The following is a 115,343-nucleotide window of genomic DNA, read 5'->3' as shown; positions in this document are numbered from 1 at the left end:
CCCGCCGCAGTTTCTACGCCGGCTTGTCGACAAGCTTCTAAGAGTTACGCGCGAAGACAGCGGCAGGGAGCAACGCCTGCCGCTGTCGGTTGCCGTACGGTTCCAGGAATTATGCCCAGGCGATGGCCGCCTGGCCATGCGCTTGCAGGTAAGCATTCGCCAGGCTGAATGGCTTGCTGCCAAAGAAACCTTTGCTTGCCGACAAGGGAGACGGATGCGGCGCCGCCAGCACCAGGTGCTTGCCGGGGTCGATCAGGCTGCGCTTGGCTTGCGCGTAGCCGCCCCACAGGATGAAAACCAGGTGCTCGCGCTCGGCGGACAGGTGGCGGATCGCGCTGTCCGTCAATTTCTCCCACCCCTTGGCCGCGTGCGAACCGGCCGTGCCCGCGCGCACCGTCAGCACACTGTTGAGCAAAAATACCCCTTGCTCGGCCCAGTCGGACAAATCCGTACGCGTGCGCACCACGCCTGCGTCGCTATGTAATTCCTTGAAGATATTCTGCAGGCTCGGCTGCGCCGGCTTGCCTTCGGGAATGGAAAAACACAGGCCCATGGCCGCACCGGGCGTGTGATACGGGTCTTGTCCCAGGATCACCACCTTGACTTGCTCGAACGGCGTCAGGTCGAACGCCCGGAAGATGGTTTTCCCCGGCGGACAGCACGGCCCTGCCGCATACTCTTCCTTCACGAAGGCGGCCAGGCGTTCCCAGTAAGGCTGCGTAAACTCGCCTTCCAGCCGCGCCTTCCACGATGCGTCGATGCGTACGTCCATGCCTCACCTCATCACTTATCCGTCAATCATGCTTTTTCAGCATGCCAGTATAGGACGCTCAGCCGCAGGAGGTGGACACGATACGCACAGGCAAAAAAAAGCCGCCCAGCTCTGCAGCGGGCGGCTTTGATGTGGCGCAAAGAGCTTAGAAATTCAGCGCCGATTCCACGCCGGCGCTGTGCGCCTGTTCATCCGCGTGGTACGAGCTGCGCACCATGGCGCCCACGGCGGCGTGGGTGAAGCCCATCTTGTACGCTTCTTCCTCGAACATTTTAAAGACGTCCGGATGCACGTAGCGGCGCACGGGCAAGTGGCTGTTCGATGGCGCCAGGTATTGGCCGATGGTCAGCATGTCGATGTCGTGCTCGCGCATGTCGCGCATGACTTGCAGGATTTCCTCGTCCGTCTCACCCAGGCCCACCATGATGCCGGACTTGGTTTTCACGTCCGGGTACATGGCCTTGAAATCTTTCAGCAGCTTCAGCGAGTGCATGTAGTCGGAGCCGGGACGGGCTTCCTTGTACAGGCGCGGCGCCGTTTCCAGGTTGTGATTCATGACGTCAGGCAAGCCATCCTTGAACAGGTTCAGGGCTTTTTCCAGGCGGCCGCGGAAGTCGGGCACCAGCACTTCGATGCGGGTGTTCGGCGACAGGGCGCGCGTTTGCTGGATGCACTCGACGAAATGGCCGGCGCCGCCGTCGCGCAAGTCATCGCGGTCGACGGAGGTGATGACGACGTAGTTCAGACGCAGCTTGGCGATGGTTTTCGACAGGTTGGCCGGCTCTTCCTTGTCCAGCGGGTCCGGGCGGCCATGGCCAACGTCGCAGAACGGGCAGCGGCGCGTGCACTTGTCGCCCATGATCATGAAGGTGGCCGTGCCCTTGCCGAAACATTCGCCGATGTTCGGGCAGCTGGCTTCCTCGCACACCGTCACGAGTTTGTTTTCGCGCAGGATGTCCTTGATTTCATAGAAGCGCGTCGATGCCGAGGCGGCCTTGACGCGGATCCAGTCCGGCTTTTTCAGGCGCTCGACTTGCTCGATCGGAATGATCTTGATCGGGATGCGCGACGTCTTGCTGGCGCCTTTTTGCTTTTCGCTCGGGTTGTACGCGGGAGCGGCAGTAGCGGCGGGGGCGGTGCTGGAAATGGTCTCAGAAGTCATGGCTGCAAGCCCTTGAGGGGCAAAGTTTGGTTTGTTTGCTCAGGCATCCGCTGCCTGAGGCGCGCCTGCGGCGCTGTTTGCTTCGCTTACATCGAGTAATACGGTCAATTCATGGGCCAGGGCCCGCTGCACCTCGGCCAGCGGCACCACGACGCCCATGCTGCGCATGTCCACCGTCTTCAGGCCGGAATAGCCGCACGGGTTAATCCAGGAAAACGGCGCCAGGTCCATCGCCACGTTGAGCGATACGCCATGGTAGGTGCAGCCGTTGCCGCGCACTTTCAAGCCCAGCGCGGCGATCTTCGCACCCTTGTCTGGTCCGCCGGCAAGATAGATGCCAGGCGCGCCATCGATGCGCTCGCCAGCGAGATTATACGCCGCCAGCACGTTGATGATGGCTTGCTCGATTTTATGCACGAACTGGCGCGCATACAGCTTGCCGCCCGGCTTGTTGCGGCGCAAGTCCATCAACAGGTAAATCACCACCTGGCCGGGACCGTGGAACGTGACTTCGCCGCCACGGTCCGTCTGCACCACGGGGATCGCGTCAGCTCCCGCCAGCAAATGGCCGCGGTCGGCAGCCAGGCCCAGGGTGAACACGGGCGGATGCTCGACGATCCACAATTCGTCGCGCGTCTCCGTCGTGCGCGCGTCGGTGAAGGCGCGCATGGCGGCAAAGGTGGGCTCGTAATCGACGCGGCCCAGCTCGCGGATCAGCGCCGTTTCGGTTCGGGTGGTGGTCATGACAGACTCTGTAATCAGCTGCCGGCGCCCTGCGGACGCTGCGGCGAAGCCGTGATTATAAGCCAGGCAGCCGTTTCATTCCGGGACGGACTCTGGCAACAGCAGCAATCTGCCCATTTTTTGTGCAGCATGGCGTATCTGGGCCGCATTCAGGGCCGTGTAGCCGAGCAGCACGGCCGGCGCCAGCTTGGCGCTATGGCAAAAATCGCCGAGCGGTTGCAGCGCCAGCCCCTCTTGCGCCGCGCGCGCGCAAAATGCCCGCTCGTCGCTGCCTGGCGGCAGCCACAGCACGCAATGAAAGCCCGCCTGCTGGCCGGTGACCGTGTAGCGGCCGGGGGCCGTCTGCTCGAGGCAGGCCAGCAGCAGGTCGCGCCGTTCCTTGTAGGCCAGCCGCGCCTGGCGTAAATGGCGCACGAAAGCGCCGTCTTCCATCCAGGCGGACAGCGCCAGCTGCTCCGTCACGCCCACGGACCTGCCCGTCAACTGCAGGGTGCGCAGCAACTGCGGGCGCAAGGCGGGCGGCAGCACCATGAAGCCCACGCGCAGGCCGGCAAACAGGGTTTTGTTGAAACTGCCACAGTAAATCACGCGCTGGTACTGGTCCAGCGCCTTCAGGGCTGCCAGCGGGGCGCTCTGGTAATTGAATTCACTGTCGTAATCGTCTTCCACCACCCAGGCGCCGCTGTCGTTCGCCCATTCCAGCAAGGCCAGGCGGCGCGTGACGGACATGGTCACGCCCAGCGGCGACTGGTGCGCCGGCGTCACATACGCGAGGCTGGCGTCCGCATGCGCGGCCAGGGCGGCGCAATCGATGCCTTCGGCGTCGACGGCAATGTCCACCGGCACGGCGCCAGCCAGGGCGAACAGGGCGCGCGCGGCCGGGTAGCCCGGTTCTTCCAGGCACACCTTGTCGCCATCGCGCACGATGCTGCGCGCCAGCAAGTCGATCGCGTGGCGGATGCCGGTGGTGACAACGATGTCTTGCGGGTCGCAGCGGATGCCGCGGTACTTGGCAAGAAAATCGGCGATCTGCTGGCGCAGCTGGGGCAGGCCGGCAGGATCGGCGCTGCACAGCTGTTCCGGCGTGGCGGCGGCCAGGGCCCGCGTGGCGCACTTGGACCAGGCGGCCATGGGAAACAGGCTGGCGTCGGCGCGCCGCGCCACGAAGGGCAAGCCGTCGCGCACACCCGTATCGGACACAGGTATTGGCGCGGAAAATGTCCCGACCGGGGTGGCATCCGCAAATCCTGCCATCAAGAAGCGTTCCGGCACGACGGCGCACACGCGCGTGCCGGAACCGGGCACGCGCGTCACGTACGCTTCTGCATGCAGGCGGTCGAACACGGTTTCGATGGTGCCGCGCGACAACTCCCACCGTTCCGCCAGGGTGCGGCTGGACGGCAAACGGCTGCCCGCCGGCAGCATCTTCGTCAGGATGGCCGAACGCAGCGCTTCATACGCGCCATCCTGCTTGTTGACGCCCGCCTTGTCGAGCCAGCTGGTGGGACGAGGCAAGTCCAGGGCGTGCGGTGATTTTCCTCGCGGCATGATAATCGTCCAAGTGGTCCAATGAGTTTTCTGATGACTGGCACTTCGCATTACACCACAAACATTCTACTCTCACCGTTCCGGTGCGCCAGCGGGGCGCACGCTTGCATGGATCGTGTAAAACAATGCAGAAACAAATCGCTTTATGGGCCTGGGGCGGCATCGTGCTGCTGCTGGTCTGCCTGTCGCGCATCAGCATCGACATCTATCTGCCTTCGCTGCCGGCCATGGCCGATGCCCTGCACGCCAGCGATGCACAGTTGCAACTGACCCTGAGCCTGTTCATGGCCGGCTCGGCCGTCTCGATGCTCGCTTGCGGGCCGCTGGCCGACCGTTACGGGCGCCGCCCCGTGCTGCTGGCCGGCACGGGCATTTATGTGCTCGCCAGCATCGTCTGCACCGTGACCACCGACGTCCACGTGCTGATCGCCGCGCGCGTGCTGCAGGCGTTCGGCGGCTGCAGCGGCACCATCATCGGCCGGGTGATGGTGCGCGACCGTTTTGATCCCGCCACGCAGGCGCGCATGCTGGGGAGAATATCGATGGTGATGGGCTTGTCGCCGATCCTGGCGCCGCTGGCCGGCAGCCTGCTCGATGCGGCGTTCGGCTGGCGCGCCGTGTTTGGCGTGCTGTGCCTGCTGGGAGCGCTGTCGCTGGGACTGATCGCCGCGTATGTGCCGGAAACCAGGCCGGCCAGCGTCGTCCCCCAGGGGAATACCCTGGCCCTGTACCGGCGCCTGCTGGGCGACGCGTATTTCCTGCGCTATGCGCTGGCCATCGGCTGCGTGTATTGCACGTATTTCCCGTTCATCGCGGAATCGTCCGTGCTGTTGCAAAGGGGCATGCATCTGTCGCCGCGCGCGTATGCGCTGGTGTTCGCGCTGACGGTCAGCGGCTATGTGGCGGGATCGAGCCTGTTCCGCGCACTGGGACCGCGCCTGGGCGCCGACCATATGCTGGGCGTGGCGGTGCTGATCAATGTGGCGGGCGCGGCCAGCCTGTTGCTGGCGGGTAGTCTGGCGCCGCAGCACGTGGCGTCGCTGGTGGCGCCGATGCTGCTGGTGATGGTGTCGGTGGGCATGGCCATCCCGGCCTGCCAGCTGGCCGTGCTGCAGCCGTATGGCGATCAGGCGGGCAGCGCCTCGGGCCTGTTCTTCTTCGTGCAGATGCTCATCACGGCCGCCTGCGGCGCCGTCATCGCCGCCATCACGGACGGCAGCGAAAAGCCGCTGCTGTGGGTAACGGCGGCGGCCAGCGCGGCCTTTGCCCTCGTGTGGCGGCTGACGAAACGCCAGCCCGCCAGGGCAACAGCATGTCTTACATGACGATCTTGACCATCGGGTGGCCCGACAGCGCCATGTACAGGGCGTCGAGCTGCTCGCGGCTGACGGCGCGCACGGTGACGGTCAGGCCCGTGTAATTGCCCTTGCCCGATGGGCGCTCTTCCATACGGCCCGCGTGGAAGGTCGGATCGTGGCTGATGACCAGTTCCAGCATGGTCGGCGCGAAGTCGACATGCGTCGGGCCCATGATCTTGATGGGAAAGTCGCTCGGGTATTCGATCAGCGATTCGCTGGGAGGAATCGTCACTTCGGTGGGTGGGGTGGTTTGCATGGGAAATCCAATCAGTGCCGGTCAGAACAGACGGCGCAGCGCATAGCGCGCGGCGGCTGCATAAAAACGTATTGTAGCCAACTTTGAGGGCGGCTGCGCCCGTTGCGATGACACACACGGCACGGCAAAAAAAAAGCCAGCTGGGTAAGCTGGCGAAAAACTATTTCGTTTAGACAAAATAGCCGGAAAATCGGTGCTGTCACTTGGAGGATAAGCAGTGGTCGTACTGTAGACAAACCACGGCGGCTTTACCTCCGGTATGTGACGAACTGCGTATTTTGCGGCTTGAACGTCGATACGGCGCGACAGACGGCACGGCCGTCAGCGCTCCACTTCCTGCATCCGGCCATTGCGGCCGGGGTTGCCGCGCTCATGGTTGCGCTCACGCGGCGGCATCGGGCGCTCGGCACTGCGCGCCTCCTGTGGCGCACGCGCGGCAGGCGCAGGCATGGCCGGCGGCGGCGCCGTTTGCAGCACTTCGCGGCGGGGGCCACGTTCCGCGCGGTCCGGGCGCGGCGCATCAAATTGGCGTTCCATGACGGGGCGCGGCAGTGGCCGTTCGGCACGGGGCCGCTGCTCGCCACGCCAGCCGGGGTGTGCCACCGGGTCTTGCACGGGTGGCAAGGCCGGCATCGCCGGCATCACGGGCTGGGGCGGCACCGACGGCTGTTGCGGCTGTGCCGGCACGGGCGGGCGGTTCGGCTGCATGGGACGGGGCGCCATGTGCGTCTGGCCATCGTCCGTCTGCAAGCGGCCAGGGCGGTTGACCCAGTCGCGCCGGAACTCCCTGTCGCCGCGCGGCGCATCGGAAGGACGCTGCCAGTTGCCCGCCGGCGCAGGCGCCGTGCTCAACGGTAAGCTTTGCATGACGGGCGGCGGCATGGTGGTGCGGTTACGGCGCGGCACGTCGACCGTGCGCGCGCCGCCAAAACGTTCGCCCGGCAACATCGTCATGCCTGCACGGCGTTCGCGTTCGCCCGCCACGGAACGGCGCCCCTCGGCGACGCGGTTGATGCGGCGTTCATACTCGGCGCTGGCGCGGTAGCCGGGCACGTAGCGCTCGTGCGGCGACAGGGGAAACCAGCCGACGCCAGGGCGCTGGCCATGCTGCGAACCGCGATCAGGCCTGCCGCCGACCCAGCCCACCAGGGCCGGCGCCCAGGGCACGCGGCCGCGATCGCGCCCCGGTGCCCAGCCCCAGCGGTGGCCCAGCAGCACCCAGCGGCCGTAGTGCGAGGGCGCATAGCCCCACGGCGCATTGTCCACCCAGGTCCAGCCCCACGGCGCGATCCACGTCCAGCGCCCGTCGCTGTACGGCGCCCAGCCGGCCGGCACCGTGCTCGGCAGCCACAAGGGGCCGTATTCCGCGTCGTCCTGCCAGGCGCCGTAGCGGTCCAGCTCTTCATAGCCGGTGGTATCGTCCGTGACATAGCGCAAGGCCGGCGCGGCGGCGGGCAAGGCTTCGGGCCAGTTGTCGAAAGCGATCCTCTGCAAGGCGCCCGTGCGCAATTCCTCGTCCGTCAGCTCGGCGCGCTTGCCGGCGCGCAAGGTCACGCTGCTCGTCGCCCCATCCACGTCGGCCGCACCGTCGAGCACGCTGACGACGCTGGTGCCGGGCTGGCGCCCCGCCTCGATGCGCACCCAGCCGGGCTGGGTCAGGATCACGCGGGCCTGGCCGGTGGTCAGCTCGAAGCCGCGCAGCGCGTCGGGATTGCGCACGCGCACGCTGACCGTGCCATAGCTGAGATGCAATTTGAAACTGTCGTCATCGAGCTCGCTCACTTCCAGCTCGGAATCGCCATCGAGGCGCACGGCGGCCGCGCCCACGCGCAACTCCGCCAGCGCGCCGCGCTGGGTGGTCAAACGGTTATCCGTGGTGACGGGCCAGTTCAGCAGGGCGTTTTGCGCCTCGCCATCGCCAGCGCGCACCAGCACCTGCCCTTCGACGGTGGAAATGCGCCCCACGCGGGCGGGCGGGTCCTGCGCCAGGGCCAGGGAGCACGCCGACGACAGCAGCACGGCGCACACGGTGTTCAAGAAGGGGGAAGACAGGATCGGACGCATGGCGCGCTCCAGGCAGGACGGACAGAGATGAAAGGTAGACAACACCCCGATTACAGTCCTATCGGGCGGGCATCGCAAGCGGGCTTACAAATGTTTGCAACTTGATCTGGCTCAGGATGCCGCCTGGCCACCGCGCTTGACGAAGAACAAGGCCGTGCCGACGGCCATCAGCAAGCCGCCAAAGAAGCGGTTCTGCTTTTTTACGGCGCGCGCGTCGCGGAAAAAGCGTTGCATCGACGAAGCCAGGAAGGCGTAGCTGTGCATGACGACCTGATCGATCGTGCACATGGTGACGGCCAGGATCAGCAGTTGCGGCAGCAGGGGCGCAGCAGGGCTGATGAATTGCGGCAATACCGCCACCATGAAAATGATGCCTTTCGGATTCGTCACATTGGTCAAAAAACCCGTCAGCACGCGCCGCCCCATGGAGGGCGCCACGGCGTCGGCATGCAGGTCGCCCGTCACCGCCACCTTGGCGCGCCACTGCGACAGGCCCAGGTAGATCAGGTACAAGGCGCCCACCGTCTTGACGATATTGAAGGCCACTTCGGAGGCCAGCAGCAAGGAACCGACGCCGGCGCCGGCGATGCCCAGCACCACCAGCAGCCCCAGCTGCAGGCCGAGAATGGTGGCGCTGGCCTTTTTCACCCCGTACGACAGGCCGTGCGACATCGACAGCACGGCGCCCGAGCCGGGCGAGACGGCGATGATGGAGGCGGCGATGACAAAGGTGATCCAGGTGGCGAAGTGCATGCGGTTTCCAAAAAATGGTGACGATGAACAATTTTAACCCGCTCAGTGCGGCCTTGCCGGCCCGCCCTGAGGTAAGATCGCACTCACACACCTCCTTGCCGTACAACCAAGAATAACATCATGAAAAACAACACTTTCCTCGCTCCGCCATGCCCTGCCACCACCGTGGGAGCGCGCTAAGATGGCCGGCTCCAGCCTGCTGGCCCTGCTCGACGACATCGCCAGCATCCTCGACGATGTTTCCCTGATGACCAAGGTAGCCGCCAAGAAGACGGCCGGCGTGCTCGGTGACGACCTGGCCCTGAACGCGCAGCAGGTGGCCGGCGTGCGCGCCGAGCGCGAACTGCCCGTCGTGTGGGCCGTCGCCGTCGGCTCGCTGAAGAACAAGGCCATCCTCGTGCCCGCCGCGCTGGCCATCAGCGCGTTCGCGCCGTGGGCCATCACGCCGCTGCTGATGGTGGGCGGCGCCTACCTGTGCTTCGAAGGCTTCGAAAAGATCGCGCACAAGTATCTGCACCCGGACGACAGCCACAAGGCCGAGCTGGCGCAGGCGCTGCGCGACCCGCAGGTCGACCTCGTCGCGCTGGAAAAGGACAAGATCAAGGGCGCCATCCGCACCGATTTCATTTTGTCGGCGGAAATCATCGTCATCGCCCTGGGCACGGTGGCCGCGGCCACCTTCGCCGAGCAAGTGGCCGTCGTCGTCGGCATCGCCCTCATCATGACGGTGGGCGTGTACGGCCTGGTGGCGGGCATCGTCAAGCTCGATGACGCGGGCTTTTACCTGGCGGCGCGCAAGGGCGCGGGCGCGCTGATGGACGGCGTGCGCGGCTTTGGCCGCATGCTCGTGTCGGCGGCGCCGAAACTGATGAAATTTCTCTCCGTCGTGGGCACCCTGGCCATGTTCATGGTCGGCGGCGGCATCCTGACGCACGGCTGGCCGTGGGCCAGCGGCATGCTGCACCATGCGGAAGCAGCCGTCGGCGGCGTGGCCGGCATCGGCCCCGTGCTGGCCGCCGTCACGCCCAGCCTGATCAACGCGGTGGCCGGCCTCATCGCCGGTGGCCTGGTGCTGGCCGGCGTTACGGCCGTGTCGGCTTTATTGCGCATGGTCAAGCCAAGCAAATAAACTTTCTGGTCTGATGGGACGGCAGGCGCATCCGTGCCTGCCGCCCCGGCCATGCCGGCGGCGCTTGCCTGCCCATGGAGACCCTATGCAGACTTCCCCCATCCAACGTCCCAGCAGCGCCTTTATCGGCGCTTCCTGGGCGGCATTGCTGATCGGCGCCATCACCTACCTGTCCGGCCTGTGGAACGCCAGCATGGCGCTCAACGAAAAGGGCTATTACTTCACCATCCTCATGTATGGCCTGTTCGCCGCCATCTCGCTGCAAAAATCCGTGCGCGACCGCGCCGAAGGCATCGCCGTGACGGGCATCTATTTCGGCCTGTGCTGGATTTCCGTGCTGCTGGCCTTGCTACTGCTCACGGTCGGCTTGTGGAACGCCACCCTGCAGAACAGCGAGAAGGGTTTCTATGCCATGGCATTCCTGCTCAGCCTGTTTGCCGCCGTCGCCGTGCAAAAGAATGTGCGCGACGTGGCGCGTGCCTCGGCCGCCTCGCCCGCCGAGGCACCGGGAACTTAAATATCAGCAGCGCGTCTATTCCTGTATCCATGTCGGGAGAGGATGATGGGCGACCAGCAGAAACGTTTACAGATGGCACTAGAGGCGGCGCACATGGCGATCTGGGATTCGCGCATCGTCGATGGCCAGGTCATCGACGGCACGGTCAGCTGGTCGGCCAAGGGCGCCACCTTGCTGGGCCTGGAAGAGCGCGCGCTGACGCAACCATTTCGCAGCTTTCTCGACTGCGTGCATACCGGCGACCGCGACAAAGTAATCGCCGTGCTGCAGGACGGCGTGCGCCGGCGCGGCGGCTACGCCCTGCAATACCGCGTCGTCTGGCCCGACGGCAGCGAACACTGGCTGGCAGCCAAGGCGCACATCTTCATGGATGCCGGCGGGCAGCCCGAACGCACCTTGGGCATCATCTGGGATATCACCGAGCACATGGCGCGCGAGCTCATGATCGCCGAGCGCAAGGAACTGGCCGAAGTGACGCTCAGTTCCATCGGCGACGGCGTCATCACCACCGATCCGCACGGCAAGACGCGCTACCTGAACCGGGTGGCCGAGCAATTGACGGGCTGGAGCAACGAGCTGGCGCAGGGCCGGGACATCGGCCAGACCATGCCGCTGGCCGATGAACGCACGGGCGAAGCACGCGAGCACGTGGCCATGCGCTGCCTGCAACAGCGCCAGGCCATCGGCATTTCCCCCCGCTCGCAACTGATCACGCGCGAAGGGCGGCGTATCGCCATCGAAGAATCGGCCGCGCCCATCTGGTCGCGCGACGGCGATATCCTCGGCGCCGTCGTCGTGTTCCGCGACGTCAGCCACGAGCGCAAGCTGAGTCAGCAACTGTCGTGGCAAGCCACGCACGACGCCCTGACGGGGCTGATCAACCGGCGCGAATTCGAACACCTGGTGGCCGGCGCCCTGCACACGGCTAAGCAGGATGGCCACATGCATGCGCTGCTGTACCTGGACCTGGACCAGTTCAAGGTCATCAACGACACCAGCGGCCATGGCGCCGGCGACGTGCTGCTGCAGCTGCTGGCCAAGATGCTGCAGGCGCGCATGCGCGACAGCGACATCCTGGCGCGCCTCGGCGGCGATGAACTGGGCGTGCTGCTGCCGCACTGTCCGCTCGAGCATGCGCGCCAGATCGGCGAACAGCTGCGCCAATCCATCCGCGATTTCCGTTTCGCCTGGGATAACCGCAGCTTCGAGCTGGGCGTGAGCATCGGCATCGTGGAAATCAACGAGGACAGCAAGTCCATGAGCGAGCTGCTGAGCGCCGCCGACCAGGCTTGCTACCTGGCCAAGGAGCAGGGCCGCAACCGCATCCATGTCTACCAGGAGTCGGACGTCATGCTGGCGCAGCGGCATGGCGAAATGCTGTGGATCTCGCGCCTGAACGAAGCGTTCGCGCACGATTATTTCCGCCTGTACGCCATGCCCATCGTGCACCTGCACGACAGCCCGGAACACCACGACGAAGTGCTGATCCGCATCCACAACAGCCAGGGCGACCTGATCTTGCCAGGCGCCTTCATTCCGGCCGCCGAACGCTACGACATGATGCTGTCCATCGACCGCTGGGTCATCCGTGCCGTCTGCCACCATATCCAGAGCGTGCGCGACAGCCTGCCGCCTTTGGCCGCGCTGGCGGAAAGCCGGCGCCGCGCACCGGCCCTGTATTCCGTCAACCTGTCGGGCATGTCGCTGGCCGATGCCGGCTTGCACGACTACATCACCGAGCAGTTCGTGGAATTCGCGATTGCTCCCGAGCAAATCTGCTTTGAAATCACGGAAACGGCCGTCATCGCCAACCTGCCCAAGGCGCAGGTGTTCATGCGCCAGCTCAAGGCCCTGGGCTGCCGCTTTTCGCTCGACGACTTCGGCAGCGGTTTTTCCTCGTTCGGCTACCTGAAGGCCCTGCCCGTCGACTATTTGAAGATCGACGGCGTCTTCGTGCGCGACATCGCCACCAATGCCATCAACCGCGCCATGGTCAAGGCCATCAATGAGGTGGGCCACGTGATGGGCTTGAAAACGGTGGCCGAATACGTGGAAGACGATGCCACCCTGGCCGTCATCCGCGAACTGGGCATCGACTACGCGCAAGGCTACGCCGTGGGCAGCCTGCGCCCCCTGACGGCGGGTATCGATTAGCCGCTGCCGACAACCAGTGTCTTTAAAACAATGCCGCATTGCTATCGCTAAATGCGTGCAAGCACGACCAATCTGGAGGATTTTGATCTACATCAATAAATTTGCGCAGGCGACTCCTTACACTGATCTCCATTCTTGCAATCGTGCAAGTCTTACTCACCAATTGCTTGTTTAACTGATCAGGAAGCCGCGACCATGCGACAAAATTTGCCAGTGACTAACCGTGAAGTCCTCGTCCTGGACGATCAGGCCATCGTGTCGAAAACGGATATGAACGGCAATATCGTGTATGTGAACCCCTACTTCAGCCAGGTCAGCGGCTTCAGCGAGGCAGAGCTGCTCGGTTCGCCCCAGAACATCGTGCGCCACCCGGACATGCCGGCCGAAGCGTTTGCCGACCTGTGGGCCTCGATCCAGGCCGGCACGCCGTGGACGGGCCTGGTCAAGAACCGCTGCAAGAACGGCGACTTTTACTGGGTGCGCGCCAACGTCACGCCCATCCGCGAAGCGGGCAAGACCATCGGCTACATGTCCGTGCGCGTGAAAGCGGACAAGGACCAGGTCAAGGCGGCCGAAGAAGCCTATGCGGCCATCCGCAACAAGGAAGGCGGCAACATCGTCATCAAGAACGGACAGATCGTGCGCCCGGGCCTGGCGCACCTGCTGCACAACCTGACGCACATGTCGCTCAACCTGCGCATCTGGGCCGCCACCTCCATCGTCAACTGTCTGCAGCTGCTGGTGTGCGTCATCAGCCTGTTCGCCAGCGGCGGCAAGATCACCAATTACGCCATCTTCGGCGCCACCCTGTTCGGCTTCCTGATCAACGTCTTCCTCTGGTACACCTTGCGCATGTCCGTACTAAAGCCGCTGGGCAAAGCCCTGAACGGCGCGCGGGCCATTGCCGCCGGCGACCTGTCGGGCAGTTTTGAAACGGAAAGCACGGATGAAGTGGGGCAACTGCTGCGCGCGCTGCAACAGATGAACAGCAACCTGATCGCCACCATCCGCGACGTGCGCATCAACGTGGAAACCATGGCCGTGGCCACCAAGCAAATCGCCGTCGGCAATATGGACCTCTCGGGCCGCACGGAATCGCAGGCCGCCAGCCTGGAAGAGACGGCCTCGAGCATCGAGGAATTCTCGTCGACGGTGAAACAGAATGCGGACAACTCGGTGCAGGCGAATGAACTGGCCGTGGCCGCCTCGAAAGTGGCCGTACAGGGCGGCGAGATCGTTTCCGAAGTGATCACCACCATGGACGAGATCAACACCTCGTCGAAGAAAATCGTCGACATCATCGGCCTGATCGAAGGCATCGCCTTCCAGACCAACATCCTGGCCTTGAACGCGGCCGTGGAAGCGGCGCGCGCCGGCGAGCAGGGCAGGGGCTTCGCCGTCGTGGCGGGCGAAGTGCGCAACCTGGCGCAGCGCTCGTCCGTGGCAGCCAAGGATATCAAGCAACTCATTGAAATTTCCGTCGGCAAGGTGGGCGCCGGCATGCTGCAGGTGAACCGCGCCGGCGCCACCATGGAACAAGTGGTCAGCTCCGTCAAGCAGGTGACGGCCATCATGCAGGAAATTTCCATCGCTTCGCGCGAACAGAGCATCGGCGTCGACCAGGTCAACCAGGCCATCGCCCACATGGACCAGGTCACGCAGCAGAACGCGGCCCTGGTGGAAGAAGCCGCCGCGGCCGCCACGCGCCTGGCGGAGGAAGCAGCCAGCCTGTCGCAAGCCGTGAGCCTGTTCAATTTCGGCAAGATGCCGCCACCGCGCCGCGTCGCCATGCCTGGCGGCAAATCGGGTGCTGCGGGCGCCGCGAACGCCGGCAAACCCGCCATGAAACGCCTGGCCGCCTAAACCTTTCAAGACTTCATACACACCATGCCTACACTACTCAGCAGTGCTTCCGCCGACCTGGACGCCGTCGTCGAATTCGACCCGGTCATCATCGGCAAGATGAGCCAGTCCGGCCCGCGCTACACGTCCTATCCGACCGCCGACCGTTTCAATGCGGAATTTGGCTACGGCAACTTCCTCGAAGCGCTGGCCGCCTTGCGCATGCGCGGCGGCCGCCGTCCCCTGTCGCTGTACGTGCACGTGCCGTTCTGCGACACCCTGTGCTACTACTGCGCCTGCAACAAGATCATCACGAAAGACCGCAGCAAGGCCGCTACCTACCTCAGCTATCTGAAACAGGAAATCGCCATGCAGGGCAAGCTGTTTGCCGGCATGAACCAGATCGAGCAGCTGCATTTCGGCGGCGGCACGCCCACTTACCTGAGCGAAAAGCAGATGGACGAACTGATGGCGCACTTGCGCCAGCATTTCGAGTTCGCGTCCGATGAAGACGGCGAATATTCGATCGAGATCGATCCGCGCACCGTGTCGCGCGAGCGCGTGTTTTCCCTGCGCGCGCAAGGTTTCAACCGCATCAGCCTGGGCGTGCAGGATTTCGACGCCGACGTGCAAAAGGCCGTCAACCGCATCCAGCCGGAAGCGGAGACGGTGGCCATCATGCAGGCGGCGCGCGATGCCGGTTTCCGCTCGATCAGCATTGACCTGATCTACGGCTTGCCCAAGCAAAGCCTGGACACCATGACGGAAACCTTGCGCAAGGTCATTTCCGCCAGCCCCGACCGCATCGCCCTGTACCACTACGCGCACATGCCGCACCTGTTCAAACCGCAGCGCCGCATCCTCGACGCCGACATGCCCGACAGCGCCACCAAGCTGGCCATGCTGGGCCTGTGCATCGCGCGCCTGACGGCCGCCGGCTATGTCTACATCGGCATGGACCATTTCGCCAAGCCGACGGACGATCTGGCCGTGGCGCAGCGCCAGGGCCGTTTGCACCGCAACTTCCAGGGCTATTCCACGCGCGCGGAAGCGGACCTGATCGCCTGCGGCGTGTCGGCCATCAGTTCCGTCGGCGCCGTCTACAGCCAGAATGAGAAAACGCTCGACGCGTACTATGAAAAGCTCGACGAAGGCGTGCTGCCGATCGCGCGCGGCATCAAGCTCGATACGGACGATTTGTTGCGCCGTATCATCATCCAGATGCTGATGTGCAATTTCGAATTGTCGATCGCCAGCATCGAGCAAGCGCACCCCGTCAAATTCCGCAGCTATTTCGCCGCCGAACTGGACAAGCTGCGCGAACTGGCGCGCGACGGCTTGCTCGTCATCGAGGAAGACTGGCTGACGGTGACGCCGAAAGGGCGCTTGCTGATCCGCAATATCTGCATGGTCTTCGACCGCTACCTGACCCTGGCGCGCGCCAACACGGCGCCCGACGCCGTGCAGCCGCTGCGCTACTCGAAAACGGTGTAGCGCAGCGCGATGACTGCCCTCAGCCTCGTGCCCATGTTCCTGGTCGGCCTGGCCGGCAGCGTGCACTGCATCGGCATGTGCGGCGGCATCGTCGGCGCCCTGTCGCTGGGCGGGGGCGCACCGGCGGCGCCCGTGCGCCCCGTCATTTCCATCGCCGTGGCGCGCCCCGCATTGCAGACCAGCGTGCAAACGAACGTGCTGCGCGTGCTGGCATACAACGGCGGGCGCATCGGCAGCTACATGCTGGCCGGCGCCATGGCCGGCAGCCTGGCGGGCGCCGGCATGCTGCACCTGGCGTCATTGCAGGTGGCCGGCTACTGGCTGGCCAACCTGATGCTGGTGGCTTTGGGCCTGTACCTGATGGATGCCTGGCGCGGCCTGGCCCACCTGGAAGCGGCAGGCAATGTCGTCTGGCGCCGCGTGCGCCCCCTGCTGAAACCGCTGATGCCGATGGATACGCCGTTCAAGGCGCTGGCCGTGGGCGGCCTGTGGGGCTGGGTGCCGTGCGGCATGGTCTACAGCGCGCTGCTGACGGCCATGATGCAAGGTTCTGCCCTGAACGGCGCGGCCGCCATGGCCGCCTTCGGCCTGGGCACCCTGCCCACCCTGCTGGGCATGGGCTTGCTGGGCACGCGCTTGCGCACGCAGATGCAGCGCCGTCCCGTGCGCATCGCCAGCGGCTTGCTGGTGCTGGGCTTTGGCTTGCTGGGCCTGCTGCGCGCCGCGAATGGCGTGTCGCTGGGCTGGCTCGACGCCCTGTGCGTCACGGGCCATCCATGAACAGACGCATGAAACCAAACCTATGAATGCTGTTTTACAACCCTCCGCCTGCTTCCATTGCGGCTTGCCCGTCCCGAGCGGTTCCAGCTGGAACGTCACCATCGACGACGTGCCGCGCGCCATGTGCTGCCCCGGCTGCGAAGCGGTGGCGCAAACCATCGTCGACATCGGCCAGAGCGCGTACTACCGCGACCGCGATGAATACGCCGTCAACGCGTTTGATGCCACCCTGATGCCGCCCGAGCTGCGCCTGTACAGCAATGACGATGCGCAATTCGCGCGCGACGCCAGCAGCTGCGAAGCGACGCTGTCCGTCGAAGGCATCCGCTGCGCCGCCTGCGTCTGGCTGATCGAGCGCCAGCTGACGCGCCTGCCCGGCGTGCAGGCAGCCAGCCTGAACGTCGCCACGGAGCGCCTGTACGTGCGCTGGAGCCGCGCCGAATGCGAGCCGGGCGACATCCTGCAAGCCGTGCGCCAAGTCGGCTATACGGCCTATCCGTACGACGCCGTGCGCCATGGCGAACGCCTGCAAAAAGCCAGCAAGACCCTGGGCCGCCAGTTGTTCGTGGCCGGCCTGTCGATGATGCAGGTGATGATGTACGTGGCGCCCGCCTATCTGGCCGAGGATGGCACGCTGGACGACAATATGGCCAGCCTGATGCGCTGGGCCAGCCTGCTCCTGACCCTGCCGGCCATCTGCTATTCGGCCATGCCGTTTTTCCAGGGCGCCTGGGCCAGCCTGCGCGCGCGCACCCTGGGCATGGACGTGCCCGTGGCGCTGGGCATCCTGGCGGCCTTTTTCGGCAGCGTGGTGGCGACCTTTACGGGCCGCGGCGAGGTGTATTACGACTCGGCCACGATGTTCATCTTCCTCTTGCTGTGCAGCCGCTATTTCGAGCTGCAGGCGCGCCGCAAGGCCGCCTCGGCCCTCGAGCGCCTGCAGCACGCCTTGCCCGCCTCCGCGTCGCTGATGGCGGGCTTCCCGGACAACCGCGCCACCACGCTGGTGCCGGCCGGCAGCCTGGCCGTCGGTGACGTCATCCTGGTGAAACCGGGCGAGGCGATTGCCGCCGACAGCATCATCGTCGAAGGCACGAGCGCGCTCGATTTATCCCTGCTGACGGGCGAGAGCGCGGCGCAGCGCAGGAAGACCGGCGAGCGGGTGCCGGGCGGGGCGATCAACGCCAGCGCGGCGCTCATCTTGCGCGTGCTGAAACCGGCGCGCGAAAGCACCCTGTCCGACCTGTTGAAACTGATCGAACGGGCCGGCAGCGGCAAGCCGCAGATCGCGCAGTGGGCCGACAAGGTCGCCGCCTGGTTCGTGCTGGGCTTGCTGCTGTTTGCCGTCGCCGTGTTCGCCTTCTGGAGCTGGCACGACCCGTCGCAGGCGTGGCCCGTGGCCATCGCCGTGCTGGTCGTCTCGTGCCCCTGCGCGCTGTCTCTCGCCACGCCGACGGCGCTGGCGGCGGCCACCGACAGCCTGCTGCGGCGCGGCGTGCTGATCGTCCAGCCGCATGTGCTGGAAACCCTGCACCGCGCCACCCACATCGTCTTCGACAAGACGGGAACCTTGACCCTGGGCCGGCCCGTGCTGCGGCAAATCGAGGGACTCGGCAGCATGAGCGAGGACGCTTGCCTGCAGGTGGCCGCCGCGCTGGAAGCGGGCAGCGCCCATCCGCTGGCGCAGGCCATCCTGGCGGCGGCAGGGGAACAGCCGCAGCCGCGCACGCATGCGGAGCAATTGCAGGAAGTGCAGGGACAAGGCCTGGAGGGCATCGTCGATGGCGTGCGCTACCGCCTGGGCAACGCGGCCTTTGTCGCCGCCATCGCCGGGCCGCCGCTGGGCGACACGGCCGTCGGCATGCAGGGCATGACGCCGCTGTACCTGGGTACGCAGGGGCGCTGGCTGACGCGCTTCTTACTCAGCGATGCGCTGCGCCCCGAGGCGCGCGACGTGGTCGCGTATTTCCAGCGGCGCGGCAAGCAGGTCGTGCTGCTCAGTGGCGACCAGGAAGCGCTGACGCAAAGCGTGGCGACGGAACTGGGCATCAACACGGCGTGCGGCGAATGCCTGCCCGATGAAAAGCTCGATTTCGTGCAGCAGTTGCAGGCGACGGGCGCCGTGGTGGCGATGGTGGGCGACGGCATCAACGACGCCGCCGTGCTGAGCGGTGCCGACGTGTCCTTCGCCATGGGTTCCGGCGCCGCTCTGGCGCAGGCGCATGCGGATACCGTGCTGCTGTCGAGCCAATTGGTGTCCGTGCTCGACACGGCGAAAACGGCCGCGCGCAGCATGCGCATCATCCGCGAAAACCTGGGCTGGGCCACCCTGTACAATCTGACAGCCATCCCGGCCGCCGCGCTGGGTTTCCTCAACCCCTGGCTGTCCGGCGTCGGCATGGCTGCCAGCTCGGCCGTCGTCATCGCCAACGCCCTGCGCCTGCGGAAAGCCTGAACATGGAAGCACTCTACCTCCTGATCCCCTTGAGCGTCGTGGTCGTCTTCATCGCCCTGTGGGTGTATTTCACGGCCTCGGACGGCGGCCAGTTCGACGACCTCGTCGGACCGGGCCTGCGCGTGCTGCAGGACGACGATACGACGGCCAAGCCGGCGCCCGGCGAACCGCATCCCTGATTTCACCCGCCCGGATTGCCGGGATCTTGCATGGCTTTTTTGACCGAAATATCACTTTATTTCGATGCCAGTTCGCTACGCTTATTTCATCCGGGGAATTTTGATCCACATCAAAGTTTTTTCGCGGTCAAACACTTACTCTCTGGCCACCATCATAAATAGTAATTCCAGGGAGAGTCTTTGTGGATCAATCGCTGAACTATAACTACAAGATCGTGAAGCAATTCGCGGTCGCTACTGTGGTATGGGGCATCATCGGCATGCTGGTTGGCGTTATCATCGCCGCTCAGCTGGCCTGGCCTGCCCTGAACCTCGACATACCATGGCTGACATACGGACGCTTGCGTCCGCTGCACACGAATGCGGTGATTTTCGCCTTCGGCATCTGCGGCCTGTTCGCTACTTCGTACTACGTTGTCCAGCGCACCTGCCAGGTGCGCCTGTTTTCCGACAAACTGGCCGCCTTCACGTTCTGGGGCTGGCAAGCGGTGATCCTGTGCGCCGTCGTCACCCTGCCCTTGGGCATGACACGCGGCAAGGAATACGCCGAACTGGAATGGCCTATCGCCATCCTCATCGCCGTCGTCTGGATCGCCTACGCCATCGTGTTCTTCGGCACCCTGATCAAGCGCAAGGTCAAGCACATCTACGTGGCCAACTGGTTCTTCGGCGCCTATATCCTGGCCGTGACGATCTTGCACGTGGTCAATGGCGCCGTCATGCCAGCCTCGTTCACCAAGTCGTATTCCGCGTATGCGGGCGTGCAGGACGCGATGATCCAGTGGTGGTACGGCCATAACGCGGTGGGTTTCATCCTGACCGCCGGCTACCTGGGCATGGTGTACTACTTCATCCCGAAACAGGCCGAGCGCCCCGTGTACTCGTACCGTCTGTCGATCGTCCACTTCTGGGCGCTGATTTTCACCTATATGTGGGCCGGCCCGCATCACCTGCACTACACGGCATTGCCTGACTGGACGCAATCGATCGGCATGGTCTTCTCGCTGGTCCTCCTGGCGCCAAGCTGGGGCGGCATGATCAACGGCATCATGACCCTGTCGGGCGCCTGGCACAAGCTGCGCACCGATCCGATCCTGAAATTCATGATCGTCTCGCTGTCGTTCTACGGCATCGCCACCTTCGAAGGCCCGATGATGTCGATCAAGACCATCAACTCGCTGTCGCACTACACCGACTGGACCGTTGCCCACGTGCATGCGGGCGCCCTGGGCTGGGTGGGCTTCATCACCATGGGTTCGATCTACTACCTGCTGCCGCGCCTGGCTGGCCGCACGCAGATGCACAGCACGCGCCTGGTCGACGTGCACTTCTGGGTGGCCACCATCGGCATCGTGCTGTACATCGCCGCAATGTGGATCGCCGGCGTGATGCAGGGCCTGATGTGGCGCGCGGTCAATCCGGACGGCACCCTGACCTACACCTTTGTCGAGAGCGTGAAAGCGACGTATCCGTACTACGTGGTGCGCGTGGCCGGTGGCCTGCTGTACCTGTCGGGTATGTGCATCATGGGCTACAACACCTGGATGACGCTGCGCGGCAGCAAACTCCCCGTCGCCCGCATTCCGGAACTGAACGCGGCGCACGCCTGATAGGAGCGAAAGCAAATGAAATTTTCACATGCATGGATTGAAAGAAACCCCTGGCTGCTGATCGCCCTGGTCACGGTGGTGATCAGCATCGGCGGCGCCGTCGAGATCGTTCCCCTGTTCTTCCAGAAGAGTACGACGGAGCCGGTCGCCGGCCTGAAACCGTACTCGCCGCTGCGCCTGGCGGGCCGCGACATTTACGTGCGCGAAGGCTGCTACAACTGCCACTCGCAGATGGTGCGTCCGCTGCGCGCGGAAACGGAACGCTATGGCCACTATTCGGTCGCCGGCGAATTCGTCTACGACCGTCCGTTCCAGTGGGGTTCCAAGCGCACGGGCCCCGACCTGGCCCGCGTGGGCGCGCGCTACAGCGACGAATGGCACCGCACGCACTTGAACAACCCGCGCGACGTGGTGCCCGAGTCGAACATGCCGTCCTACCCCTGGCTGGCGAAGACCAAGCTGGTGCCTGACGAGATCATGCCGAAGATGCGCGCCCTGAAACGCCTGGGCCAGCCGTACAGCGATGAAGAGATCGCCGCCGGCCCCGCGCAGCTGCAGGACAAGACGGAAGAAGACGCCCTGGTCGCCTATCTGCAAGGCCTCGGTACATTAATCAAAACAAGGAATTAGCATGGCAATCGAAAACCTGTTTGACAGCGCCAGCAGCGTCATGACGGTGGTTTCCTTTACGACGTTCGTGGGCATCCTGTGGTGGACGTTCAGCCGCAGCAACAGCGACTTCGACGCGGCGGCACGCCTGCCGTTCGCTGACGATGCGCTCGACTATCCGGCCGAAGCCGAAATGACCCTGGCGAAGGAGCATAACCATGGCTGACTTTACCAATGGCTTCTGGAATATCTACATCATCGTGCTGTCCCTGCTGGGCATCATCGGCTGCGGCGTGCTGCTGTACTCGCAGTCGAAAATCAAAGTGGTCGAGGGCGCCCCCGCCGACGGCACCACGGGCCACGTCTGGGACGAGGACTTGAAGGAACTCAATACGCCGATGCCGCGCTGGTGGATGTGGTTGTTCTACATCACCATCGTCTTCTCCCTGGCGTACCTGTTCCTGTATCCGGGCCTGGGCAACTATGCCGGCAGCCTGGGCTGGAAGTCGACGGGCCAGTACGAGGAAGAACTGAAGAAGGCGGAAGCCGACTACGGTCCCCTGTTCAACAAGTACCTGAGCCAGGACTTGAAGACGGTGGCCGCCGATCCGCAGGCGCAAGCCATCGGCCAGCGCCTGTTCCTGACCTACTGCGCGCAATGCCACGGTTCGGATGCACGCGGCAACAAGGGCTTCCCCAACCTGACCGACAAGGACTGGCTGTATGGCGGCGAACCCGACGTCATCAAGACCACCATCCTGCACGGCCGCAATGGGCAGATGCCACCGATGGGCGCCGCCCTGGGCTCCGAAAAGGATGTCGAGAACGTGGCCCATTATGTGCTGAGCCTGTCCGGCTCGACCTCGGATCCCGTCAAGTCCGTGCTGGGCAAGGCCAAGTTTGGCGCCTGCATGGCCTGTCATGGCGCCGATGCCAAGGGTAACCAGATGCTCGGCGCGCCGAACCTGACGGACAAGACCTGGCTGTACGGCGGCAGCGCCGATACCATCATGGAAACCGTACGCAAGGGACGCAGCAACACCATGCCGGCCTTCAGCGATTTCCTCGGCGAATCCAAGGTACACGTGCTGTCGGCGTATGTCTGGAGCCTGTCGAATCCGCAGGCACCCGCAAAGTAAAAATGGAACCTCAAGTCATCAAGATGTATGCGGCCCGCGAGCAAATCTACCCTCGCGAGGCCAAAGGACGCTACGCTACCTGGCGATGGGTATGCGTATGGCTTACCCAGCTGGCGTTCTACGGCTTGCCGTGGTTGACCTGGAATGGCAGGCAAGCCCTGCTGTTCGATTTGACCACGCGCAAGTTCTACATTTTCGGCGTCGTGCTGTGGCCCCAGGATTTCATCTATCTGGCGGCCCTGCTGATCATCTGTGCGTATTTGTTGTTCCTCGTCACGGCCATTGCCGGGCGGGTGTGGTGCGGGTTCTCCTGCCCGCAAACGGTATACACGGAAATTTTCCTGTGGGTCGAACGCCGCATCGAGGGCACGCGCAGCGCGCGCATGGCTCTCGACAAGCAGGGCCCCTCCGTGCGCAAGGCGTTCAAGAAGACGGCCAAGCACCTGGTATGGGGCGCCATCGCCCTGTGGACGGGTTTTACCTTTGTCGGCTACTTCACGCCGATCAAGGAACTGGCGCAGTCGGTGACCACCCTCAATTTCGGTCCCTGGGAATGGTTCTGGGTCTTGTTCTACAGCCTGGCAACCTACGGCAACGCGGGCTGGCTGCGCGAGCAAGTGTGCAAATACATGTGCCCCTACGCGCGCTTCCAGAGCGCCATGTTCGACCAGGACACGCTGATCATCACCTACGATGCCAAGCGCGGCGAACCGCGTGGCGCCATGAGCAAGAAGGCCGGCAACAACGACAAGCTGGGCGATTGCATCGACTGTACCCTGTGCGTGCAGGTGTGTCCGACCGGCATCGATATCCGCAACGGCCTGCAGTATGAATGCATCGGCTGCGCCGCCTGCGTCGATGCCTGCAACAGCGTGATGGACAAGGTCGAGCGGCCGCGCGGCCTGATACGCTACAGCACCGACCATGCGATGGAAAACAACTTCAATTCGAAGCAGATACGCCAGCGCGCCATGCGCCCGCGCGTCTTGATCTACACTTCCATCCTGGCCCTGATCATCATCGCCGTGTGTACCTCGCTGGCCCTGCGCACGCCCCTGAAAATGGACGTGATCCGCGACCGCGGTTCGATGGGACGCGAAGTGGAGGACGGCATGATCGAAAACGTCTACCGCCTGCAGATCATGAATACGTCCGAGCAAAGCCAGCATTTTAAAATCAGCGCTTCCGGCTTGCCGGGCCTGACCTTGCTGACGCGCGAAGAAGTGACCTTGCAGCCAACGGAAACGCTGGGCTGGCCGATCCGCCTGCGCGTGCCGCACGGCGTCGGCGAGAAGGGCTCGAACAAGATTGCGATCGAATTGCAATCGCTGGACGATCCATCGCTGCATGTGCGTGAAAGCGCGGTATTCATCGTGCCACGTTAACAAGGAAAGGCGGACGGGGACCGGGTGCCCTCGCCGCCGCCACGAAGTTGCAGGAAGGCCGGTCCCCATGCGGGGACTGGCTGATTAAACAGGAGAAATATCATGTCCGACAGTCTGAAACTGCAAGCACCCGTTGCACCGTGGTACAAGCATCGCTGGCCATGGCTGCTGATGATCGGTCCCGGCCTGTCCGTGGTCGTCGGCAGCTTCATGGGCTATATCGCATTTACGCAGCCCGATGCGCTGGTGGTGGGCGATTATTACAAGCAGGGCAAGGCGATCAACCAGGATTTGAAGCGCGACACGATCGCCAGCGACCTGGCCATGGATACGCGCCTGTCATATGACGTGGCTGCAGCGCGCCTCAGTGGTTCCGTGCACAGCTTCGGCAAGGCTTATCAGGCGCCTTTGCTGCTGCACCTGGCGCATGCGACCCTGCCGGAAAAGGATATCAAGCTGCTGGTGCAGCCCGATGCGGCCGGCAATTTTTCCGTGGCACTGCCGATGCTCGAGCGCAGCCGCTGGCAAGTGCTGGTGGAAAACGACAAACGCGAGTGGCGCCTGTCCGGCATCTGGACCTGGCCCCTGCAACGCAGCATCGCGCTGCACGCGGATGAAGAACTGTAAGTCTTATTTGCAGACGTCCGTACCGGCCGTAATCGCTTTCAACTTGGCCGGCTGCAGGATTTCGATCTCGCGGTTCGAGACGCGCAGCCAGCCTTCTTTCTTGAATTTCGACAATAAGCGGCTGACGCTTTCGATGGTCAGGCCCAGGTAGTTGCCGATTTCCTCGCGCGACATGCGCAGCTGGAAATTGCTGCCCGAATAGCCGCGTGCTTCATAGCGCGACGCCAGGTTGACGATGAAGGCGGCAAAACGCTGGGTCGCCTGCATATTGCCCAGCAATAGCATGACGCTTTGCTCGCGCGTGATTTCCTGGCTCATCATGCGGTGGAAATGACGCAGCAGGGTCGGCATATTGCCCAGCAATTGTTCCAGGCTGGAAAACGGAATTTCACACACTTCGCTGTCTTCCAGCGCCACGGCATTACAGTGGTGGCGGTCGGCGCTGATGGCATCCATGCCCAGCAGTTCACCCGCCATCTGGAAACCCGTCACCTGCTCTTCGCCACCCGGATTGATCTGGTAGGTCTTGAAGTGCCCCAGGCGGATCGCGTACAGGTTCTGGAACGAGTCGCCGATGCGGAACAGCGAGGCCCCGCGCACGATCTTGCGGCGGCGGCCGATGATCTGGTCCAGCCTATCCATGTCGCCCACATCAAGGCCCATCGGCAGGCACAATTGATGCATGCTGCAGGTCGAGCATCGTGCACGCAACGCCTCCACGTTCACGGTGGGCAAGGTGGGAGTGAGTAGCGCTTCAGTCATGTCGGTACCTTTTAGAAAATGCAACAACAAGTTTACTGCATACAGCTGCATACAGGGTTGCCGTATGCCAATTTCACCGTAAATTCGGCGAATAAACGACGTCCAGCCTTTAATTATATGGCAACATCGTCAAAAGCCCATACGGGGCGGGCAATTTGCGCGGCGGCGCTTGCCAAGCTGGGGTATTGATAGGAAAATTCCTGACAGCATTATCTGCCGCCTGTGCCGCCCGGCACTGAAAAGGAAATCATGAAGCCTCTCGGCATTAAAGCAAAAGTCGCGCTGGCCACCAGCCTGACCTCGATCGCCATGATCGCGCTGGTCACCATGATCCAGGTGCAGCACATGCGCGACGACTTCACCCGAGTACTGCTGAGCCAGCAGTCATCCCTGATCAGCCGCACCGCTGCCGAGCTCGACGACAAGCTGGGCATGCTGCTGCAGATTGTCACCCTGACGGCCAGGCAGCAGCCGCCGGAACTGATCGCCCAGCCCGCCAAACTGCGCGAATACTATGCGCGCCGCTCGATGCTGGTGCTGTTCGACGACGTGCTGGTGCTCGACGCGCATGGCGCCATCGTGGCCGACATGCCGGAAGTGACGGGGCGCGCCGGCATCAACGTCGCCGAGCGCGAGTACTTCCAGACCGTCCTGCGCACGCGCCAGCCCATGATTACCGAGCCGATGCTGGGCAAGTCGAGCGGCATGCCCATCGTGCAGATGGTGGCGCCCGTGCTGGCCGCCGATGGCCAGGTGGCCGGCGTGGTGATCGGCGTGCTGCGCCTGTACAAGGACAATCTGCTGGGCCGCCTGCGCTCGGAAAAGATCGGCAAGAGCGGCTATTACTTCATCCTCACGCGCGGCGCCGTGCCGCGCTATGTGCTGCACCCCGATACCAGCCGTTTGCTGCAGCCGCGCAAGCCGAACGCCAACCTGACGACCACCCAGCTGCTGAAGGAGGATGGCGAAGGCAGCATGGTCAGCACCAACAGCCGCGGCATCACGGCCGTCAACAGCTTCAAGCGCCTGAAATCCGTGAACTGGCTGCTGGCCGCCTCGCTGCCCGTCGAGGATGCCTTCGAACCGTTCGACGGCGTACTGTACCGGCTGGTGCTGTGGAGCATCCTCGCTTCGCTGCTGGCCGCCTTTGTTCTGGGCTTGGTTACCGTGCGCCTGCTGTCGCCGCTGGTGCGCCTGCGCGACACCCTGCTGGCCCTGCGCACCAGCGGCAGCCGTTTCACCCCCGTGCCGGTACAGCAGCGCGACGAGATCGGCGAACTGACGGAAGCGTTCAATGGCCTGATGAGCGAACGCGACCGCCTGCAGCAGGAACTCGAAGCGCGCGCGGCGGAGCTGGAGCAGGAACGCGACCGGGCCGAGGCGGCCAACCGCGCGAAGAGCGATTTCGTGGCCAACATGAGCCATGAAATCCGCACGCCCCTCAATGCCGTGCTGGGCATGGTGTATTTGCTGGGCAATACCAGGCTCGACACGGAACAGCGCAAGTACCTGACCATGGTCAGAGTGGCGGGCCAGTCGCTGCTGGGCATCCTCAACGATGTGCTCGACTATTCGAAGATCGAGGCGCGCCGCATGGAATTGTCGCCCGTCGAATTCGACCTCGATGAAGTCATGAATACCCTGGCCACGACGATGACCATGAATGCGGGCGAAAAGGAGCTGGAACTGGCCATCGCCGTCGAGCCCGACGTGCCGCGGCGCCTCGTGGGCGACGCCCAGCGCCTGCAGCAAATTCTCGTCAACCTGGCCGGCAACGCCATCAAGTTTACCGAGAGCGGCGAAGTGGTGGTGGCCGTCAGCCTGGCCGAAAGCGAAAACGGGCGCGCCTGGCTGCGCTTCGAAGTGCGCGACACGGGCATCGGCATGACGGAACTGCAGCAACAGCAGCTGTTTGCCGCGTTTTCGCAGGGCGACCAGAGCATCACGCGGCGCTTCGGCGGCACGGGCCTGGGCCTGGCCATCAGCAAGCAGCTGATCCACATGATGGGCGGCGACATCGCCGTCGCCAGCAGCGAAGGCAAGGGCAGCCGCTTCTGGTTCAGCGTGCCCTTCGAGATGCTGGCGCAGCCGGCCGAAACGCGGCGCACGCCGGCCCTGGGCCAGCTGCGCCTGCTGGTGGCCGACGACAACCGCACCACGCGCGAACTGATCGTCAAGCTGATCGAGGCGTGGGGCTGGCTGGCCGACGAAGTGGACTCCGGCTTTGCCGCCATCGAACTGTACCGCGAACGCCTGGCGCAGCAGCAGCCGTATGATGTGGTGCTGGCCGACTGGCACATGCCCGTGATGGACGGACTGGCCACGGCCAAGGCCATCCGCCAGGCGGCCAGCGGCCAGCGCCAGCCCATCGTGGTGATGGTCAACGCCTTCGCCCGCAACCACCTGGAGGAAATCTCCAGTGCGGCCGAGGCCGATGTCGTGCTGATGAAGCCGATCACGGGCTCCAGCCTGTTCGATGCCCTGCACCAGGCGCTGATCGCCAAGAATGACGGCGGCGAGCAGCGCATCCTGCACCAGCCGCTGGGCACGGAACTGGCCGGCGTGCATTTCCTGCTGGTGGAAGACAATCATTTGAACCAGGCCGTGGCGCGCGGCATCCTCGAACACATGGGCGCCACCCTGGACGTGGTGGGCGACGGCTTGCAAGCCGTGGAACGGCTGCGCACGGAAGCGCTGCGCTACGACATCGTGCTGATGGACATGCAGATGCCCGTCATGGACGGTTTCAGCGCCACCCACATCATCCGCACGGAACTGCGCCTGAACCTGCCCGTGATCGCCATGACGGCCGGCGTGCTGGCGTCCGAGCGCGAGCGCTGCATGACGGCCGGCATCAGCGACTTCATCGCCAAGCCCGTGGTGGTGGAAGAGATGATGGAAGTCATCCTGCGCCACCTGCCCAAGCGCCCGCAAGTGCAGGCGGCCGAGCCGGTACGCGTCGCCGATGAAGAAGTGTTTTCCATGGCGCCTCTGATGCGCGTGATGGGACGCGACGCGAAGGGGCGCGGCGTGCTGCGGCGCATGGTGGAAGACGCGCTGAACAAGGGCATGACGCCCGTGCGCGACGCCGAAACAGCGTTGCAATCGGGCCGCCACAGCGACGTGGCGCGCATCCTGCACGGCGTGCGCGGCTCCGTGGGCACCCTGGGCACGAAACGCCTGATCCGCGCCGCGTTCGCCACCGAGGAAGCCATCGACGCGGGCCGCCTGGACGATGTGCCGGCGCTGCTGGCGCACACGGCGCAGGAACTGGAGCAGGCGCTGGCGGCGGCGACGGATTGGTTGTCCAGGCTGAAGGATTAAGCTCGTTTGAACCCAAGAGATAAAGGCCGGGGTCGTACCCTCAGGGTAGGACCCCAGTCCTTGCTTTGGGTTTAGGCGGGCACGCCCAGAATCACGCTGGATGCCTTGAAGATCGCCGTCACGCTGCTGCCGATGGCGATGCCCAGGTCGGTGCTGCTCTGGTTGGTGATGATGGCCGCAATCGTGCCGCCGCGCGGCAAGTCCAGCACCACTTCCGTGTTGACGGCACCCGTCTGCACCCGCGTGACGGTGCCGGCCAGCTGGTTGCGCGCGGAAAAGCGCGCGCCTTCGCTGTCCGCCACAAGGATGATGGACGAGGCCTTGATCAGCGCAAACGCTTCCGCGCCCGGCACCAGGCCCAGGCTTGCGCTGCTGCCTTGCGTGACGATGGCGACGATCTGCTGGCCGCCGGGCAATTCCAGGGTGACTTCGTCGTTGACGGCGCCCTGTTTCAGTTCGGCCACCTTGCCCAGGAATTGATTGCGTGCCGTGGTTTTCATGGCCATTCTCCGTATGAGTAAAAGATCGTCGGCGATACCTTCCGCCTGGCTGCCCAGCTGGCGCAGGTAGCGGGCATGCTCACGCTCGATGATGCGGAAATTGTCGACCAGCTGGCGCCCCCGCTGCGTCAGCCGCGTGCCGCCGCCGCCCTTGCCGCCCGTCAGGCGCTCGACCAGCGGCTCGCCGGCCAGGTTGTTCATCGCGTCGATGGCGTCCCAGGCCGCCTTGTAGCTCATCTTCACAAGCTTGGCCGCCTGCGTGATGGAGCCACATTCGGCGATAGCGCCCAGCAATTCCACCCGGCCGGCACCGCCCAGGTTTTCTCCGCCCACCGTCATCCATACCGAGCCTTGCAAGCCGATTTCCGCTGCCGCTGATTTATCCAATGCGTTCACCCAATGCCATGTGTTCTTCCCTGTTATCGATCTGTCCGTCGCGCAAGTACAGCACATGCTCGCCCAGGATGCGCGCATCTTCCGGATCGTGTGTGATCAGGATCATGGGCACGTCCAGGCGCTGCTGCCATTGGCTCAGTTCCAAACGCATTTTGACACGCAGGGCCGGATCGAGGGCGGCAAACGGCTCGTCGAGCAGCAGCGCGGCCGGCTCTGCCACAAGCGCCCTCGCCAGCGCCACCCGTTGGCGCTGGCCTCCGGACAACTCGTCGGGAAACTGGTGCGCCAGTTCCTGCAAGTGGAAGGCGTCAAGCCAATGCTCGACCTTCTGCAATTTTTCGCGCGCGCGCGGATTGAACCAGCCCCGCGCCAGGCCAAATCCCACGTTCTGGCGCACCGTCAGGTGCGGGAACAGCGCGTAATCCTGGAACAGGTAGGCGACATTGCGCTGCTGCGGCGGCAGGTTGATGCCGGCGGCGGCATCGAACAGGGTGCGCCCGTTCAGGCGGATATGGCCCGCGTCAGGCGTGAAGAGTCCGGCAATGGCTTTCAGGGTCATGCTCTTGCCGGCGCCGGACGGGCCATACATGGCGATGCGCTGGCTATCGGACGTGCATTGCACTTGCATGTCGAAGCGGCGTTTGCCGGAGCGCAAGGTGGCGCGAATGTCGAGGTCGAGTTGCATAGGCGTCATCATAGCCGTCATTTGTGCGCGATGCGCCCGGGCGCCAGGCGGCCAGCCGACAACAGCACCACGATGCAGACAAAGGAGATAATCAGGACCAGCGTATTGGCCACGTCATCCTGGCCCGCCTGCACGGCTTCATACACGGCCACCGACAGGGTTTGCGTCTTGCCGGGGATGCTGCCGGCCACCATCAGGGTGGCGCCGAATTCGCCCAGCGCGCGCACGAAGCCCAGCAGCACGCCGGCCAGGATGCCGCGCCAGGCCAGCGGCAAGGTCACGCGGAAAAAGATCGCCAGTTCCGAAATGCCCAGCACGCGGGCCGCCTGCTCCAGTTGGCCATCGACGGCTTCGAAGGCGGCGCGCGCCGGCTTGAAGACGAGGGGAAAGGCGACCACGGTGGAAGCGATCACGGCGCCCTGCCAGGTAAAAATCAGGTTGATGCCGAAGCTGTCCTGCAGCCAGACGCCCAGGGTGCCGCGCCGGCCCAGCAGCACCAGCAGGTAATAGCCGAGTACGGTGGGCGGCATCACCATCGGCAGGGTCAACAGGGCGTCGAGCAGCTCGCGCCCGGGAAAACGCGTGCGCGCCAGCAGATAGCCCGTGCCGATGCCGAGCAACAAATTGAGCGCCGTGGCCCACGCCGCCACCTTGAGCGACAGGGCCAGCGCGGTCCAGGCGATATCCATGCAGGCGCCTACCTGTATTATGGTTTCTTGAAACCGTACTTGGCCAGGATGGCTTGCGCCGGCGCCGTCTGCAGGTAGCTGACGAAGCGCTTCGCTTCGGCCGCATTGCTGCTGCCCTTGATGGTGGCGATCGGATACAGCACGGGCGCGTCCAATGGCACGTCCAGCACCACGTTGACCTTGTCTTTCATGATGGCCGCGTCGGTGGCGTAGACAAAGCCCGCATCGACTTCGCCGCGCGCCACATAGTCGAGCGACTGGCGCACGTTCTGCGTGCCAATGGCCTTGGTCTGCACGGCATCCCACAAATTCGCCTTTTTCAGCGCGCCTTCGGAATAGCGGCCGACGGGCACGCTGGCCGGATTGGCGATGGCCACGCGGGTCACGCCCTTGTGCGTGAGGTCGCTCAAGCTCTTGATGCCCAGCTTGCTGTCGTGCGGCACGATCAGCACCAGGCTGTTGCCGACGAAGTCCATGCGGTCGGCCGGCAAGACGAGGCCCTGCTTTTGCGCCGCATCCATGGTTTCCTGGTCGGCCGAGGCAAACACGTCGACGGGCGCGCCCTTGACGATCTGTTGCAGCAGCACGCCCGAGGCGGCAAAGTTCAAGGACACCTTGCTGCCCGGATACTGCGCCTCATAGCTTTGCGCCGCATCCTTGAACGCATTCGTCAGGCTGGCCGCGGCCGACACGACCACTTCGCCGGCAAAGGCGGAGCTGGCGGCAGTAGCGAGAAGAGCGGTGCCAAGCAGGCGGGCGAGGGAGGTCAGGCGCATGGTCGTATCCTTGTAAAGTGAACGGTGAACAAGGACCGTAATATACACTTATATATAGCGTTCTGCCATCGCGTGGGTCAAGCAATGGCAAATCGGCAAAAGAGGAAAATGCAGCCGGCGCCGGGAGAGGACAGGCCGGCTGCGGTACGCCGATGAAGCGTGACGACACCCAGCCGATCAATTTCACCGCTCAGATGAAGCGATCAATTCCTGCCCAGCCTCTCAAGCAAGACCTGTTTTTGCGCGGGCGATGCGGAACTGGTCTTGATGCCTTGTATTTGCGCCGCCTGCCTGTCTTCCGGCATCGCCGCAAACCGTTGCGCATATTCCTCCACCAATGCGGCATTCCCGCGCAGGGCTCCCGCATACAGCCAGTAATTCGCTGTGGATACTTCGCCTTTTTTCAAATATCCCTGGCGCAGTTCGGCAATGGCCTTGCCATCCCCATCGATCGCCCGCTGCTCCAGCGGCGTCACGGCAGGTTCCTCACCGCTCGTACGCCGCTCCTGCATGACCCAATACGCAAAAAGAACCAGCAAAACGGCTCCTATGCCCAGTTTTATTTCCAGCTTCATGGCCTCAGCCTCCTGCATTGCAAGTACCTAAACATCACGCCATGCCTGTCTGCGAACCCGTGCATGCCGCTAGCGGATGCGCAAGCTGACGACTTCCGAGACGACGCGGCCAAAGGGACAGCGTCCCTCTGGCGATATGCCATAAATGGCCCGTATGCGATACGTGCCGGCCTTGGATACAGCGTAGCGCCGCTCGAAATCGTGGAACTTTCTTCCCCACTGGTAGCCTTTTTCCAAAGAGACCTTGTCATCTGTCTCAATTATTTTCATTTCCGGCCCCAACCAGTGTACCCGCTGGTTTTTTTCATTGAGCACCTCGAAACGCAGCCAATAGGATTCCAGTTCCATGAAGGACGGCAAGTGCAAGGTATCTCTGCCGGTATTCGCCACCATGATGGTCACGCCAACAGGTTCGTGTGCGGCGGCGATGGTCTTATCCAGCACGACGCTCATCTGCAATGCGCCATTTTTTTTATCGCAGGCGTTTGTGGAGACGGCAGAGAGCTTGGGCAGGATGTCGCTTTGCGCGAACGGGCTCTGGAAGCAAAGGACGAGAAATAATAAAACGAATTTTTTCTGGGATAGGCTGAACATGGGAGTGGATCGGAGGTATTTTTGGCTAAGAGCCTCACAGAGTGAAACGCCAGCCAACATTGATATCTTAGCACCATATTTCATTACTTATATGCAATGTCCTTACCGTTTGCAGGCCATTCCTGACTGGCCAAAAAACGCAGCCTCTTGCGCACTATGTCGCACCGCATTCCTGATATACTGTATATAAACACAGTATATCGAGGTGCACCATGGAATTGACGGACAAGCTGGAAATCCTGGCCGATGCGGCCAAGTACGACGCGTCCTGCGCCAGCAGCGGCGCGCCCAAGCGCGATTCCATCGGCAAGGAGGGCTTTGGCGCCACCTCGGGCATGGGCATTTGCCACAGCTATACCCCGGACGGGCGCTGCGTCTCGCTGCTGAAAGTACTGCTGACGAATTACTGCCTGTACGACTGCCAGTACTGCGTCAACCGCCGCAGCTCGAACGTGCCGCGCGCGCGGTTTACGGTGGCCGAGGTGGTCAAGCTGACGAGCGACTTTTACCTGCGCAACTACATCGACGGCCTGTTCCTCAGTTCCGGCATCATCCAGTCGGCCGACTATACGATGGAGCAGCTGGTGCAGGTGGCACGCGAGTTGCGCGAGGTGCACCAGTTCCGCGGCTATATCCATCTGAAAACCATCCCCGACGCCGATCCCGCCCTGATCGCGCAGGCGGGCCGCTATGCCGACCGGCTCAGCGTCAATATCGAATTGCCGACGCAGGACAGCGTGCAAAAGCTGGCGCCGGAAAAAAGCGTGCATACGATCAAGCTGGCCATGGGCGCCATCCGCCGCAAGCTCGATGAGAAAGCGGAAGAACCGAAGTCGCCGCGCTTCGCGCCGGCCGGGCAAAGCACGCAGATGATCGTCGGCGCCGACGCCAGCGACGACCAGCAAATCCTCTCCACGGCTGAGACTCTGTATGGCAGCTACAAACTCAAGCGCGTGTATTACTCGGCCTTCAGCCCCATCCCCGACAGCCCGAAAAGCGTGCCGCTGGCACCGCCGCCCATGCTGCGCGAACACCGGCTGTACCAGGCCGACTTTTTACTGCGCAGCTATGGTTTCCAGGCCAGCGAACTGCTGCCCGCCACGGGCGGCAACCTGGCGCTCGATATCGATCCGAAACTGGCGTGGGCGCTGGCGCACCGCGAACATTTTCCGCTGGACTTGAACCGCGCGGCGCAGCACATGATCGCCCGCGTGCCCGGCATCGGCCTGCGCAACGCGCAGCGCATCGTCGACCTGCGCCAGTTGCGGCAAGTGCGCTACGCCGACCTGTCGCGTCTGCGCTGCAGCATGAAGAAAATCGCCCCCTTCATCATCACGGTCGACTACTTTCCCGCGCGCGACACCACTGCCTCCGAACACCTGCGCCGCGCCATGGCGGAAGCGCCGCAGCAGATGAATTTGTGGCCGGAGCTGCAAGCCGCATGAGTACGGTGGTGCGGCTGGCGCAATCGTTCGACGAGTGGCGCGCGGCCGCGCGCGAACTGATCGCGCGCGGCGTGCCGCCTGCCGACGTTGCCTGGCAGTCACAGCCCGGTGATGGCGACCTGTTTTCCTCGACGCCAGATGCGACGGATACCAGCGCGCCGTTGCTGCGCCTGCCCCGTTCCCTGGTGGAATTGCTGGAAAGCGCCGCCTGTTTCAACGTGCATGACCGCTGGGCATTCCTGTACCAGGTGCTCTGGCGCTGGCAACTGGGCCAGCACGATGTACTTTCTCCCGCTGACGCGGACGGCGCGCGCCTGCACGCCATGGCCAAGGCCGTGCGCCGCGAAGAGCACGACATGCATGCGTATGTGCGCTTCCGCGAGCGGGCGGAAAGTGAGGGCGCACCCCGCTTCGTCGCCTGGTTCGAGCCCACGCACGACGTGCTGCCGCAGGTGGCGCGCCACTTCGCCCGCCGCATGGGATCTGCCAGCTGGATGATCGCCACGCCGACCGCCAGCATGCTGTGGGATGGCACGACCTTGCATGCGGGACCGGCCCTGCTGAGCGGCGCGGCCGATATCGACGATGCGGGCGAAGCCCTGTGGCTGACCTACTACCGCAGCATCTTCAATCCCGCGCGCGTCAATGCAGGCCTGCTGCGCAGCCATATCCCCTCGCGCTTCTGGAAGAACTTGCCCGAAGGCGCCATCGTGCCTGCCATGCTCAGCGGCGCTGCGAATGGCGAACGGCGCACGGGCCAGACGGCCAGCGTGGGCCAGCGCAGCGGCGCCACCATGATCCCGGTCTCCGCCGAGCGCGCCCAGCCCGCGCGCGAACTGCCCACCACCCTGGACCAATGCCGCCGCTGCACGCTGTGGCAGCACGCCACGCAAGCCGTGCCCGGCACGGGGCATTCTCAGGCGCGCATCATGCTGGTGGGCGAGCAGCCGGGCGACCAGGAAGACCTGGCAGGCTTGCCCTTCGTGGGCCCGGCCGGCGCGCTGCTGGACCAGGCGCTGCGGGAAGCGGGCATGGCACGCGACAGCGTGTATCTGACCAATGCCGTCAAGCATTTCAAGTGGGAACCACGTGGCAAGCGCCGCCTGCACAAGACGCCAGCGCAGCGCGAGATCCTCGCCTGCCATGGCTGGCTGGAAGAGGAATTGGCTAGCGTGAAACCGCAGGTGATCGTGGCGCTGGGCAGCACGGCATTGAAATCCATCCTGCAGGACGGCGCGGTGAGCATGACGCCGCTGGTCGGCACGCCCATCCGGCACGATGGACGCTGGGTGGTCGCCGTATATCACCCGTCGTATGTGCTGCGCGCGCCGGATGAGGGGAGCCGGCGGCAGGCTTACGAAGTGATCGTGGCGGGGTTGCGGCAGGCGCTGCTGCTAGGGCAGGATAGCCATCACAGCGTTGAAGCCGGCACTTCCTGCCCCTCATCGCGCCGCGCATAGCGTTGCGCGATCACGGCGCAGATCATCAGCTGAATCTGGTGGAACAGCATCAGCGGCAAGATCACCATGCCCAGCGAACGCGTGGAAAACAGTACCTTGGCCATCGGTACGCCGCTGGCCAAGCTTTTCTTCGAGGCGCAAAAGACGATGGCGATTTCATCTTCCTTGTTGAAACCCAGGCGGCGGCTGATGAAGGTGGAAATGCCCAGCACCAGCGCCAGCAGCAGCAGGCTGATCAGGCCCAGGGCGACCAGGGTTTCCACCGAAATCGTATGCCACAAGCCTTCGCTGACGGCTTCGCTGAAGGCCGTGTAGACCACCAGCAAGATCGAACCCTGGTCGACATATTTCAGGGTGGCTTTATGGCGGTCGACCCAGCGGCCGATCCAGCGGCGCAGGAACTGGCCGGCCAGGAATGGCAGCAGCAGCTGCATGACGATGGACAGCACGGCGTCCACCGACGACTTGCTTTCCGCGCCCTTGGCTACCAGCAAGCCCACCAGGATGGGGGCGAGGAAGATGCCGATGAAGTTCGAGGCCGAGGCGCTGCAAATGGCGGCCGGTACGTTGCCGCGCGCCATGGCCGTCATGGCGATCGAGGACTGCACGGTGGAGGGCAGGGCGCACAGGAACAAAATGCCCATGTACAGGTCGGGCGTCAGGAAGGTCAGCGCCAGCGGACGCAAGGCCAGGCCCAGCAGCGGAAACAGGACAAAGGTGCTGGCCAGCACCAGCAAATGCAGGCGCCAGTGCATGGCGCCGGCCACCACGGCTTCGCGTGACAGCTTGGCGCCATGCAGGAAGAACAGGGCGCCGATGGCAACCGTGGTGATATTGCCGAAGACCACGGCCGTCTGGCCCGTGCAGGGCAGGAACGTGGCCAGCGCCACGGTGACGAGCAGGGCGATGGTGAAATTATCGGGTTTCAGATTGCGCAGCAGGGCAGCGGGAGAAAAAGAAGACATGCGGTAGCCTGGTAACGGCGCAGCCTTGCAACAGCATGCTGTGCCGGGGATGACAAACAGCGCCGGGAGCGGCGCCAGTGCTGGCTATTCTACCTGTATTGCCCAATTCCTTGCCTGATGGCATGGCCTGGCTTTTCGGCGCAAACCGGGCGGACAAAAAAATGCCCTGTCCGCAGACAGGGCAACCCGGAGTAAAGTACAGCGCGAGGGGATTAACCGGCGGCTTTGACTTTCAGCTCGTTCTTGATTTCTTTCACGCCGCTCACGGAAGCGACGATCTGCACGACGCGGTCACCCGCTTCGGCGCTCGGCACGTCGCCCGACAGGACGACCACACCTTGCTGGGTTGCTACCTTGACTGGCAGGGCAGCGGCTTGCGCATCGGCGCTCAGGGCGGCCTTGGCCGAGGAAGTGATGGTTTCATCAGGGACGGCAGCGGCAGCGTTGGCGGCCACTACGGTGTCAGCAGGAGCTTGTGCTTTTGGGGCGGAGTCAGCTGCATGCGAAGCGGTGATCGAGGCGCCCGACAGTACGATAGCGGCAACCAGGGTATTGAACAGTTTCGATGTTTGCATGGTAGTTCCTCTCAATGAAGTTAAAAGCTTCTTACTTGGATAAAGCAACACTTTGAAGCGTCACATCTACCCATACAGCAAGCACCGTGCCAGCTTTTAAATTTCCTTGAAAATCAACGACTTACATTCTAACTCGATTTTTCCAGCCCGTTTCAGACGGATCTGGCCGAAAAAACGGGGCTTTTTGTCGCCTGACAGCGACAGCTTGTGGCAAGACCGTCAATGTTTTACGCCAAGCCCCTGATTTTCAAGGCTTTATTTTTGTCGCTATTCAGCGACAGGGTCGCCGTCAAGCCGGAACAGGGCCGGCGTCAGCTCGTATTTCTGTAATAAACGATAGAACTCCGTGCGGTTGCGGTCGGCCAGGCGGGCCGCGTCGGCCACGTTGCCATCCGTCAGGCGCAGCAATTGAATCAGGTAGTCGCGCTCGAAGCGCTGCTTGGCTTCGTTGTAGCTGAGCGCCTCCAAGGATGGCACGCGCAGCGCGCGCTGCACCAGGGACAAGGGCACCAGCGGCGCCGTGGCCAGCGCGCACACTTGCTCGACGACATTGACCAACTGGCGCACATTGCCGGGCCATGGCGCGGCCACCAGGGCAGTCAAGGCGTCAGGGGCGAAGCCATTCAGGGGTTTCTGGTACTTGGCCGCCAGTTTCTGCAGGAAATGATTCGCCAGCAGGGAGATATCTTCGCGGCGCTCGGCCAGCGGCGGCAGGGTCAAGGTCACCACGTTCAGGCGGTAATACAAGTCTTCGCGGAATTGCCCCTCCTGCATGGCCACGTCCAGGTCGCGGTGCGTGGCGGACAGGAGCCGCACGTCAACCGGACGCGTCTGGTCGGCGCCCACGGGGCGCACGGCCCGTTCCTGCAGCACGCGCAGCAGTTTCACCTGCAGCGGCAAGGGCATGTCGCCGATCTCATCTAAAAACAGGGTGCCGCCATCGGCCGCCTGGAACAAGCCTTCACGATTGCCGACGGCCCCCGTAAACGAACCCTTGACGTGGCCAAACAGTTCCGATTCCAGCAGCTGCTCGGGAATGGCGCCGCAGTTGACGGCAATGAACGGCGCCTTGGCGCGGCGGCTGGCGTTGTGCAGCGCGCGCGCCAGCAATTCCTTGCCCGTGCCGGAGGGTCCGCGGATCAGGATGCTGGCGTCCGATCCCGCCACCAGCTTGGCTTCGGCCAGCAGTTCGGCCATCTGCGAACTGCGGCTGATCAGCTCGGCACGCCAGCTCTCGTCACCGGACGCTGCGGCCGGCATGACGGTGGACAAGTTGATGGCATACGCCACTTTTTCCATCAGCAGCTTGCCGTCGAACGGCTTTGTCAGATACGCAAACGCGCCGCGCGCCGTCGCGTCGACGGCGTCGGGGATGGTACCGTGCGCCGTCAAGAGAATCACGGGCAGGGCCGAATGCTGGCGGCGGATTTCATCGAACAAGGCCAGGCCGTCGCGGCCCGGTAATTGCACGTCGGTAATGACCAGGGCCGGCAATTCCACGGCCAGGCGCGCCAGTGCCGCTTCCGCGCTGCCCACGGCCGTCACGCGATAGTTGCCCGCCTTCAGGCGGATGGTCAGCAGGCGCAGCAGGTCGGGATCGTCGTCGACCAATAGAATGTGGGCGTGCTCGCTCATTTCGGCGCTCCCGCGGCGGGGCGCACGGACAGGCTGCGCTCGATGTTTTTCAGTGCTTCCAGTTTTTCATTGAGCTGGTCGATGCGGCGCTGGGCGTCGCGCAACTGCGTGTTGAGCTTGTCGATGCTCTCTTCCTGGCGGCGCAGCTCCGCATACTGGCTGCCGAGCAATTGCGCCAGCGGCGCCAGCAATTGCGCGTCCTTGCCCGTGGCCGTGGCCAGCGGTTCCAGCAAGGCTTGCGCGCGGGCCAGGTCGCCGGGACCGCGCAAGGCCGCTTGCAGCATGGCGCGGCGTAGCGTGTTGTGCGGCGCGTGATCGGCCTTGGCCAGGTCCAGCTGCGCTTTCACCAGTTCCGACGGCGTCATCAGGCGCAAGGCGCCTTGATACGCGAGCAATTCGGTCAGCTGGGGATCGGCCACCACCACCACGCGCGGCGGCGTTTGCACCAGCACGGGCGTCTGGATGGGGGGCTTGGCGGCGCAAGCGCCCAACAGCAGCGCGCTGGCGGCCATGCCGGCCAGGGAAATTCTCGTCATCATAAGGGCAGTTCTATCCGAAAATGCGCGCCGGCGGGGCGCGGTAAAAGAGTGACGCTGCCATCGTGGGCGGCGATATATTCGCGCACGATGGACAGGCCGATGCCATTGCCGTTGCGCGCGCCGGCCGCCTGGCGCACTCCCTGGTAAAACGGTTCAAAAATCCGCGCGGCATCCTCGGGCGCCACGCCGGCTCCCTCGTCGATGCAGTCGATGCGCACGCGGCCGCCTTCGCAAGACAGGGTAAACCGTACGGTGCCGCCTTCCGGGCTGAAGCGCACGGCATTCGACAGCAGGTTCGCCAAGGCCGTCGCCAGCTTGTCGCGGTCGGCCTGCACGATCAGGGACTCGCCCTGCACCTCGACCGTCAAACGGCGCGCCAGCCATTGCAGGCGCTGCCCGGCCACCACATCTTGCAGCAAGACCAGCAGATCGACCTTGCTGTGCGCCAGGTGCTGGGCGTCAAAAGCGGCGGTATTGTAGCGCAGCAAGTCTTCGATCTGGGTTTGCAGCGAGGCCGTGTTTTGCTGCAGGATGCCGGCGATTTCGCGCTGGCTGTCGCTGAGCTTGCCGGCCACCTCGTCTTCCAGCAAGGCCACGCCTTCGCGCAGGGCTGCCAGCGGCGTTTTCAGCTCATGCGAAATGTGGCGCAGAAAACGCTCCTTGTCGGCATCGAGATCAGCCAGGCGCTGGCGCAGCCAGTCGAGCTGCTGGCCCAGGCGGCGCGTATCGGCCGGTCCGCCGACGACGATGGGCTGGTCGTAGCGCTTGTCGCCCAGGCGCTCGATAGCCGTCTCGATGCGGCGCAGCGGGCGCGACAGCAGGAAGCCAAAGCAGGTGGCCAGCACGGCCGCCAGCAGCACGGCGCCGCCCACCAGCACGCCCAGCAGGCGGCGCTGGCGTTCCAGCTCGGCCAGCAGGGCGTCGTTGCGGCTGCCGATTTCCGTCTTGCTTTCGCGCGCCAGGCTGTCATTGATCTGCGTCATGCGGGCAAACGCGCGGTACACGACGGCATGGCCATCGCGCTTGCGGCGCTTACCCGCTTGCAAGACTTCCCACGCCGATTGCGCCTGCACCGTCCATTCGTCGGCCAGCTGGGGAGCGAACTCGGGCGTGGCCCGGTTTAGCACTTGCAGCGCCGCCGTCGCTTCGTCGCGGGCCGCCGCGTAGCGCTCGCGGAACACGGGGTCGTCGAGCACGAGGAATTGGCGTGCGCTGCGTTCCATGGCCAGCGTGCGCTCGGACAGGCGCTGCGACTGTTCCGTCAAGGCAATCGCCTGCGCCGCCGTCTCGCGCCCCAGCCGCGCCAGGTGTTCCAGGGTCAGCAGGGCTTGCACGGAGGTGGCCGTCAAAATGCCCGTCGTCAAAATGAAGGCGGCAAATAACAGTTGGCGAAAGGAAAGTCGGGACAAGGTAGGCGCCTTCGGTTCAGTCTGGACAGTAAAAGGCGCATGGTACGCTAAGCTTTCATTCGGAGACGCCACCCACCCTGGAATGATCAATTTTACAACACTGTCGCTTTTCCAGCCGCCAGCAAGGCCCCGGCGGCGGCGCACGAATACTCCTAGTACAATAGGGAAAAGCTTCATACAGGCATCAAACTGGGGCCCGCCCTGGCATTGCGCCAGTTTGCCCCCATATGTGATGCAGCCCCACCGACACTCCGAATCACCTACCGCAGAGATCCCATACCGCATGAGCACATTTGAAAAAGTCAGCAGCAACTTCATTCCAGTCTTGCAGGCAACCATCGAACAATATGTCGAGCCAGCAACGGGCATGCGCCATATCCACATGCATACCGAGCAGGCTGAGATGGTGTTCCTGGTGGCCTTTCCCACTGTGCCGGAAGTGAGCGACGGGCGCGCCCACATCCTCGAGCACCTGGCCTTGTGCGGCTCGTCCCGCTACCCGGTGCGCGACCCCTTCTTCTCGATGCTGCGCCGCTCGACGGCCACGTTCATGAATGCGATGACCTACCCGGACCGCACCGTGTACCCGTTCGCCAGCACCGACCGCAAGGATTTCTTCAACTTGCTCGACGTCTACCTGGATGCGGCCTTCTTCCCGAACCTCGATTACCTGAATTTCCGCCAGGAAGGCTGGCGCCATGCGTTCGAAGGCGACAAGCTCATGTACCAGGGCATCGTCTTCAATGAAATGAAGGGCGCTTTCAACAGCCCCATGCGCGCGCTCGACAGCGGCATCGCCAGCGCCTTGCTCAAGGGCACGACGTATGAAGTGGAGTCGGGCGGCGATCCGCTGGTGATCCCGGAACTGACGCATGACATGCTGAAAGAATTCCACGCCAGCCACTACCATCCGTCGCAAGCCGTGATCATGACCGCCGGCAATATCGAAGCGTCGGCCGTGCAGGAACAAGTCGCCGAGCGCGTGCTGTCCAAGCTCAGCGGTTTCTCCGAACGCCGCCTGCCGCAGTTGGCGCCCGCGTGGACCGCGCCGCAGGAAAACATCGTCAAGATTCCGTCGCAGGAAGCGCGCGACGATGAGTTCGGCCTGCAATTCGCCTGGCTGATGGGCGAGTCGAGCGACCCCATCGCGTACTACCACGCGCATCTGCTGTCGCACGGCTTGCTGGGCGAATCGTCGGCGCCCGTCATGCGCGCCATGGAATCGGCCGGCTATGGCCGCCCATCGGATATGAATGGCCGCGACGCGGGCATCCGCCAGATGGTGTTCCACATCGGCATGGAAGGCTTGACGCAGGAACAGATCGCCGATGCGCACCAGCGCATCTGGACGGCCCTGGAAGAGACGGCGGAAGACGGTATTCCCGCCGCCGTGCTGCACGCGGCCTTGCGCGACATCAAGTACAGCCAGCGCGAAATCAGCAGCGGCCGCATGCCTTACGGCCTGGGCCGCTTGCTGCACGCCTTGCCGCTGGCCATGTACGGCGGCGACGTGATGGACGCGTTCGACAACGCGGCCATCCTGGAAACGCTGGAACAGCAGATCGAAGACCCGGAATTCTTCAAGCAGCTGGTGCGCGAGCTGATCGCCAATCCGACCCGCTTGACGACCCACGTGGTGCCCGACAGCGCCTACTTCACGGACCGCGCAGCGCAGGAAGACGCCAAGCTGGCGGCCCTGCAAGCGACGCTGACGGATGCCGAACGCGAGCACATCGTGGCCGAGTCCGCCGCGCTGGAAGCGCATCAGCAACTGCCGTCGAATTCCGAAGTCTTGCCGCGCATCCGCCCCGGCGACGTCAGTGCGCTGCCGCGCCCGGCCCTGCCGATTCCCGCCGCCGTCGACGGCGCCGTGGCGTTCAGTATCGCCTCGAACGGCATCAGCTATGCCAACGTGCTGTACGACGTGTCGAACCTGCCGGAAGCGTCGTGGCCCTGGCTGCGCCTGTACACGGACCTGGCGCCGGAACTGGGCGTGGGCGACATGTCGTTCGACGACGCCAGCGCCTGGCGCCAGAGCATGGTCCCCTCGTTCCACATCGGCCTGGAAGCCATTCCCCGCCCGCAACAAGCGATGCGCGTGGAATTGTCGTTCTCGGCCAGCGGCTTGCGTGAAGAACACGCGGCGATCGCCGCCGTGCTGTCGGCCTGGATCGCCAAGCCCCGCTTCGATGAAGAAGAGCGCCTGGCCTTCCTGATCGAAAGCCTGGTGCAGGACAAACTCTCCAGCCTGGCCGAATCGGGCAACCGCTACGCCATGCTGGCCGCGGCGGCACCGCTGTCGCCCACGCGCCGCTTCGACGACATCGTCGGCGGCCCGGCAGCGCTGCCGTTCTACCGCCGCTTGCAGCAATTGAGCAAGACGTCGGCAGGCTTGCAGGAAATCGCCCGCGAACTCGACACCCTGCACGCGCACATCATCGCCCAGCAGCCGACCGTGCTGTGCGCAGGCCTGGAGCAAGATGGCATCACGCTGGCCCGCTTGCTGGAATTGCCGGCAGCCAGCGCCGATGCGACGACGCCAAGCGACACGGCAACGCCAACTGCCTTGCCGCTGGCCAACACGGCCCTGCATGCGACGAGCCAGATCAACCATTGCTTCGTTTCCTGGGCCGTGCCTGGCGTGCACAATCCGGATGCTTCGGCCCTGGCCGTGGCCGCCGAACTGATGACCAACCAGGTGCTGCATACGGCCCTGCGCGAAAAAGGCGGCGCGTATGGCGGCAGCGCCAGCTATGCGGCCGGCGCCGGCACGTTCACGTTGAGTTCCTACCGCGATCCGCGCCTGGCCGGCACGTACGCCGACTTCGGCACGACCCTGGATCAAATCCTCGACGGCGATTTCTCGCAGGAACAAGTGGAAGAAGCCATCATCTGCGTCATCAAGGGCCTCGACAAGCCGCACTCGCCATACGCGGAAGCGCTGACGGCGTGGAACATGCAGCAGCGCGGCACGACGGAAGCCGTGCGCCAGCAATTCCGCACCGGCGTGCTCAATTGCACCCTGGCGCAGATCAAGGCTGTCACGCGCACCTGGCTGAAGAACGGCCAGCCGAGCCGCGCCGCGTTTGCGGGCAACACGACGCAAGACCTGGCCGGCCTGGAAGTGGTCGATTTATTGGCGCTGGCTTCCTGAGCTGGCCGGAGACGTCGGATTACGCGCGGCGTTGCCGCGCTAATCCGACCTACCCGATCTGTCGCGTAGGTCGGCTTAGCGGCGGCACGCCGCGTAATCCGACACCACCAGACACCACCACCTATCAGCCAGGTACGGCGCCTGGTTCCATGTACATCAGCTCCCACTGATGTCCATCCATATCCTGGAAACTGTGGCCATACATGAAGCCGAAATCCATCGGCTCCTTGTAGATGCTGCCGCCCGCCTGGACGGCCTTCGCCACCAGTGCATCGACTTCGCCCCGGCTCTCGGCCGACAGGCACACGAGCACTTCCGTCGCCACCTTGGTATCGCACAGCTGCTTGGGCGTAAATTGCTGGAATTTGTCGTGCGTCAACAGCATCACGAAGATGTCGTCGGCAACGATCATGCACGTCGCCGTTTCATCCGTGAAATGGGCGTTGAAACTGAAGCCCAGCGCCGTGAAGAACGTTACGGAACGTTCCAGCGACTGGACGGGCAGATTGACAAAGATTTTGCGGGCCATCATGTCTCCTTGTGGGTCGTATGAGTGTGCTGCCCGCCGATTCTACACCGGCTTTTTACGTGCCAGCGCGTCCCACGGTCTTCGGCGCGTAGCCGAAATAGCGGCTGAACGCGGCGCTGAAATTGGACGGATGGCGATAGCCCGTTTGCCAGCCCGCTTGCGCCACCTGGCAACCATTTTCCAGCAGTAACTTTGCCCGCTGCATGCGCAGCGCCAGCAGGGTGCGCTGCGGACTGTCGTTGTAGCGGTAGCGCCATCCCTGCTTGAGCTTGAACAGGCTCAGCCCCACTTGCGCGCACAGGTAATCGAGCGTGAGGTCTTGCGCCATCTGCTCCTGCATCAGCGCGTAGGCACGCTCCAGCTTGATCATCTCGGCCTCGGGCCAGCGCGGCGCGGGAGCGGACGCGAGCGCCGGCCGCAGTGTCCGCAACTGTTCCGCCAGGACACTGAGCACGCCGATATGCACGGCCAGCGGGTCCGTCGCGCGCAACAGCGCCCGCGCCTGTAGGGCGGAGGCCGCCGTGGTGGCCGCATGCGCCAGCTGGCGCGCGCCACCGTGGGGTAACAATGACGCCAGTCCCTCCGGCCAGTAGCGCGCCAGCGCGTCTTCAGCGACCAGCACGCGCAATTGCGCCGCCCGTTGATTCGCCTCGAAACGGCGCTCGCCACTCGTGTGGCGAAACGCCGTCACCGTCGTATGGCCACCCCGGAAACGCAATTGTTCGCCATCGCGCGTCGTGTAGCAGGATGCGCCTTGCAGGCCGATGGTGATCACCATGCCGCCCGCATCGTCATGCTTCGATTGCTCGACGAGCGCCAGCCGCGGGCGGTAATCGGAATGCACGAGCAGCAAGCCCTGATCGACCTGGCGCTGGTCGGCGCGGCACTCGCCCATGCCGGGATCAAGCTGGCGCCGCGTCCAGCCTGCCGCTTCCCTGTCCTGTTCCATCATCGCTCCTCCTGTTTTCGCGCGCGCCGTCGCGCATATGAAATGCGCCGGGTCGCATACAAATGCAAATGATAATTATTCTCATTGTTGCATAAAATAGCGTTATGCACACCTCGTGCTCACTACGCCGAAAGGAAGCACCATGCCGTTCACCTCGCAACACGCCTTGCAACCCTACTGGGACCTGGCCGTCGCCCCCGTGCAGGCGGACGGGCTGGCCGCCGCCCTGGAACTGGGCATTTTCGAATTGCTGGCCACGCCGCACACGCCGGCGCAGCTGGCCGACACCCTGTCGCTGCACGCGCCGCACACGGCGCTGCTGCTGGAATTACTCTGGAGCATGCAGGTGCTGGAACGCGATGCGGCCGATGGCGAGGCACAGCGCTACCGCTGCACGGCCGCCACCTTGCAGTATTTCTGCCGCGACTCCGTGGCCTTTTGCGGCGACGCCTGGCTGTACCGGCTGCATGCGCTGCGCCATTTCGCCACGCAGCTGAGTACGCTGGTGCGCGAGGGCGGTAAGGCCGCACCGTACAGCACGGCGACTGGGGTCAACTGGGCCGCTGCCGCGCAGCAACAGATTGGCCAGGAACAACGCGCCGTCACCATGCGCGCGGCCCTGTCCGTGATGCAGCGCATCGCCCCGTTTGCGAACGGCCACACGCCGCTGCGCCTGCTTGACGTGGGTGGCGGCCCGGGCTGGGTTGCCATTGCACTGGCGCAAGCCCATGCGGGCTTGCACGGCTGCGTTTTCGACTGGCCGGAAACGGTGGCCGTGGCGGCCGCGAACATCGCCCATGCGCAACTATCGGACCGGCTGGAAACGCTGGGTGGCGACCTGGACAGTGACGACATCGGCAGTGGCTACGATCTGATCTGGTGCTCGTCCGTGCTGCATTTCGTGCCCGACATGGCGGCGGCCTTGCGCAAGATCCATGCAGCCTTGAAACCCGGAGGCGTGTTCGTCTGCGTGCAGGCGGAAATCGCCCCGGCAGCCGGCGACGCGGCGCGCGTGCTACCGTATTACTTGCCGATGCGCATGCTGGGCCGCACGGTGACGCGCCAGGGAGAATTGGCGCAGCTGTTGCGCGACACGGGCTGGCGGCAAGTGGAGCAATACAGCGCCAGCGATTTCCCCATGGCGCCCGTGCAGGTGCTGATTGCGCGCGCCTAACAATTATCATTTAATAATTATCTTTTTTATAGCAACAAAAGGCGCAAATGCGCTAAGCTGTGCCAGCATTGATCGATGTCATCCGCAGCACTCTGCTGCCTCCACAGGGAATCCATCATGAGTCTAAATATCGCAGGGAAAGTCGTCGTCATCACCGGCGCCAGCAGCGGCCTGGGCGAAGCCACGGCACGCCATCTGGCCACACTGGGCGCCTGCGTCGTGCTCGGTGCGCGGCGCATGGATCTGCTCACCATCCTCGCCGAAGAAATCACGGCCGCCGGCGGCCAGGCCGCCATTGCCGATACCGACGTCACGGTGCCTGCCGAGGTCAAGAATCTGATCGACACGGCCCTCGCCGTGTTCGGCAAGGTCGATGTGCTGATCAACAATGCGGGGTTGATGGCCATCGCGCCGATGAGCGCCTTGCAAGTCGACGAGTGGAACAACATGATCGATATCAACATCAAGGGCGTGTTGAATGGCATCGCTGCCGTCCTGCCGCATTTCCAGGCACAAAACAGCGGCCACTTCATCAATATCTCATCGGTGGCGGGACAAAAGGTTTTCAGCCCTGGCGGGACCGTCTACAGCGGCACCAAGTTTGCCGTCAGCGCCATCTCGGAGGGCTTGCGCCATGAGCTGGCGGCCAGCGGCGGCACCATCCGCACCACGACCATCTTGCCCGGCGCCATCGCCACGGAGCTGACGGGTGGCAGCAGCCATGCGGAAAGCGCGGCCGGCTTGAAGGAGTTTTACAAGCAAGCCATCCCCGCCGACGCCGTGGCACGCGCCGTCGCGTATGCGATCGGGCAGCCGGACGACGTGAGCATCAATGAAATCGTGCTGCGCCCGACGGTGCAGGAGTTTTAAGCCGCATCTTGTTGCAGCGACTCGATGATCAGGCTGGCCAGCCGCTCGACGGGCGGCCTCGGCACGCTGGAGGCGCGCAGCAGCTCCAGCGACAACGGGGGCAGGGCGGGCAAGCCCGCCGCCACGTGATCGAGCGCGCGCACGGTTGAGGGCAAGCCCAGGCCCGTGCGCACCGTCACGCCTAACCCGGCTGCTGCCGCCGCCCACAGACCGGCCAGGCTGGGGCTGGTAAACGCCGTGCGCCAGGCGATGCCGGCATGGTCCAGCGCCTGCGTAGCGCAGCGCTGGAACAGGCAGTCGCGATCGAACGCAATGAGCGGCAACGGTTCGCCCGACTCGGGCCGCCAGGCCAGGCTGGACGAGGCGATCCAGCGCATGGCCGGTTCGGCAATATGCTGGCGCTGCTGCGACGGGTACTCGGCCACGTCGGCGATGCACGCGCCGCCCCACAGCAGGGCCAGGTCCAGCTGGCCCATGGCCAGGCCTTGCATCAAGGCCGTGTTGCGCGCCACGTGCGCCTCGATGCGCACCTTCGGATGCGCGCGGGCAAAGCGCCCCAGCACGTCGGGCAGCAAGGCTTCGCCAAAATCCTCTTGCAGGCCCAGCCGGATCCAGCCTTCCAGTTCCGCGCCGCGCAAGGCGACGGCCGCCTCGTCGTTCAGTTCCAGCAAACGGCGCGCATAGCCGAGCAAGACTTCGCCGGCCGGCGTCAGCGCCAGTCCACGGCCATCCTTGCGGAACAGGGGTACGTCCGCCTGCTCCTCGAGTTTTTTCAGCTGCGCGCTGACGGCCGAGGTGGAACGGCCCACCTTGTCCGCCGCGCGGGCAAAGCTGCCCAGCTCGATGCCAGCCACATAGCTGCGCAAGAAGGCGATGTCGAAATTCAGCAAGCTCATGGCGCGACGGAGATTGTCCTGTTTTATGGGATGGTGACTGGTAAATTATCTGATATTCAAAACGATCGTACTGCGCAACACTGTCAGGGTCAACCACTTTCCCGTCCATGCCATGACCACCAGCTGCCCAGCCGTTCCTGTTCCTGTTCCTGTCCCCGCCACCGCGCCCGCGCTGGGCAATGCCCACCGCTGGAAGGTGCTGGCCGTCGGCGTGGCCGCCAATGCCAGCTTTTCCGCCGCCGCCAACGGCATGCCCACCACGGCCATCTGGCTGCGCAGCGGCTATCACCTGAGCAATACGGAACTGGGCGTGGCGCTGGGCGCCATGGGCTTGGGCGTGGCCCTGACAGAATTGCCATGGGGCATGGCCACCGACCGCTGGGGCGACCGCCCCGTGCTGCTGACGGGCTTGCTGGGAACCATGCTGGCCCTATTGACCTTGCTGCTATGGATCACGCCCGCTGACGGGTCTGTGCCGCCCTTATGGGCGCTGGCGGCCGGACTGGCGCTGGTCGGCGTGCTGGGCGGCAGCGTGAATGGCGCCAGCGGGCGCGCCGTGATGCGCTGGTTCGGCGCCGGCGAACGGGGTTTCGCCATGAGCATCCGCCAGACGGCCGTGCCCCTGGGCGGCGGCCTCGGCGCCCTCGTCCTGCCCAGCCTGGCATCGCGCTATGGCTTCATGCCCGTGTTTGGCGCCCTGGCCCTCGTATGCGCCCTGTCGGCGTTTTTTACGTGGCGCTGGATGCATGAGCCCGATTTCTCTGCCGAGGCTGCCACAGGGCCGCATAACGCGTCCACGGGCCTGATGGAGGTCAAGCCTGCGCCGCCCTTGCGGAATCGTAAAGTCTGGCGCATGGTGGCCGCCATCGGCTTGCTGTGCGTGCCGCAATTTGCCGTGCTCAGCTTCGCCACCGTCTTCCTGCACGACCATGGCCACTTGGGCCTGGCGGCCATCACGGCCGTGATGGTGGCCCTGCAGGCGGGCGCCATGGTGATGCGCATCTGGAGCGGACGCCACACGGACCGCCACGCGAACCGGCCCGCCTATTTGCGCGGCTCGGCCCTGGTGGCGCTGGCCTCGTTCGTCTTGCTGGGATGCATCGCCTGGCTGGACGCGCCGGGCTGGCTGTTGATGGCCGCCGTGGTGGCTGCCGGCATCGCCGTGTCCGCCTGGCATGGCGTGGCCTACACGGAGCTGGCCACGGAAGCGGGCGGCGCCAACGCGGGCACGGCCCTGGGCATGGCAAACACGGCGGTCTACGTAGGGCTGTTCCTTACGCCGATCGCCATCCCGCACCTGCTGGCGGCCAGCAGCTGGCCCGTCGTGTGGTGGCTGGCGGGGCTGGTGGCGCTGTGCACCTGGCCCCTGTTTCCCAGGGCTTAGGGAAAGACAGAAATGCGGTAGACGCAGCGCATGGCATTGGCCAGCACATGCTGCTCGCGCACGATGCTGGCGCCTGGCCCCACCACTTCCTGGAACAGCTGCAATTCGGAGCGGCAAAAGCCCTGGCAGGTGCGCGCGGCGGCGCAGATGGGGCAGTGGTCTTCGATCAGCAGCCAGTCGTCGCCGTCCGCTTCCACGCGCGCCATATAGCCCTCTTCATCGCGCACGGCCGCCAGTTGCTGCAAGCGCGTGGGCAAATCCGGCGCCGAACACGCCAACGCATACGCGCTGCGGCTTTCCTCCTCGCGCTGGGTGATGAGTTTATCCAGCCCCGCTTCGCCGAACAGCTGGCGCACCGAGCCGATCAGCTTGATCGTCAACTGCGCATGCGTGTCGGGAAAGCGCGCATTGCCCGCCTCCGTCAAGACCCAGTTCTGGCGCGGCCGCCCGACGCCCGCCTGCGCTTCCTGGCGCCCCTCGATGAGGCCCGCCGCCACCAGCTTTTGCACTTGCTGGCGCGCCGCCTCGCCCGTCATGTCCAGCGTCTTAGCCAGGGTCGCCGTGGAGACGGGTCCCTTGGTCTTGATGAAATACAGGATGCGCTCCGTCGTTTGCGGCGCTTCGCTATTATCCAAACGTTTACTTGTGTAATTCATTTCGCTCAACTATCATGGGGCCAGTTAACCAACTAATTGCTTGCATAATAGGCCGGTAGCTCCCCGCTGTCGAGGAGTTTCCACGTCCGCGTGCCAGCAAGACACTCTTTGGACTGGAATCCCATGCAGCTGCAGCACTCCATCTGGCTGTTTCACGCCATCTTCGCCACCGGCCTGGCCATCTGGCTCACCCTGGCCGCCGTCAACAACCTGCACGCCTTCCACGGCTCCGTCTGGGCCATCGGCAACACCATGCGCATGGACCCGCTGCGCCAGGACCCGACCATCCAGACACCGCTGCTGCGCCGCGCGCTCACATCCTTGAGCTTGCATCGGCTGTCGCTGGGCGTGGTGCTGGCGCTGCAACTGCTGGCCGCCATCGCCGCCTGGACGGGCGTGGCGCTGTTTGCCGGCGACGGCCTGGCCGCTGCCTTGCCCTGGCTAAATCTGGCCTTGTGCGCCATGGCCGCATTTTTGCTGCTGATGCACCTGGGCGGCCTGTGGTTCGGCTACTGGATCGCACAGGAAGGCTTGCAGACGACGCATCTGGTGCTGCTGCTGTGGACCATCGCCCTGTTTGTACTTTTCAACGCGCAGCGGACCTGATCAGCCTCCGCTGCGCCTCTTCTCCCTTTGACTGCAGTAAAGGACTTCATCATGAATACGAAAATCGTCGGCGCCTCCGCGCTGGCCATCGCCCTGGCCGTCGCCGGTGCCGCGCTGTATCCGCGTGCCGACTCGCATGCGGCCGATGCCGCCGCCTACCCTGCCACCAAGGTGGCGCTGGTCCCCGTCGTGCTTGGCACGCAGGAACGCTACTTCGCTGGCGTGGGCGAACTGGAAGCGGCGCGCCAGGTGCAGGTGGCGGCTGAGACGGGCGGGCGCATCACGCAGATCCGCTTCGAGTCGGGCCAGACCGTGCCCGCCGGCGCCATCCTGGTGCAGCTGAATGACGCACCGGAACAGGCGGCCCTGCTGCGCCAGCGCGCGCAGCTGAAAAACGCGGAAAGCAGCCATGCCCGCACGGTGCAGATGGTCAAGGAAAAGGCGGCCACGCAGGAGCAGCTCGACACGGCCCTGGCCGCGCGCGACGCAGCCCTGGGCGACGTGCGCCAGACGGAAGCGCTGATCGCGCAAAAGACCATCCGCGCGCCGTTCGCCGGGCAGCTGGGCATCCGCAAGGTGCACGCTGGCCAGTACCTGAACGCGGCCGACACGGTGGCCAGCCTGATCGACACGAAGTCGCTGATGGTGAACTTCGCCCTCGATGAACAGAGCAGCGCGAAGCTGGCGCCAGGCCAGGCCGTGCAAGTGCTGGTGGACGCCTATCCCGATGACATCTTCACGGCGAAGATCAACGCCATCGACCCGCTGATCGCCCGCTCGCGCATGGTGCAGGTACAGGCGGCATTGAGCAATCCCCGCGGCGCGCTGAAAGCGGGCATGTACGCGAATGTGCGCGTGGCGCGCGAGGCAGGCCAGCAACTGACGGTGCCGGAAACGGCGGTGACCTACAGCGCGTATGGCGACACCGTGTTCGTCGCGCAGCAGGAAGGAAAACAGCCGCTCACCGTCAAGCGCGTGGGCGTGAAACTGGGCGAACGGGCCGGGGGCCGCGTGGCCATTCTTGACGGCTTGCGCGAAGGCCAGCGGGTGGTCGCCTCGGGCCAGTTGAAGCTGGCCGACGGCATGGCAGTGCAAGCCGTGGCCAATACCCTGGACGAGGCCAAGCGCGCCGCGCCCAAGGCCGGCTCGTAAAGGAAGGCCACCACCATGAAATTTACCGATTTATTCGTACGCCGCCCCGTGCTGGCGCTGGTGATCAGCACATTGATCCTGATGCTGGGCGTGATCGCCATCCTGCAGCTGCCGATCCGCCAATATCCGATGCTCGAATCGTCCACCATCACGGTGAAAACCACGTATCCGGGCGCCTCGGCGGAACTGATGCAGGGTTTTGTCACGCAGCCCATCGCGCAAGCCGTATCGTCGGTGGAAGGCATCGATTACCTGACCTCGTCGTCGGTGCAGGGCAGCAGCACGGTCACCGTGCGCATGGAGCTGAACCGCGACTCCACGCAGGCGCTGACGGAAGTCATGGCCAAGGTCAACCAGGTGCGCTACAAGCTGCCCGAAGGCGCGTTTGACCCCGTCATCGAGCGCTCGGCCGGCGATTCCTCGGCCGTCGCCTATGTCGGCTTTGCCAGCGAGAGCGTGTCCGCGCCCGCGCTGACAGACTACCTGGCGCGCGTGGTGCAACCGATGTTCGCCACCATCGACGGCGTGGCCAAGGTCGACGTGTATGGCGGCCAGCAGCTGGCCATGCGATTGTGGATCGATCCGGCCAAGCTGGCCGCGCGCGGCTTGACGGCGGCCGACGTGGCCGACGCCGTGCGGCGCAATAACTACCAGGCGGCGCCCGGCAAGGTGAAAGGACAATTCGTCGTCTCGAACATCAGCGTCAACACGGATCTGACCAGCGTGGCGGAGTTCCGCGACATGGTCATCCGCAAGGGCGGCGATGACAGTGCTGCCCTAGTGCGCCTGAAGGATGTGGGCACGGTGGAACTGGGCGCGGCCGCCACGGAGACGAGCGGCATCATGGACGGCGTGCCGGCCGTGTACCTGGGCCTGTCGCCCACGCCAGGCGGCAACCCGCTGGTGATCGTCGACGGCATCAAGAAGCTGCTGCCGGAGATCCAGAAAACCCTGCCACCCGGAGTGAAGGTCGAGCTGGCATTCGAGACGGCGCGCTTCATCCAGTCGTCCATCGACGAGGTGGCGCATACGCTGCTCGAAGCGCTGCTCATCGTCGTCATCGTCATCTACCTGTGCATGGGTTCCCTGCGCTCCGTGCTGATTCCCGTCGTGACCATCCCGCTGTCGATGCTGGGCGCGGCGGCGCTGATGCTGGCCTTCGGTTTCAGCATCAATCTGCTCACCTTGCTGGCGATGGTGCTGGCCGTGGGCCTGGTGGTCGATGACGCCATCGTCGTGGTGGAAAACGTGCACCGGCATATCGAGGAAGGCAAGACGCCCGTGGCGGCCGCCCTGGTGGGCGCGCGCGAAGTGGCCGGCCCCGTCATCGCCATGACGATCACCCTGGCTGCCGTGTATGCGCCGATCGGCATGATGGGGGGACTGACCGGCGCGCTGTTCAAGGAATTTGCGCTGACCCTGGCCGGCGCCGTGGTGGTGTCGGGCGTGGTGGCGCTGACCTTGTCTCCCGTAATGAGCTCCCTGCTGCTGCAGCCGAAACAGACAGAAGGACGCATGGCGCGCGCCGCCGAGCATTTCTTCGAAGGCTTGACTTCGCGCTATGCGCGCCTGCTGGACCGCTCCCTGCACCACCGCTGGCTGAGCGCCGGTTTCGCCGCGCTGGTGATGGTCAGTCTGCCGTTTTTGTACCTGCTGCCGCAGCGCGAACTGGCGCCGGCGGAAGACCAGGCCAGCGTGCTGACGGCGATCAAGGCGCCGCAGCATGCCAACCTCGATTACGTGGAACGCTTTTCCTACAAGCTCGATGATATCTACAAGAATATCCCCGAAACGGACTCGCGCTGGATCATCAACGGCGGCGAGGGGCCTGCGTCTAGCATCGGCGGCATCAACCTGACGCCGTGGGCCGAGCGTTCGCGCAATGCGGCCGTCATCCAGGCGGAATTGCAGCATGCCGTGGGCGACGTGGAAGGCACCAGCATCTTCGCCTTCCAGCTGGCGCCCTTGCCGGGATCGAGCGGCGGCTTGCCCGTGCAGATGGTCTTGCGCAGCGCGCAGGATTACGCCACCCTGTTCCGCACCATGGAAGACGTCAAGCAGCGCGCACGCGACAGCGGCCTGTTTGCCGTCGTCGACAGCGACCTCGATTACAACAACCCCGTCGTGAAAGTACGCGTGGACCGCTCCAAGGCGAACAGCCTGGGCATCCGCATGCAGGACATCGGCGAATCGCTGGCCGTGCTGGTGGGCGAGAATTATTTGAACCGCTTCGGCATGGATGGCCGCGCCTACGACGTCATCGCACAAAGCCCGCGCGAACAGAGATTGACGGCGCAAGCCCTGACGCAGCAGTACGTACGCGCCGACGACGGCAGCCTGCTGCCCCTGTCCGCCGTGGTGTCCGTGACGGAACAGATCGAGCCGAACATGCTGACCCAGTTCAACCAGCAAAATGCGGCCACCTTCCAGGGCGTGCCGGCGCCGGGCGTGACCCTGGGCGACGCCGTCGCCTTCCTCGATGGTGTCGCCAAGACCCTGCCGCCGGGCTTCAGCTACGATTGGCAGTCCGATGCGCGCCAGTTCGCCACGGAAGGCAATGCCTTGCTGCTGGCCTTCCTCGCGGCCGTCGTCGTCATCTACCTGGTGCTGGCGGCCCAATACGAAAGCCTGACGGACCCGCTGATCATCCTGATCACGGTGCCGCTGTCGATCTGCGGCGCCCTGATTCCGCTGGCCCTCGGCTACGCCACCGTCAACATCTACACGCAGATCGGCCTCGTGACCCTGATCGGCTTGATCAGCAAGCACGGCATCCTGATGGTGGAGTTTGCCAACGAATTGCAGGTACATGAACAGCTCGACCGCATCACGGCCATCCGCAAGGCGGCGCAGATCCGCTTGCGCCCGATTCTGATGACGACGGCCGCCATGGTGGTGGGCCTGGTGCCGTTGCTGTTCGCTTCCGGCGCCGGCGCCAACAGCCGCTTCGGGCTGGGCGTGGTGATCGTCTCGGGCATGTTGATCGGCACCTTCTTCACCCTGTTCGTGCTGCCCACCGTGTACACCTTTCTGGCCCGCCGCCACACGGCCGACCATGCCACGCCGCGCGCGCGCGACCTGTCCCAGGCGCTGAAGGAATCCCCATGAAAAATTACCGCTATCTCGTCTCCCTTTTCCCCCTGCTGGCCGGCTGCGCCGTCAGCCCCGCCTATGTCACGCCGAGCACGCCCGCCATCACCCTGGCCAGCCCGCAGCAGGCGCAATTCGCACCCGGTGCAAGCGCCGCCAGCGAAGCCGCCTGGTGGACGTTTTTCGACGATGCGCGCCTGTCGCAGCTGATCGCCAGCGCGCTTGAACACAACCTCGATATCGTCCAGGCGCAAGCGAACCTGCTGGCCGCGCGCGCCGTCTTCGACGAGCGCCGGCTCGATGAGCTGCCTGCCGTCACCAGCCAGGCGGGATGGCAACGCCAGGTGCAACAGGACACACCCGATAGCCGCGCCGCCAGCGCCAGCACGCGCGTAGGGTTCGACGCGCAATGGGAGATCGACCTGTTCGGCCGCCTGGCCCATATCAGCCGCTCGGCGCAGGCGCGCGCCGACGCGGCGCAGGCGGACTTGCGGCAAGTGCAGCTGACGATTGCCGCCGAGGTGGCGCGCAATTACTACGAGGCGCTGGGCTACCAGCAAAACCTGGCGCTGACGCAGGCGCAGGTGCACAGCTGGCGCGACACCGTCGCCCTGATCGATGCGCGCATCCGTGCCGGCAGCGGCTTGCCGGAAGAGCGCCACAACGCGCTGGCCAACCTGGCCCGCAGCGAGGCGATGCGGCCGCCCTTGCAGGCGGGCTTGCGCCAGGCGCAGTACCGGCTCGATGTGCTGAGCGGCCAGGCGCCGGGCGCCATTTCGCTGGCGACCATGCCGCGCCAGGAAGCGCCGCTGGCGGGCCAGCTGCCGCTCGGCGACGTGAACCGCCTGATCAAGCAGCGGCCCGACGTGGTGCGCGCCGAACGCCTGCTGGCCGCCTCCAGCGAAGACGTGGGTGCCGCCACGGCCGACCTGTATCCGCGCCTGAGCCTGGGCGGCTTTTTGGGCTTCTTTGCGCTGCGCGGCAGCGGCGTGTTCGACGGCGGCGCGCGCGCCTTCGAGGTGGCGCCCTCCATCAGCTATCCGGCCTTCCGCCTGGGCAGCGTCAAGGCGCGCTTGCGCGGCACGCAGGCCGAAGCGCAGGGCGCGCTGGCGCGCTATGAACAAACGATGTTATTGGCGCAGGAAGACGTGGAAAATGCCGTCACGCAGCTGGCGCAAAACCAGACGCGATTGGCTTCCCTGCTGGAATCGGCGCGCCACGGCAACGCGGCCCTCGGCATCGCCAGCACGCGCTATCAGGGTGGTTCCGGCAGCTACCAGGCCGTGCTGGAAAACCAGCGCGCCTTGTACGATATCCGGCGCGAAGCGCTGCTGGCGGAAACGGCGTCCTATATCGATGCGATTGCCCTGTACAAGGCGCTGGGATGGGGGCAAACTATGTGATCTTTTTAGCTCGGAAAGGCACGCAATGTTCACGCAAGGCAGCTGGCTCAATCCACCGGAAAACTGGTCCGCCGACGGCGCGCAATTGCGCGTGACGACGGATGCCAACACGGATTTCTGGCGCAGGACCGCGTATGGGTTTATCCGCGACAGCGGCCACTTTTTCGGCACGCAAATCGATGGCGATTTCACGGCGCAGCTGCATGTGGCGGCGCAGTACGCAGCGCTGTACGACCAGGCGGGAATGATGGTGCGCATCGACGCGGAAAACTGGATCAAATGCGGCGTCGAGTTTTCCGACGGCCAGTTACTGTTGAGCACTGTGCTGACGGTGGACACATCGGATTGGGCCGTCAGCATCGCTCCCGCCATGCCGGACGGTTTCTGGCTGCGCGTGACGGTGGAAAAGGGCGTGATCCGGGTGCAGTATTCGACCGATGGCAAGCTGTGGCCGCTGCTGCGCCTGGCGCCATTTCCCGAGGCCAGCAGCTACCGGGTCGGGCCCATGTGCTGCACGCCGGAACGCGCCGGCCTCGAGGTCGCGTTTTCGCAATTTACGGTGGGCCCGGCCCAGCGCAAGGACTTGCACGACCTCACTTGAGTGCCGTGTGTGCATGGCGGATCAGACGGCGGAATCTGTCCACTGATTATCGATGCACCATTGCCGCACATCGGCGATCAGTTGGGCTGAAACGGGCTGGAGTCCCGGGAGTTTTTTCTCGTATTTCCGGATGCTGGCGGCAAAAAAAGTGAAGAAAGCGGTGCCGATCAATTTGCGTTGCCCAGGCGTGTCTTTTTTCACCGGCACGAAGTCTTCCTCGTCCATGGCGATATCGAGGCCGAACATTTTGTCGCTGGCGTAATAGCGGCAGAATGTTTTTCGCTGCAAGTCTTTTGGCACGCAGCGCAGGCAGACAAACAATTCCCAGTCGAGATCAGGATATTTTTCTTCCATCAAGGGACCAAGCTGCCGCAGTTCATGACCAATGTCAAAGACCTTGGTCCAGCTTGGCGAGTCCGATGTCGTGTCTATGCGCATCTTTGTTTTCTCCGAGTGCAAGAACCGCATGATACGCGCATCGTCCTTCAGGCAGCGCGCGTGCCACCGCGTGGCAAGATCAATCCGCCCGCGCCACCCACGTCTCGTGCAAATGGCGCCACAGCAGGCTACCAGCCGGCGTTTTCTCATACACGACGGTCGACAGCCGCTCGGTGTTTTCTGCGCCGGGCAGCGACTGGAATTCGCGGTAAGACACGGTGGCGCCGGCGGCGCTGTCCTGGATCAATGCCGGGTCGGAAATGCGCATGCTGAGGCCCGGACGGCTGCCGCCGGCGCCATGGAAAAACGCCGTCAAGCCGGCATGATCGAGCTGCTTGCCGCCGGGTGACACCATCGTGAACGCGGGCGAAAAACGCGCCAGCAAATCAGCGCAATGTTCCGGCTCCGTCGCCTCGCCGGAAAGCCACTCGCGGATCAGCACATGCGTGGATAACACGTCGTCAAAACAGGGATTCGTTGCATTCATTTTTTGCTTGCTCCATGGTGATGTAAAAGGTCGAGAACGGCGCGGTTATCGATGCGCATGCACAGTGTCAAAGGCAGCACGCACGAGGCGGCGGCCAGCGCAAAGCACCAGTGAAACACCTGTGCCGCGCGCGCATGCAGGGCAGGGTCGTCCAGGGTGGAGATACCCTGCGCCGCCAGCAAGCCGTTGAGCAGTACGCTGAGCAGCGCCACGCCCAGGCAAAAGCCCAGCTGGCGGTTGATATTCCACACGGCGCTGGCCTGGCTCAGTTGCGTATCCGGTGTGCGCAAGAACGCCGTGCTTTGCGCCGTGCTGCTGCACAAGCCGCCGCCAAAGCCCATCACGGCATACGCGCCGGCCAGCCAGAAAAGCTGATCGGCCGCATCCACCCGCAGCAGCATCAGCATGCCCGCCGCCTGCAGCAGCGCGCCAGCGATAAACAGGGGTTGCGGCCCCACGCGGCGGTAGCTTTTTCCGGTGAGCGAAATGGCCGCAAACGAGGCCAGCGCCCACGGCAGCATCAGTGCGCCCGCCGTCGACGCCGACATGCCCAGCACGCCCTGCAGATACAGCATGGCCAGCAGGCTCACGCCCATGAACACGCCCGGCACCAGCAGATACATCAGCATGGCAATGCGCAGCAGCGGTTCGGCGGCCAGACGCAGGTTGAGCAGCGGCGTCGACTTGCGCAGGGCGCCGCGCACGTAGACCCATGCGCAGACGGCGCCCAGCGCCAGCACGCCGGCGCCGGCCAGCAGCTCGCCCGGCGTGCCCAGCATGGTCAAGCCCAGCAACAGCAGCAGAATGGCCGCGCTGCCCGCCAGCAGGCCGCCCACGTCGAGACGGGGAAGGGCCGCGCGCGGCGGGTCGGGACGCAGCCAGCAAGCGGCCAGCAGCAGCGCCAGCGCGGCAAACGGCACGTTCAGGTAAAAAATCCAGCGCCACGACAGGCTGTCGACGATGACGCCACCCAGCGCGGGCGACAGGGCGGGCGCCAGCAAGCCCACCAGCATGATGACGGACGACAGGCCGGGACGCTCGGCAGGCCGATACAGCTGGTAGGTCATGCTTTGCCCCAGCGGGATCAGCAAGCCGCCACCCAGGCCCTGCACGCAGCGCCAGGCGATCAGCGCCTCGATCGAGGGTGCCAGGCCGGCGCCGATGCTGGCGCATAAAAAAGTTAGCAACGATGCCATGAACACGGTTTTGCTGCCATAATAGGCAGCCAGCCAGGCGCTGGCCGGGATGACGATGGTCAGGCCGAGGATGTAGGCCGTGCTGATCCAGGCCAGCTGCGCCACCGAGGCGTGCAGGGCATGGCCGATGTCGGGATAGGCGACGCTGGTGATGAACATGTTGATCAGGTCGACGAAAAACCCCAGCAGATAGATGGCCGCCACTTTTTTGCGATAGTCCATGGTGCTCCGAATGGCAAACGGCCAGCTTAAGCGCCTAGCGCCATTTGCGTAACGGGCCGGCCCCGATTACACTGTCAAACAAATTTTGACAAACCGCTGGAAGCCGCATGTTTACTCATTTTTATTTATGATCAGTCTTGACCGCCTGGGTATTTTCATCGCCATCGTCGATGCCGGTTCGCTGACGGCCGCCGCCGCCGTGCTGGGCCAGAGCAAGGCCGTCGTCAGTTTTAACTTGAAACAGCTGGAAGCGGAGCTGGGCGTGTCGCTGCTGACGCGCAGCACGCGCAGCCTGGCGCTAACCGACGTGGGGCGGCGCTTTTATGAGGATTGCCAGCGCGTGCTGAGCGAAGCCCAGGGCGCCATCGAAACGGCGCGCCAGGGCCACCAGGGCTTGCGCGGCACCCTGCGCCTGACCACCACCGTCGAATACGGCAGCCGCACGGTGATCCCCGCGCTGATCGCCTTTGCCGCCGCCCACCCGCAATTGCAGATCCAGCATTCCTCGTCGTCGTCCCATGAAGACCTGATCTCGGGCGGCTACGACCTGGCCATCCGCATGGGTTCACTCAACGACTCAAGCTACCGCGCCGCGCTGATCGAGCCGTATGCGATCTGGCCCGTCGCCTCGCCCGCCTACCTGGCCAGCCTGCCCGGCAGGGACATCGCCACCTTGCCCGACTTGCAGCGCGCGCGCTGGCTGGCGCACAGCCGCCTCAGCACGCCCCTGCGCTGGGACGTGCACACGCCCGATGGCCCCGCCGCCTTTGCCGTGCAGGACGACGCCGCCATCCATTCCGACTCCGCCTCGGCCCTGCTGGGCTTTGCCCTGGGCGGCTGCGGCGTGGCCCTGCTGCCGCAATGGCAGGTGGAAGGAGAAGTGCGCGCGGGACGCCTGCGCCGCCTGCTGCCCGAGGTCGCCTTCCCGGAGCAGGGCGTGTATGCCGTGTATCCGAACACGCAGCATATCGCGGAAAAGGTGCGCGCCTTTATCGACTTTTTGCGCACGTTTGTGGGCACGCCGGACTGAGATTTCACTTCGTCAATATTTGACGAAGACAACGGTTTCCAAGGGGCAAACGAGCGCCCCTTTCGGTTTTCACGGCCTACACTGGAAGGACGTTGTTCACCGATTGGAGACCATCATGGCACATACATTGGCAGCAGTTTTCGCCGTCCGCGACATGGCCGAGCGCGCCCGGCACGACCTGATCACGGCGGGCTTTCCCGGCGCCAGCATCCGCCTGCACGATGCGGGCAGTGACGACTTTTCCGCCACGGAAAACATCCGCCGCGACGACAGCGACAGCCTGCTCGACAATATCAAGCATTTCTTTACGGATCTGTTCGGCAGCCACGCCGACCGCCACATCTATGCGGAAGCCGTGCGGCGCGGACATGTCGTGCTGACACTGGAAGGCGCGAGCGACGCCGATATCCAGCGCGCCACCGACCTCGTCGAGCGCTACGCGCCGCTCGACATCGATGCGCACGCCGACCACTGGCGCGCCGGCGGCTGGCAAGGCGCGCCGCACGACGACAGCGCAATGCGCCAGGGCGCCAGCATGCAATCCAGCGCGCCATCGCAGCAGGGCAACCTGAACGAAGCGGCGGCATCGCAGCAATTTGCGGGCGGCATGGCGCCGCCGTCATCGGGCGCGGGCGCCAACGCGCGCCGCTACCCCAGCGCGGACAACCTGCCAGGCACCAGCTACGACGACGAGCAGTACTACCGCAGCCACTGGAGCGCCACCTATGTCGCCACCGGCGCGCGTTTCGAGGACTACGATCCCGCCTACCGCTATGGCCATTCGATGGCCAGCAGCGACAGCTACCGGGGTCGCCCGTGGGACGACGTGGAAGCGGACCTGCGTTCCACGTGGGAGCACACGTATCCGCAATCAGCGTGGGACAACTTCAAGGCAGCTGTCAAACATGGCTGGGAACGCATCACTTCCTGATGCGCGCTGAGGGGGATAGCCCCCCTCAGCGCCCCTCGTGCGTGAGCTTGAGGAAGTGGTTCAGGATGTGAAAATGGTCTTCGAAGAATTGCTCTTCCATGGCCGGCAGGGCGCTCACCGGCACCCATTGCGCCAGCGCCGCATCGTCGGCCGCCTTCACGGCCGGCAGCTGGCGCGTCTTCAAGTCAAAATAATGCGCATGCGTGATGGTGCGCCCGCGCTGGCTGCGGTCCGGATGGTCGAACACGGCCACCCCGACCAGCGCCTCGACGAGGGTGGGCGCCAGCACGCCCAGCTGGGTTTCTTCCGCCAGTTCGCGCAGGGCGCCCTGCAGCAGGCGTTCGCGCGGCTCCAGGAAACCACCGGGCAGCGCCCACAGGCCCTTGCCCGGATAGCCGCCGCGGCGCACGAGCAGCACGTGGCCCCCCGTCTGCACCAGCGCGTCGACGGTGGTGAAGATGGGCGGATACGGCGCCGCGCGCCAGCGAGTTTTATACGCTTCGATGGCGCGGTATTCGAGCACCAGTGGCGCGTACCACGGCAACAAGGTCCACGCTTTCACATACTGGCCGATGGCCGCCGGCAGCAGCTGCGCCACGGCGCTCAGCGAGACGTCCACGTCTTCCGCCTCGAACAGCACGTTGCGGATGGCCGTCGCGCCGATGGGCGCACCGGGATCGATCTCCAGATTCAATAACTGCCAGTGCGGGAAGTGGTGCAGGTAGTAGCTGGTGGCATCCTTGAAGCAGGCCACCAGGGTGATGCGCTGCGCCGTCAACACGGCGCCCGCCACGGCGCGCCGCACGGCATCGGCCCACAAGCCATCGTCGTAGTAATCGCGCACGGCCACGTAATGCACGCGCGCGCGCTGCGCCTCGGGCAGGGTGGCGGCGATCATGGCGGCCCGCTCCTGCCACGTAAACGGATTCTTCGGACTGCGCGCATGGAAGGCGGAACCGAGCACCACCACCACCTGGGCGGCCGTCGTCAGGGCCTTTTGCAGCAAGCCCGCATGGCCATGGTGAAAAGGCTGGAAGCGGCCGATCAGGATGGCCGCGTCGGCAGGATAGGATGAGCTCATGCGTCGTCTCCGGTGGGGTAGTGGGCGGCGATCGGCAATTGGCGCCCGCTGCCAAAGGCGCGCGAACGCACGCGGATGATGGGCGCCGCCTGGCGCCGTTTGTACTCGTTGCGGGCGACCATGCCGAGGATGCGCGTCACTAGTGCGCGGCCCTCGTCCGTCTCGCGCAGCTGGTCGACCAGGGTCAAGGCTTGCGCGCTTTCTTGCGCCGGCAGGCGGCGTCCCTCGATATGCCATTTGAGAATTTCATCGAGCACGGGATACGGCGGCAAACTGTCGGTGTCGCGCTGGCCCGGCGCCAGTTCCGCCGACGGGGGTTTCTCCAGCACGGCGACGGGGATCAGTTCGCGCCCGGCGCTGGCGTTGAGGTGGCGCGACAGGGCGAACACCTCCGTTTTATACAGGTCGCCGATCAATCCCAGTCCGCCGTTCGTGTCGCCATACAGGGTGCAGTAGCCCACCGAGATTTCGCTCTTGTTGCCGGTGGTGAGCAGCAGGGCGCCGAAGGCGTTCGAGTATTCCATCAATATCGTGCCGCGCACGCGCGCCTGCAGGTTTTCCAGCGGCAGCCCCTGCAGCTTGCCGTCGAAGGCTTGGGCATAGCCGGCTTCGTATTGCGCCACGATGTCGCGTATCGGGTGCGTGTGCAGGACGATACCGAGGTTGGCGCACAGGGCGACGGAATCGGTAACGGAGCCGGCGCTGGAAAACACGGACGGCATGGTGATGCCCACGACGTTGTCGGCGCCCAGCGCCTCGACGGCCAGGGCCAGGGTCAGGGCCGAATCGATGCCGCCCGAACAGCCAACGACGACTTTCGTAAAGCGGCAGCGGCGCGCATAGTCGCGCAAACCGAGCACGATCTGGCGCCGCGCAAACTCCACGGCGGGGATGCCGTCCGGATCCGGCACGGGAAACGCCGATCCATCGGGCCGCATAAATCGGCCACCGGCAAAGCGCAGCAAGGGAAAATCTTCGACGAAGCGGGCCGCCTCGAATTGCACGCCGGCGCTCGGCGACATGGCAAACGAGGCGCCGTCGAACACGAGCTGGTCCTGGCCGCCCACCTGGTTGACGAAGAGCAAGGGCAGCTTGACGCGCGCGCAGGCGGCGCCAAACACGGCGTGGCGCTGCGCGCGCTTGCCGATGTCGGACGGGCTGGCGTTGATGCTGACAACAAGGTCGGGCCCCGCCGCGTGCAAGGCGTCGAACGGGTTGACGGCGTAGGCGCGGCCATCGTCGTTCCAGCCATCCTCGCAAATCATGAAGCCGACCTTGCGGCCGGCGATATCGAGGGTGCAGGCGCCGGGCGGGCCCGGCTCGAAATGCCGCCCCTCGTCGAAGATGCCGTAGGTGGGCAGCAGCTGCTTATAGTATTCGGCGACGATGCGCCCGTCGCGCAGCGCCAGCAAGGCGTTGTACAGGGGCTTGCCAATACCGGGATTGGGCCGCGCCGTGCCGATGACGGTGACCAGCGCCGGCCAGCGCGTGGATGCCTGCAGCAGCGTATCGAGCGCCTGCTGCATGTCGCGCAGGAAGGCGGCATCCTCGAACAGGTCGCCCGGGTAATACGCACACAGCGACAGTTCCGGGCACACGAGCAGGTCGGCGCCATCGTCGCTGGCACGCTGCATGCGCGCGATGATGGCGCCGACATTGGCGTCGAAATCGCCCACGGTGGGATTCATCTGCGCGAGGGCGATGGTCAGCATGGTGATCCTTCATTGGTTACGCGTGAAACCACTATCCTGCCTGAAATTTTCCTGAGCGTACTGATGCAATCGTGCAAGCCTGCGGTCGGCTTGCTACAAGGTCTTCAACCAGGCCCGCAAGCGCGTGCGCGCATTCGCATACGGCGACGCCGTGTTGAACTGGATCATGCGCCCCATCGTGTAATGCGTGTACCAGGGCTGGCCATACAATTGCGCGTCGTCGTGCGCCTCGATCAGCGCCAGCAGCTGGTTCTTCGCCTGTTCCAGGCGCTGCAGCAAGTCTTCCATGCCCAGTTCAGCATAGTCCGCATAGAAGCGCTGCGCCAATTTTCCCAGAGCGTTCCACGTGAAACCTTCAGCCGGGAAGGCGATGTCCTCGATGCGTTTGCCGTCACGCAGCTGCGCATGCCAGTGCAAGACCAGCTCGTTCCAGCCCACCAGATAGGCGAGCAAGTCGCACACGCTCATGCGCGTGCCCGCCACTTGTCCTTCCAGCACGGGCTCCCGCGCCAGCGCGGGCGGTACACGTGCCAGCTCCTGCATCAATTTTGCATACGTGCTGTTGATGGCCTCGATGAGTTCCTGCTTGCTGTCGGGGATCGCCATCACGCCGCCCGGCTCACCGGCAAGCCAGCCGCCTGCCAGTCATCGTAACCGCTGCCGAGACGGCGCGCATGCAAGCCGTGCTGGCGCAGGGCCGCCACAGCCTGCACGGACAGCACGCAATACGGGCCGCGGCAATACGCGGCGATCTCTGCGTTCGCGGGCAATTCGCCAAGGCGGCGCTGCAAGTCATCAAAAGGAATATTGATCGCACCGGGCAAGTGGCCGGCAGCGAATTCCTGCGCGGGCCGCACGTCGAGGACGGTGATGCTGGCTTCGTGCATGCGTTCCAGCAACTCGTTGCCCGTGAGCGCTTCCACGTGGTCGCCCCGGCTCAGCGCCTGCAGTTCGCTGCGCTGATGCTGCGCGTACACATCCAGCGCGGCCAGCAGCTGCACGATGGGACCGCTGCCGAGCCGGTACAGCACGCGCTTGCCGTCGCGCCGCGCCTGCACGAAACCGGCGCGCCGCAACTGCTGCAAATGCTGGGACGTATTCGCCACGGACAAGCCCGTCAACTCCACCAGCTGCTCCACCGCATATTCGCCATGTGCGATCTGCTCGAGCAGGCGCAATCGCGGCGCACTGCCTAAAATATGGGCAAACCCGGCGGAACCGGTGAGAAATTCGATATCGGCATTTTTCATTGACACGATGCTAGCACCCTTATAACATTCAAGCAATTAATTGAATGTTAGGAGTGGCAATGCAAATACTCTGGCTCGATGCGCTGGCCATCGGCGTGGGCGCGACGGCGGTGATGGATGTGTGGGCGGTGGCGTTAAAACGCTTCTGGTGCATTCCTTCGCTGAACTTTGCGATGGTGGGGCGCTGGCTGGGACATCTGCCGCGCGGCACGATCACGCACACCAACATCGCCCAGGCGGCGCCCGTGCGCGATGAAGCGATCCTGGGCTGGACGTTTCATTATGTGATCGGCGTGCTGTTTGCGGCCGTGCTGCTGGCGCTGGTGGGAGAGGAATGGGTGCAAGGGCCGACGTTCGCGCCGGCCCTGCTGGCGGGTGTGCTGAGCGTGGCCGCGCCATTTTGCATCTTGCAGCCGGGCATGGGCGCCGGCCTGGCCGCCAGCAAGACGCCGCATCCGACAGCCGCTCGCCTGCGCAGCCTGATGGCCCACACGGCGTTCGGCATCGGCCTGTACCTGGCGGCGCTGCTGTGGTCGACGGTCCGCTAGGACGTCAGCGGCGGCACGGGTGTGGGCGCCGGTGCGGCTGCCACCGCCGACATGGCAGGTGCCTCGGGCTGGGCCGGCACCGTACTCAGCACCATCGTGCTGGGCTTGGCGATCGCGATGTGCGCCTCGTCCAGGCGCTTGAGCAGTTCGAACAGCAGCGCGCTGCGGATGCCCGACGTCAGGCGCGGCGACGAGGCAAAGCCGGTGGCGTTGAACAGCAACAGGCCATTGTCGATGCCATCGAGCTGCACGCTGGGCGCCGGCGTGTCGAGCACGTCGGGATTGTCGACAAAGACGGACAGGATCAGCGCGCGCGCCGCCTGCGCATCCGTGCCCAGCGGCAGCGGAAGCTTGACCTGCACCAGGCCCAGCGGATTGGCCAGAGTCACGTTGCGCACCGTCTTGGTAATGAATTCCGAGTTCGGCACGATCACCGTGGAACGGTCGCCCAGTTGAATTTCCGTGGCGCGCACATTGATGCGGCGAATGTCGCCCTCCACGCCACCCAGCGACACCCAGTCGCCCACTTTCACAGGACGTTCGGCCAATAAAATCAAGCCGGAAACGAAGTTCTGCACCACCGCCTGCAAGCCAAAACCGATACCCACCGACAAGGCTGACGCCACCCACGCGATGCGTTCCAGGCCGATGCCGGCCGCCGACAGGGCCAGCGCCACGGCCAGCACGCCGCCGATGTAGCCGAACAAGGTGATGAACGACACTTGCATGCCCGTATCGAGATTAGTGGTCGGCAAATAACTGTTTTGCAGCCAGCGCTTGAACAGGCCCAGCGCAACAAAACCAACGAGCAGCACCAGCAGGGCCTGGATCAGCGCGGCAGGGCGGATCGCCACCTCGCCGATGGCCAGGCCATCCTGCAGCTTGCCGACCCGCTGGAACAGCTCGCCCGGACCTTCACCGAACGGCGCCAGCAGCAGCATCAGGGCCAGCAGCACGACGATGGCGCGGCCGATACCCGACAGCAGCACGGCCGCCTGGTCGCGCGCCTTGGGCGTGGCCAGTACAGGATGGGCCGCGTCCGGCGGCGGTGGCGTGGAGGCCAGCAGCATGCAGATATCGTCCACCAGCACCGTCAGCAGATAGGTGCTGCACACCACCACGATGACCCAGGCGATTTGCTTGGCGACAAAGCTGCCGAACGCCACATAGCCGATCAACAAGCTGATGACGCTCGACGCCAGCGCCAGCCACAACAACACCGTGACGCAGCGCAGCCACAGGGGCGTGACCAGGGTGGCGGGATCGGCCTCGCGCAACTGGCGCCAGCAGCGCTCGGCGCGCATCAAGCCATAGGCAATGGTCGTGCTCATCACCAGGGCAACGATGCAGTTGACGGCCACGGCCGTCGACAGGCCCGCATTGATGACGATGGTGACCCGTTCCGTCGCCCACACGAGCACGACGATGAAGGAAAACATCGACGGGAAGTTGCGCATGCGGTGCGCCAGCGCATCGGGCAGGGGCAGCAGACGCCACGACACGCGGCGCGGCGACAGCAGCGCGTGGCCGAGTCCCGCCGTAAAACCGGCAAAGCAGATGATGCCGATCAAGCTGCTGAGGAAAGTCGAGGTTTTTTCGGACAGGCCGCCCTCCCAGCGCAGCCCCATGGCCAGCAATTCCGCCACCAGGCCCGGCGTGGCCAGCGCCAGCACCAGCACGGCCAGCGCATGCAGGGAACGGCGCAAGCGGCCGTGCGGCACGCGCGTGGACGTCACCACCAGCAAGTAGCGCGAAGCCCAGACGCTGGCGCCGATCACGGCCACGATGGCGGCCAGCAAGCCGCCCCAGGCCGACCACGGCGTGGCGCCTGCCGCATTCGCCAATTCCAGCTCCAGCGCGCGCAAGCGCTGCAGGTTCTGCGGCAATTCCGCATGCAGCTGTTTCCAGAACGAACCGGCGAGTATCGAAGCCGTGCGCTCACCCAGGCGCGCCTGCAACTGGGCGCGGCGCACCGTCGACACCTGTTCCGAGGCCTGCGTCGCTTCCACGGCCAGCAGGCGCGCCAGTTTGACTTGCGCATCGAGCGCGCTGCTGGTGCGGTCCAGCTGGCTGCGCTGCGCCGCCACGTCGGGCGCATCTTTCGTACCCGCCGCCGGCTTGCCCAGCTCGGCCAGCCGCGCCTGCACGCTGGAGAGCGTCGGCGCGAGCGCATCGGCCACCTTATCCGCCTCGGCGCTGGCCGCCAGCGCATCAGCCCGCATCTGTGACAGGGTCGCATCATCGAGCTCCGCCTCGCCATCGAGCGCCTTCTGGATACCGGTGATCTGCTTGCGCAAGCCATCGAGACGCTGGTCGGCCGTGGCGGCGTCATCGACGGGCTGCGACCAGGCGGGCGGCGGGGCGAGCGAGCACGCCAGCAGCAAGGCCAACAGGAAGGGGAAGAAACGGAGACGGAAAGAAGTCATGCGGACCTATGGCTGGAAATGAGAAAAACGGCCGGATTGGCAGCAGCGCCAGTCATGGCGTGCTGCCCGGCAGGTGCCTGCCAATATAGCTGAAAACGCGGGCAAGCCGCAGGACAGGCGGAACTGGCGTGTGCCCCGGGGAGAAACTAGGCATATTGCCCTATGGAAATGTCATTCAAAAAGGTCTAGGATCGTCGTCCGCTTGGCGGCGCGGCAGCCATCTGCACGCCGCCGACCTTTTCACCATTCCCTCCGTATTGAGACAGCCATGAAGTTTTTATCCCACCTGACCATCGGCACACGCCTCGCCACAGGCTTTGGCACCATCGGCGCCATGCTGATCATCATCTCTTGCCTGGGCATCGCCATGCTGGGCAAGATCAACCAGGGCACCGGCCATATCGTGCATGACAGCATGCCCAAGATCGAGCTCGCCAACAGCGTGTCGGCCAACATCAACGATATCGCCATTGCGCTGCGCAACATGATGCTCAGCGCCGATCCGGCCGACCAGCGCAAACAAACGGACGCCATCCTGGCTGCGCGCCAGGCGGCGGCCGGCAATCTCGGCAAGCTCGCGAACATGCTCGATTCCGACCGAGAGCGCGCGTTGCTGGCCAAGATGAACGACGCCAACACCCGCTACGCGCAGGGGCAGGAGGCCTTGCTTGAACTGATCCGTAGCGGCACGCCGGACGACAGCAGCGCCTACCTGTACGGCCAGCTGCGTCCCGTATTGCTCGTCTATAAACAGTTGATTGCTGAACAGATCAGCTTGCAAAACACCCTGGCCAACACGGCGGGCGACAACGCCAATGCCACTTATGCCAATACGCGCACCTTGCTGATCGGCATGTCGCTGGCGGCACTGGCCATCGCGGCGGCGTTGGCGTATGGCATCACGCGCTCGATCACCGGCCCCGTCACCACGGCGCTGCAGGTGGCCAACACGGTGGCCGCAGGCGATTTGCGCAGCCAGATCACCGTGCAGTCACGCGATGAAATGGGGCAACTGTTGCAGGCACTCAAGCGCATGAACGACAACCTGGCGCAAACGGTGGGCACGGTGCGCGCCGGCACGGAAACGATCGCCTCGGCCTCGTCCGAAGTAGCGGCAGGCAGCCTGGACCTGTCTGCGCGCACGGAGCAGCAAGCCAGTTCGCTGGAAGAGACAGCCTCTTCCATGGAAGAACTGACCTCGACCGTCAAACAGAATGCCGACAATGCGCGCCAGGCGCATGTGCTGGCCGATACGGCCTCCGGCGTGGCGCAGCGCGGCGGCGCCGTCATCGCGCAAGTGGTGGCGACCATGCGGCAAATCGACGCTTCGTCAAACAAGATTGCCGACATCATCGGCGTCATCGATGGCATCGCCTTCCAGACCAACATTCTGGCCTTGAACGCGGCCGTGGAAGCGGCGCGCGCGGGCGAGCAGGGCCGCGGCTTTGCCGTCGTAGCCACGGAAGTGCGCAGCCTGGCGCACCGCTCCGCTGCCGCGGCCAAGGAAATCAAGACCCTGATCGACGACTCGACCCAGACCGTGGCGGCGGGCAGCGAGCTCGTGCATCAGGCCGGCAACACCATGAGCGACCTGGTCGACAGCGTGCGCCGCGTTACCGACATCATGGAAGAAATCACCTCGGCCAGCGCGGAACAGACGGCCGGCATCGAGCAAATCAACCAGGCCATCAGCGAGATGGACAACGTCACCCAGCAAAACGCGGCCCTGGTGGAAGAATCGGCGGCCGCCGCCGCTGCCATGCAGGAGCAGGCGGCTACGTTGGCGCAGGTGGTGAGCGCCTTCAAGCTGGAAGCCGGCGCACCGGCAAGCAAGCCGGCAATCGCCGCGACAACCGTACCGCACCAGCAAGCCGTCGCCCTGCGCGTGCCGGCGGCCAGGAAAGCTGCGCCAGCCGCCACGGCGTCATCCGACTGGGAAGAGTTCTAAGGCAGCAACGCCACAGGCGCCTCTCGGTGCCTGTGGCGTCATGCAGCATGGGCTGCTTCCTGTTACGCGATCTGATCCATGTCAATCAACAATCAAATTTGACACGACGCGGCTAGGCCGAGAGTTCTCTCCGGATGATGTCTGCGCCTGCACTGAGCGCATTGAGTTTGCCTCTGGCTACGTGACGAGACAAGGGCGCCATGCCGCAGTTGGTGCTTGGATAGAGTTTGTCGGCATCGACAAAGCGCAGCGCCTTGCGCAGGGTGTTGGCCACTTCCTCCGGCGTTTCAATGGTATTGGATGCCACGTCGATGGCCCCAACCATCACTTTTTTACCGCGTATGAGTTCAATCAGGTCGATGGGAACACGCGAGTTGTGGCATTCCAGCGAGATGATGTCGATATTCGATTTCTGCAGCTTGGGGAAAGATTCCTCGTATTGACGCCATTCGGACCCCAGCGTATTTTTCCAGTCCGTATTGGCCTTGATGCCGTAACCATAGCAAATATGCACGGCCGTTTCGCACTTGAGCCCTTCGATCGCCCGCTCCAGGGTGGCAATCCCCCAGTCATTCACCTCATCAAAAAAGACATTGAATGCGGGTTCGTCAAACTGGATGATGTCGACGCCAGCCGCCTCCAACTCCCGGGCTTCCTGATTGAGGATCTTGGCAAATTCCCAGGCCAGTTTTTCGCGGCTCTTGTAGTGGCTGTCATACAGCGTATCGATCATCGTCATCGGACCTGGCAGGGCCCATTTGATCGGCTGCGTGGTTTGCTGGCGTAAAAACTTGGCGTCTTCAACAAACACCGGCTGCGAACGGCTTACCGCGCCAACGACGGTCGGCACACTCGCATCATAGCGGTCGCGGATTCTGACGGTCTCGCGTTTGTCAAAATCGACGCCGCTCAGATGCTCGATGAACGTGGTGACAAAATGCTGACGCGTCTGCTCGCCATCGCTGACAATATCGATGCCTGCCTGCTGCTGTTCCTGCAGTGACAAACGCAAGGCATCCTGTTTGCCCTCGATTAATTCCTCGTCCTGCAATTTCCACGGCGACCAGAGTTTTTCAGGTTGGGCAAGCCAGGAAGGTTTCGGCAAGCTGCCGGCGGTCGAGGTAGGCAATAATTTTTTCATGGTGGTGATTTCGTGTGTTGGTTGGTCAGAGAGCGTAGCTGGCAGTCCACTGTTCAAGGACATTTTTGTATGGCTTGATGAAATGCTCTTCCGTATATTTGCCCTGCTTGACTGCCAGCTGGCTGCGCTCTTCCCGGTCATAGACAATCTGCGTCAATGAATAGTCCTGGTTCTTCAGGCTCGGCTGATACGACTTGCCTGCCGCCGAATTGGCGTTGTAAATCTCGGGGCGGTAAATCTTCTGGAACGTCTCCATCGTGCTGATGGTGGCGATCAACTCAAGATTGGTGTAGTCGCCCAGCAGGTCGCCGATGAAATAAAACGCCAAGGGGGCGGCGCTATCTGGCGGCATGAAGTAGCGAACCTGCATGCCCATTTTTTCAAAATATTGATCCGTCGAGGAAAATTCATTTTGTTGATACTCGATGCCCAATACGGGATGCTGATTCCCGGTCCGGTGATAGACCTTGCTACTCGAGGCGCTGATGCAGATGACAGGTGGCTTGCTGAAGCGCTCTTTGTACGTATGTGATTTGACAAAGTGCCGGAACAGCTTGCCATGAAAATCGCCGAAATCGTCGGGAGCGGTGAAGGTGGATTGATTGTTGTTATGCTCAGGCAGCAGCACGCTGAAGTCGTAATCGCGCACGTAGGAGGAAAAATTATTCCCCGCGATCCCCTCGATGCGTTCACCGGTTTTTTTGTCGATAACGGTCGGTTTCAATATCTCGATCAACGGGATATTACTGCCTTCGACATCAATATTCAGCTCCACCGAGATGATTTCAAGCTCTACCGAATAGCGGTCGCCGTTCGGGTTGTCCCAATGCGCCAGGTTGTTGAAACGGTTGTCTATCATCCTCAGGGTATTGCGCAGGTTTTCCTGGCGACTGTTTCCCCGGGCCAGATTGGCAAAGTTGGTCGTCAGGCGCGTATTGTCCGATGGATGATAGTTTTCATCGAAAACAATGCTCTTGATACTGAATATAAAATCTTTGCTCATGGTGATCTGGTGTCCTGATTTTTGCGAATAATGTATGTGTTGATGGCTGAGCGTCGTGATGCGTATCAGGCTGCGACCAGCTCTTCAGCAGTGGCAGATCTCGCATGCCGCGTCAAGTCGAGCAAGGGCAATGCCCGTTGCACTGCCAGCGTGGCCCGCTGGATCAGGGCTTCGTCCTGCAGGCGGTAGTCGAGGAAATCCTTGTCGGTCGCATACACACCCAGCGGTAATGTGCGTGCCTGGAAAAAGCTGAACAGCGGCCGCAACTGGTGGTCGATCATCAGGGCATGGCGCTCGCTGCCGCCGGTGGCCGCCAGCAGGACCGGCTTGTCGATCAAGGCATCCTGGTCAATAAAATCGAAGAAGTGCTTGAACAGTCCCGTGTACGCGCCGCGGTAGACCGGTGTTGCCACCACCAGGATGTCGGCTTGCTCGACCGCTGCAAGTTCCCGCTCCACCGTCTCGGGCAGGTGGGAGCGCCAGACCGCGCCGGCAAGCTGCGGTGCGAGCTGGCCCAGTTCGACCAGGCGTTGTTCGCACAGCACTTCGTCGGCGATCAGGTCCATCAGGTGCTCGGCCAGGGCGGCCGCCTTGGAAGGGCGTTGCAGCCCGCCGGAAACCGCGACTAAACGAAGTGGACGTGTCATGTTTGCTTTCATGTGGATGGATGCGCCAGGGCCGTAAGAGTGCAGGCAACAAGGGAATCGATGATAGCGGCGGGAATCGATGAAGTATAATGGTCTTATTTCATACATCCATGAACATGGCTCATCTCAATGCTTGAACGCATCCACCTCAGCATCGTCCAGCAGGTCGAGAAACAAGGGTCGCTGACGGCCGCCGCAGGCGTGCTGCACCTGACCCAGTCGGCCCTGAGCCACAGCATGAAGAAACTGGAACAGCAACTGGGCACCGACGTCTGGCTGCGCGAAGGGCGCAACCTGCGCCTGACGCAGGCCGGCCAGTATCTGCTGGCGGTGGCGAACCGGGTGCTGCCGCAACTGGACCTGGCCGAAGAGCGCCTGGGCCAGTTCGCGCAGGGCGAGCGCGGTGCGCTGCGCATCGGCATGGAGTGCCACCCTTGCTACCAGTGGCTGCTGAAGGTGGTGTCGCCGTATCTGGCCGCATGGCCCGACGTGGATGTGGACGTCAAGCAAAAGTTCCAGTTCGGCGGGATCGGCGCGCTGTTCGGCTACGAAATCGACTTGCTGGTCACGCCCGACCCGCTGTACAAGCCAGGGCTGACATTCGAACCCGTGTTCGACTACGAGCAGGTGCTCGTCGTGGCCAAGGGCCATGCCCTGGCTTCGGCGGCCTATGTGCAGCCTCAGCAGCTGACCCGGGAAGTGCTTATCAGCTACCCCGTGGACATCGAGCGCCTGGACATCTATAACCAGTTCCTGCTGCCGGCCGGTGTCACGCCCAAGCGCCACAAAGCCATCGAAACCACCGACATCATGCTGCAGATGGTAGCCAGCGGCCGCGGCGTGGCCGCCCTGCCGCGCTGGCTGGTCGAGGAATACGCGGCCAAGATGGACGTGGTGCCTGTGCGGCTGGGTGTGCACGGCATCGCCAAGCAGATTTTCCTGGGGGCACGCGAGACGGACACCGCCATCGACTACGTGCGGGCCTTCATCGCACTGGCGCGCCAGCCTGCCAGCGCCAGTGCGCAATGACCGCAGCGACGCCATGGGTCATCTCTTGATGCATCCAGCACAGCTCAGGGCCGCTGGCCACATCACGCACGCCTATTCCCTGGAAGTCAGTGCGAAGGACATGCCGGCATTGAACGCGGCGGCGCCGCGGATAGCGCCCGCGTCCACCATTGCCATTCCCTACCTGCCACGCGAGGATAACGACGCGCGGCTGGCCGCGGCGCGGACCGTGCGCAGCCTCGGCTTTGAACCCATGCTGCACCTGTCTGCGCGCCGGATTGCCTCGCTTGCCGAGTTTGAGTCGTTCATCCAGCGCGCAGTCGCCGAAGCCGGCGTCGAGCGCTGCTTCGTGATCGCCGGCGATCCATCCACCGCGATGGGACCGTTTTCCGACAGTGCCGCGCTGATCGACACAGGCGTGTTCGAGCGCGCGGGCATGCAGGTGATCGGCGTGGGTGGCCACCCGGAAGGCCATCCGGTCATGAGCACGGCCGAACAGTGGGAGGTGCTTGAACGCAAGTGCGACAGCATCGGCAAGCGGGGCATGGCGCCCTTGATCGTCACGCAGTTTGCGTTTGATGCCGACATCGTGTTGACGTGGTTGAAAACGCTGCGCGAGCGTGGCATTGACCATCCCGTGCGCGTGGGCGTGCCGGGCCCCGCGAGCATCGCGGTGCTGGCCCGTTATGCCGCCGTGTGCGGCGTCAGCGCCTGCGCATCGATGTGGTCCAAGTACGGCGTGTCCATCGGCAAGCTGTTCGGCACGGCAGGACCGGATCTGTTTGTCGAGCGCCTGGCCAATGGGCTGACCGCAGCACATGGCGAGGTCAGCCTGCATTTCTTTCCCTTTGGCGGCATCGCACAATCCGTGAAGTGGATAGAGCAGTACCGTGCTCGCACCGGCCCAGGCCTTTGAGCATCCGGTGTGACGAGCGCCTCTCTGGCGGCACCACGCCGCCAGAGAAAGGCGCAATCCCGCCTGCTTACTCCACCGTCACCGATTTGGCCAGATTGCGAGGCTTGTCCACATCCGTGCCGCGCGCCAGTGCCGTGTGATACGCGAGCAATTGCAGCGCGACCACGTGCAGGATCGGCGACAAATCGCCGTAGTGCTCGGGCAAGCGGATGACGTGCAAGCCTTCGCCGGAGCTGATGCGCGAATCGACGTCGGCGAAGACGTACAGCTGGCCGCCGCGGGCGCGCACTTCCTGCATGTTCGACTTCAGCTTTTCGATCAGGGCGTCGTTCGGCGCGATGGTGACGACGGGCATTTCATTCGTCACCAGGGCCAGCGGGCCATGCTTCAGTTCGCCGGCCGGATACGCTTCGGCGTGGATATACGAGATTTCCTTCAGCTTCAGCGCGCCTTCCAGGGCGATCGGGTAATGCATGCCACGGCCCAGGAAGAGGGCGTTTTCCTTGCGGGCGAACTCTTCGGACCAGGCGATGATCTGCGGTTCCAGCGCCAGCACGGAAGCGATGGCGACGGGCAGGTGGCGCATGGCTTTCAGGTGCGCCGCTTCCTGTTCTTCGCTCAAGTGGCCATTGACTTGCGCCAGGCACAGGGTCAGCAGGAACAGGCCGGCCAGCTGCGTGGTAAACGCTTTGGTGGAGGCCACGCCCACTTCCACGCCGGCGCGCGTGATGTAGGCCAGGGCGCATTCGCGCACCATGGCGCTGGTGGCGACGTTGCAGATGGTCAAGGTGTGCTGCATGCCCAGGCTGCGCGCATGTTTCAGGGCGGCCAGGGTGTCGGCCGTTTCGCCGCTCTGCGAAATGGTGACGACCAGCGTGTTCGGGTGCGGCACGCTGTCGCGGTAACGGTATTCGCTGGCCACTTCCACGCTGACGGGCACCTTGGCGATCGACTCGATCCAGTATTTGGCCGTCATGCCCGCATACGAACTGGTGCCGCAGGCGAGGATCAGCACGCGGTCGATCTGCTTGAAGATTTTATAGGCGTCGTCGCCGAACAGTTCCGGCATGATGCCCGTCACGCCTTCGAGCGTGTCGCCGATGGCGCGCGGCTGTTCAAAAATTTCCTTCTGCATGTAATGGCGGTACGGGCCCAGCTCTGCCGCGCCCGTGTGCGCATGCACGGTTTTCACTTCGCGCTCGACGGGCTTGCCATCGACGTCGACGATCCAGCAGCGCGACAGTTGCAGGTCGACCACGTCGCCTTCTTCCAGGTAGATGATCTGATCGGTCGTGCCGGCCAGCGCCATGGCGTCCGACGCGACAAAGTTTTCACCATTGCCCAGGCCGACGATCAGGGGCGAGCCCTGGCGCGCGGCGACCACGCGGTGCGGTTCGTCGCGGCAGAAGACGGCAATCGCATACGCACCGTCGAGGCGTTTCACGGCCTGCTGCACGGTCTCGAACAGGTCGCCGTTGTACATGTGCTCGACCAGGTGGGCGATCACTTCCGTATCCGTCTGGCTCTGGAAGACGTAACCGAGGGCCGTCAGTTCGGCGCGCAGTTCGTCGTGGTTTTCGATGATGCCGTTATGCACCAGCGCCACGCGGGCATTCTCTTCCGTTGGGGAAAAGTGCGGGTGGGCATTGAAGGAGACAGGGGCGCCATGCGTGGCCCAGCGCGTGTGGGCGATGCCCGTAAAACCGCTCAAGCCTTCTTCGGCGATCTGCTTTTCCAGCTCGGCCACGCGCGAGGTGGAGCGCGAACGCTGCAGACGGCCATCCGCATGCAGGGCGATGCCGCAGGAATCATAGCCGCGGTATTCCAGGCGCTTCAAGCCTTCGACCAGGATGGGAGTGATATTACGTTGCGCTACCGCGCCGACGATGCCGCACATGGAAACCTCTGTCTAAAATTTAATCAATGCACGCATGCTAATGCAGAGCGCATGAAATATGCTTTCTAAATCTGTGTATTTTTGACTGAATATTTCACACTCATTTTACGATGAAATATTATTTCATTTAGAATCGATTTATTTTCAAATTCATCACAATTATGAACGATAGCAACATTACCCTCGACGAGATCGATCGTCGCATCCTGAACGCCCTGCAAATTGATGCATCGCAAACCAACAGTGAGCTGGCGCAAGCGGTGCACGTTTCGGCGCCCACCTGTTTGCGGCGGGTCAAGCATTTACGGGAAAGCGGCGTCATCGAGCGGCAAGTGGCCATCGTCGCGCCACAGCTGGTGGGCGCGCGCCTGACGGCCATCGTGGAAATCACGCTCGACGTGCAGGCGGCGGAGCGCATGGCGGAATTCGAACAACTCGTGGCGGACGAGCCCGCCGTGTTGCAATGCTACCGCGTCTCGCCCGGGCCCGATTTCGTGCTGATGGTGCAGGTGGCCGACATGCCCGCCTATCACGCGCTGGCGCACCGCCTGTTCGCCGCGCACGCGAATGTGCGCAACGTGAAAAGCTATTTTTCCACCTTCCGCAGCAAATTCGAGACCCGCATCGCCGTGTGATTCATCGATGATATTTATCCACCGCTTGCCCACCGCTTGCCCACAGATTTATACGGTGCTTTTCCACCGCTTATGCTGTACTTGCCCACAGGTTTATACACAAGGTTGACGAGGGCTGGCGATGGCTGGCTGGCAGGGGGAGTGAGGCAGGTGCCACCGTCACCTGGCCCGCGCGGTGCCACAGCGGCATGAAAAGCGCGTGAAGATGTGGCAAGGCAAACTTGTGCACCGGCTGCACACAGCTTGCCAACAAGTTGCTAGCCTACTTATCGACAGGCTTATCCACAGCGCTTTCGCGGCGACAGGCGGGAAACTCAGGGGCGCACTTCGGCGTCCGCATAGAAGCGGTAGCCGGCATTGCGGGCGGTATTGATGGGCAAGGCCAGGCCCGCCGCCTGTTCCGCCTTGCGGCGCAAGCGGCTGATCTGCGTATCCAGGCGGCGCTGGTCGTAGCTGAGAAAATCCTCGCCCAGCGATTGCACGATCTGCTGGCGGCTGACGATGCGTTCCGGCTCGGCCATCAGCACGTGCAGCACGGTAACGTCCTGTTGCGACAGCGCAATAGCGCCACAGCCGGGCGGCAAGAGGCGGCGCGGTCCCAGTTCCAGCACCCACGCCGTGGCGGGCGGCGGCACGGCGGCGGGCAGGGGCGCGCCGAGGCGCCGTGCCAGCGCGCCCAGGGTGGCGGCCAGTTCGTCCAGGTCGGCGCTCTTGGGCAGGTAGTAATCGGCACCACCGCCCAGTCCGTTGACCTTGTCCTGCGTCGCCCCGCGCGCCGTAAACACGACGATGCCGATGGGCAGCCCCTGCTCGCGCAAGGCGCGCACCAGCACCATGCCTTCGCCATCGGGCAAGCCGAGGTCGATGATGGCAATGCGGTGCAGAGCCGGCGTGTAGCAGGCATGGAAGGCGGCCAGGTCGGCCACGGCGCTGACGCGGTAACCGCAATCGCCGAGAAACTCGGTCAGCTCGTGGCGCAGCACGGCTTCGTCTTCAAGCAGGATGAGGTTCAACATGGCGCAAGGATAACCGATCGCCGTGGGGCCGGGAAGTTGTCTTTCTGACTGCCCCGATGGCCGTGGTAAGCTGCCTCGCCATGAAAATCCTGCTCGCCATTTGCCTGTTGTTCGCCACCCTGTTCCCCCACACTGCAGCAGCAGCGCCCGTGCCTGCGCCGCTGCTGCTGCCGGCCAGCGGGCAGCCCGTGTCCGCCAGCGGCCACCTGCAGATGCTGCGCGATGCCACGGGCAGGCTGGGCCCCGATGCGGCACTGGCGGCGCCCGGCTGGCGCACCTTGCCCGGCGCCGTCAGCGCCGGCTACACGCAGGACGCCGTCTGGCTGCGCCTGGACGTGGCACGCGCGGCCGCCGCCCCCGATGAATGGGTCCTGCGTTTCAGCAACGCAGTGCTCGACGATGTGCGGCTATACCGCTGGGATGCGGCGGGCCACTGGATCTTGCAGGAGGCGGGCGCCGACGTGGCGCGCAGCAACTGGCCCATCGATGCACGCCAGGTGGTGTTTCCGCTGCGCCTGCAAGCCGATACGCCACAGCGCTGGCTGGTGCGCCTGCACAGCAAAAAGGCCATGTCGACGGAGCTGACCTTGCTGCCCAGCGATGCCTTCGACAACGCCTCGCGCCGCGAATACCTGTACTACGGCTTGCAGTTCGGCACTTATTTGCTCTTGATCCTGTTCCATATCTTTTTCTGGCGCATGACGCGCGAAGCCCACAGCGGCTGGTATCTGCTGTACGTGCTGACGAATGCCACGACGGAAGCACTGACGATCGCCATTCCCCAGCAAATCTTCAACATGCCGAACTGGCTGTCCGATCCCATGCTGGGCGTGTCGATGGCGATGTCCATCGCCGTCGGTGCGCGTTTTTCCACCTTGCAACTGGAATTACCGGCCCTGTCTCCCCGCTTCAGCCGCATCGTGGTGGGCTTGACGGCCGCTGCCGCGCTGTGCGGTGCGCTGCTGGTGCTGCATGGCGACTATGCCGCTGGCGTGCTCGTCGTGCAAATGACGGCCTTGCCATTGATCGTGCTGTTCATCGCCCTGGCCAGCTGGCTGGCGCTGCGCGGGCATCGTCCGGCGCATGCCTTCCTGTTTATCTTCGGCATCTTTTACGCGGGGGTAGTGATCAGTTTCCTGCGCAATATGGCCATCGTGCCACCGAACTTCTGGACCAACCATGCGGCCACCCTGGGCGCCTTCGTGCACATGATGCTGATGAGCCTGCGCCTCAACCGCCGCTACGCCGAATTGCGCCGCGCCAAGGACCGCGCGCAAGCGGAGGCGGTCAGCGCCGTGCGCGCCCTGAATGAACGCCTGGAAGAGCAGGTGGCGCTGCGCACCGTGGCGCTGCGGCAGGAAATCGGCCGGCGCGCCGTGCTCGAGGGCGAATTGCGCGCCGCGCTGGAAGTGGAAACCCGCACCCGCGAAGAACAACAGGATTTCGTTGCCATGGTGTCGCATGAATTCCACACGCCATTGGCCATCATCAATACCACGGCCCAGCAAATTGCCCGCAACGCGGACGCGCCGCGGGAAAAAACCTTGCAGCGCTGCCAGAACCTGCGCGAAGCCAGCGGCCGCATGACGGCGCTGGTGGATGAATACCTGAGCGCCGACCGCATGGAAACGAGCGCGGCAACCTTCCGGCCCCTGCCGTGCGACTTGCCCGCCCTGCTGACGGCCGTGCTGGCCGAGTGGCCGCCGGGCCGCATCGAGGCCAGCGTGCAAGCGCTGCCCGCCAGCGCCGTAGTCGATGCCAGCCTGCTGCGCGTGGCCCTGCGCAACCTGCTGAGCAATGCCGACCGGCACGCGCCGCAAGCCCTGGCGATCCGCGTACAGGCCGGCACGCTCGAGGACGGCCACGTGCAGATTGCCGTCAGCAATGACGGCGAGCCGCTGCCTGCCGATGAAATCCCGCGCCTGTTCCAGAAATATTTCCGTGGCCGCATCGCCCAGCACAAGCCCGGCGCCGGGCTGGGCCTGTATCTGGTGCAACGCATCGCCGCATTGCACGGCGGCCAGGTCACGCTGGCCAGCGCCGGCAACGACGGCACCATCAGTTTCGTCCTGCGCCTGCCCGTCTGACTCTCTCCCGCATTCCCGACAAAATCAGTCGGGAATCGCTCAGGTTTGCTCAATTTTAAATTTCCCCGTTCTGATATCTTTCCGCTCAGAAATTTTTGTAGCTTTTTATAACGATCGTATCTAAAAAAGCAACAAATACAGCCGCTAACGGACGCCGTCCACGCACAGCACAGGGAAAACATGTATCGCAACCAACTCGCCAGCCACCGCACCGGCCACTCCTTGTTCGCGCCGCGTTCCTGACCCGTTCTTTCCCCCTTTCCCGTTCGCGCCAGCCCGGCCATGCCCGCTGATGCGCGGGCGTTTCCCCATTCATCTCAACAAGGACATCGCATGCACCGTCACGGATCGTTGAATCACATCTACCGCCTCGTCTGGAGCCACGTCTTGAACGCCTGGGTCGCCGTCGCGGAAACCTCGCGCGGACGCGGCAAGGGCAGCCGCCGCAAACTGGCCGCGGCAGCGGCCGCCATGACGGCGCTGGCGCTGGGAGGGCCGGCGCAGGCCGCGCCCACGGGCGGGCAAGTCGTGGCAGGCACGGCCAGCATCAGCCAGCAGGGCAACAGCACCACGATCAGGCAATCGAGCCAGCAGGCAGCGCTGAACTGGAACAGTTTTAACGTGGGCGCGAATGAAACCGTCAACTTCGTCCAGCCCTCGGCCGGCGCGCTGGCCGTCAACCGCATCTTCGACAGCAATGGCACGCAAATTCTCGGCAGGGTCAACGCGAATGGCCAGGTGTACCTGATCAATCCGAACGGCGTGCTGTTCGGCCGCGGCGCGCAAGTCAATGTGGGCGGCCTAGTGGCCTCGACGCTCGACGTCGACAACGCCAGCCTGGGCGGCGCTAAGCATGCGTTTAGCGGCAATGGCACTGGCCGGGTCGTCAATGAAGGCACGCTGCGCGCAGCCGACGGCGGCTATGTCGCCCTGCTGGGCCGGCAAGTGAGCAACCACGGCAGCATTGCGGCCCACCTCGGCACGGTCGCCCTGGGCGCCGGCAGCGCCGCCACCCTGAGCTTTGACGGTGCGCGCCTGCTGCAGTTGCAGATCGACCAAAGCACCCTGAACAACCTGGCCGAGAACGGCGGCCTGATCCGCGCCGATGGCGGCCAGGTGCTGATGAGTGCAGGTGCCCGCGATTCGCTGCTGGCCAGCGTCGTCAACAACACGGGCGTCATCGAGGCGCGCGGCGTGGAACAGCGCGACGGCAGCATCATCCTGCTCGGCGGCATGAGCGCCGGCACCACCCACGTGGCCGGCACCCTGGACGCCAGCGCCGCCGCTGGCGGCAATGGCGGCTTCATCGAAACGAGCGCCGCCCAGGTGAAGATCGGCAACGACGCCCGCATCAGCATGGCAGCACCGTCGGGCCGCGCCGGCACCTGGCTGATCGACCCGGTCGACTTCACCATCGCCGCCAGCGGCGGCGACATCAGTGGCGCCGCCCTGACGAACAATCTGCGCAACGGCAATGTGGTCATCCAGAGCACGCAAGGCAGCCGCGGCACGGCGGGCGACGTGCACGTCAACGACCAGGTCAGCTGGTCGGCCAACCAGCTGACCCTGAACGCCCAGCGCAACATCAATATCAATGCCAACCTGAACGGTTCCGGCACGGCCAGCCTGGCGCTGGAATACGGCCAGGGCGCTGCTGCCGCCGGCAACACGGCCGTATATCAGCTGGGCAGCGGCGCGCAGGTGAGTTTGCCCGCCGGGCAAAACTTCAGCACCAAACTGGGCGCCGATGGCGTGCGCACCGGCTACACGGTGATTACCGCCCTGGGAGCAGCCGGCAGCGTCACTGGCACCGACTTGCAAGGCATTAATGGCAAGCTGGATGGGAATTATGTGCTGGGCGCAAACATCGACGCCTCCGCCGCAGCCGGCTGGCAGGCCGGCTGGAGCGTTGGCTTCGCGCCACTCGGCGGCGACACGGGTTTTAGCGGCGTGTTCGATGGGCTCGGCCACTCGATCAATCAACTCAGTATGAGAGCCTCGCGCAACCAGGGCAGCGGCCTGTTTTCCATCACCACCAAGAATGCCCTGATTCAGAATGTGGGCTTGAATGGCGGCAGTATCTGGGCCACGTATGTAGCCGGCGGCCTGGTCGGCACAAACGCGGGCACCATCCGCAACAGCTATGCTGCGCTCGACGTCGATAGCTACTCCGTCAGCGGCGGTCTGGTGGCGCGCAACAATGGCAGCATCGACAATAGCCACGCCACCGGCACCGTCAGGAGCCAGGCTCAGACAGGTGGCCTGGTCGGCAACAATAGCGGCAGCATCAGCAACAGCTATGCCACGGGAAGCGTGGCGGGCCAGACTTATATTGGCGGCCTGATTGGCATCAACTGGGGCAGTGTCGGCACCAGCTTCGCCACGGGCCGCCTGGTCCTCACCGATGGCGGCAGCGGCGTCGGCGGCCTGATTGGCAGTAATGCCTATTCCAACAAGGTCAGCAACAGTTTCTGGTCCATCAGCGGCACTGGCCAGGCCAGCTCGAGTGGCGGCACTGGCTTGACGGATGCGCAAATGCGCACGGCCAGCAGTTTTACGGGATTCAATTTCACCACCACGCCTGGCGCAACGGGCAACAACTGGGTGCTGGTCAACGTGGACGGCGGTCTGAACAATACCGGTGGCGCGGCCGGCGCCACATATCCGATGCTGGCATCCGAGTACTCGACCACCATCCAGAATGCCCACCAACTGCAATTGATGGCCATGGCGCCAGGCGCCGCGTATGTGCTGGGTAGCAACATCGACGCCAGCGGCACGGCGAACGGCAAGGATGTCTGGGGCGGCGCCGGCTTCGTTCCCGTCGGCACGCGCCACAACGCGTTCACAGGAAGCCTGGATGGCCAGGGCCATACCATCAGCGGCCTGTATATCAACCGCCCCAGCGACGACTATGCGGGCCTGATCGGCTATACAGACAGGACTTCGCTCATCAGCAATATCGGCCTGCTCGGTGGCAGCGTCAACGGCGCCTTCGCCGTCGGCAGCCTGGTCGGTTCGAATGCAGGTCTGGTCAGCAATAGCTACGCAACGACGACCGTCAACGGGGAAAGCAGTGTCGGTGGCCTGGTGGGCGAGAATTTCGACGGCACCATCAGCGCCAGCCATGCCAGCGGCACCGTCAGCGGCAGCAGTGGCAAAGTGGGGGGCTTGGCCGGGCAGAATAGCGGCAGCATCATCGACAGCTATGCCAGCGGCAATGCCAGCGGCTTGCGCAATATCGGCGGCCTGGTAGGGGATAATCGCGGCTATGATGGTGCTGTCGCCAGCGTGCGCGGCAGCTATGCCAACGGCAATGTCACGGCCACCGAAGACAATGCGGGCGGCCTGGTCGGCTACAACAAGAGCGGTACGATTGCCGACAGTTACGCCAGCGGCGCGGTGAGCGGTGACCGCGATGTGGGCGGCTTGCTCGGTTACAATTCCCGCTCGACCGATAGCGTCAGCAACAGCTACGCGACGGGCGACGTGCACGGCAATGCCAGCACGGGCGCCCTGGTCGGCTACAACGCGGGCGTGGTACGCGACAGTTTCTGGCGCGGCGAGTCCCTGGCAGCCGGCATCGCCGAGAACGAAGGCACGCTGAGCAATGTGCGCGGCCTGAGCGCTGCGCAGATGCGTTCGCAAGCCAGCTTCGACGGCTGGGACCTGGCGTCCACCGCCGGCAGCCATGCCATCTGGCGCATCTATGAAGGCCAGACAGCACCGCTGCTGCGCAGCTTCCTGACCGCCCTGACCGTCACCTCGGATGCTGTCAGCAAGACCTACGATGGGAAAAGTTATGCGGGCGGCCTGTCCAATGCCCGTTATTCGGTCGCCGGCGCTGCCGGTTCCGGGCAAATCTTTTCCTCAAACAATAGCCTGTACGGCGCCATCCGCGATGCCGGTCTCTACAACTCCGTCGGCACCTACCTGTATTCCGGCCAACAAGGGTATGACATCGATCTGCAGGCGGGCGCCCTGACGATCAACCGGGCCGTCATCAGTCTGAACGGCACGCGCACCTATGACGGCAGCGCCAGCATGGCGGCCGGTCTGCTGACACTGAACGGCCTGGTGCAAGGCGAGAACCTGATGCTGGCGGGTAGCGGTATCCTCGACAACAAAAACGCGGGTGGAAAAAAGGCCATGGCCAACGGCACGCTGGCGCTGGCGGACGGCAGCACGGGCCAGGCCAGCAACTACACCTTGGAGGGCGGCAAGCACAGCGCCACCATCAACCGCGCCACGCTGAATGTGCAGGGCGTGGGAGCGGCCAATAAAGTCTATGACGCTGGCACGGGCGCCACCCTGACGGGCAAGGCCGGCGTGCAGGCGCTGGGCGATGACCAGCTCAGCGTAACCGGAGGCACCGCCCGTTTTGCCGACAAGAACGCCGGCATGGGCAAGACTGTCACCCTCAGCGGCTTTACCTTGCAGGGCGCGGATGCGGCCAACTATGTGCTGGTGCAGCCGAACAACGTCACGGCCGACATCGGCAAGGCCAGCGTGGCAGTAACCGGCGTAGGCGCGGCAAATAAAATCTATGACGCCACCACCGACGCCACCTTGACGGGCGAAGCCAGCGTACAAGCGCTGGGCGGCGACCAGTTGAGCGTGGCCGGCGGCGTGGCCCGTTTTGCCGACAAGAACGCAGGTCAGGGCAAGACCGTCATCGTTGATGGCTACAGCCTGCAGGGTGCGGATGCGGATGCGGATGCGGCCAACTATGTACTGGTGCAGCCGAGCAACGTCACGGCCGACATCGGCAAGGCTACTGTCACCGTGAGCGGCGTGGGCGCGGCAAACAAAGTGTATGACGCCACCACGGCCGCCACACTGACAGGCAAGGCCAGCGTGCTGGCGCTGGGCGGCGATGAACTGCGCGTCGCCGGCGGCAGCGCATCTTTTGCCGACAAGAACGCCGGCAGCGCCAAGACTGTTACCCTCGACGGCTTTATCTTGCAGGGTGCGGACGCGGCCAACTATGTGCTGGTGCAGCCGGGCAAGGTCACGGCCGACATCGGCAATGCTACTGTCACCGTGAGCGGCGTGGGCGCGGCAAACAAAGTGTATGACGCCACCACCGGCGCCACCCTGACGGGCACGGCCAACGTAACGGCGCTGGGCGATGACCGGCTTGGTGTGACGGGCGGCAATGCCCGCTTTGCCGACAAGAACGCCGGAACAGGCAAAACCGTCACCCTCGACGGCTTTGTCTTGCAAGGCGCGGATGCGGCCAACTATGTGCTGGTGCAACCGAACAACATCACGGCCGATATCGGCAAGGCCAGCGTGGTCATCACTGGCGTGGCTGCGGCGAATAAAGTCTATGACGCCACCACCGGCGCCACCCTGACGGGCACGGCCAAAGTGACGGCGCTGGGCGACGACCAGCTCGGCGTGACGGGCGGCAATGCCCGCTTTGCCGACAAGAACGCCGGCAGCGCCAAGACTGTTACCCTCGACGGCTTTGCCTTGCAAGGCGCGGACGCCGGCAACTATGACCTGACGCAACCGGGCAAGGTTACGGCCGATATCGGCAAGGCCAGCGTGGTCATCACTGGCGTGGCTGCGGCGAATAAAGTCTACGACGCCACGACGGGCGCCACCCTGACGGGCACGGCCAAAGTGACGGCGCTGGGCAGCGACCAGCTTGGCGTGACGGGCGGCAATGCCCGCTTTGCCGACAAGCACGCCGGAACAGGCAAAACCGTCACCCTCGACGGCTTTGCCTTGCAAGGCGCGGACGCGGGCAACTATGAGCTCGTGCAACCGGGCAAGGTCACGGCCGACATCGGCAAGGCCAGCGTGGTCATCACTGGCGTGGCTGCGGCGAATAAAGTCTACGACGCCACCACCGGCGCCACCCTGACGGGCACGGCCAAAGTAACGGCACTGGGCAGCGACGAATTGCGCGTGACGGGCGGCACGGCATTCTTTGCCGACAAGCATGCCGGCAGCGCCAAGACCGTCATCATCGATGGTTACATCTTGCAAGGCGCGGACGCGGCTAACTACACCATCGTCCAGCCCGGCAACATCACGGCCGATATCGCCAAGGCCAGCTTGCTGTATACGGCCACGGCTACCAGCCTGACGGGCGGCCGCACGCCCGATGGCTTGAGCGGCAAGGTCAGCGGCTTGCTGGGCGGCGATACCCTGGCCGATGCCACCAGCGGCACCCTGGCCTGGACCAGCCCGGCCACGGCCAGCAGTCCGGCTGGCAATTACGCCATCAGCGGCAGCGGCCTGGCTTCCAACGACTATGCCTTCATACAAGCCGAGGGCAATGCCGGCGCCCTGACCCTGACGTCGGCCAGCCTGCCGCCGCCGGCCCAGGCAGCCGTGGTGCAACTGCAGGCGCAAGTGCTGGGCAGCTTTGCCGATACGCGTCCCGGCACGCTGGCGGCCGCGCCCACCATCACCGTCACGCAGACGGATGCCCCGGCAGGCACGGCTGCCGCCAGCAATGCCTTGCCAAACACCACCATGCAGATCGGCAGCCGCGGCCCGGCCCTGCAAGTCGTCTTGGGCGGCGTCAAGCTGCCCGCCAACATGCTCAACGTAAATCAATAACACCATGACTCATTCATCGACTCCGCGACACCTGCTGCAACAACCGTTGCTGTCCCTGCTGCTGCTGGCCTTCGCGCCATGCGCCGCCGCCCAGACCACCCCGGCCGTGCCCGACGCGGGCGCCATCCTGCGCCAGTTGCAACCGGCCACGCCCGCCAACGTGCCCCCCGGCGCGCCAGCGCTGCGCATCGAACAGAAAGAGGGCGCGCCGCTGCCCGCCAGCGTGCCATTTCTCGTCACGCAGATCGACATCAGCGGCAATAGCGCGTTCGACACGGCCACCTTGCAGGTGCTCGTCGCCAGCGCCCACGGCACGACCCTGTCCCTGGAGCAGCTGGGCGAACTGGCGGCCCGCATCACCAGCTACTACCGCGCCCATGGCTATCCGCTGGCGCGCGCCATCGTGCCTGCCCAGACCATCCGCCAAGGCATCGTGCGCATCGAGGTACTCGAAGCGCGCTATGGCCAGGTGGGCATCGCCAATCAGAGCGACGTCAGCGACGCCTTGCTGAATGCCACGTTGGCGCCGCTGCAAGCGGGCCAGACCATCAGCCAGGCGGAACTCGACCGCAGCTTGCTGTTGCTGTCCGACATACCGAACGTGGCCATCACGGCCACGCTCAAGCCCGGCGCCGAGGTCGGCAGCTCCGACCTGCTGGTCGATGCCTGGTCCGGTCCGCGCATGGCTGGCGCTGCCTTCCTCGACAACAATGGCAACCGTTACACGGGCCGCGCCCGCCTTGGCGCCACCGTGTACCTGTACAACCCGCTGCACCAGGGCGACGTGGCCAGCGCCAGCGTGCTCAGCTCGGGCAAGGGCATGTCGTATGCGCGTCTCGGCTATGACCTGCTGCTGAACGGCGCCGGCACGCGCGCCGGGGTGGCCATGTCCGCCTTGCGCTACCGCCTGCAAGGCGCCATGCGCCCGCTGGAAGCGCATGGCACGGCCCAGGTCGCCAGTGGCTGGCTGCGCCATCCGCTGCTGCGCAGCCGCGATGCGAACATGTCCATCCAGCTGCAATATGATCAGGTGCACTTGCGCGACCGCATCGACGCCAGCGCCATGCGCAGTGACCGCCGCCTGGACAACTTGAGCGCGACCCTCGGCGGCGACGTCCGCGATGCTGCCCTGGCCGGCGCCATCACCAGCTGGAGCGTGGCCGCGACAGCCGGCAAGCTCGACATCACCGACCCGCTGGCGCGCCTGAACGACGCGTTCAGCGCACGCAGCCATGGCAATTACGCGAAATGGAACGTCAACCTGTCGCGCCTGCAAAACCTGGACCAGCGCAATGCCGTGTATCTGACCGTCGCCGGGCAGTGGGCGGACGGCAACCTCGACTCGTCCGAAAAGATGAGCGTGGGCGGGCCGTACACGGTGCGCGCGTATGACGTGGGCGCGGCAGCTGGCGACCTCGGCTATTTTGGCAGCGCGGAATGGCGGCATGAACTCAGCGCCAGCGAAGCGGGACAATGGCAAGCCGTGGCCTTCCTCGACAGCGCGCGCGTGACGGTGAACCAGCAGCGCTGGTCGGCTGGCCCGAACAGCGCGCGCCTGCACGGCGCCGGGCTGGGCGTGAACTGGGCGGGCGGGCAGCAGTGGAATGCCCGCGCATATGTCGCCAAGCCCATCGGCGGCACGCCAGTCCTGCTGGCGTCGCGCAGCGCGGCCCGCCTGTGGGTCGAACTGAATCGCCGCTTCTGATGCGGCAATGACAGCCGGAAGCCTGTTTTCGGCTGTCATTTGATCAAGCACAAGGCTTATCCACCAGCTTTCCACTAGCTATGCAGCGCTTTTCCACAAGCTTACCCACAGCAAGGCCAGGGATACTCACGGCAAAAACGCAGTTATCCCCACTTGTACCCATACTATCCAGCGCTTATCCGCAGACTTACGCACAGACTTATCCACAATACGCCGAAAAAGGCGATTACATCGCTAGCAAGCCGCTGGAATCAGCAGAAAAGGCAGCGACAAGCGCATGGCGGGCCAGATTGAAAAACTTGCCAACAGCTTATGCGCAAGCTTGCGCACAGGCTTATGCCCCACTTGTGCAGGGGCTTGCCCACAGAGTTATCCACATACAAAAAAGGCAGGCCGGGCGGCCTGCCTGTGTGCAAGGGCTGACTGCGCCGCTTACTTCTTGATTTTCACGGGACGCGTCCAACCGTCGATGGTCACTTGCCGCGCGCGCGAAACGGTCAGCTTGCCGGCCGGCGCATCTTTCGACAAGGTCGTGCCGGCGCCCAGGGTGGCGCCCTTGCCGACGGTGACGGGGGCGATCAGCTGGCTGTCGCTGCCAATGAAGGCATCGTCTTCAATCACCGTGCGGAACTTGTTTACGCCATCGTAGTTGCAGGTGATCGTGCCGGCGCCGATGTTGACCTTCGAGCCAATGGTGGCGTCGCCGATGTAGGCCAGGTGGTTGGCCTTGCTGTGCGCGGCGATCTGGCTGTTTTTCACTTCGACGAAGTTACCGATGTGAACGTCTTCCGCCAGGACCGTGCCCGGGCGCAGGCGCGCGTACGGGCCGATGATGGAAGCGGCGCCGACGACGGCATCCTCGATATGGCAGAAGGGCTTGATGTGCGCGCCAGCGGCCACCGTGGCATTGATGAAGACGTTGTTGGCGCCCACGCGCACGCCATCGCCCAGTTCGACTCTGCCTTCGAACACGCAGCCGACATCGATGGTGACATCGCGGCCGCAAATCAGTTCGCCGCGCACGTCGATGCGGGCCGGATCGAGCAGGGTCACGCCCCGTTCCAGCAGCGCTTGCGCGATATTGTTCTGGTGGATGCGTTCGAGCTGGGCCAGCTGCACCTTGCTGTTGACGCCCGCCACTTCCCACACGGCAGCCGGGTGGGCCGACGTGACGGCCACGCCATCGGCGACAGCCTGGGCAACGATATCGGTCAGATAGTATTCCCCTTGGGCATTGTCGTTCGACAAGGCCGACAGCCATTGTTTCAGTTGTACGGTGGGCGCGACCATGATGCCGCTGTTGATTTCCTTGATGGCGCGCTCTTCTGGCGTGGCATCCTTTTCCTCGACGATGCGCACGATGGCGCCGTGCTCGCGCACGATGCGGCCCAGGCCAAAGGGATCGTCCTGTTCCACGGTCAAAATGGCCAGCTTGTCCTGGCCGGCCGCCTGCACCAGCTGCTGCAGGGAAACGGCGCTGGTCAGCGGTACGTCGCCGTACAGGATCAGGGTCGGCACGCTGTCATCGAGCAAAGGCAGCGCTTGTTGCACGGCATGACCGGTACCCAGTTGCTGCGCCTGCTCGGCGGCGTCGATCTGCACGCCATGGTTCACCTTGTAGCCCTCGAGCAACTTCAGCACCGCTGCGCCCCCATGCCCATAAATCACGCATAATCGGGACGGCGCCAGGCCACGCGCCGTGTCGATGACGTGCGACAACAGCGGCTTGCCCGCCAACGGGTGCAATACCTTGGGCAGTGCCGACTGCATGCGTTTGCCCATACCGGCAGCGAGAATGACAACGTTCATAGACCGTCTTTTATAAGTTAAGAATATGAAAAAGTTTAACACGCAGGCCCCGTTTTCCACGCCCTTTGGCCGTTTTACTTATGCCCTGCTGGCCATCCTGCTCGTCGTCATGGCCGGCTGCAGCGGCTTGCGTCTGGCCTACAACAATGGCGATACCGTACTGTACTGGTGGCTGAACGCGTATGTCGACCTGGACCGCGACCAGAAGGGCTGGGTGCGCGACGATATCGACAAGCTGTTCGACTGGCACCGCAAGACGCAATTGAAGGATTACGTGGAAATCCTGCGCACGGGCCAGAAGCAGCTGCAAGGCAATACCACGCAGGCAGACCTAATGGCGGACTACAGCGAGATCAAGCAGCGCACCCAGGCGCTGCTGCTGAAAGCTGCGCCCGAGCTGGCCGACCTGGCGCGCTCGCTCAAGCCCGAGCAGATCGCGCAGATGGAAAAGAAGTTCAAGTCGAACAATGATGATTACCGCAAGAAATACCTGAGCGGTGACCAGGAAAAGCGCCAGAAACTGCGCTACAAGAAAGCCATGGAGCAATTCGAACTGTGGTTCGGCAGCTTCAGCAGCGAACAGGAAGCCATCATCCGCAAGGCATCCGACGCGCGTCCGCTGAACAATGAGATCTGGCTCGACGAGCGCATGCGGCGCCAGCAGAATGTGTTGAACCTGGTCAAGAAAGTCCACCAGGAAAAACTCGGCAAGGAAGCCAGCGCAGCCCTGATCACGACCCTGATCAAGGACAGTTTCGAGCGCCTCGAACATTCGGAGCGCAAGGCCTTCTTCGATGCCTACGAAAGCAGCACGGCGCAGATGGTCTTGACGGTGATCAAGATCGCCACGCCGGCGCAAAAGACCCATGCTGTCAAGCGCATGCAGGGCTGGATCGACGATTTCAATTCCCTGGCCACGCAACCCAAATAGAGCGGCAGCGCCAGCAGGGGGGAGGGGGCCATATGCTATAGTGGCCGCCACCGAATTGAAGAAATCCCCATGCAAAAGAAAATAAAAAAAACCGCCAAAGTCCCCGTCCACCACGCGCCGCCACCGAACCAGGTACGCATCATCGGCGGCCAGTGGAAGCGTTCCGTGCTGCCTGTTTTGCAGGCACTGGGCTTGCGCCCGACGCCGGACCGCGTGCGCGAAACCGTGTTCAACTGGATCAATCACTTGCGCGACGGCGACTGGGCCCATGCCCAGGTGCTGGACCTGTTCGCCGGCAGCGGCGCGCTGGGTTTTGAAGCGGCCAGCCGCGGCGCCGCCACCGTCACCATGGTCGATACGCATACGCCCGTGATCCGCCAGCTGGAAGAGAACAAGGTGAAATTGCGCGCCGACAACGTGCAACTGCTGCGCGGCGACGCCCTGCTGACGGCGCAAGGCCTGGCATCGCGCGGCCAGCGTTTCGACCTGATCTTCCTCGATCCACCATACCAGCAGGATTTCCTGGCGAAAGTGCTGCCACTGTGCGCCAACCTGCTCACGGAAGGCGGCATGGTGTACGCGGAATCGGGCTTGCCGCTGGTCTTCGATGCAGCCAGCGCACTGGAAAAACCCGAGTGGATGGCGCCGTGGGAAGTCATCCGCGCCGACAAGGCGGGCACCGTCTATTATCATTTGCTAACTTACAACAAAGTGCCTGCAACTGCCTGAATCTGCCTATAAATGAGGCAAAAAGGCTCCCTGGCCCGAGGCGCAGCACCAAGGTAGTCACCAATTTCAGGCATAATGCGCGTCTATATTGGTGCATCGTCAGGGAGCCGCAATGGTTGTAGCCGTTTATCCAGGAACATTCGATCCGCTCACGCGCGGTCATGAAGATTTGGTGCGCCGCGCATCGGGTCTGTTTGACAAGCTGATCGTCGGTGTGGCCGACAGCAAGAACAAGCAGCCGTTTTTCTCGCTCGACGAACGCCTGGAAATCGCTAACGAAGTGCTCGGCCATTACCCAAATGTGCAAGTGGAAAGCTTTTCCGGCCTGCTCAAGGATTTCGTGCGCAAGCATGAAGCGCGAGTCATCGTGCGCGGCTTGCGCGCCGTCTCCGACTTCGAATACGAATTCCAGATGGCGGGCATGAACCGCTACCTGCTGCCCGATGTCGAAACCATGTTCCTGACGCCATCCGACCAGTACCAATTCATTTCGGGCACCATCGTGCGCGAAATCGCGGCGCTGGGCGGCGACGTCTCCAAGTTTGTCTTCCCCTCGGTGAACCGCTGGCTGCAAAACAAGATTGCCGCCAACGCTGCATCATCGCAATAAGTAAGAGTGAAATCATGGCATTACTGATCACCGACGAATGCATCAATTGCGACATTTGCGAGCCCGAGTGCCCGAATGATGCGATCTACATGGGCGCGGAAATCTACGAAATCGATCCCAACAAATGCACCGAATGCGTGGGCCACTTTGACGAGCCACAATGCCAGCAAGTGTGCCCCGTCAGCTGCATCCCCTTCAATCCCGCCTGGCGCGAAAGCCCGGAGCAATTGATGGCCAAGTACGAACGCCTGCAGGCGGAACTTCCCGCCGCAAAAACCTGAGCATTTCTCCCGCGCCACTTCTGGGCCACTTCTGCGTGGCGCCAGCTTCTGCCAACTGTTCTACACTGTGTGCTGACTTATCCACAGCCCATGGTTTCCACGGAGGTAGAAGATGCAAATATGCACATCGCGTTTGGGCCGCTCCCTCGCTGCCGTCGGCCTGTGCGCCGCCCTGGCACAAGCAGCGCTGGCCGTCGAGATCGGCGGCGTCAAGCTGGACGACACGGTACAGCTGGCCAGCCGCGAGTTGAAACTCAACGGCGCCGGCGTGCGCTACAAGGTCATCTTCAAGGTCTACACGATTGCGCTGTACCTGCCGGAAAAGAAAACCCAGCTGGCCGACATCCTGGCGCTGCCCGGGCCGCGCCGCCTGGAAATCGTCATGCTGCGCGACATCACCTCGGACGAGCTGGGACAAGCCTTCATGCAGGGCTTGAAGCGCAGCTCCGACCAGGCCGACCGCACGCGCCTGCTGAGCCAGACGATGCAGTTCGGCGCCATGTTCGAAATGGTGCCCGGCCTGAAAAAGGGCGACATTCTCACCGTGGACTGGCTGCCGGAAGAGGGCACGTTGTGCAAGCTGAACGGCAAGCAGGTGGGCGACATGGTGCCGGACCTGGCCTTCTATAATGCGCTGCTGAAAATCTGGATCGGCGCCCACCCGGCCGACACCTTGTTGCGCGCGCATTTGCTGGGCGACATGGCCTGAAGCGGCCTGAACGAAAACGCGGGCGTAAAAAAGCCGGCTCGCGCCGGCTTGTCATCTGCAACAGTTGATCGCTCAGGCGCGCGTCGACAGGGCACGCAGCTCGGCGGCATTGCTTGGCGACACGCCATCCATCTTGCCCAGGGTGCGCTTCAAGGCTTGCGCTTCGCGCATCTGCTGGCGCGCCAGGCGCTCTTCGCGGCTCAGCTTGGGACGCACCAGCAGCACCATGGCGCGGGCGATCCCCACCAGCAAAGGCTTGAACAGCAGGGCGAAGGCGCCCACGGCCACGATCACCAGCACGAGTTGCAGGGCATTCAGCAGGGAAATCTCCAGCACGGGTGCGGATACTGCGTACAGGGCGGAGGCGAAGGTAGACATAGTGTTCCAGTGCATTATAGAATTTGCCAGTACTATAGTGCAGTGCAACATATAAATCTAATTCCATTTCTTGATACCAATTATATGAATCATGAATGGAAAACTGTAATATTTTTTTACGAGTGAAAATATTCGTGCCCGGCGCGGTTTACACTCTTAAGTAATCAATTCAACTTTTATCTTGGGCTTTCCATGAGTTTTCTGACGCTGGATCTGAACTTGCTGCGTGTTTTCGACGCCGTCATGACGGAACAAAACCTGACGCGCGCAGCCGGCCACCTGGCGATGACGCAGCCGGCGGTATCGAACGCCATCAAACGCCTGCGCGAGAGCCTCGGTGACGAATTGCTGATCCGCACGGCGTACGGCGTGAAACCCACGCCCCGCGCCGAAGCGCTGTGGCCATCCGTGCGCTCGGCCCTGGCCAGCCTGGAAGCGGCCGTCACGCCGGAGACCTTCGACGTGTCGAAAACCCACGCCACCTTCCGCATGGCCATGGCCGACGCGACGGCCGCGTTCTGGCTGCCTTCGCTGATGCGCTCGATCGAACGGGAAGCGCCCGGCGTCAACGTGCGCATGATGCCGCTGACCACGCGTGAACCGCGCCCGATGCTGCTGCGCGGCGACATCGACCTGGCCGTGGGCTTCTTTCCCGGCGTGGCGGCGCAACTGTCGAGCGAAACGGGTTCGCCCATCCGCCATGAACGCCTGTATTCCGGCAAGTATGTGTGCGTGATGCGGCGCGGCCATCCGCTGGCCGACAAGGAATTGACCCTGGATAACTACTGCGCGGCGAACCATTTATTGGTGAGCTTTTCCGGCCGCGCGCATGGCTTGATCGACGAGGCGCTGTCGCAGATCCACCGCGAACGGCGCATCCTGTTGACGGTCAACCAGTTCTTTACCGCTGGGCGGGTCGTCGCCAATTCCGACCTGATCACGGTCTTGCCGCGCCACCTGATCGCCTCGACAGGCATGACGGAATCCCTGCTGTACAAGGATTTGCCATTGACCCTGCCAGCCGTCCACCTGGACATGCTGTGGCACGAGCGCGACGCCCGCAGCCCCGCCCACAAATGGCTGCGCAACCACCTGGAAAGCATGAACACGCCCACCCTGCGCACGGCCACGGCAGCCGGCGGCGGCGTGGCGCCCAAGCCGCATATTGAATAAGTGTTCTACCGGCACAAAAAAACGCCTGATGAAACATCAGGCGTTTTTTTATGCGTGACTGCTGGAGCGGTAACCGATTCTGAAACCGCCCCAGTGCTTGCCATCGACGTGGATGGGCACGGATAAATCGTGCATGACTTCGCCCGTGTCGCGTTTATAGGTCTGCAACAGGAACGCCCTGGTGTTGCTGCCGCAGCGCTTGCCCGTGCGGTCGCTGAAGATGCGTTTGGTACGGTTATTCACGATATCCGTGGCGTAGTCGCCCGTCAGCGGCTGGGAAAACTTCTTGTTGTGCGTCGGGAAATATCCATTGTTGTCAACGGCACCCGCGTAGGCCAGGTGCGGCAGGGCGGCCAGCACGCCTTCCTGCACATCCGGCAGCACTTTGTCCGTAAACGCGTCGAACTTCGTGTTGTGCTTGGGTGGATTGGTATTCGGGATGGGGCGGTAGTGGCGGTCGAAGAGGGCTTCGCGCGTGATGCGCCCCGACGCGATGGCTTGCTCGAAGAGTTTGCCCACGTCGCGCGCGGCGCGCTGGGCCGCCTCGCGGATCTCGTCGTGCGGCGTGGCCACGCTCGATTCGCCGAGGGCGCCGGCGATCACTTCGGCCCGCTCGGCCAGGGCCATGGCCGACTGTGTGGCGCGCGGCAATTCGGCGTTCGTCGACAGCATGCTGTCGCGGATTTGCAGGATGGCATCGGCGATCACTTGCGTCGTGTCGACGTGTTCGCGCGAGGCGCGGGCGATTTGCCCGATCTCGTCTTCCGACACGCCCGACGATTCCTCGATATGGCTGAGCGATGCATGCACGCTTTCCACATTGCGCGCCGCTTCCGTGACGCCGGCCGCCAGCGAACTCATGCCACGCGCAGCTTTTTCCGACTGTTCATTGATTTCGCGCACCATCACGCTGATTTCATCGGAGGCTTCTTTGGTGCGCTGCGCCAGTTGCCGCACTTCCCCGGCCACGACGGCAAAACCGCGTCCATGTTCGCCGGCACGCGCCGCCTCGATGGCGGCGTTCAGCGCCAGCAAGTTGGTGCGCGCGGAAATATCGGAAATGGCTTCCGTGAAACCCGTGATGCGTTTGGATTTTTCCTGCAAGCTCAGCATGGTACTGGAAGCGCCTTGCGCTTCTTCGCGTGCCTTATTGATGCGCTGCAAGCCCTGGTCCACTTCGGCGCGCGCCGCCACGCTTTCCACGCGCACGCCGGCGGCCACCTTGGCTGCCCGCTCCGCATTGGCGGCGATCTTTTCCGTCATCACGGCATTTTGTACGGAACTGTCGGCGATGTCGCTGGCCGTGCGCACATCGAGTTCCACCTTCTGTTTGACGGAATCGACAAAATACGAGGTTTCCGCCGCGCCGATCATGATGGCGTCGATGGCGTTGCCCACCGTGTCGGCGAACTGATGCAAGCCTGGCTCGCCGCGCGCACGGCCGGCAAACGCCAGCAGCGCGGCGCCGATGGCGGCGGCCACGCAGGCGATCAGATACGGATGTTCGCCGCCCGAGAGCAGCAGCAGATAGGCCAGGCAACAGGCCACGGCCATGGCCAGGATCGTGAATACAAAGAAACGCACCAGCTGATGCTGCAACTGCTTCATTTGTCCCCCGCTGCGCGAACCCGTCACGTCCCGTTGAGGGGACGTGCTGTAACCGTATGCGGGTGGGCACGATTGCCCACCTTGCACCCTGAACGTAACGTCTGCGCGGCGTTTCAGGCGGCTACCGGGTAGCAGAATTGTAGTTCTACCCTACAACATTTGTTCCGATAGCTCAATCAGAAAAGTAGGGCGGCTACACCAAGGTCACTTAATTGGCAATTTGGTGGTGTTTTTGACCTCTTCCATGACGGCATAAGTGTGGGTTTCCCGCACACCTTTCTGCAACAGCGTCTTGCCCAGGAATTCGCGGTAGGCGGCCATATCCTTGACGCGCGCCTTGACCAGGTAATCGAAACCGCCAGCCACCATATGACATTCCAGTACCTCTGGAATGATTTGTACGCTATGCTTGAAGGCATCGAACACTTCCGGTGTCGTACGATCAAGCACGACTTCGATGAACACCAGCAGCGACACGTCGAGCAGCTGCGGGTTCAACTGGGCCGTATAGCCCATGATGTAACCGGATTCGTGCAACTTGCGCACGCGCTCCAGGCAGGCCGCCGGCGACAGGTTCACGCGCGCGGCCAGCTCCACATTGCTGATGCGTCCATCGCTCTGCAATTCCATCAAGATTTTCTTACTGATCTTGTCCAGCATTCCTATCACCCCCAAATTAATATTATTTGGTTAAATTGTCGCATCAAAAACTATCTATTGCTAGTCCCCTCTATTACCAGAATTAATCCATAAGAATCCCCTTTACAATCGAATCATCTTAACGTCCGACTTTCTGTATTTTTTTGCACCAAAAAAGAGCAAGAATTACGTCAGTTTTCGTCCCTTTTTCCTTGTAAAGAGCACTTATGCACCCTGCAGGCCCCTCGGCTTTTACCCCGATTCCTTTTGCTGCGTTCCAGGCAGAAATCCTGCCCGAAGCGACACCACAACGCGCCGCCATCACCTCCGCCTATAGGCGCGATGAGGTTTCCGCCGTGCAGTGGCTGTTGCAACAAGTGCGCCCCAGCAGCACCGAAACGACAGCCGAAGGACAAGCGCTGGCGCACCGCCTGGTCTCGAACGTGCGCGAAAAACGCACACGCGCATCGGGCGTCGATGCACTGATGCACGAGTTCTCGCTGTCGTCGGAAGAAGGTGTTGCATTGATGTGTCTGGCTGAAGCGCTGTTGCGTATACCCGACAGTCAAACGGCCGATCGCCTGATCGCCGACAAAATCAGCAAGGGCGACTGGAAGAAGCACCTGGGTGAATCGCCATCGCTGTTCGTCAATGCCGCCACCTGGGGCTTGCTGATTACGGGCAAACTGGTCAGCACCAGCAGCGAATCGGGCCTCGGTTCGGCCATGACCAAGCTCATCGCCAAAGGCGGCGAACCGCTGATCCGCAAGGGCGTCGACCTGGCTATGCGCATGCTGGGCAACCAGTTCGTGACGGGCCAGACCATCGAGGAAGCATTGAAGAACAGCCGCGAGAATGAAACGCGCGGCTACCGTTACTCGTACGACATGTTGGGCGAGGCGGCCCTGACGCAGCAGGACGCGGCCAGCTACTACGCCTCGTACGAAACGGCGATCCATGCCATCGGCAAGGCGTCGAACGGGCGCGGCATCAAGAACGGCCCCGGCATTTCCGTGAAACTGTCGGCCCTGCACGCGCGCTACAGCCGCGCCCAGCGTGCCCGTGTCATGGAAGAATTGCTGCCGAAAGTCAAAGCGTTGCTGTTGCTGGCAAAACAGTACAACATCGGCTTCAACATCGATGCGGAAGAAACGGACCGCCTGGAACTGTCGCTCGACCTGATGGAAGCACTTGCCTTTGATACCGATTTGGCCGGCTTCGACGGCATCGGCTATGTGGTGCAGGCGTATCAGAAGCGCTGCCCGTTCGTCATCGATTACCTGATCGACCTGGCGCACCGCAGCGGCCGCAAGTTCATGGTGCGCCTGGTGAAGGGCGCGTATTGGGATGCGGAAATCAAACGCGCGCAAGTCGATGGCCAGGAAGGCTATCCCGTCTACACGCGCAAGGTCTACACGGACGTCTCTTACCTCGTGTGTGCGCAAAAACTGCTGGCCGCCAGCAGCCTGATCTATCCACAATTTGCCACCCACAACGCGCAAACCCTGTCGACCATTTATACCTGGGCGAAACGCGACGGCATTACCGACTACGAATTCCAGTGCCTGCACGGCATGGGCGAGACCCTGTACGACCAGGTCGTCGGCCCCGACAATCTGGACAAGCCGTGCCGCATCTACGCGCCCGTCGGTTCGCATGAAACCCTGCTGGCCTACCTGGTGCGCCGCCTGCTGGAAAACGGCGCCAACTCGTCGTTCGTCAACCAGATCGTCGACGAAAACGTGGCCATCGATAGCCTGATCCGCGATCCGCTGGAACAGGCGCGCCTGCAGGGCGGCTTGCCGCACCCGTCGATTCCGCTGCCGCTGGACATGTTTGGCAGTGAACGCAAGAACTCGGCCGGCCTGGACCTGTCGAATGAAGACACCTTGCGTACCCTGGCCACCGGCCTGGCGCAGCAACAGTCATGGCAGGCTGCGCCGCTGATCGATGGCGCCGTCAGCCTGAATGGCCCCACGCACATGCTGCACAACCCGGCCCAGCATGACGATGTCGTGGGCAAGGTCATGGAAGCCGGTCCGGCCGACGTGGAAACGGCCCTGGCCAGCGCCAGCGCGTATGCCATGGATTGGCAAACGACAGAGCCGTCGATCCGCGCGCAAGCTTTGCAGCGCGCGGCCGACCTGTTCGAAGAGCACCACATCGAGCTGATGGCCCTGGCCGTGCGCGAAGCGGGCAAGTCCCTGCCGAATGCGATCGCGGAAATCCGCGAAGCCGTCGACTTCCTGCGCTACTACGCGGCGCAGGTGGAACACGCGCCGAACACCCTGGCGCTCGGTCCCGTCACCTGCATCAGTCCGTGGAACTTCCCGCTGGCCATCTTTACGGGCCAGCTGGCCGCCGCCCTGGCCGCAGGCAACGTGGTGCTGGCCAAGCCGGCCGAGCAGACGCCGCTGATCGCCCACCGCGCCGTGCAATTGCTGCATGCGGCGGGTGTGCCACGGGGCGCGCTGCAATTCTTGCCTGGCAGCGGAGAGATCGTCGGCGCTGGCCTGTGCAATGACACGCGCGTGAAAGGCGTGATTTTCACGGGTTCGACGGAAGTGGCGCAATTGATCAACCGCAACCTGGCCACCCGCGCCGTGGCCGAAGGCATCGACATCCCCCTGATCGCCGAAACGGGTGGCCAGAACGCCCTGATCGTCGATTCGTCCGCCTTGCCGGAGCAAGTGGTGCAGGACGTGATGTCGTCCGCTTTCGACAGCGCCGGCCAGCGCTGCTCGGCCTTGCGCGTGCTGTTCCTGCAAACGGAAATCGCCGACAAGACCATCCATATGCTCAAGGGCGCCATGCAGGAATTGCGCGTTGGCAATCCTGACCGCCTGGCGACCGATATCGGTCCCGTCATCGATGCGGAAGCGCAAGGTAATCTGCTGGCGCACATCAACAAGATGAAAACCATGGCCATCGACCACTATTCGCTCGATTTGCCGACCGTCAAAGGCACGTTTGTCGCCCCGACCGTGCTGGAAATCAAGTCGCTGGCGCAATTGACGCAGGAAGTCTTCGGCCCCGTGCTGCATGTGATCCGCTACAAGCGGGCCGACTTGCCGCAACTGGTGCAATCGATCAACGACAGCGGTTACGGTTTGACCCTGGGCATTCATACGCGCATCGATGAAACCATCGATTTCATCACCAAGCGCGCGCATGTGGGCAATATTTATGTGAACCGCAATATCGTCGGCGCCGTCGTCGGCGTGCAACCGTTCGGCGGCGAAGGCAAATCGGGCACGGGACCGAAAGCCGGTGGCCCCCTGTACCTGAAACGCCTGCAGCGCAATGCGCCAGCCGGCGCGCAACACCAGCGCCAGGCGCCACCGGCCCTGGATGCGCTGACCGTCTGGGCGAAGATGCATGGCCACGACAAGGTCGGGCAACTGGCACAGGACTATGCGCGCACCACCTTGCTGGGCAGCACCACCGTCTTGCCAGGCCCGACCGGCGAGCGCAATACGCTGAGCTTTGCCGCGCGGGGCACGATCTTGTGTGCGGCCGCCACGTCCGGCACCTTGATGAACCAGCTGGCCGCCGTCCTGGCCACCGGTAACCAGGCCCTGGTGCTGGCGCAAGCGCCGGATCTGATTCCCGGCGACTTGCCGGCCGCGCTGAAGGATCGCATCCAGGTCGTCAGCAGCCTTGAGTCGGTCAAGCATGATTTCCAGATCGCCATGATCGAGCCTAGCCTCGATGGCCAGCTCAAACCGCTGCTGGCGGCACGGGAAGGGGCCCTGGTGGCCACTATCGCCACCACGCAGGAGGGTGTCATCCCCCTGTGGCGCCTGGTCGCTGAGCGGGCGCTGTGCGTGAATACGACGGCAGCAGGTGGAAATGCCAGCTTGATGATGTTAAGTGTCTAAATTTTAAGCAGACAGTTAACGCGGAAGGGCAGAACCAGTGGTTCTGCCCTTTTTTTATGCACGCTAGCTGAAAAATCAGCCAGCCAGGCGCTGGCACAATTGCTGGATCACCGTCAACGCATACGGCGAGGCGACGGTCTGCACAAAACGCATGAAGTCGACTGCCGCCTCTTCGTTGGCGTTGTCGGAAATGGTGCGCATGACCGTAAACGGCACGCCCAGTTCAAAACACACTTGCGCCACGGCGGCGCCTTCCATTTCGACGGCCAGCAGGTCGGGGATATCTTCTTTCAGCTGGTTCACATGCGCGGCGCTGCTGATGAACTGGTCGCCGCTGGCGATCAGGCCGCGGTGGACCTGTGCGTGCTGCAAGCCAAATTCCACGATATGCGCTGCCTTGAGCACGCTGGAGACATCGTCACGCAAAAAATCTTCGGCTGCGCCAGCCAGTTGCGTGCTCAGTTCCAGGTCCGTGGCAAAGCGCTGCAAGCCTGTCAGCGGCACTTCGAAGCGGGGAAACAGAGGGCGGGCATCCATATCGTGCTGCAGCAGCGCTTCGGCCACCACGATATCGCCCACTTTCACGCGTTTATCCCCACTGCCGGCCACGCCGGTGAAGACGATGTGGGTAACTCCGTACTTTTCCACAAGGATAGAAGCTGTCATGGCAGCGGCAACCTTACCCAGACGCGACAGGACGCACACAGCGTCGATATTCCACAGGGTTCCCAGGGTGTAGTCGCGCATGCCGTGTGAACGCCTCTGGGGGCCTTGCATGGCTTCTACCAGCCCCTGCTGTTCTTCGTGCAAGGCACTGATGATGCCTAAACGCATTTTTTTGTGTGAATTCATGCTGTTTTTACAGGTTTTTTGGATTGCCAAACGGTTTACAGGGTGAAAACAGCTGTTTCGGTGACTTTTCCACCGTTCGCGTTTGTCTCTGTGTTTTAAATAAAGATGTATACATAAAAATAGTAGTGATAGTAAACGGCCATTTTTTTGTGGATAAGTCGGTATACCGTATAAAAATCATCGACTTGGCGCACAAAAAAGTAGGCGCACAAGCATTGTATCTACGGAGGACTTGTTTGGGATAAAAATCGGCTTGTGGACAAAGATCGACTTTTCCCACATCTCATCCTGTGGATATGCAGGCACTTATCCACACCGGTAAGCAAAAATCACGGGTTTTCTTGCTGTCGTGACATGGTTAACGTGCTTTGCATGCCGCTGCCGTTGTCCGGCAATCCATCTTGAGTAACCACGAGCGGCGTTCTTGCATGGACGTATGCGTTCAAGCGATTCCTGGAAGACGGTTTGGCAGTGGGTCGCGATGTCGCCGTTGGTTTTTTTTTGGCGGTTTTTGCATGCTTTTTGGAAATATCCCCGGACTTCCGCTTTTTTATCGGTTTACAATAGATCTATATATAAAAATAGTAGTAATAGTAAACGCGTTTTTTTCTGTGGATAAGTCGCTTTTTTTCAACAGGATCAATCGTTTACGCGCAAAATAAAGCGTGCATAATCGCTGTATCACGCGAGGAGCAAAATTGTATAAAATGTGGGCCTGCGCATAACTTCGTGTTTACTCACAAGTCATCCTGTGGATATCAAGTGACTTATCCACAATCGTCTCAAATCCCCCCTCTTTTTCATATCGAACCGCTTGCTGGCACTGTGCCCGCTCAAGCCTGTTGACGTTTCCATTTTGCAAAACGGTTTGGCAGTGCTGTGCGCGTGATGTTGGCCACACCGGTTTTCGTCGCGCAGTTGTTGGCTCGAATTTTTTTTGTCAGCCAAAGTAGCTTGCCGGTTTTTTTTTAAGACAAGTTGGTGAACCCTTTCAAAGATGAAGGGCAGGCAAAGCGCGCGTTGTCGGGTTTACCTTAACAAGTTCGTATACAAGAATAGTAATAGTAGTTAACGGGCACATCTTCTGTGGATAAGTACCGATTTATCCTTGTAAACAATCGCTTGGCGTGCGGATAAGCGCTGAGTAAGGGGTGTATCTGCCGGGGATGGTTTTGGGATAAAAAAAAGCCGCTGAAAAAAATTTTCGTTTACGCACATATCGTACCTGTGGATATCCATACGGTTATCCACAGCTTGATGACCCTGTTTTTGAGCTTGCCGTGGCGCTCGCTCATATCGCTGGCCACGATTAATGTCGCCCTGGCTCGGCACTGGTGGTAATCTCAAGGCGGCTCAGCAGCCATGCATGCATGAACGAATACAGACTCTGGTAGCGGATCGCGGTGGGGAGACACGCCGCGCGACAGCTTGATGGCATACCGAAAGGAGCTTCATTGGAATCGGCAGGCGAATACGACTACATCATCGTGGGCGGCGGCACGGCAGGTTGCGTGCTGGCCAACCGGCTCACGCGCGACAAGGATGCCAACGTTTTACTCGTGGAAGCGGGCGGCAAGGACGATTACGTGTGGATCCACATCCCCGTCGGCTATCTGCATTGCATCGGCAATCCCCGCACGGACTGGCTGTATTCCACGCAGGCGGACGCTGGCCTGGGCGGGCGCAGCCTGATCTATCCACGCGGCAAAGTGCTGGGCGGCAGCTCTTCCATCAACGGCATGATCTATATGCGCGGCCAGGCCGGCGATTACGACCACTGGGCCGATTTGACGGACGACGCTTCCTGGCGCTGGGACAAGGTCTTGCCGCTCTTTAAACAAAGCGAGGATTACTACGGCGGCGCGTCGGAAAACCATGGCGTCGGTGGTGAATGGCGCGTGGAAAAACAGCGCTTGTCGTGGGATATCCTGAACGCGTTCCGCGATGCGGCGCAGCAGGTCGGCATCCCGAAAACCAGCGATTTCAATGGCGGCGACAACAGCGGCAGCGCATATTTCGACGTCAACCAGCGCCGCGGCATCCGCTGGAATACCTCGAAAGCGTTCCTGAAACCGGCATCGCGCCGCCCGAACCTGACCATCATGACGGGCTGCCACGTGGAACAATTGCTGCTGGAAACGACGGAGTCGGGGCCGCGCTGCACGGGTATTGTATTTACGGGCGGCGGCACGCAGTGGCAGGCGACAGCCCGGCGCGAAACCGTGCTGACGGCGGGCGCCATCGGTTCGCCGCAATTGCTGCAATTGTCCGGCATCGGCCCGGCCGCCTTGCTGCAGCAGCATGGCATCGCGCCCGTGCTGGACTCGCCTGGCGTGGGCGGCAATTTGCAGGATCATTTGCAGCTGCGCATGGTCTTCAAAGTCCAGGGCGTGAAAACCCTGAACATCATGGCGGGCAATATGCTGGGCAAGATGCAGATCGGTTTGCAGTATGCGCTGTTCCAGAGCGGGCCCATGTCGATGGCGCCATCGCAGCTGGGCGCATTCGCCAAGTCCGATCCGCAGCAAGCCACGCCGAACCTGCAATACCACGTGCAGCCGCTCTCCCTGGACAAATTCGGCGAGCCCTTGCATGCGTTTCCCGCGTTTACGGCCAGCGTCTGCAATTTGCGGCCCACTTCGCGCGGCCATGTGCAGATCGCCTCGGCCGACAGCTATGCGGCGCCGAAAATCGTGCCCAATTACCTGAGTACCGAGCAGGACCGCACAGTGGCGGCCGACGCCTTGCGGCTGACGCGGGCCATCGTGGCCGCGCCGGCGTTAAGTAAGTTTGCGCCGCAGGAATACAAGCCCGGCGTGCAATTCCAGAGCCAGGAAGAGCTGGTGCAGGCGGCCAGCCAGATCGGTACCACCATCTTTCACCCGGTCGGTACCTGCCGCATGGGCCTGGCCAGCGATGCATCCAGCGTGGTCGACAGCCAGTTGCGCGTGATCGGCGTGGCTGGCTTGCGCGTTGTCGATGCATCGATCATGCCGTACATTACTTCTGGTAACACGAACTCGCCCACCGTGATGATCGCGGAAAAAGCGGCGCAAATGATACACGCGGCCTGGAAATAGCAGGAAATAGCTGGGTAAAGGCGCGAGTTTGCGCCATTCGGGCTGGCGCAAAATCCCCGTAGTTATACTGTATTGTGCGTTAAATTTAAGTTGTGTATTATAAAAATGACTAAGTAGTACAAAAAGTACAACTAGGAGACACGATGTCAAACGTAATCTTGGAAACAAGAAATTTGACCAAGGAATTCAAGGGTTTCACCGCTGTGAGCGAGGTGAACCTGAAGGTAGAGCGGGGCCATATCCACGCCTTGATCGGTCCGAACGGCGCCGGCAAGACCACGTGTTTTAACTTGCTCACCAAATTCCTGGTCCCCACTTCAGGACAGATCCTGTTCAATGGGAAAGATATCACTGCCGCCAAACCGGCCCAGATCGCGCGCATGGGCGTGATCCGTTCCTTCCAGATTTCCGCCGTCTTCCCGCATTTGTCGGTGTTGCAAAATGTGCGCATCGGCTTGCAGCGCCAGCTGGGCACGTCGTTCCACTTCTGGCAAAGCGAACGTTCATTAAATCAGCTCAACGATCGCGCCATGGCCTTGCTGGCCGAGGTCGACCTGACGGAATTTGCCGACACCATCACGGTCGACATGCCGTACGGGCGCAAGCGGGCGCTGGAAATTGCCACCACCCTGGCGATGGAGCCGGAAATGATGCTGCTCGACGAACCGACGCAAGGCATGGGCCACGAAGACGTGCATCGCGTGACGGAACTGATCAAAAAGGTGTCGGCTGGCCGCACGATTTTGATGGTGGAACACAATATGAGCGTGGTCTCGGGCATCTGCGACAAGATTTCCGTCCTGCAGCGCGGCGCCATGCTGGCCGAAGGCAGTTACGCGGAAGTGTCGCGCAATCCGCACGTGATGGAAGCGTACATGGGCACCACCCACGCGGAACTGGAAGGGGCGCATTGATGGCGACACAAGCGAATCGCGGCGCACCCGCGCTGGAAATTGCACAGCTGCACACCTGGTATGGCGAATCGCACATCCTGCATGACGTGAACCTGAAAGTGGAGCAGGGTGAAGTGGTGACTTTGCTGGGCCGCAACGGCGCCGGCCGCACCACCACCTTGCGCGCCATCATGGGGCTGACGGGGGCGCGCACGGGCTCGATCAAGGTCAACGGTGTCGAAGCGATAGGTTTGGCCACGCACAAAATCGCTCACCTGGGCATCGGGTATTGTCCTGAAGAGCGCGGCATTTTTTCCTCGCTGTCGACGGAAGAAAACCTGCTGCTGCCGCCGACCCTGGCCAGCGGCGAGAAGGGCATGTCGGTGGAAGAAATCTACGCCATGTTCCCGAACTTGCAGGAACGCCGCCACAGCCAGGGCACGCGCCTGTCGGGCGGGGAACAGCAGATGCTGGCCGTGGCGCGCATCCTGCGCACGGGCGCGCGCCTGCTGCTGCTCGATGAAATTTCCGAAGGCCTGGCGCCCGTCATCGTGCAAGGGCTGGCGCGCATGATCACCACCCTGAAAGCGAAGGGCTACACCATTGTCATGGTGGAACAGAATTTCCGGTTTGCCGCGCCACTGGCGGACCGGTTTTACGTGATGGAGCACGGTCAGATCGTCGAGACTTTTGCTGCATCCGAACTGGAGGCCAAGATGCCGGTATTGACCGAGCTGCTTGGCGTGTAGTCCCCATGTAGTACGCGTACATCTGGTACGCGTTATCGTCCAGCAATCGACTGAATAGCAAACAATAATCCCAACGGAGACACTATGAAACGTAACGCTATCGCCATTGCCACCGCCACTCTTTGCGCCTTGGGCTTTTCCGCCGCCGCGCACGCCCAGGTATCGGGCGACACGATCAAGATCGGTTTTATTTCCGACATGTCGGGCGTGTACTCCGACGTCGACGGCCTCGGCGGCGCGGAAGCCATCAAGATGGCGATCGCCGATGCCGGCGTCGTGCTGGCCGGCAAAAAGGTGGAATTCATTTCTGCCGACCATCAAAACAAGGCCGACATCGCCGCCTCGAAGGCGCGCGAATGGTTCGACCAGCAGGGCGTCGACATGCTGATCGGCGGCACCAATTCCGGCGCCAGCCTGGCCATGGCCAAGGTCGCGGCGGAAAAGAAAAAAATCTTCATCGCCATCGGCGCCGGTTCCTCGCGCCTGACGAATGAAGAGTGCACGCCTTACACCGTGCACTACGCCTACGACACGGTGGCGCTGGCGCGCGGTACGGGCGGCACCATCGTCAAGCAGGGTGGCAAGAACTGGTACTTCATGACGGCCGACTACGCGTTTGGCCATTCGCTGGAAAAAGACACGGCCGAGGTCGTCAAGGCGGCCGGCGGCAAGGTGCTGGGCAGCGTCAAGCATCCGCTGGGCGCTTCGGATTTCTCTTCCTTCCTGCTGCAGGCGCAATCGTCCAAGCCGCAAATCCTCGGTCTGGCCAATGCGGGCGGCGACGCCATCAACAGCATCAAGGCGGCCAACGAGTTCGGTCTGACGAAATCGATGAAACTGGCCGGCTTGCTGATCTTCATCAATGACATCCATTCGCTGGGCCTGAACCTGACGCAAGGCATGTACCTGACGGATGGCTGGTACTGGGACTTGAATGCGGACACGCGCGCCTGGTCGAAACGCTATTTCGCCAAGATGAAGAAAGAGCCGTCGATGTTGCAGGCGGCCGACTATTCGGCCGCGGCGAACTACCTGAAAGCCGTCAAGGCGCTGGGGACGGATGACACCGAGAAAGTCATGGCTTACCTGAAAAAGACCAAGATCAACGACATGTTTACCCAGAATGGCGAAGTGCGTCCCGATGGCCGCATGGTGCACGATATGTATTTGATGGAAGTCAAGAAGCCATCCGAGTCGAAGTATCCATGGGATTACTACAAGGTGGTCGCCACCGTGCCCGGTGCGCAAGCGTATGTGACCAAGGCCGAGTCGAAGTGTTCGTTGTGGAAATAACGCTGTAGCAACCTCCACAGAGTACCCGCCGCTGCGCGGGCGCTCTGTCCTGCACGCTTCGCCCGCAGGGTACGCCTTGCGCCGCCGCACCCGTTTGCGGCGGCGTGTTTCCCTTGATACCACACCGTCGTCCGGCGGTGCTTTTTATACTGTGATGCCATGGAAATTTTCGGCGTTCCAATACAAGCGATGATGAGCCAGCTGCTGCTGGGTCTCGTCAACGGCTCGTTCTATGCCATGTTGTCCCTCGGTCTGGCCGTTATCTTCGGCTTGCTTAATGTGATTAATTTCTCGCACGGCGCCATGTACATGATGGGCGCCTTCCTGGCCTGGATGGGCCTCAGTTATTTCGACATCAGTTACTGGGCCATGCTGGTCATCGCCCCGATCCTCGTCGGCCTGGTCGGCATCCTGATCGAAAAGACCATGCTGCGCTGGCTGTATAAACTCGACCACCTGTATGGCTTGCTGCTGACCTTTGGCATCACCCTGATCATGGAAGGCGTGTTCCGCTCCTTCTATGGCGTCTCGGGCCAGCCGTATGCCGTGCCTGAAGCGCTGGCCGGCGCGACGGACCTGGGTTTCATGATCCTGCCGAACTACCGCGCCTGGGTGGTGATCGCCTCGCTCACCGTGTGCCTGGCTACCTGGTTCGTCATCGAAAAAACCAAGCTCGGTGCCTACCTGCGGGCCGGCACGGAAAACCCGAAACTGGTGGAAGCGTTCGGCATCAACGTGCCGCTGATGGTAACCCTGACGTTCGGCTTCGGCGTGGCGCTGGCCGGTTTCGCCGGCGTGCTGGCGGCGCCGATCATTCAGGTCTCGCCGCTGATGGGCTCGAACCTGATCATCGTCGTGTTTGCAGTGGTGGTGATTGGCGGCATGGGGTCCATCATGGGCTCCATCCTGACGGGCCTGGGCCTGGGCGTGATCGAAGGCCTGACCCGCGTGTTCTACCCGGAAGGCTCTGCCACCGTGGTGTTCGTCGTGATGGTCATCGTGCTGCTGCTGCGTCCCGCCGGCCTGTTCGGCAAAGAAAAGTAATCCTCATCAGTCATGTATTGGAGCTACCACGATGAATAAGAATGTAGGCTACGCCATTGCCTTGCTGCTGGCGTTGGCGGCCCCGTTTTACGGCTATCCCGTCTTCCTGATGAAGTTGCTGTGCTTTGCCCTGTTTGCCTGTGCCTTCAACTTGCTGATCGGCTACACCGGCTTGCTGTCGTTCGGCCATGCGGCCTTCTTCGGCGGCGCCGGCTATGTCACCGGCTACGCGCTGCGCACCTGGGGCTGGCCAACGGAACTGGGCTTGCTGGCCGGCGTCGCCACGGGCGCCTTGCTGGGCCTGGTGATCGGCGGCCTGGCGATCCGCCGCCAGGGCATCTACTTTACGATGATCACCCTGGCGCTGGCGCAGATGGTGTACTTCCTGGCCTTGCGTCTGCCCTTTACGGGAGGCGAAGATGGTTTGCAGGGTGTTCCACGTGGAACCTTGCTGGGCACGATAGACCTGGGCAATGACACCGTCTTGTACTACGTCGTGCTGGCCATTTTTGTCGCCGGCTTCGCCCTGATCGTGCGCACCATCCACTCGCCATTCGGTCAGGTCCTCAAGGCGATCAAGGAAAACGAACCGCGCGCCATCTCGCTGGGCTACGACGTCAACAAGTACAAGCTGATGGCCATCGTGCTGTCCGCTTCACTGGCTGCGCTGGCCGGCGCCACCAAGACCCTGGTGCTGGGCTTTGAAACCCTTACCGACGTGTACTGGGGCATGTCGGGCCTGGTCGTGCTGATGACACTGGTGGGCGGCATGGGCACCTTGTCCGGTCCCATCCTCGGCGCCGTCTTGATCATCGCGCTGGAAAACAAGCTGGGCGATGTTGGTACCTATCTGGCCACGCACACGGGCATCGAGTGGTTCGGCACCCTGGGCGAATCGGTGGGCATGGTCACCGGCGTGATCTTCGTTATCTGCGTACTGATGTTCCGGCGCGGCATTGTCGGCGAAGCCATCGCGCGCTTCGGCGGCAGGGCTGCCAAGGCCGCGGTCTGATTTTCAAGCAACGCCGGACGGATCGTCCGGCGTTTTTCATTGTGCGTCCACTGTTACTTCAACGGAGAGAACCACCATGCAAACGACGATCACGCGCGCGGGGAGCAGCCTGTGCACCCTGCTGGCGTTGGCAGCCTGCGGCAGCAACCATGCGCCGGAAGAGCTGAACCAGATGCCCGGCTACCTGGGCACCATCACGCGCGCCGACTACGACGGCAAGACGAACGATCTGCTGACGGCCGGCCTGGGCAAGACGGGGCTGGCTGGCGCCGCGCCCGCGTATGCGAACGTGGAACAACCGACGCCGCTCGAACTGCGCCGCAATGCCATCTACGCCAATTACCGCGCCGTACTCGACATTGCCGCCAACAGCGGCTACGGCACCCTGTACGGACCGAACGTGGATGCGTCCGGGAACGTGGGCACGGGCGAGGGCCTGGTCGCGGGCAGTGAATACATCGCCTATGCCGACGATGGCTCGGGCAAGAAGAACGTCACCTTGATGGTGCAGGTGCCGGCCAGCTTCGATCCCGATCATGCCTGTATCGTCACGGGCACGTCCAGCGGCTCGCGCGGCATCTACGGCGCCATCGGCAGCTCGGGTGAATGGGGCTTGAAAAAAGGCTGCGCCGTGGCGTATGCCGACAAGGGCTCCGGCACGGGCCTGTACGTGTTCGAGGACGACAGCGTCAACCTGCAGAACGGCGTGCGCGCGGGCAGGGTGGCCGCTGGCAAGAATGCGCTCTTCGCACCCGACTTGAGCGACGCCGACCGCCTGGCCTGGTCCGGCGCGAACCCGAACCGCATCGCATTCAAGCACGCGCACTCGCAGCAAAATCCCGAGAAGGATTGGGGCAAGGTGACCTTGCAGGCGGTCGAGATGGCGTATTACGTTTTGAACGAGCGCTACGGCGTGCTGGCCCGCGACGGCAGTGCGCGCATCGTGCGGCTGACGCCGAAGAACACCATCACGATTGCCTCGAGTATTTCCAACGGCGCCGGCTCGGCCTTGCTGGCGGCGGAACAGGATACCAAGGGCTTGATCAGCGGCGTGGCGGCCAGCGAGCCGCAGATCCAGCCGGCGGCGTCAAGCGCCTACAGCGTGCGCCAGGGCGGGGCGGCAGTCGCCAATCCCGGCCGTGCGCTGTTCGACTACGCCACCTATGCGGCCCTGTATCAGCCGTGCATCGCTTCCGTGGCCGGCAATGCGGGACGCTGCACGGCGCTGGTCAGCAAGGGGTTATTGAACGGTGCCGACCTGGCGGCGCAGCAGGCGGACGCGAAACAGCGCTTGCGCGGGTATGGCTGGCTGCTGGATTCCGATCCGCTGCAGGCGGCACACGCGGGCACGAATATCCTCGTGGCCGTCACGTATGCGTATGCCTACGGCAAATTCTCCGTCACGGACAAGGTGTGCGGTTTCACGTTTGCGCAGACGGACGGCAGCGGTAATCCGGTCGCGTTCACGTCGGCGCAGAAGGCGGCCAGCTTTGCCGCGCAAAACGGCATCCTCGGCAACGTCGTGTACGAGAACAGCGTGGGCGGCGCCAGGGTGTACACGGCCGGCGTGTCGTCTTCCAGCGGCCTGGCGGACCAGTCGCTCGACGGCTTCCTATGCCTGCGCAGCCTGGCGACGGGGCGCGATACCGTCAGCGGCGCCAATTTGCAAGGTACGCTGGCCGGGCAAAGCGTGCGCGTGCGTGCTGGCATGGCGGAGGTCGCGGCCAGCGGCAAATTGAATGGCAAGCCGGCCATCATCGTGCATGGCCGCAGCGATACCCTGATTCCCGTTAATCACGCGTCGCGCGCCTATCTTGGCCTGAACGCCGCCGGGGAAGGGAGCAATAGCCGCCTGCGCTATATCGAGGTGACCAATGCCAACCACTTCGATTCCTTCAGCAGCGCCTTGCCGACCCTGATCGTCCCCTTGCATGTCTACCTGAACCGGGCGCTCGACGCCATGTATGCGCATTTGTCCGCCAAGCAGGCCTTGCCGCCATCGCAGGTGGTGCGCACGGTCACGCGTGCCGATGCGTCAACCCTGATCACGAATGTCAACGTGCCAGCGATCGCCACGGCACCGGCGCCCGGCGATGCCATCAGCGTGACGGGGACGGTCGTCGACATTCCCAACTAGGCTGTACCGCTTGTGGAACTTGCGGCCACGTTTCACGTGGCCGTTTTTATTCCCAGGCCGTATCGGGGATGTGGCCCAGTCCCTGGAAGACAGGCTTGGAAAACCAGTAGCCCTGCATCAGGGAAATGCCGCAGCTGGCCAGGAAATCGCGCTCGGCGCGTGTCTCGATGCCTTCGGCCAGGACGCGGATACCGAGCTCGCGGCACAGGCTGGCGATGGCCCGCACGATTGCCTGGCGTGGCGCGTGCATATCGATCCCGCGCACCAGGTCCATGTCGATCTTGATGATGTCGGGCTGGTATTCGGCCAGCAGGTTCAAGCCTGCATAGCCGGCGCCGAAATCATCGATGGCCGTCTGGAAACCGAAGCGCCGATAGGCGCGGAAGATCTCGACCAGATGGGGACGGTCCTGCACCCGTTCGCCTTCCGTCACTTCAAAGATGATTTTATCGGTGGGGAAGCGGTGCAAGGTGGCCGCTTCCAGGGTGCTGCGGATGCACACTTCGGGACGGTAGACGGCGTTGGGCAAGAAGTTGATCGACAGAAAGCCCGGCATATCCAGCTTGGCTGCGCCGGCCACGGCCTTGACGCGGCAAGCCTGGTCGAAGCGGTAGCGGTTGGCGTCGTTGACTTGCGCCAGCACACTGGCCGCGCTTTCGCCGTTGGGCCCGCGCACCAGCGCCTCGTGCGCATAGATACTGCGCGTGGCCAGGTCGACGATGGGCTGATAGGCATACTCGAAGGCAAACGGCAGCGGCGCGCTGTCGTGGCAGCCTGCACAGGCACCGTGTGGAAAGCTGGTGGCGTCAGGATGAATCGGGATGTCGGGAGGTGTCATGGTGCTAGTGTAGGCGGATGGGTTGGCTGATTCCGTCTGCTGTCTCACAGTGCGGCAGCATAGATGGCGCGCGCATCGCTGTGCGTGACGGGCCGGGGATTGTTGCCCAGCAAGCGCGTCTGCAGCATGGCTTCATCGGCCAGCCGGTCCAGGTCGCTGGCCGCGATGCCCACTTCGCGCAGGGTGCGCGCGATGCCCGTCGCCAGGGCAATCTCCTGCAGGGCGTCGATCAGGGCCATGGCCCGCGCTTCCTCGCTGCCCGTGATGCCAGGTTGCAGGACGGCTGCCAGTTGCGCATACAGGGGCGCCGCGTGGGATAGATTGAAACGCAGCACGTGCGGCAGCACCAGCGCATTCGACAAGCCATGTGGCACGTGGAACAGTCCTCCGATGGGATAGGCGAGCGCGTGCACGGCGGCCACGGGCGCATTGGCAAACGCCTGGCCGGCCAGCATGGCGCCCAGCAGCATGGCCTGGCGCGCCGGCAAGTTGCTGCCATCGCGGCAGGCGGTGACCAGGTTGTTGGAGAGCAGTGACAAGGCTTGCGTGGCCAGCATGTCGGATAATGGGTTTTTCAACAGGCGGCTGGTGTACGCTTCGATCGCATGCACCATGGCATCGATGCCGGTGGCGGCCGTCACGGCGGGCGGCAAGCCCAGGGTCAGGCTGGCGTCGAGGATGGCCAGGTCCGCATACAGTTGCGGCGCGACCACGCCCATCTTGCTGGTGGCGCCCGTGGTGACGATGGCGATGTGCGTGACTTCCGAGCCCGTGCCGGCCGTGGTCGGCAATTGCACCAGGGGCAGGCGCTGGCCGTGGACATTGCCGATGCCATACAGTTGGGCCAGTTCCTGGTGGCCCGGTGCCAGCACGGCGATGAGCTTGGCCACGTCCAGCGAGCTGCCGCCACCGAGGCCGATAATCAGTTCCACGTGAAACATCCGGGCCTGGGCCACACCGGCCAATACGATGGCTTCGGGCGGATCGGCTTGCACTTCGGAAAAGACGTGGACCTCGATGCCGGCCGCCTGCAGGTTGTGCAAGGAAGCATCGGCCAGACCCGTGCGCAAAAAGCCTGCATCGGTGACGAGCAGGGCGCGGCGCACGGTGGGGAAGTGATGGGCCATATGCGCACCCAGCTGGGCGGCGGCGCCCGGTTCAACGATCAGGTGCGGCACAGTGCGGAACTGGAAGGTGGACATGCAGTCTCCTGACAATGATGGCAGAAGCCCAGCTTACTCCGCTTTCTCGCCCCGCGCCTGTTTCACGTGGAACAAAAAGCGGGGACTACTCCCACTCCAGCGCGCCGCGTTTCCATTCATAGGCCAGGCCGATGGCCAGTATGCTCAAGAAACCCATGACGGCCCAGAAACCGGGCAAGCCGAGTTCATTCACGTTGGCCGCCCACGGCATCAGGAAGATCA

At 63.3% G+C, this 115,343-nt stretch carries 96 protein-coding genes (2 of these 96 only partly in view); 52 read left to right on the top strand and 44 right to left on the bottom strand.

Features of this window, described 5'->3' with window-relative positions; translation table 11 throughout:
- Positions 1-41: the end of a TonB-dependent receptor gene (locus CSQ92_RS23860; RefSeq protein ID WP_099395574.1), read on the top strand. Its footprint begins 2,116 nt before the window's first position; the window shows 41 of its 2,157 coding nt (coding positions 2,117-2,157); the start codon falls outside the window, past its left edge; its stop codon occupies positions 39-41.
- 68 nt (positions 42-109) lie between these two features.
- Here the strand turns inward: CSQ92_RS23860 and CSQ92_RS23855 are convergent, their stop codons facing one another.
- The 4 genes from CSQ92_RS23855 to pdxR all read right to left on the bottom strand — a co-directional run bounded on the left by CSQ92_RS23855 (position 110) and on the right by pdxR (position 4,226).
- A complete protein-coding gene (locus CSQ92_RS23855; RefSeq protein WP_099395573.1) occupies positions 110-772 on the bottom strand; it encodes a uracil-DNA glycosylase in 663 nt (220 codons plus the stop codon).
- Positions 773-917: 145 nt separating this feature from the next.
- A complete protein-coding gene (gene lipA / locus CSQ92_RS23850) occupies positions 918-1,934 on the bottom strand; it encodes a lipoyl synthase (RefSeq protein ID WP_034782748.1) in 1,017 nt (338 codons plus the stop codon).
- Positions 1,935-1,973: 39 nt separating this feature from the next.
- Positions 1,974-2,678 (bottom strand): lipoyl(octanoyl) transferase LipB, encoded by a 705-nt coding sequence (lipB, locus tag CSQ92_RS23845; protein ID WP_070257891.1) that lies wholly within the window; start codon positions 2,676-2,678, stop codon positions 1,974-1,976.
- A gap of 75 nt (positions 2,679-2,753) precedes the next feature.
- Positions 2,754-4,226 carry a MocR-like pyridoxine biosynthesis transcription factor PdxR gene (pdxR, locus tag CSQ92_RS23840; RefSeq protein ID WP_099395572.1) on the bottom strand — a complete coding sequence of 491 codons (1,473 nt, stop codon included), beginning with the start codon at positions 4,224-4,226 and terminating at the stop codon, positions 2,754-2,756.
- A 125-nt stretch (positions 4,227-4,351) separates the two neighbouring features.
- On the opposite strand from pdxR, the gene CSQ92_RS23835 reads away from it, so the two are divergent.
- Positions 4,352-5,551 carry a multidrug effflux MFS transporter gene (locus CSQ92_RS23835; protein WP_099395571.1) on the top strand — a complete coding sequence of 400 codons (1,200 nt, stop codon included), beginning with the start codon at positions 4,352-4,354 and terminating at the stop codon, positions 5,549-5,551.
- On the opposite strand, the gene CSQ92_RS23830 is transcribed toward CSQ92_RS23835, so the two are convergent.
- The 3 genes from CSQ92_RS23830 to CSQ92_RS23820 form a co-directional block, all read right to left on the bottom strand.
- Positions 5,544-5,840 carry a DUF493 family protein gene (locus CSQ92_RS23830; RefSeq protein WP_034782741.1) on the bottom strand — a complete coding sequence of 99 codons (297 nt, stop codon included), beginning with the start codon at positions 5,838-5,840 and terminating at the stop codon, positions 5,544-5,546. The two genes, CSQ92_RS23835 and CSQ92_RS23830, sit on opposite strands and share 8 nt — an antisense overlap.
- A 321-nt stretch (positions 5,841-6,161) precedes the next feature.
- Positions 6,162-7,904 (bottom strand): DUF6600 domain-containing protein, encoded by a 1,743-nt coding sequence (locus CSQ92_RS23825; RefSeq protein ID WP_099395570.1) that lies wholly within the window; start codon positions 7,902-7,904, stop codon positions 6,162-6,164.
- 111 nt (positions 7,905-8,015) lie between these two features.
- Positions 8,016-8,657: a LysE family transporter gene (locus CSQ92_RS23820; RefSeq protein ID WP_099395569.1), complete on the bottom strand. Its 642-nt coding sequence runs from the start codon at positions 8,655-8,657 to the stop codon at positions 8,016-8,018.
- Between the two features lie 181 nt (positions 8,658-8,838).
- Between CSQ92_RS23820 and CSQ92_RS23815 the strand changes: the two genes are divergently transcribed.
- The 14 genes from CSQ92_RS23815 (at position 8,839) to CSQ92_RS23750 (ending at position 24,577) form a co-directional block, all read left to right on the top strand.
- The gene (locus CSQ92_RS23815) at positions 8,839-9,786 is read left to right on the top strand and encodes a DUF808 domain-containing protein (RefSeq protein WP_034752497.1); all 948 of its coding nucleotides are present in this window, start codon (positions 8,839-8,841) and stop codon (positions 9,784-9,786) included.
- A gap of 85 nt (positions 9,787-9,871) precedes the next feature.
- Positions 9,872-10,303 (top strand): inner membrane protein YiaA, encoded by a 432-nt coding sequence (yiaA, locus tag CSQ92_RS23810; RefSeq protein ID WP_034782737.1) that lies wholly within the window; start codon positions 9,872-9,874, stop codon positions 10,301-10,303.
- A gap of 93 nt (positions 10,304-10,396) precedes the next feature.
- On the top strand, positions 10,397-12,457 hold the full coding sequence (locus tag CSQ92_RS23805; RefSeq protein WP_257219334.1) for an EAL domain-containing protein: 2,061 nt from the start codon (positions 10,397-10,399) through the stop codon (positions 12,455-12,457).
- A 195-nt stretch (positions 12,458-12,652) separates the two neighbouring features.
- Entirely contained in the window at positions 12,653-14,320 is a 1,668-nt protein-coding gene (locus tag CSQ92_RS23800; protein ID WP_034782732.1) for a methyl-accepting chemotaxis protein, read from the top strand.
- Positions 14,321-14,344: 24 nt separating this feature from the next.
- Entirely contained in the window at positions 14,345-15,793 is a 1,449-nt protein-coding gene (gene hemN / locus CSQ92_RS23795) for an oxygen-independent coproporphyrinogen III oxidase (protein ID WP_070257883.1), read from the top strand.
- A gap of 9 nt (positions 15,794-15,802) precedes the next feature.
- Entirely contained in the window at positions 15,803-16,573 is a 771-nt protein-coding gene (locus tag CSQ92_RS23790) for a sulfite exporter TauE/SafE family protein (protein WP_099395568.1), read from the top strand.
- A gap of 22 nt (positions 16,574-16,595) precedes the next feature.
- Positions 16,596-19,028, top strand: a complete 2,433-nt coding sequence (locus CSQ92_RS23785; RefSeq protein ID WP_099395567.1) for a heavy metal translocating P-type ATPase — start codon at positions 16,596-16,598, stop codon at positions 19,026-19,028.
- Positions 19,029-19,030: 2 nt separating this feature from the next.
- Positions 19,031-19,207, top strand: coding sequence for a cbb3-type cytochrome oxidase assembly protein CcoS (ccoS, locus tag CSQ92_RS23780; protein WP_034782725.1), 177 nt, complete (start codon positions 19,031-19,033; stop codon positions 19,205-19,207).
- A gap of 182 nt (positions 19,208-19,389) precedes the next feature.
- The gene (gene ccoN, locus CSQ92_RS23775; protein ID WP_034782722.1) at positions 19,390-20,817 is read left to right on the top strand and encodes a cytochrome-c oxidase, cbb3-type subunit I; all 1,428 of its coding nucleotides are present in this window, start codon (positions 19,390-19,392) and stop codon (positions 20,815-20,817) included.
- 15 nt (positions 20,818-20,832) lie between these two features.
- Positions 20,833-21,447 carry a cytochrome-c oxidase, cbb3-type subunit II gene (gene ccoO, locus CSQ92_RS23770; protein ID WP_034782720.1) on the top strand — a complete coding sequence of 205 codons (615 nt, stop codon included), beginning with the start codon at positions 20,833-20,835 and terminating at the stop codon, positions 21,445-21,447.
- Between the two features lies 1 nt (position 21,448).
- Positions 21,449-21,652 carry a cbb3-type cytochrome oxidase subunit 3 gene (locus CSQ92_RS23765; protein WP_034782719.1) on the top strand — a complete coding sequence of 68 codons (204 nt, stop codon included), beginning with the start codon at positions 21,449-21,451 and terminating at the stop codon, positions 21,650-21,652.
- On the top strand, positions 21,645-22,565 hold the full coding sequence (gene ccoP / locus CSQ92_RS23760) for a cytochrome-c oxidase, cbb3-type subunit III (RefSeq protein ID WP_070257880.1): 921 nt from the start codon (positions 21,645-21,647) through the stop codon (positions 22,563-22,565). Before CSQ92_RS23765 ends, ccoP begins: the two co-directional genes overlap by 8 nt.
- Before the next feature lie 2 nt (positions 22,566-22,567).
- Positions 22,568-23,950: a cytochrome c oxidase accessory protein CcoG gene (ccoG, locus tag CSQ92_RS23755; RefSeq protein ID WP_034782714.1), complete on the top strand. Its 1,383-nt coding sequence runs from the start codon at positions 22,568-22,570 to the stop codon at positions 23,948-23,950.
- A gap of 102 nt (positions 23,951-24,052) precedes the next feature.
- A complete protein-coding gene (locus CSQ92_RS23750) occupies positions 24,053-24,577 on the top strand; it encodes a FixH family protein (RefSeq protein ID WP_034782712.1) in 525 nt (174 codons plus the stop codon).
- 3 nt (positions 24,578-24,580) lie between these two features.
- Here the strand turns inward: CSQ92_RS23750 and fnr are convergent, their stop codons facing one another.
- The gene (gene fnr / locus CSQ92_RS23745; RefSeq protein ID WP_034782711.1) at positions 24,581-25,339 is read right to left on the bottom strand and encodes a fumarate/nitrate reduction transcriptional regulator Fnr; all 759 of its coding nucleotides are present in this window, start codon (positions 25,337-25,339) and stop codon (positions 24,581-24,583) included.
- Positions 25,340-25,588: 249 nt separating this feature from the next.
- Between fnr and CSQ92_RS23740 the strand changes: the two genes are divergently transcribed.
- Positions 25,589-28,663: a response regulator gene (locus tag CSQ92_RS23740; RefSeq protein ID WP_099395609.1), complete on the top strand. Its 3,075-nt coding sequence runs from the start codon at positions 25,589-25,591 to the stop codon at positions 28,661-28,663.
- A gap of 71 nt (positions 28,664-28,734) precedes the next feature.
- On the opposite strand, the gene CSQ92_RS23735 is transcribed toward CSQ92_RS23740, so the two are convergent.
- From CSQ92_RS23735 to CSQ92_RS23710, 6 genes are all read right to left on the bottom strand, one after another.
- Positions 28,735-29,502 carry a TOBE domain-containing protein gene (locus CSQ92_RS23735; protein WP_052140146.1) on the bottom strand — a complete coding sequence of 256 codons (768 nt, stop codon included), beginning with the start codon at positions 29,500-29,502 and terminating at the stop codon, positions 28,735-28,737.
- Positions 29,503-29,542: 40 nt separating this feature from the next.
- Entirely contained in the window at positions 29,543-30,244 is a 702-nt protein-coding gene (locus tag CSQ92_RS23730) for a sulfate/molybdate ABC transporter ATP-binding protein (RefSeq protein ID WP_034782708.1), read from the bottom strand.
- 17 nt (positions 30,245-30,261) lie between these two features.
- Complete coding sequence (modB, locus tag CSQ92_RS23725) at positions 30,262-30,933, bottom strand: molybdate ABC transporter permease subunit (protein WP_099389670.1); 672 nt, start codon at positions 30,931-30,933, stop codon at positions 30,262-30,264.
- A gap of 17 nt (positions 30,934-30,950) precedes the next feature.
- Complete coding sequence (gene modA, locus CSQ92_RS23720; protein WP_099395566.1) at positions 30,951-31,709, bottom strand: molybdate ABC transporter substrate-binding protein; 759 nt, start codon at positions 31,707-31,709, stop codon at positions 30,951-30,953.
- A gap of 203 nt (positions 31,710-31,912) precedes the next feature.
- On the bottom strand, positions 31,913-32,284 hold the full coding sequence (locus tag CSQ92_RS23715) for a hypothetical protein (RefSeq protein WP_143450421.1): 372 nt from the start codon (positions 32,282-32,284) through the stop codon (positions 31,913-31,915).
- 69 nt (positions 32,285-32,353) lie between these two features.
- On the bottom strand, positions 32,354-32,878 hold the full coding sequence (locus tag CSQ92_RS23710) for a hypothetical protein (RefSeq protein WP_143450420.1): 525 nt from the start codon (positions 32,876-32,878) through the stop codon (positions 32,354-32,356).
- A 212-nt stretch (positions 32,879-33,090) separates the two neighbouring features.
- Here CSQ92_RS23710 and CSQ92_RS23705 point away from each other — a divergent pair, with 212 nt between their 5' ends.
- Together CSQ92_RS23705 and CSQ92_RS23700 are read left to right on the top strand one after the other, a co-directional pair.
- On the top strand, positions 33,091-34,323 hold the full coding sequence (locus CSQ92_RS23705; RefSeq protein WP_099395563.1) for a putative DNA modification/repair radical SAM protein: 1,233 nt from the start codon (positions 33,091-33,093) through the stop codon (positions 34,321-34,323).
- Positions 34,320-35,783, top strand: a complete 1,464-nt coding sequence (locus CSQ92_RS23700) for a UdgX family uracil-DNA binding protein (protein WP_099395562.1) — start codon at positions 34,320-34,322, stop codon at positions 35,781-35,783. Before CSQ92_RS23705 ends, CSQ92_RS23700 begins: the two co-directional genes overlap by 4 nt.
- On the opposite strand, the gene CSQ92_RS23695 is transcribed toward CSQ92_RS23700, so the two are convergent.
- From CSQ92_RS23695 to CSQ92_RS23675, 5 genes are all read right to left on the bottom strand, one after another.
- A complete protein-coding gene (locus CSQ92_RS23695) occupies positions 35,735-36,748 on the bottom strand; it encodes a bile acid:sodium symporter family protein (protein ID WP_099395561.1) in 1,014 nt (337 codons plus the stop codon). The two genes, CSQ92_RS23700 and CSQ92_RS23695, sit on opposite strands and share 49 nt — an antisense overlap.
- Before the next feature lie 212 nt (positions 36,749-36,960).
- Positions 36,961-37,323, bottom strand: coding sequence for a BON domain-containing protein (locus tag CSQ92_RS23690; RefSeq protein ID WP_034752546.1), 363 nt, complete (start codon positions 37,321-37,323; stop codon positions 36,961-36,963).
- Between the two features lie 267 nt (positions 37,324-37,590).
- Positions 37,591-38,958, bottom strand: a complete 1,368-nt coding sequence (locus CSQ92_RS23685) for a sigma 54-interacting transcriptional regulator (protein ID WP_070257872.1) — start codon at positions 38,956-38,958, stop codon at positions 37,591-37,593.
- Positions 38,955-39,497, bottom strand: a complete 543-nt coding sequence (locus CSQ92_RS23680) for a hypothetical protein (RefSeq protein WP_070282968.1) — start codon at positions 39,495-39,497, stop codon at positions 38,955-38,957. The genes CSQ92_RS23685 and CSQ92_RS23680 overlap by 4 nt, the downstream gene beginning before the upstream one ends.
- Positions 39,494-40,906, bottom strand: a complete 1,413-nt coding sequence (locus CSQ92_RS23675) for a HAMP domain-containing sensor histidine kinase (RefSeq protein WP_070257870.1) — start codon at positions 40,904-40,906, stop codon at positions 39,494-39,496. The genes CSQ92_RS23680 and CSQ92_RS23675 overlap by 4 nt, the downstream gene beginning before the upstream one ends.
- A gap of 283 nt (positions 40,907-41,189) precedes the next feature.
- On the opposite strand from CSQ92_RS23675, the gene CSQ92_RS23670 reads away from it, so the two are divergent.
- Complete coding sequence (locus tag CSQ92_RS23670) at positions 41,190-44,060, top strand: insulinase family protein (RefSeq protein WP_099395560.1); 2,871 nt, start codon at positions 41,190-41,192, stop codon at positions 44,058-44,060.
- Positions 44,061-44,184: 124 nt separating this feature from the next.
- Here CSQ92_RS23670 and CSQ92_RS23665 read toward each other — a convergent pair whose 3' ends face one another.
- The gene (locus tag CSQ92_RS23665; protein WP_099395608.1) at positions 44,185-44,589 is read right to left on the bottom strand and encodes a VOC family protein; all 405 of its coding nucleotides are present in this window, start codon (positions 44,587-44,589) and stop codon (positions 44,185-44,187) included.
- Between the two features lie 55 nt (positions 44,590-44,644).
- Positions 44,645-45,541, bottom strand: coding sequence for a helix-turn-helix domain-containing protein (locus CSQ92_RS23660; RefSeq protein ID WP_099395559.1), 897 nt, complete (start codon positions 45,539-45,541; stop codon positions 44,645-44,647).
- 139 nt (positions 45,542-45,680) lie between these two features.
- On the opposite strand from CSQ92_RS23660, the gene CSQ92_RS23655 reads away from it, so the two are divergent.
- Entirely contained in the window at positions 45,681-46,712 is a 1,032-nt protein-coding gene (locus CSQ92_RS23655) for a methyltransferase domain-containing protein (protein ID WP_099395558.1), read from the top strand.
- 117 nt (positions 46,713-46,829) lie between these two features.
- On the top strand, positions 46,830-47,582 hold the full coding sequence (locus CSQ92_RS23650) for an SDR family oxidoreductase (RefSeq protein ID WP_070257866.1): 753 nt from the start codon (positions 46,830-46,832) through the stop codon (positions 47,580-47,582).
- Here the strand turns inward: CSQ92_RS23650 and CSQ92_RS23645 are convergent.
- Complete coding sequence (locus CSQ92_RS23645; protein ID WP_099395557.1) at positions 47,579-48,478, bottom strand: LysR substrate-binding domain-containing protein; 900 nt, start codon at positions 48,476-48,478, stop codon at positions 47,579-47,581. The two genes, CSQ92_RS23650 and CSQ92_RS23645, sit on opposite strands and share 4 nt — an antisense overlap.
- Positions 48,479-48,590: 112 nt before the next feature.
- Between CSQ92_RS23645 and CSQ92_RS23640 the strand changes: the two genes are divergently transcribed.
- A complete protein-coding gene (locus CSQ92_RS23640) occupies positions 48,591-49,862 on the top strand; it encodes an MFS transporter (RefSeq protein WP_099395556.1) in 1,272 nt (423 codons plus the stop codon).
- Here CSQ92_RS23640 and CSQ92_RS23635 read toward each other — a convergent pair.
- A complete protein-coding gene (locus CSQ92_RS23635) occupies positions 49,859-50,518 on the bottom strand; it encodes a helix-turn-helix transcriptional regulator (RefSeq protein WP_099395607.1) in 660 nt (219 codons plus the stop codon). The two genes, CSQ92_RS23640 and CSQ92_RS23635, sit on opposite strands and share 4 nt — an antisense overlap.
- A gap of 123 nt (positions 50,519-50,641) precedes the next feature.
- On the opposite strand from CSQ92_RS23635, the gene CSQ92_RS23630 reads away from it, so the two are divergent.
- The 5 genes from CSQ92_RS23630 to CSQ92_RS23610 are packed head-to-tail and all read left to right on the top strand — an operon-like array spanning position 50,642 to position 57,370.
- A complete protein-coding gene (locus CSQ92_RS23630) occupies positions 50,642-51,124 on the top strand; it encodes a DUF2165 family protein (protein WP_099395555.1) in 483 nt (160 codons plus the stop codon).
- Between the two features lie 51 nt (positions 51,125-51,175).
- Positions 51,176-52,276 (top strand): efflux RND transporter periplasmic adaptor subunit, encoded by a 1,101-nt coding sequence (locus tag CSQ92_RS23625; RefSeq protein WP_099395554.1) that lies wholly within the window; start codon positions 51,176-51,178, stop codon positions 52,274-52,276.
- 15 nt (positions 52,277-52,291) lie between these two features.
- The gene (locus tag CSQ92_RS23620; protein WP_070257858.1) at positions 52,292-55,384 is read left to right on the top strand and encodes a MexW/MexI family multidrug efflux RND transporter permease subunit; all 3,093 of its coding nucleotides are present in this window, start codon (positions 52,292-52,294) and stop codon (positions 55,382-55,384) included.
- Complete coding sequence (locus CSQ92_RS23615) at positions 55,381-56,769, top strand: efflux transporter outer membrane subunit (protein WP_099395553.1); 1,389 nt, start codon at positions 55,381-55,383, stop codon at positions 56,767-56,769. Before CSQ92_RS23620 ends, CSQ92_RS23615 begins: the two co-directional genes overlap by 4 nt.
- 25 nt (positions 56,770-56,794) lie before the next feature.
- Positions 56,795-57,370: a DUF1349 domain-containing protein gene (locus CSQ92_RS23610; protein ID WP_099395552.1), complete on the top strand. Its 576-nt coding sequence runs from the start codon at positions 56,795-56,797 to the stop codon at positions 57,368-57,370.
- 21 nt (positions 57,371-57,391) lie between these two features.
- Here the strand turns inward: CSQ92_RS23610 and CSQ92_RS23605 are convergent, their stop codons facing one another.
- The 3 genes from CSQ92_RS23605 to CSQ92_RS23595 all read right to left on the bottom strand — a co-directional run bounded on the left by CSQ92_RS23605 (position 57,392) and on the right by CSQ92_RS23595 (position 59,713).
- Positions 57,392-57,808, bottom strand: a complete 417-nt coding sequence (locus CSQ92_RS23605) for a hypothetical protein (RefSeq protein WP_099395551.1) — start codon at positions 57,806-57,808, stop codon at positions 57,392-57,394.
- A 79-nt stretch (positions 57,809-57,887) separates the two neighbouring features.
- Positions 57,888-58,295 carry a DUF4440 domain-containing protein gene (locus CSQ92_RS23600; RefSeq protein WP_099395550.1) on the bottom strand — a complete coding sequence of 136 codons (408 nt, stop codon included), beginning with the start codon at positions 58,293-58,295 and terminating at the stop codon, positions 57,888-57,890.
- Positions 58,292-59,713, bottom strand: coding sequence for an MFS transporter (locus CSQ92_RS23595; protein WP_099395549.1), 1,422 nt, complete (start codon positions 59,711-59,713; stop codon positions 58,292-58,294). Before CSQ92_RS23595 ends, CSQ92_RS23600 begins: the two co-directional genes overlap by 4 nt.
- A 127-nt stretch (positions 59,714-59,840) precedes the next feature.
- Here CSQ92_RS23595 and CSQ92_RS23590 point away from each other — a divergent pair, with 127 nt between their 5' ends.
- Together CSQ92_RS23590 and CSQ92_RS23585 are read left to right on the top strand one after the other, a co-directional pair.
- A complete protein-coding gene (locus CSQ92_RS23590; protein WP_099395548.1) occupies positions 59,841-60,743 on the top strand; it encodes a LysR family transcriptional regulator in 903 nt (300 codons plus the stop codon).
- Between the two features lie 115 nt (positions 60,744-60,858).
- Positions 60,859-61,674, top strand: coding sequence for a hypothetical protein (locus CSQ92_RS23585; RefSeq protein WP_070257921.1), 816 nt, complete (start codon positions 60,859-60,861; stop codon positions 61,672-61,674).
- A gap of 25 nt (positions 61,675-61,699) precedes the next feature.
- Here the strand turns inward: CSQ92_RS23585 and CSQ92_RS23580 are convergent, their stop codons facing one another.
- The 4 genes from CSQ92_RS23580 to CSQ92_RS23565 form a co-directional block, all read right to left on the bottom strand.
- Complete coding sequence (locus tag CSQ92_RS23580; RefSeq protein WP_099395547.1) at positions 61,700-62,755, bottom strand: bifunctional nicotinamide-nucleotide adenylyltransferase/Nudix hydroxylase; 1,056 nt, start codon at positions 62,753-62,755, stop codon at positions 61,700-61,702.
- Complete coding sequence (locus tag CSQ92_RS23575; protein ID WP_099395546.1) at positions 62,752-64,467, bottom strand: NAD+ synthase; 1,716 nt, start codon at positions 64,465-64,467, stop codon at positions 62,752-62,754. Before CSQ92_RS23575 ends, CSQ92_RS23580 begins: the two co-directional genes overlap by 4 nt.
- Positions 64,468-64,560: 93 nt before the next feature.
- Positions 64,561-65,073, bottom strand: coding sequence for a ClbS/DfsB family four-helix bundle protein (locus tag CSQ92_RS23570; protein ID WP_099395545.1), 513 nt, complete (start codon positions 65,071-65,073; stop codon positions 64,561-64,563).
- Positions 65,073-65,717 (bottom strand): ArsR/SmtB family transcription factor, encoded by a 645-nt coding sequence (locus CSQ92_RS23565; RefSeq protein ID WP_099395544.1) that lies wholly within the window; start codon positions 65,715-65,717, stop codon positions 65,073-65,075. The genes CSQ92_RS23570 and CSQ92_RS23565 overlap by 1 nt, the downstream gene beginning before the upstream one ends.
- A gap of 59 nt (positions 65,718-65,776) precedes the next feature.
- Here CSQ92_RS23565 and CSQ92_RS23560 point away from each other — a divergent pair, with 59 nt between their 5' ends.
- Positions 65,777-66,265, top strand: coding sequence for a DUF2938 domain-containing protein (locus CSQ92_RS23560; protein WP_218964089.1), 489 nt, complete (start codon positions 65,777-65,779; stop codon positions 66,263-66,265).
- Here the strand turns inward: CSQ92_RS23560 and CSQ92_RS23555 are convergent.
- The gene (locus CSQ92_RS23555; RefSeq protein ID WP_070282998.1) at positions 66,262-68,691 is read right to left on the bottom strand and encodes a DUF3772 domain-containing protein; all 2,430 of its coding nucleotides are present in this window, start codon (positions 68,689-68,691) and stop codon (positions 66,262-66,264) included. The two genes, CSQ92_RS23560 and CSQ92_RS23555, sit on opposite strands and share 4 nt — an antisense overlap.
- Positions 68,692-68,959: 268 nt before the next feature.
- On the opposite strand from CSQ92_RS23555, the gene CSQ92_RS23550 reads away from it, so the two are divergent.
- A complete protein-coding gene (locus CSQ92_RS23550) occupies positions 68,960-70,639 on the top strand; it encodes a methyl-accepting chemotaxis protein (RefSeq protein ID WP_099395542.1) in 1,680 nt (559 codons plus the stop codon).
- Between the two features lie 112 nt (positions 70,640-70,751).
- Here CSQ92_RS23550 and CSQ92_RS23545 read toward each other — a convergent pair whose 3' ends face one another.
- The 3 genes from CSQ92_RS23545 to msuE all read right to left on the bottom strand — a co-directional run bounded on the left by CSQ92_RS23545 (position 70,752) and on the right by msuE (position 73,430).
- Positions 70,752-71,780 (bottom strand): methionine synthase, encoded by a 1,029-nt coding sequence (locus tag CSQ92_RS23545; protein WP_099395541.1) that lies wholly within the window; start codon positions 71,778-71,780, stop codon positions 70,752-70,754.
- Positions 71,781-71,805: 25 nt separating this feature from the next.
- Positions 71,806-72,783 (bottom strand): DUF1852 domain-containing protein, encoded by a 978-nt coding sequence (locus CSQ92_RS23540; protein ID WP_099395540.1) that lies wholly within the window; start codon positions 72,781-72,783, stop codon positions 71,806-71,808.
- A gap of 65 nt (positions 72,784-72,848) precedes the next feature.
- Entirely contained in the window at positions 72,849-73,430 is a 582-nt protein-coding gene (gene msuE / locus CSQ92_RS23535; RefSeq protein ID WP_099395539.1) for an FMN reductase, read from the bottom strand.
- Positions 73,431-73,559: 129 nt separating this feature from the next.
- On the opposite strand from msuE, the gene CSQ92_RS23530 reads away from it, so the two are divergent.
- Both CSQ92_RS23530 and CSQ92_RS23525 read left to right on the top strand, forming a co-directional pair.
- Complete coding sequence (locus tag CSQ92_RS23530) at positions 73,560-74,459, top strand: LysR family transcriptional regulator (RefSeq protein WP_099395538.1); 900 nt, start codon at positions 73,560-73,562, stop codon at positions 74,457-74,459.
- 13 nt (positions 74,460-74,472) lie between these two features.
- Positions 74,473-75,354, top strand: a complete 882-nt coding sequence (locus CSQ92_RS23525; RefSeq protein ID WP_099395606.1) for a methylenetetrahydrofolate reductase — start codon at positions 74,473-74,475, stop codon at positions 75,352-75,354.
- Between the two features lie 67 nt (positions 75,355-75,421).
- On the opposite strand, the gene glmS is transcribed toward CSQ92_RS23525, so the two are convergent.
- Complete coding sequence (glmS, locus tag CSQ92_RS23520; RefSeq protein WP_034782627.1) at positions 75,422-77,251, bottom strand: glutamine--fructose-6-phosphate transaminase (isomerizing); 1,830 nt, start codon at positions 77,249-77,251, stop codon at positions 75,422-75,424.
- A 161-nt stretch (positions 77,252-77,412) separates the two neighbouring features.
- Here glmS and CSQ92_RS23515 point away from each other — a divergent pair, with 161 nt between their 5' ends.
- Entirely contained in the window at positions 77,413-77,886 is a 474-nt protein-coding gene (locus CSQ92_RS23515; protein ID WP_070257839.1) for an Lrp/AsnC family transcriptional regulator, read from the top strand.
- Positions 77,887-78,200: 314 nt separating this feature from the next.
- Here CSQ92_RS23515 and CSQ92_RS23510 read toward each other — a convergent pair whose 3' ends face one another.
- Entirely contained in the window at positions 78,201-78,902 is a 702-nt protein-coding gene (locus CSQ92_RS23510) for a response regulator transcription factor (RefSeq protein ID WP_099395537.1), read from the bottom strand.
- A gap of 80 nt (positions 78,903-78,982) precedes the next feature.
- On the opposite strand from CSQ92_RS23510, the gene CSQ92_RS23505 reads away from it, so the two are divergent.
- The 3 genes from CSQ92_RS23505 (at position 78,983) to CSQ92_RS23495 (ending at position 89,273) form a co-directional block, all read left to right on the top strand.
- Positions 78,983-80,989 carry a sensor histidine kinase gene (locus CSQ92_RS23505; RefSeq protein WP_180277098.1) on the top strand — a complete coding sequence of 669 codons (2,007 nt, stop codon included), beginning with the start codon at positions 78,983-78,985 and terminating at the stop codon, positions 80,987-80,989.
- A 333-nt stretch (positions 80,990-81,322) separates the two neighbouring features.
- Complete coding sequence (locus CSQ92_RS23500; RefSeq protein WP_180277097.1) at positions 81,323-87,568, top strand: YDG domain-containing protein; 6,246 nt, start codon at positions 81,323-81,325, stop codon at positions 87,566-87,568.
- Between the two features lie 4 nt (positions 87,569-87,572).
- Complete coding sequence (locus CSQ92_RS23495; protein WP_099395534.1) at positions 87,573-89,273, top strand: ShlB/FhaC/HecB family hemolysin secretion/activation protein; 1,701 nt, start codon at positions 87,573-87,575, stop codon at positions 89,271-89,273.
- A 432-nt stretch (positions 89,274-89,705) separates the two neighbouring features.
- On the opposite strand, the gene glmU is transcribed toward CSQ92_RS23495, so the two are convergent.
- Positions 89,706-91,082, bottom strand: a complete 1,377-nt coding sequence (gene glmU, locus CSQ92_RS23490; RefSeq protein WP_099395533.1) for a bifunctional UDP-N-acetylglucosamine diphosphorylase/glucosamine-1-phosphate N-acetyltransferase GlmU — start codon at positions 91,080-91,082, stop codon at positions 89,706-89,708.
- A 25-nt stretch (positions 91,083-91,107) separates the two neighbouring features.
- On the opposite strand from glmU, the gene CSQ92_RS23485 reads away from it, so the two are divergent.
- The 5 genes from CSQ92_RS23485 (at position 91,108) to CSQ92_RS23465 (ending at position 94,342) form a co-directional block, all read left to right on the top strand.
- Positions 91,108-92,013, top strand: coding sequence for a DUF6279 family lipoprotein (locus tag CSQ92_RS23485; protein ID WP_180277096.1), 906 nt, complete (start codon positions 91,108-91,110; stop codon positions 92,011-92,013).
- A 69-nt stretch (positions 92,014-92,082) separates the two neighbouring features.
- Positions 92,083-92,742, top strand: a complete 660-nt coding sequence (rsmD, locus tag CSQ92_RS23480) for a 16S rRNA (guanine(966)-N(2))-methyltransferase RsmD (protein WP_099395532.1) — start codon at positions 92,083-92,085, stop codon at positions 92,740-92,742.
- 112 nt (positions 92,743-92,854) lie between these two features.
- Positions 92,855-93,352: a pantetheine-phosphate adenylyltransferase gene (coaD, locus tag CSQ92_RS23475; RefSeq protein WP_034752633.1), complete on the top strand. Its 498-nt coding sequence runs from the start codon at positions 92,855-92,857 to the stop codon at positions 93,350-93,352.
- A gap of 14 nt (positions 93,353-93,366) precedes the next feature.
- On the top strand, positions 93,367-93,633 hold the full coding sequence (locus CSQ92_RS23470) for a YfhL family 4Fe-4S dicluster ferredoxin (RefSeq protein ID WP_034752637.1): 267 nt from the start codon (positions 93,367-93,369) through the stop codon (positions 93,631-93,633).
- A 112-nt stretch (positions 93,634-93,745) separates the two neighbouring features.
- The gene (locus CSQ92_RS23465) at positions 93,746-94,342 is read left to right on the top strand and encodes a chalcone isomerase family protein (protein WP_070279916.1); all 597 of its coding nucleotides are present in this window, start codon (positions 93,746-93,748) and stop codon (positions 94,340-94,342) included.
- 72 nt (positions 94,343-94,414) lie between these two features.
- Here the strand turns inward: CSQ92_RS23465 and CSQ92_RS23460 are convergent, their stop codons facing one another.
- Positions 94,415-94,720 carry a hypothetical protein gene (locus tag CSQ92_RS23460; RefSeq protein WP_034783860.1) on the bottom strand — a complete coding sequence of 102 codons (306 nt, stop codon included), beginning with the start codon at positions 94,718-94,720 and terminating at the stop codon, positions 94,415-94,417.
- A gap of 192 nt (positions 94,721-94,912) precedes the next feature.
- Here CSQ92_RS23460 and CSQ92_RS23455 point away from each other — a divergent pair, with 192 nt between their 5' ends.
- Complete coding sequence (locus CSQ92_RS23455; protein ID WP_034752642.1) at positions 94,913-95,893, top strand: LysR family transcriptional regulator; 981 nt, start codon at positions 94,913-94,915, stop codon at positions 95,891-95,893.
- A gap of 48 nt (positions 95,894-95,941) precedes the next feature.
- On the opposite strand, the gene CSQ92_RS23450 is transcribed toward CSQ92_RS23455, so the two are convergent.
- Together CSQ92_RS23450 and CSQ92_RS23445 are read right to left on the bottom strand one after the other, a co-directional pair.
- The gene (locus tag CSQ92_RS23450) at positions 95,942-97,501 is read right to left on the bottom strand and encodes a methyl-accepting chemotaxis protein (RefSeq protein WP_099395531.1); all 1,560 of its coding nucleotides are present in this window, start codon (positions 97,499-97,501) and stop codon (positions 95,942-95,944) included.
- A gap of 204 nt (positions 97,502-97,705) precedes the next feature.
- On the bottom strand, positions 97,706-98,161 hold the full coding sequence (locus CSQ92_RS23445; protein ID WP_010393827.1) for an Lrp/AsnC ligand binding domain-containing protein: 456 nt from the start codon (positions 98,159-98,161) through the stop codon (positions 97,706-97,708).
- Between the two features lie 206 nt (positions 98,162-98,367).
- Here CSQ92_RS23445 and putA point away from each other — a divergent pair, with 206 nt between their 5' ends.
- Positions 98,368-102,021, top strand: a complete 3,654-nt coding sequence (putA, locus tag CSQ92_RS23440) for a trifunctional transcriptional regulator/proline dehydrogenase/L-glutamate gamma-semialdehyde dehydrogenase (RefSeq protein WP_099395530.1) — start codon at positions 98,368-98,370, stop codon at positions 102,019-102,021.
- A gap of 75 nt (positions 102,022-102,096) precedes the next feature.
- Here putA and CSQ92_RS23435 read toward each other — a convergent pair whose 3' ends face one another.
- On the bottom strand, positions 102,097-102,873 hold the full coding sequence (locus CSQ92_RS23435) for a 5'-methylthioadenosine/adenosylhomocysteine nucleosidase (protein ID WP_092609617.1): 777 nt from the start codon (positions 102,871-102,873) through the stop codon (positions 102,097-102,099).
- 1,454 nt (positions 102,874-104,327) lie between these two features.
- Here CSQ92_RS23435 and CSQ92_RS23430 point away from each other — a divergent pair.
- The 7 genes from CSQ92_RS23430 to CSQ92_RS23400 all read left to right on the top strand — a co-directional run bounded on the left by CSQ92_RS23430 (position 104,328) and on the right by CSQ92_RS23400 (position 113,081).
- Positions 104,328-105,953 carry a GMC family oxidoreductase gene (locus CSQ92_RS23430; protein WP_099395529.1) on the top strand — a complete coding sequence of 542 codons (1,626 nt, stop codon included), beginning with the start codon at positions 104,328-104,330 and terminating at the stop codon, positions 105,951-105,953.
- A gap of 143 nt (positions 105,954-106,096) precedes the next feature.
- The gene (locus CSQ92_RS23425; RefSeq protein ID WP_070279921.1) at positions 106,097-106,867 is read left to right on the top strand and encodes an ABC transporter ATP-binding protein; all 771 of its coding nucleotides are present in this window, start codon (positions 106,097-106,099) and stop codon (positions 106,865-106,867) included.
- Complete coding sequence (locus CSQ92_RS23420; RefSeq protein WP_034783852.1) at positions 106,867-107,595, top strand: ABC transporter ATP-binding protein; 729 nt, start codon at positions 106,867-106,869, stop codon at positions 107,593-107,595. The genes CSQ92_RS23425 and CSQ92_RS23420 overlap by 1 nt, the downstream gene beginning before the upstream one ends.
- 84 nt (positions 107,596-107,679) lie before the next feature.
- Positions 107,680-108,888 (top strand): ABC transporter substrate-binding protein, encoded by a 1,209-nt coding sequence (locus tag CSQ92_RS23415; protein WP_092609614.1) that lies wholly within the window; start codon positions 107,680-107,682, stop codon positions 108,886-108,888.
- A 159-nt stretch (positions 108,889-109,047) separates the two neighbouring features.
- Positions 109,048-109,932: a branched-chain amino acid ABC transporter permease gene (locus tag CSQ92_RS23410; protein WP_034783850.1), complete on the top strand. Its 885-nt coding sequence runs from the start codon at positions 109,048-109,050 to the stop codon at positions 109,930-109,932.
- Positions 109,933-109,963: 31 nt separating this feature from the next.
- Positions 109,964-110,944: a branched-chain amino acid ABC transporter permease gene (locus CSQ92_RS23405; RefSeq protein WP_034752665.1), complete on the top strand. Its 981-nt coding sequence runs from the start codon at positions 109,964-109,966 to the stop codon at positions 110,942-110,944.
- Positions 110,945-111,020: 76 nt separating this feature from the next.
- Entirely contained in the window at positions 111,021-113,081 is a 2,061-nt protein-coding gene (locus tag CSQ92_RS23400; RefSeq protein WP_099395528.1) for a 3-hydroxybutyrate oligomer hydrolase family protein, read from the top strand.
- 46 nt (positions 113,082-113,127) lie between these two features.
- Here the strand turns inward: CSQ92_RS23400 and CSQ92_RS23395 are convergent, their stop codons facing one another.
- From CSQ92_RS23395 to CSQ92_RS23385, 3 genes are all read right to left on the bottom strand, one after another.
- Positions 113,128-113,919, bottom strand: a complete 792-nt coding sequence (locus CSQ92_RS23395) for an EAL domain-containing protein (protein WP_099395527.1) — start codon at positions 113,917-113,919, stop codon at positions 113,128-113,130.
- Positions 113,920-113,963: 44 nt separating this feature from the next.
- Positions 113,964-115,121: an iron-containing alcohol dehydrogenase gene (locus CSQ92_RS23390; protein ID WP_099395526.1), complete on the bottom strand. Its 1,158-nt coding sequence runs from the start codon at positions 115,119-115,121 to the stop codon at positions 113,964-113,966.
- 85 nt (positions 115,122-115,206) lie between these two features.
- A protein-coding gene (locus tag CSQ92_RS23385) for an NADH-quinone oxidoreductase subunit A (protein ID WP_099395525.1) crosses the window boundary here: on the bottom strand, positions 115,207-115,343 show its 3' portion. It continues 223 nt past the right edge of the window; only the last 137 of its 360 coding nucleotides appear in the window; its start codon lies beyond the right edge, outside the window; its stop codon occupies positions 115,207-115,209.

The sequence above is a fragment of the Janthinobacterium sp. BJB446 genome (assembly GCF_002735655.1).
GTDB lineage: Bacteria > Pseudomonadota > Gammaproteobacteria > Burkholderiales > Burkholderiaceae_D > Janthinobacterium > Janthinobacterium lividum.
The sequence above is the reverse complement of the archived record's forward strand: the minus strand, read 5'-3'. Positions and strand labels throughout refer to the sequence as shown.

Coding starts and splice junctions, on each gene's coding strand:
- CSQ92_RS23855 (WP_099395573.1), bottom strand. CDS start 772: ATGGACGTACGCATCGACGCATCGTGGAAGGCGCGGCTGGAAGGCGAG.
- lipA (WP_034782748.1), bottom strand. CDS start 1,934: ATGACTTCTGAGACCATTTCCAGCACCGCCCCCGCCGCTACTGCCGCT.
- lipB (WP_070257891.1), bottom strand. CDS start 2,678: ATGACCACCACCCGAACCGAAACGGCGCTGATCCGCGAGCTGGGCCGC.
- pdxR (WP_099395572.1), bottom strand. CDS start 4,226: ATGCCGCGAGGAAAATCACCGCACGCCCTGGACTTGCCTCGTCCCACC.
- CSQ92_RS23835 (WP_099395571.1), top strand. CDS start 4,352: ATGCAGAAACAAATCGCTTTATGGGCCTGGGGCGGCATCGTGCTGCTG.
- CSQ92_RS23830 (WP_034782741.1), bottom strand. CDS start 5,840: ATGCAAACCACCCCACCCACCGAAGTGACGATTCCTCCCAGCGAATCG.
- CSQ92_RS23825 (WP_099395570.1), bottom strand. CDS start 7,904: ATGCGTCCGATCCTGTCTTCCCCCTTCTTGAACACCGTGTGCGCCGTG.
- CSQ92_RS23820 (WP_099395569.1), bottom strand. CDS start 8,657: ATGCACTTCGCCACCTGGATCACCTTTGTCATCGCCGCCTCCATCATC.
- CSQ92_RS23815 (WP_034752497.1), top strand. CDS start 8,839: ATGGCCGGCTCCAGCCTGCTGGCCCTGCTCGACGACATCGCCAGCATC.
- yiaA (WP_034782737.1), top strand. CDS start 9,872: ATGCAGACTTCCCCCATCCAACGTCCCAGCAGCGCCTTTATCGGCGCT.
- CSQ92_RS23805 (WP_257219334.1), top strand. CDS start 10,397: ATGGCGATCTGGGATTCGCGCATCGTCGATGGCCAGGTCATCGACGGC.
- CSQ92_RS23800 (WP_034782732.1), top strand. CDS start 12,653: ATGCGACAAAATTTGCCAGTGACTAACCGTGAAGTCCTCGTCCTGGAC.
- hemN (WP_070257883.1), top strand. CDS start 14,345: ATGCCTACACTACTCAGCAGTGCTTCCGCCGACCTGGACGCCGTCGTC.
- CSQ92_RS23790 (WP_099395568.1), top strand. CDS start 15,803: ATGACTGCCCTCAGCCTCGTGCCCATGTTCCTGGTCGGCCTGGCCGGC.
- CSQ92_RS23785 (WP_099395567.1), top strand. CDS start 16,596: ATGAATGCTGTTTTACAACCCTCCGCCTGCTTCCATTGCGGCTTGCCC.
- ccoS (WP_034782725.1), top strand. CDS start 19,031: ATGGAAGCACTCTACCTCCTGATCCCCTTGAGCGTCGTGGTCGTCTTC.
- ccoO (WP_034782720.1), top strand. CDS start 20,833: ATGAAATTTTCACATGCATGGATTGAAAGAAACCCCTGGCTGCTGATC.
- CSQ92_RS23765 (WP_034782719.1), top strand. CDS start 21,449: ATGGCAATCGAAAACCTGTTTGACAGCGCCAGCAGCGTCATGACGGTG.
- ccoP (WP_070257880.1), top strand. CDS start 21,645: ATGGCTGACTTTACCAATGGCTTCTGGAATATCTACATCATCGTGCTG.
- ccoG (WP_034782714.1), top strand. CDS start 22,568: ATGGAACCTCAAGTCATCAAGATGTATGCGGCCCGCGAGCAAATCTAC.
- CSQ92_RS23750 (WP_034782712.1), top strand. CDS start 24,053: ATGTCCGACAGTCTGAAACTGCAAGCACCCGTTGCACCGTGGTACAAG.
- fnr (WP_034782711.1), bottom strand. CDS start 25,339: ATGACTGAAGCGCTACTCACTCCCACCTTGCCCACCGTGAACGTGGAG.
- CSQ92_RS23740 (WP_099395609.1), top strand. CDS start 25,589: ATGAAGCCTCTCGGCATTAAAGCAAAAGTCGCGCTGGCCACCAGCCTG.
- CSQ92_RS23735 (WP_052140146.1), bottom strand. CDS start 29,502: ATGACGGTGGGCGGAGAAAACCTGGGCGGTGCCGGCCGGGTGGAATTG.
- CSQ92_RS23730 (WP_034782708.1), bottom strand. CDS start 30,244: ATGCAACTCGACCTCGACATTCGCGCCACCTTGCGCTCCGGCAAACGC.
- modB (WP_099389670.1), bottom strand. CDS start 30,933: ATGGATATCGCCTGGACCGCGCTGGCCCTGTCGCTCAAGGTGGCGGCG.
- modA (WP_099395566.1), bottom strand. CDS start 31,709: ATGCGCCTGACCTCCCTCGCCCGCCTGCTTGGCACCGCTCTTCTCGCT.
- CSQ92_RS23715 (WP_143450421.1), bottom strand. CDS start 32,284: ATGAAGCTGGAAATAAAACTGGGCATAGGAGCCGTTTTGCTGGTTCTT.
- CSQ92_RS23710 (WP_143450420.1), bottom strand. CDS start 32,878: ATGTTCAGCCTATCCCAGAAAAAATTCGTTTTATTATTTCTCGTCCTT.
- CSQ92_RS23705 (WP_099395563.1), top strand. CDS start 33,091: ATGGAATTGACGGACAAGCTGGAAATCCTGGCCGATGCGGCCAAGTAC.
- CSQ92_RS23700 (WP_099395562.1), top strand. CDS start 34,320: ATGAGTACGGTGGTGCGGCTGGCGCAATCGTTCGACGAGTGGCGCGCG.
- CSQ92_RS23695 (WP_099395561.1), bottom strand. CDS start 36,748: ATGTCTTCTTTTTCTCCCGCTGCCCTGCTGCGCAATCTGAAACCCGAT.
- CSQ92_RS23690 (WP_034752546.1), bottom strand. CDS start 37,323: ATGCAAACATCGAAACTGTTCAATACCCTGGTTGCCGCTATCGTACTG.
- CSQ92_RS23685 (WP_070257872.1), bottom strand. CDS start 38,958: ATGAGCGAGCACGCCCACATTCTATTGGTCGACGACGATCCCGACCTG.
- CSQ92_RS23680 (WP_070282968.1), bottom strand. CDS start 39,497: ATGATGACGAGAATTTCCCTGGCCGGCATGGCCGCCAGCGCGCTGCTG.
- CSQ92_RS23670 (WP_099395560.1), top strand. CDS start 41,190: ATGAGCACATTTGAAAAAGTCAGCAGCAACTTCATTCCAGTCTTGCAG.
- CSQ92_RS23665 (WP_099395608.1), bottom strand. CDS start 44,589: ATGGCCCGCAAAATCTTTGTCAATCTGCCCGTCCAGTCGCTGGAACGT.
- CSQ92_RS23660 (WP_099395559.1), bottom strand. CDS start 45,541: ATGATGGAACAGGACAGGGAAGCGGCAGGCTGGACGCGGCGCCAGCTT.
- CSQ92_RS23655 (WP_099395558.1), top strand. CDS start 45,681: ATGCCGTTCACCTCGCAACACGCCTTGCAACCCTACTGGGACCTGGCC.
- CSQ92_RS23650 (WP_070257866.1), top strand. CDS start 46,830: ATGAGTCTAAATATCGCAGGGAAAGTCGTCGTCATCACCGGCGCCAGC.
- CSQ92_RS23645 (WP_099395557.1), bottom strand. CDS start 48,478: ATGAGCTTGCTGAATTTCGACATCGCCTTCTTGCGCAGCTATGTGGCT.
- CSQ92_RS23640 (WP_099395556.1), top strand. CDS start 48,591: ATGACCACCAGCTGCCCAGCCGTTCCTGTTCCTGTTCCTGTCCCCGCC.
- CSQ92_RS23635 (WP_099395607.1), bottom strand. CDS start 50,518: ATGAATTACACAAGTAAACGTTTGGATAATAGCGAAGCGCCGCAAACG.
- CSQ92_RS23630 (WP_099395555.1), top strand. CDS start 50,642: ATGCAGCTGCAGCACTCCATCTGGCTGTTTCACGCCATCTTCGCCACC.
- CSQ92_RS23625 (WP_099395554.1), top strand. CDS start 51,176: ATGAATACGAAAATCGTCGGCGCCTCCGCGCTGGCCATCGCCCTGGCC.
- CSQ92_RS23620 (WP_070257858.1), top strand. CDS start 52,292: ATGAAATTTACCGATTTATTCGTACGCCGCCCCGTGCTGGCGCTGGTG.
- CSQ92_RS23615 (WP_099395553.1), top strand. CDS start 55,381: ATGAAAAATTACCGCTATCTCGTCTCCCTTTTCCCCCTGCTGGCCGGC.
- CSQ92_RS23610 (WP_099395552.1), top strand. CDS start 56,795: ATGTTCACGCAAGGCAGCTGGCTCAATCCACCGGAAAACTGGTCCGCC.
- CSQ92_RS23605 (WP_099395551.1), bottom strand. CDS start 57,808: ATGCGCATAGACACGACATCGGACTCGCCAAGCTGGACCAAGGTCTTT.
- CSQ92_RS23600 (WP_099395550.1), bottom strand. CDS start 58,295: ATGAATGCAACGAATCCCTGTTTTGACGACGTGTTATCCACGCATGTG.
- CSQ92_RS23595 (WP_099395549.1), bottom strand. CDS start 59,713: ATGGACTATCGCAAAAAAGTGGCGGCCATCTATCTGCTGGGGTTTTTC.
- CSQ92_RS23590 (WP_099395548.1), top strand. CDS start 59,841: ATGATCAGTCTTGACCGCCTGGGTATTTTCATCGCCATCGTCGATGCC.
- CSQ92_RS23585 (WP_070257921.1), top strand. CDS start 60,859: ATGGCACATACATTGGCAGCAGTTTTCGCCGTCCGCGACATGGCCGAG.
- CSQ92_RS23580 (WP_099395547.1), bottom strand. CDS start 62,755: ATGAGCTCATCCTATCCTGCCGACGCGGCCATCCTGATCGGCCGCTTC.
- CSQ92_RS23575 (WP_099395546.1), bottom strand. CDS start 64,467: ATGCTGACCATCGCCCTCGCGCAGATGAATCCCACCGTGGGCGATTTC.
- CSQ92_RS23570 (WP_099395545.1), bottom strand. CDS start 65,073: ATGGCGATCCCCGACAGCAAGCAGGAACTCATCGAGGCCATCAACAGC.
- CSQ92_RS23565 (WP_099395544.1), bottom strand. CDS start 65,717: ATGAAAAATGCCGATATCGAATTTCTCACCGGTTCCGCCGGGTTTGCC.
- CSQ92_RS23560 (WP_218964089.1), top strand. CDS start 65,777: ATGCAAATACTCTGGCTCGATGCGCTGGCCATCGGCGTGGGCGCGACG.
- CSQ92_RS23555 (WP_070282998.1), bottom strand. CDS start 68,691: ATGACTTCTTTCCGTCTCCGTTTCTTCCCCTTCCTGTTGGCCTTGCTG.
- CSQ92_RS23550 (WP_099395542.1), top strand. CDS start 68,960: ATGAAGTTTTTATCCCACCTGACCATCGGCACACGCCTCGCCACAGGC.
- CSQ92_RS23545 (WP_099395541.1), bottom strand. CDS start 71,780: ATGAAAAAATTATTGCCTACCTCGACCGCCGGCAGCTTGCCGAAACCT.
- CSQ92_RS23540 (WP_099395540.1), bottom strand. CDS start 72,783: ATGAGCAAAGATTTTATATTCAGTATCAAGAGCATTGTTTTCGATGAA.
- msuE (WP_099395539.1), bottom strand. CDS start 73,430: ATGACACGTCCACTTCGTTTAGTCGCGGTTTCCGGCGGGCTGCAACGC.
- CSQ92_RS23530 (WP_099395538.1), top strand. CDS start 73,560: ATGCTTGAACGCATCCACCTCAGCATCGTCCAGCAGGTCGAGAAACAA.
- CSQ92_RS23525 (WP_099395606.1), top strand. CDS start 74,473: ATGGGTCATCTCTTGATGCATCCAGCACAGCTCAGGGCCGCTGGCCAC.
- glmS (WP_034782627.1), bottom strand. CDS start 77,251: ATGTGCGGCATCGTCGGCGCGGTAGCGCAACGTAATATCACTCCCATC.
- CSQ92_RS23515 (WP_070257839.1), top strand. CDS start 77,413: ATGAACGATAGCAACATTACCCTCGACGAGATCGATCGTCGCATCCTG.
- CSQ92_RS23510 (WP_099395537.1), bottom strand. CDS start 78,902: ATGTTGAACCTCATCCTGCTTGAAGACGAAGCCGTGCTGCGCCACGAG.
- CSQ92_RS23505 (WP_180277098.1), top strand. CDS start 78,983: ATGAAAATCCTGCTCGCCATTTGCCTGTTGTTCGCCACCCTGTTCCCC.
- CSQ92_RS23500 (WP_180277097.1), top strand. CDS start 81,323: ATGCACCGTCACGGATCGTTGAATCACATCTACCGCCTCGTCTGGAGC.
- CSQ92_RS23495 (WP_099395534.1), top strand. CDS start 87,573: ATGACTCATTCATCGACTCCGCGACACCTGCTGCAACAACCGTTGCTG.
- glmU (WP_099395533.1), bottom strand. CDS start 91,082: ATGAACGTTGTCATTCTCGCTGCCGGTATGGGCAAACGCATGCAGTCG.
- CSQ92_RS23485 (WP_180277096.1), top strand. CDS start 91,108: ATGAAAAAGTTTAACACGCAGGCCCCGTTTTCCACGCCCTTTGGCCGT.
- rsmD (WP_099395532.1), top strand. CDS start 92,083: ATGCAAAAGAAAATAAAAAAAACCGCCAAAGTCCCCGTCCACCACGCG.
- coaD (WP_034752633.1), top strand. CDS start 92,855: ATGGTTGTAGCCGTTTATCCAGGAACATTCGATCCGCTCACGCGCGGT.
- CSQ92_RS23470 (WP_034752637.1), top strand. CDS start 93,367: ATGGCATTACTGATCACCGACGAATGCATCAATTGCGACATTTGCGAG.
- CSQ92_RS23465 (WP_070279916.1), top strand. CDS start 93,746: ATGCAAATATGCACATCGCGTTTGGGCCGCTCCCTCGCTGCCGTCGGC.
- CSQ92_RS23460 (WP_034783860.1), bottom strand. CDS start 94,720: ATGTCTACCTTCGCCTCCGCCCTGTACGCAGTATCCGCACCCGTGCTG.
- CSQ92_RS23455 (WP_034752642.1), top strand. CDS start 94,913: ATGAGTTTTCTGACGCTGGATCTGAACTTGCTGCGTGTTTTCGACGCC.
- CSQ92_RS23450 (WP_099395531.1), bottom strand. CDS start 97,501: ATGAAGCAGTTGCAGCATCAGCTGGTGCGTTTCTTTGTATTCACGATC.
- CSQ92_RS23445 (WP_010393827.1), bottom strand. CDS start 98,161: ATGCTGGACAAGATCAGTAAGAAAATCTTGATGGAATTGCAGAGCGAT.
- putA (WP_099395530.1), top strand. CDS start 98,368: ATGCACCCTGCAGGCCCCTCGGCTTTTACCCCGATTCCTTTTGCTGCG.
- CSQ92_RS23435 (WP_092609617.1), bottom strand. CDS start 102,873: ATGAATTCACACAAAAAAATGCGTTTAGGCATCATCAGTGCCTTGCAC.
- CSQ92_RS23425 (WP_070279921.1), top strand. CDS start 106,097: ATGTCAAACGTAATCTTGGAAACAAGAAATTTGACCAAGGAATTCAAG.
- CSQ92_RS23420 (WP_034783852.1), top strand. CDS start 106,867: ATGGCGACACAAGCGAATCGCGGCGCACCCGCGCTGGAAATTGCACAG.
- CSQ92_RS23415 (WP_092609614.1), top strand. CDS start 107,680: ATGAAACGTAACGCTATCGCCATTGCCACCGCCACTCTTTGCGCCTTG.
- CSQ92_RS23410 (WP_034783850.1), top strand. CDS start 109,048: ATGGAAATTTTCGGCGTTCCAATACAAGCGATGATGAGCCAGCTGCTG.
- CSQ92_RS23405 (WP_034752665.1), top strand. CDS start 109,964: ATGAATAAGAATGTAGGCTACGCCATTGCCTTGCTGCTGGCGTTGGCG.
- CSQ92_RS23400 (WP_099395528.1), top strand. CDS start 111,021: ATGCAAACGACGATCACGCGCGCGGGGAGCAGCCTGTGCACCCTGCTG.
- CSQ92_RS23395 (WP_099395527.1), bottom strand. CDS start 113,919: ATGACACCTCCCGACATCCCGATTCATCCTGACGCCACCAGCTTTCCA.
- CSQ92_RS23390 (WP_099395526.1), bottom strand. CDS start 115,121: ATGTCCACCTTCCAGTTCCGCACTGTGCCGCACCTGATCGTTGAACCG.